Source organism: Mucilaginibacter sp. FW306-07-L (assembly GCF_058782065.1).
In genome coordinates this window covers 1382184-1497526 of sequence record NZ_JBYSXI010000001.1, presented here as the reverse complement: position 1 = coordinate 1497526, position 115343 = coordinate 1382184, and the positions used below count along the sequence as shown (strand labels likewise).

General features: G+C 44.0%; 92 protein-coding genes and 2 tRNA genes (2 of these 94 cut by a window edge). 43 read left to right on the top strand and 51 right to left on the bottom strand.

The window, feature by feature from the left end; genetic code table 11:
• From AC3WJC_RS06725 to AC3WJC_RS06695, 7 genes are all read right to left on the bottom strand, one after another.
• On the bottom strand, nucleotides 1-6 hold the 5' portion of the coding sequence (locus AC3WJC_RS06725) for a metallophosphoesterase family protein (RefSeq protein WP_492398305.1). 489 nt of this gene lie to the left of the window's left edge; the window shows 6 of its 495 coding nt (coding positions 1-6); its start codon is at nucleotides 4-6; its stop codon lies off the left edge, out of view.
• Nucleotides 7-24: 18 nt separating this feature from the next.
• Nucleotides 25-738 (bottom strand): tRNA1(Val) (adenine(37)-N6)-methyltransferase, encoded by a 714-nt coding sequence (locus AC3WJC_RS06720; protein ID WP_492398304.1) that lies wholly within the window; start codon nucleotides 736-738, stop codon nucleotides 25-27.
• Nucleotides 739-1128: an SMU1112c/YaeR family gloxylase I-like metalloprotein gene (gloA2, locus tag AC3WJC_RS06715; protein WP_492398303.1), complete on the bottom strand. Its 390-nt coding sequence runs from the start codon at nucleotides 1126-1128 to the stop codon at nucleotides 739-741. It lies immediately after the preceding gene.
• Nucleotides 1129-1229: 101 nt separating this feature from the next.
• Nucleotides 1230-3452 (bottom strand): phosphoribosylformylglycinamidine synthase subunit PurL, encoded by a 2223-nt coding sequence (gene purL, locus AC3WJC_RS06710; RefSeq protein WP_492398302.1) that lies wholly within the window; start codon nucleotides 3450-3452, stop codon nucleotides 1230-1232.
• A 156-nt stretch (nucleotides 3453-3608) separates the two neighbouring features.
• Nucleotides 3609-4472 (bottom strand): energy transducer TonB, encoded by an 864-nt coding sequence (locus AC3WJC_RS06705; protein WP_492398301.1) that lies wholly within the window; start codon nucleotides 4470-4472, stop codon nucleotides 3609-3611.
• Nucleotides 4473-4672: 200 nt separating this feature from the next.
• On the bottom strand, nucleotides 4673-5275 hold the full coding sequence (locus AC3WJC_RS06700; protein ID WP_492398300.1) for a DUF4468 domain-containing protein: 603 nt from the start codon (nucleotides 5273-5275) through the stop codon (nucleotides 4673-4675).
• 76 nt (nucleotides 5276-5351) lie between these two features.
• Nucleotides 5352-6386, bottom strand: coding sequence for a porin (locus AC3WJC_RS06695; protein ID WP_492398299.1), 1035 nt, complete (start codon nucleotides 6384-6386; stop codon nucleotides 5352-5354).
• Nucleotides 6387-6883: 497 nt separating this feature from the next.
• Between AC3WJC_RS06695 and AC3WJC_RS06690 the strand changes: the two genes are divergently transcribed.
• The gene (locus AC3WJC_RS06690) at nucleotides 6884-9061 is read left to right on the top strand and encodes a glutamine synthetase III family protein (RefSeq protein WP_492398298.1); all 2178 of its coding nucleotides are present in this window, start codon (nucleotides 6884-6886) and stop codon (nucleotides 9059-9061) included.
• A gap of 55 nt (nucleotides 9062-9116) precedes the next feature.
• Here the strand turns inward: AC3WJC_RS06690 and AC3WJC_RS06685 are convergent, their stop codons facing one another.
• Complete coding sequence (locus tag AC3WJC_RS06685) at nucleotides 9117-10901, bottom strand: chloride channel protein (protein WP_492398297.1); 1785 nt, start codon at nucleotides 10899-10901, stop codon at nucleotides 9117-9119.
• 64 nt (nucleotides 10902-10965) lie between these two features.
• Here AC3WJC_RS06685 and AC3WJC_RS06680 point away from each other — a divergent pair, with 64 nt between their 5' ends.
• Complete coding sequence (locus tag AC3WJC_RS06680; RefSeq protein WP_492398296.1) at nucleotides 10966-12147, top strand: AIR synthase related protein; 1182 nt, start codon at nucleotides 10966-10968, stop codon at nucleotides 12145-12147.
• Between the two features lie 112 nt (nucleotides 12148-12259).
• Here the strand turns inward: AC3WJC_RS06680 and AC3WJC_RS06675 are convergent, their stop codons facing one another.
• Entirely contained in the window at nucleotides 12260-15580 is a 3321-nt protein-coding gene (locus AC3WJC_RS06675) for a TonB-dependent receptor (protein WP_492398295.1), read from the bottom strand.
• A 288-nt stretch (nucleotides 15581-15868) separates the two neighbouring features.
• On the opposite strand from AC3WJC_RS06675, the gene lpdA reads away from it, so the two are divergent.
• From lpdA to AC3WJC_RS06660, 3 genes are all read left to right on the top strand, one after another.
• Nucleotides 15869-17260 (top strand): dihydrolipoyl dehydrogenase, encoded by a 1392-nt coding sequence (gene lpdA / locus AC3WJC_RS06670; RefSeq protein WP_492398294.1) that lies wholly within the window; start codon nucleotides 15869-15871, stop codon nucleotides 17258-17260.
• Between the two features lie 109 nt (nucleotides 17261-17369).
• The gene (locus AC3WJC_RS06665) at nucleotides 17370-18209 is read left to right on the top strand and encodes an MBL fold metallo-hydrolase (protein WP_492398293.1); all 840 of its coding nucleotides are present in this window, start codon (nucleotides 17370-17372) and stop codon (nucleotides 18207-18209) included.
• A 110-nt stretch (nucleotides 18210-18319) separates the two neighbouring features.
• Nucleotides 18320-19180, top strand: coding sequence for a sigma-70 family RNA polymerase sigma factor (locus AC3WJC_RS06660; RefSeq protein ID WP_492398292.1), 861 nt, complete (start codon nucleotides 18320-18322; stop codon nucleotides 19178-19180).
• 45 nt (nucleotides 19181-19225) lie between these two features.
• On the opposite strand, the gene AC3WJC_RS06655 is transcribed toward AC3WJC_RS06660, so the two are convergent.
• Entirely contained in the window at nucleotides 19226-19597 is a 372-nt protein-coding gene (locus tag AC3WJC_RS06655) for a hypothetical protein (RefSeq protein ID WP_492398291.1), read from the bottom strand.
• A gap of 85 nt (nucleotides 19598-19682) precedes the next feature.
• On the opposite strand from AC3WJC_RS06655, the gene nfi reads away from it, so the two are divergent.
• The 7 genes from nfi to smc all read left to right on the top strand — a co-directional run bounded on the left by nfi (nucleotide 19683) and on the right by smc (nucleotide 28315).
• Entirely contained in the window at nucleotides 19683-20387 is a 705-nt protein-coding gene (gene nfi, locus AC3WJC_RS06650) for a deoxyribonuclease V (protein ID WP_492398290.1), read from the top strand.
• 22 nt (nucleotides 20388-20409) lie between these two features.
• Nucleotides 20410-20736 carry a hypothetical protein gene (locus tag AC3WJC_RS06645; RefSeq protein WP_492398289.1) on the top strand — a complete coding sequence of 109 codons (327 nt, stop codon included), beginning with the start codon at nucleotides 20410-20412 and terminating at the stop codon, nucleotides 20734-20736.
• Nucleotides 20711-21373, top strand: coding sequence for an ATP-binding cassette domain-containing protein (locus AC3WJC_RS06640; RefSeq protein ID WP_492398288.1), 663 nt, complete (start codon nucleotides 20711-20713; stop codon nucleotides 21371-21373). The genes AC3WJC_RS06645 and AC3WJC_RS06640 overlap by 26 nt, the downstream gene beginning before the upstream one ends.
• A 66-nt stretch (nucleotides 21374-21439) precedes the next feature.
• Nucleotides 21440-22414, top strand: a complete 975-nt coding sequence (locus AC3WJC_RS06635; protein ID WP_492398287.1) for a pepsin/retropepsin-like aspartic protease family protein — start codon at nucleotides 21440-21442, stop codon at nucleotides 22412-22414.
• Complete coding sequence (locus AC3WJC_RS06630) at nucleotides 22411-23871, top strand: hypothetical protein (protein WP_492398286.1); 1461 nt, start codon at nucleotides 22411-22413, stop codon at nucleotides 23869-23871. Before AC3WJC_RS06635 ends, AC3WJC_RS06630 begins: the two co-directional genes overlap by 4 nt.
• A complete protein-coding gene (locus AC3WJC_RS06625) occupies nucleotides 23872-24660 on the top strand; it encodes a PhzF family phenazine biosynthesis protein (protein WP_492398285.1) in 789 nt (262 codons plus the stop codon). It begins immediately after the preceding gene.
• A 115-nt stretch (nucleotides 24661-24775) separates the two neighbouring features.
• Nucleotides 24776-28315, top strand: a complete 3540-nt coding sequence (gene smc / locus AC3WJC_RS06620; RefSeq protein WP_492398284.1) for a chromosome segregation protein SMC — start codon at nucleotides 24776-24778, stop codon at nucleotides 28313-28315.
• A 61-nt stretch (nucleotides 28316-28376) separates the two neighbouring features.
• Here smc and AC3WJC_RS06615 read toward each other — a convergent pair whose 3' ends face one another.
• The 4 genes from AC3WJC_RS06615 to AC3WJC_RS06600 are packed head-to-tail and all read right to left on the bottom strand — an operon-like array spanning nucleotide 28377 to nucleotide 31494.
• Entirely contained in the window at nucleotides 28377-29891 is a 1515-nt protein-coding gene (locus AC3WJC_RS06615; protein ID WP_492398283.1) for a S41 family peptidase, read from the bottom strand.
• A gap of 42 nt (nucleotides 29892-29933) precedes the next feature.
• On the bottom strand, nucleotides 29934-30542 hold the full coding sequence (locus AC3WJC_RS06610) for an HAD family hydrolase (RefSeq protein ID WP_492398282.1): 609 nt from the start codon (nucleotides 30540-30542) through the stop codon (nucleotides 29934-29936).
• Nucleotides 30532-30837, bottom strand: a complete 306-nt coding sequence (locus AC3WJC_RS06605) for a hypothetical protein (RefSeq protein WP_492398281.1) — start codon at nucleotides 30835-30837, stop codon at nucleotides 30532-30534. The genes AC3WJC_RS06610 and AC3WJC_RS06605 overlap by 11 nt, the downstream gene beginning before the upstream one ends.
• Nucleotides 30838-30843: 6 nt before the next feature.
• Nucleotides 30844-31494 (bottom strand): ABC transporter ATP-binding protein, encoded by a 651-nt coding sequence (locus tag AC3WJC_RS06600; protein ID WP_492398280.1) that lies wholly within the window; start codon nucleotides 31492-31494, stop codon nucleotides 30844-30846.
• 336 nt (nucleotides 31495-31830) lie between these two features.
• On the opposite strand from AC3WJC_RS06600, the gene AC3WJC_RS06595 reads away from it, so the two are divergent.
• The 4 genes from AC3WJC_RS06595 to AC3WJC_RS06580 all read left to right on the top strand — a co-directional run bounded on the left by AC3WJC_RS06595 (nucleotide 31831) and on the right by AC3WJC_RS06580 (nucleotide 35459).
• Nucleotides 31831-32352: a hypothetical protein gene (locus AC3WJC_RS06595; protein ID WP_492398279.1), complete on the top strand. Its 522-nt coding sequence runs from the start codon at nucleotides 31831-31833 to the stop codon at nucleotides 32350-32352.
• On the top strand, nucleotides 32324-33466 hold the full coding sequence (locus tag AC3WJC_RS06590) for an HTTM domain-containing protein (RefSeq protein WP_492398278.1): 1143 nt from the start codon (nucleotides 32324-32326) through the stop codon (nucleotides 33464-33466). The genes AC3WJC_RS06595 and AC3WJC_RS06590 overlap by 29 nt, the downstream gene beginning before the upstream one ends.
• A 62-nt stretch (nucleotides 33467-33528) precedes the next feature.
• The gene (sucC, locus tag AC3WJC_RS06585; RefSeq protein WP_492398277.1) at nucleotides 33529-34722 is read left to right on the top strand and encodes an ADP-forming succinate--CoA ligase subunit beta; all 1194 of its coding nucleotides are present in this window, start codon (nucleotides 33529-33531) and stop codon (nucleotides 34720-34722) included.
• 203 nt (nucleotides 34723-34925) lie between these two features.
• Complete coding sequence (locus tag AC3WJC_RS06580) at nucleotides 34926-35459, top strand: YceI family protein (RefSeq protein WP_492398276.1); 534 nt, start codon at nucleotides 34926-34928, stop codon at nucleotides 35457-35459.
• 164 nt (nucleotides 35460-35623) lie between these two features.
• On the opposite strand, the gene AC3WJC_RS06575 is transcribed toward AC3WJC_RS06580, so the two are convergent.
• Nucleotides 35624-36016 carry a winged helix-turn-helix transcriptional regulator gene (locus AC3WJC_RS06575; protein WP_492398275.1) on the bottom strand — a complete coding sequence of 131 codons (393 nt, stop codon included), beginning with the start codon at nucleotides 36014-36016 and terminating at the stop codon, nucleotides 35624-35626.
• Nucleotides 36017-36139: 123 nt separating this feature from the next.
• Between AC3WJC_RS06575 and AC3WJC_RS06570 the strand changes: the two genes are divergently transcribed.
• Entirely contained in the window at nucleotides 36140-36934 is a 795-nt protein-coding gene (locus AC3WJC_RS06570; protein ID WP_492398274.1) for an SDR family oxidoreductase, read from the top strand.
• Nucleotides 36935-36958: 24 nt separating this feature from the next.
• Entirely contained in the window at nucleotides 36959-37282 is a 324-nt protein-coding gene (locus AC3WJC_RS06565) for a nuclear transport factor 2 family protein (protein WP_492398273.1), read from the top strand.
• Nucleotides 37283-37410: 128 nt separating this feature from the next.
• On the opposite strand, the gene AC3WJC_RS06560 is transcribed toward AC3WJC_RS06565, so the two are convergent.
• The 4 genes from AC3WJC_RS06560 to AC3WJC_RS06545 form a co-directional block, all read right to left on the bottom strand.
• Entirely contained in the window at nucleotides 37411-38826 is a 1416-nt protein-coding gene (locus AC3WJC_RS06560; protein ID WP_492398272.1) for an efflux transporter outer membrane subunit, read from the bottom strand.
• Nucleotides 38827-38842: 16 nt separating this feature from the next.
• Nucleotides 38843-42058 carry an efflux RND transporter permease subunit gene (locus tag AC3WJC_RS06555; RefSeq protein WP_492398271.1) on the bottom strand — a complete coding sequence of 1072 codons (3216 nt, stop codon included), beginning with the start codon at nucleotides 42056-42058 and terminating at the stop codon, nucleotides 38843-38845.
• A gap of 40 nt (nucleotides 42059-42098) precedes the next feature.
• A complete protein-coding gene (locus AC3WJC_RS06550) occupies nucleotides 42099-43280 on the bottom strand; it encodes an efflux RND transporter periplasmic adaptor subunit (RefSeq protein WP_492398270.1) in 1182 nt (393 codons plus the stop codon).
• A 116-nt stretch (nucleotides 43281-43396) separates the two neighbouring features.
• Entirely contained in the window at nucleotides 43397-43996 is a 600-nt protein-coding gene (locus AC3WJC_RS06545; RefSeq protein ID WP_492398269.1) for a TetR/AcrR family transcriptional regulator, read from the bottom strand.
• Nucleotides 43997-44210: 214 nt separating this feature from the next.
• Between AC3WJC_RS06545 and AC3WJC_RS06540 the strand changes: the two genes are divergently transcribed.
• The 3 genes from AC3WJC_RS06540 to AC3WJC_RS06530 all read left to right on the top strand — a co-directional run bounded on the left by AC3WJC_RS06540 (nucleotide 44211) and on the right by AC3WJC_RS06530 (nucleotide 47060).
• Entirely contained in the window at nucleotides 44211-45521 is a 1311-nt protein-coding gene (locus tag AC3WJC_RS06540; protein ID WP_492398268.1) for a M16 family metallopeptidase, read from the top strand.
• Between the two features lie 4 nt (nucleotides 45522-45525).
• Complete coding sequence (locus AC3WJC_RS06535; protein WP_492398267.1) at nucleotides 45526-46917, top strand: M16 family metallopeptidase; 1392 nt, start codon at nucleotides 45526-45528, stop codon at nucleotides 46915-46917.
• 70 nt (nucleotides 46918-46987) lie between these two features.
• Nucleotides 46988-47060 (top strand) — tRNA-Lys (locus AC3WJC_RS06530).
• Nucleotides 47061-48009: 949 nt separating this feature from the next.
• Here the strand turns inward: AC3WJC_RS06530 and AC3WJC_RS06525 are convergent.
• From AC3WJC_RS06525 to AC3WJC_RS06485, 9 genes are all read right to left on the bottom strand, one after another.
• Nucleotides 48010-51171: a type I restriction endonuclease subunit R gene (locus AC3WJC_RS06525; protein WP_492398266.1), complete on the bottom strand. Its 3162-nt coding sequence runs from the start codon at nucleotides 51169-51171 to the stop codon at nucleotides 48010-48012.
• The gene (locus AC3WJC_RS06520) at nucleotides 51168-52139 is read right to left on the bottom strand and encodes a restriction endonuclease (RefSeq protein WP_492398265.1); all 972 of its coding nucleotides are present in this window, start codon (nucleotides 52137-52139) and stop codon (nucleotides 51168-51170) included. Before AC3WJC_RS06520 ends, AC3WJC_RS06525 begins: the two co-directional genes overlap by 4 nt.
• Entirely contained in the window at nucleotides 52120-53337 is a 1218-nt protein-coding gene (locus AC3WJC_RS06515; RefSeq protein WP_492398264.1) for a restriction endonuclease subunit S, read from the bottom strand. The genes AC3WJC_RS06520 and AC3WJC_RS06515 overlap by 20 nt, the downstream gene beginning before the upstream one ends.
• Entirely contained in the window at nucleotides 53330-54877 is a 1548-nt protein-coding gene (locus AC3WJC_RS06510; protein WP_492398263.1) for a type I restriction-modification system subunit M, read from the bottom strand. The genes AC3WJC_RS06515 and AC3WJC_RS06510 overlap by 8 nt, the downstream gene beginning before the upstream one ends.
• Before the next feature lie 63 nt (nucleotides 54878-54940).
• A complete protein-coding gene (locus AC3WJC_RS06505) occupies nucleotides 54941-55165 on the bottom strand; it encodes a hypothetical protein (RefSeq protein ID WP_492398262.1) in 225 nt (74 codons plus the stop codon).
• Between the two features lie 18 nt (nucleotides 55166-55183).
• The gene (locus AC3WJC_RS06500; protein WP_492398261.1) at nucleotides 55184-55672 is read right to left on the bottom strand and encodes an N-6 DNA methylase; all 489 of its coding nucleotides are present in this window, start codon (nucleotides 55670-55672) and stop codon (nucleotides 55184-55186) included.
• Between the two features lie 533 nt (nucleotides 55673-56205).
• Complete coding sequence (locus AC3WJC_RS06495) at nucleotides 56206-56709, bottom strand: hypothetical protein (protein WP_492398260.1); 504 nt, start codon at nucleotides 56707-56709, stop codon at nucleotides 56206-56208.
• A gap of 2 nt (nucleotides 56710-56711) precedes the next feature.
• Nucleotides 56712-58286 carry a ComEC/Rec2 family competence protein gene (locus AC3WJC_RS06490; RefSeq protein ID WP_492398259.1) on the bottom strand — a complete coding sequence of 525 codons (1575 nt, stop codon included), beginning with the start codon at nucleotides 58284-58286 and terminating at the stop codon, nucleotides 56712-56714.
• A gap of 396 nt (nucleotides 58287-58682) precedes the next feature.
• Nucleotides 58683-59315 carry an FISUMP domain-containing protein gene (locus AC3WJC_RS06485; RefSeq protein ID WP_492398258.1) on the bottom strand — a complete coding sequence of 211 codons (633 nt, stop codon included), beginning with the start codon at nucleotides 59313-59315 and terminating at the stop codon, nucleotides 58683-58685.
• A gap of 351 nt (nucleotides 59316-59666) precedes the next feature.
• Here AC3WJC_RS06485 and AC3WJC_RS06480 point away from each other — a divergent pair.
• Nucleotides 59667-59739: transfer RNA gene (locus tag AC3WJC_RS06480), tRNA-Gly, on the top strand.
• 172 nt (nucleotides 59740-59911) lie between these two features.
• A complete protein-coding gene (locus AC3WJC_RS06475; protein WP_492398257.1) occupies nucleotides 59912-60250 on the top strand; it encodes a hypothetical protein in 339 nt (112 codons plus the stop codon).
• 79 nt (nucleotides 60251-60329) lie between these two features.
• On the opposite strand, the gene AC3WJC_RS06470 is transcribed toward AC3WJC_RS06475, so the two are convergent.
• The 11 genes from AC3WJC_RS06470 to AC3WJC_RS06420 all read right to left on the bottom strand — a co-directional run bounded on the left by AC3WJC_RS06470 (nucleotide 60330) and on the right by AC3WJC_RS06420 (nucleotide 78202).
• A complete protein-coding gene (locus tag AC3WJC_RS06470) occupies nucleotides 60330-61556 on the bottom strand; it encodes a DUF4998 domain-containing protein (protein ID WP_492398256.1) in 1227 nt (408 codons plus the stop codon).
• 19 nt (nucleotides 61557-61575) lie between these two features.
• Entirely contained in the window at nucleotides 61576-62781 is a 1206-nt protein-coding gene (locus tag AC3WJC_RS06465) for a DUF4959 domain-containing protein (RefSeq protein ID WP_492398255.1), read from the bottom strand.
• A 25-nt stretch (nucleotides 62782-62806) separates the two neighbouring features.
• Nucleotides 62807-64810 carry a RagB/SusD family nutrient uptake outer membrane protein gene (locus AC3WJC_RS06460; protein ID WP_492398254.1) on the bottom strand — a complete coding sequence of 668 codons (2004 nt, stop codon included), beginning with the start codon at nucleotides 64808-64810 and terminating at the stop codon, nucleotides 62807-62809.
• 19 nt (nucleotides 64811-64829) lie between these two features.
• Entirely contained in the window at nucleotides 64830-68060 is a 3231-nt protein-coding gene (locus AC3WJC_RS06455; RefSeq protein ID WP_492398253.1) for a SusC/RagA family TonB-linked outer membrane protein, read from the bottom strand.
• 813 nt (nucleotides 68061-68873) lie between these two features.
• On the bottom strand, nucleotides 68874-69374 hold the full coding sequence (locus AC3WJC_RS06450; protein WP_492398252.1) for a DUF6265 family protein: 501 nt from the start codon (nucleotides 69372-69374) through the stop codon (nucleotides 68874-68876).
• A gap of 135 nt (nucleotides 69375-69509) precedes the next feature.
• Nucleotides 69510-72254 carry a DUF5695 domain-containing protein gene (locus tag AC3WJC_RS06445; protein ID WP_492398251.1) on the bottom strand — a complete coding sequence of 915 codons (2745 nt, stop codon included), beginning with the start codon at nucleotides 72252-72254 and terminating at the stop codon, nucleotides 69510-69512.
• Between the two features lie 107 nt (nucleotides 72255-72361).
• Nucleotides 72362-73261, bottom strand: coding sequence for an AraC family transcriptional regulator (locus tag AC3WJC_RS06440; RefSeq protein WP_492398250.1), 900 nt, complete (start codon nucleotides 73259-73261; stop codon nucleotides 72362-72364).
• A 117-nt stretch (nucleotides 73262-73378) separates the two neighbouring features.
• Entirely contained in the window at nucleotides 73379-74623 is a 1245-nt protein-coding gene (locus tag AC3WJC_RS06435) for an NAD(P)/FAD-dependent oxidoreductase (RefSeq protein WP_492398249.1), read from the bottom strand.
• A 44-nt stretch (nucleotides 74624-74667) separates the two neighbouring features.
• Complete coding sequence (locus tag AC3WJC_RS06430; protein ID WP_492398248.1) at nucleotides 74668-75669, bottom strand: 4-hydroxyproline epimerase; 1002 nt, start codon at nucleotides 75667-75669, stop codon at nucleotides 74668-74670.
• 1 nt (nucleotide 75670) lies between these two features.
• Nucleotides 75671-77254 carry an aldehyde dehydrogenase (NADP(+)) gene (locus AC3WJC_RS06425; RefSeq protein ID WP_492398247.1) on the bottom strand — a complete coding sequence of 528 codons (1584 nt, stop codon included), beginning with the start codon at nucleotides 77252-77254 and terminating at the stop codon, nucleotides 75671-75673.
• A gap of 9 nt (nucleotides 77255-77263) precedes the next feature.
• Nucleotides 77264-78202, bottom strand: a complete 939-nt coding sequence (locus AC3WJC_RS06420; protein ID WP_492398246.1) for a dihydrodipicolinate synthase family protein — start codon at nucleotides 78200-78202, stop codon at nucleotides 77264-77266.
• A 232-nt stretch (nucleotides 78203-78434) separates the two neighbouring features.
• Here AC3WJC_RS06420 and AC3WJC_RS06415 point away from each other — a divergent pair, with 232 nt between their 5' ends.
• Both AC3WJC_RS06415 and AC3WJC_RS06410 read left to right on the top strand, forming a co-directional pair.
• Nucleotides 78435-80804, top strand: coding sequence for a beta-L-arabinofuranosidase domain-containing protein (locus AC3WJC_RS06415; RefSeq protein ID WP_492398245.1), 2370 nt, complete (start codon nucleotides 78435-78437; stop codon nucleotides 80802-80804).
• A gap of 115 nt (nucleotides 80805-80919) precedes the next feature.
• Nucleotides 80920-81318 carry a VOC family protein gene (locus tag AC3WJC_RS06410; RefSeq protein ID WP_492398244.1) on the top strand — a complete coding sequence of 133 codons (399 nt, stop codon included), beginning with the start codon at nucleotides 80920-80922 and terminating at the stop codon, nucleotides 81316-81318.
• A gap of 70 nt (nucleotides 81319-81388) precedes the next feature.
• On the opposite strand, the gene AC3WJC_RS06405 is transcribed toward AC3WJC_RS06410, so the two are convergent.
• Nucleotides 81389-83050, bottom strand: a complete 1662-nt coding sequence (locus tag AC3WJC_RS06405; protein ID WP_492398243.1) for a M1 family metallopeptidase — start codon at nucleotides 83048-83050, stop codon at nucleotides 81389-81391.
• 127 nt (nucleotides 83051-83177) lie between these two features.
• Between AC3WJC_RS06405 and AC3WJC_RS06400 the strand changes: the two genes are divergently transcribed.
• The 9 genes from AC3WJC_RS06400 (at nucleotide 83178) to AC3WJC_RS06360 (ending at nucleotide 94788) form a co-directional block, all read left to right on the top strand.
• Nucleotides 83178-84398 carry a dicarboxylate/amino acid:cation symporter gene (locus AC3WJC_RS06400; protein WP_492398242.1) on the top strand — a complete coding sequence of 407 codons (1221 nt, stop codon included), beginning with the start codon at nucleotides 83178-83180 and terminating at the stop codon, nucleotides 84396-84398.
• Between the two features lie 113 nt (nucleotides 84399-84511).
• Nucleotides 84512-86965 carry a TonB-dependent receptor domain-containing protein gene (locus AC3WJC_RS06395; protein ID WP_492398241.1) on the top strand — a complete coding sequence of 818 codons (2454 nt, stop codon included), beginning with the start codon at nucleotides 84512-84514 and terminating at the stop codon, nucleotides 86963-86965.
• Nucleotides 86966-86971: 6 nt separating this feature from the next.
• Complete coding sequence (locus AC3WJC_RS06390) at nucleotides 86972-88210, top strand: PepSY-associated TM helix domain-containing protein (RefSeq protein WP_492398240.1); 1239 nt, start codon at nucleotides 86972-86974, stop codon at nucleotides 88208-88210.
• Nucleotides 88211-88433: 223 nt separating this feature from the next.
• Nucleotides 88434-89894: a PAS domain-containing sensor histidine kinase gene (locus AC3WJC_RS06385; RefSeq protein WP_492398239.1), complete on the top strand. Its 1461-nt coding sequence runs from the start codon at nucleotides 88434-88436 to the stop codon at nucleotides 89892-89894.
• Nucleotides 89895-90060: 166 nt separating this feature from the next.
• Nucleotides 90061-91458 (top strand): ATP-binding protein, encoded by a 1398-nt coding sequence (locus tag AC3WJC_RS06380; RefSeq protein ID WP_492398238.1) that lies wholly within the window; start codon nucleotides 90061-90063, stop codon nucleotides 91456-91458.
• A 44-nt stretch (nucleotides 91459-91502) separates the two neighbouring features.
• Nucleotides 91503-93161: an FAD-dependent oxidoreductase gene (locus AC3WJC_RS06375; protein ID WP_492398237.1), complete on the top strand. Its 1659-nt coding sequence runs from the start codon at nucleotides 91503-91505 to the stop codon at nucleotides 93159-93161.
• 20 nt (nucleotides 93162-93181) lie between these two features.
• Nucleotides 93182-93451, top strand: a complete 270-nt coding sequence (locus AC3WJC_RS06370; RefSeq protein WP_492398236.1) for a UBP-type zinc finger domain-containing protein — start codon at nucleotides 93182-93184, stop codon at nucleotides 93449-93451.
• 12 nt (nucleotides 93452-93463) lie between these two features.
• Nucleotides 93464-93913, top strand: a complete 450-nt coding sequence (locus AC3WJC_RS06365; RefSeq protein WP_492398235.1) for a DoxX family protein — start codon at nucleotides 93464-93466, stop codon at nucleotides 93911-93913.
• A gap of 65 nt (nucleotides 93914-93978) precedes the next feature.
• The gene (locus tag AC3WJC_RS06360) at nucleotides 93979-94788 is read left to right on the top strand and encodes a glycosyltransferase family 2 protein (RefSeq protein WP_492398234.1); all 810 of its coding nucleotides are present in this window, start codon (nucleotides 93979-93981) and stop codon (nucleotides 94786-94788) included.
• Nucleotides 94789-94799: 11 nt separating this feature from the next.
• Here AC3WJC_RS06360 and AC3WJC_RS06355 read toward each other — a convergent pair whose 3' ends face one another.
• Nucleotides 94800-97568, bottom strand: a complete 2769-nt coding sequence (locus AC3WJC_RS06355) for a PAS domain S-box protein (protein WP_492398233.1) — start codon at nucleotides 97566-97568, stop codon at nucleotides 94800-94802.
• A 196-nt stretch (nucleotides 97569-97764) separates the two neighbouring features.
• Between AC3WJC_RS06355 and AC3WJC_RS06350 the strand changes: the two genes are divergently transcribed.
• Nucleotides 97765-98166: a response regulator transcription factor gene (locus tag AC3WJC_RS06350; RefSeq protein ID WP_492398232.1), complete on the top strand. Its 402-nt coding sequence runs from the start codon at nucleotides 97765-97767 to the stop codon at nucleotides 98164-98166.
• A 29-nt stretch (nucleotides 98167-98195) separates the two neighbouring features.
• A complete protein-coding gene (locus AC3WJC_RS06345) occupies nucleotides 98196-99395 on the top strand; it encodes a sugar transferase (RefSeq protein ID WP_492398231.1) in 1200 nt (399 codons plus the stop codon).
• 626 nt (nucleotides 99396-100021) lie between these two features.
• Here AC3WJC_RS06345 and AC3WJC_RS06340 read toward each other — a convergent pair.
• The 3 genes from AC3WJC_RS06340 to AC3WJC_RS06330 all read right to left on the bottom strand — a co-directional run bounded on the left by AC3WJC_RS06340 (nucleotide 100022) and on the right by AC3WJC_RS06330 (nucleotide 102853).
• A complete protein-coding gene (locus tag AC3WJC_RS06340; protein WP_492398230.1) occupies nucleotides 100022-100636 on the bottom strand; it encodes an acyltransferase in 615 nt (204 codons plus the stop codon).
• A gap of 135 nt (nucleotides 100637-100771) precedes the next feature.
• Nucleotides 100772-101935: a glycosyltransferase family 2 protein gene (locus tag AC3WJC_RS06335; RefSeq protein ID WP_492398229.1), complete on the bottom strand. Its 1164-nt coding sequence runs from the start codon at nucleotides 101933-101935 to the stop codon at nucleotides 100772-100774.
• A gap of 3 nt (nucleotides 101936-101938) precedes the next feature.
• On the bottom strand, nucleotides 101939-102853 hold the full coding sequence (locus AC3WJC_RS06330) for a glycosyltransferase family 2 protein (protein ID WP_492398228.1): 915 nt from the start codon (nucleotides 102851-102853) through the stop codon (nucleotides 101939-101941).
• A gap of 60 nt (nucleotides 102854-102913) precedes the next feature.
• Here AC3WJC_RS06330 and AC3WJC_RS06325 point away from each other — a divergent pair, with 60 nt between their 5' ends.
• From AC3WJC_RS06325 to AC3WJC_RS06310, 4 genes are read left to right on the top strand one after another with little or no spacing between them, the layout of a single operon-like run.
• Nucleotides 102914-103453, top strand: a complete 540-nt coding sequence (locus tag AC3WJC_RS06325; RefSeq protein ID WP_492398227.1) for a hypothetical protein — start codon at nucleotides 102914-102916, stop codon at nucleotides 103451-103453.
• On the top strand, nucleotides 103450-104589 hold the full coding sequence (locus AC3WJC_RS06320) for a SpoIIE family protein phosphatase (protein ID WP_492398226.1): 1140 nt from the start codon (nucleotides 103450-103452) through the stop codon (nucleotides 104587-104589). Before AC3WJC_RS06325 ends, AC3WJC_RS06320 begins: the two co-directional genes overlap by 4 nt.
• Nucleotides 104586-104924, top strand: a complete 339-nt coding sequence (locus tag AC3WJC_RS06315) for an STAS domain-containing protein (RefSeq protein ID WP_492398225.1) — start codon at nucleotides 104586-104588, stop codon at nucleotides 104922-104924. The genes AC3WJC_RS06320 and AC3WJC_RS06315 overlap by 4 nt, the downstream gene beginning before the upstream one ends.
• Nucleotide 104925: 1 nt before the next feature.
• Entirely contained in the window at nucleotides 104926-105459 is a 534-nt protein-coding gene (locus AC3WJC_RS06310) for a hypothetical protein (protein ID WP_492398224.1), read from the top strand.
• 2 nt (nucleotides 105460-105461) lie between these two features.
• Here AC3WJC_RS06310 and AC3WJC_RS06305 read toward each other — a convergent pair whose 3' ends face one another.
• Nucleotides 105462-106316 carry a beta-1,6-N-acetylglucosaminyltransferase gene (locus tag AC3WJC_RS06305; RefSeq protein ID WP_492398223.1) on the bottom strand — a complete coding sequence of 285 codons (855 nt, stop codon included), beginning with the start codon at nucleotides 106314-106316 and terminating at the stop codon, nucleotides 105462-105464.
• Nucleotides 106317-106404: 88 nt separating this feature from the next.
• Between AC3WJC_RS06305 and AC3WJC_RS06300 the strand changes: the two genes are divergently transcribed.
• A complete protein-coding gene (locus AC3WJC_RS06300) occupies nucleotides 106405-107517 on the top strand; it encodes an acyltransferase family protein (RefSeq protein WP_492398222.1) in 1113 nt (370 codons plus the stop codon).
• Between the two features lies 1 nt (nucleotide 107518).
• Here the strand turns inward: AC3WJC_RS06300 and AC3WJC_RS06295 are convergent, their stop codons facing one another.
• Nucleotides 107519-108856, bottom strand: coding sequence for a lipopolysaccharide biosynthesis protein (locus AC3WJC_RS06295; protein ID WP_492398221.1), 1338 nt, complete (start codon nucleotides 108854-108856; stop codon nucleotides 107519-107521).
• 126 nt (nucleotides 108857-108982) lie between these two features.
• Here AC3WJC_RS06295 and AC3WJC_RS06290 point away from each other — a divergent pair, with 126 nt between their 5' ends.
• Both AC3WJC_RS06290 and AC3WJC_RS06285 read left to right on the top strand, forming a co-directional pair.
• Nucleotides 108983-109777: a glycosyltransferase gene (locus tag AC3WJC_RS06290; RefSeq protein WP_492398220.1), complete on the top strand. Its 795-nt coding sequence runs from the start codon at nucleotides 108983-108985 to the stop codon at nucleotides 109775-109777.
• A gap of 7 nt (nucleotides 109778-109784) precedes the next feature.
• Nucleotides 109785-110555 (top strand): glycosyltransferase family 2 protein, encoded by a 771-nt coding sequence (locus tag AC3WJC_RS06285; RefSeq protein WP_492398219.1) that lies wholly within the window; start codon nucleotides 109785-109787, stop codon nucleotides 110553-110555.
• Here AC3WJC_RS06285 and AC3WJC_RS06280 read toward each other — a convergent pair.
• The 5 genes in view from AC3WJC_RS06280 to AC3WJC_RS06260 are tightly spaced (at most 11 nt apart) and all read right to left on the bottom strand, a layout consistent with a single transcriptional unit that may run on beyond the window.
• The gene (locus tag AC3WJC_RS06280) at nucleotides 110552-111766 is read right to left on the bottom strand and encodes a glycosyltransferase (protein ID WP_492398218.1); all 1215 of its coding nucleotides are present in this window, start codon (nucleotides 111764-111766) and stop codon (nucleotides 110552-110554) included. The two genes, AC3WJC_RS06285 and AC3WJC_RS06280, sit on opposite strands and share 4 nt — an antisense overlap.
• Nucleotides 111766-113304, bottom strand: a complete 1539-nt coding sequence (locus tag AC3WJC_RS06275; RefSeq protein ID WP_492398217.1) for an O-antigen ligase family protein — start codon at nucleotides 113302-113304, stop codon at nucleotides 111766-111768. The genes AC3WJC_RS06280 and AC3WJC_RS06275 overlap by 1 nt, the downstream gene beginning before the upstream one ends.
• A 9-nt stretch (nucleotides 113305-113313) precedes the next feature.
• On the bottom strand, nucleotides 113314-113463 hold the full coding sequence (locus tag AC3WJC_RS06270; RefSeq protein WP_492398216.1) for a hypothetical protein: 150 nt from the start codon (nucleotides 113461-113463) through the stop codon (nucleotides 113314-113316).
• 2 nt (nucleotides 113464-113465) lie between these two features.
• The gene (locus tag AC3WJC_RS06265; protein ID WP_492398215.1) at nucleotides 113466-114644 is read right to left on the bottom strand and encodes a glycosyltransferase; all 1179 of its coding nucleotides are present in this window, start codon (nucleotides 114642-114644) and stop codon (nucleotides 113466-113468) included.
• 11 nt (nucleotides 114645-114655) lie between these two features.
• A protein-coding gene (locus AC3WJC_RS06260; protein WP_492398214.1) for an exopolysaccharide transport family protein crosses the window boundary here: on the bottom strand, nucleotides 114656-115343 show its 3' end. The gene runs 1469 nt beyond the window's last position; the window shows 688 of its 2157 coding nt (coding positions 1470-2157); its start codon lies beyond the right edge, outside the window — the gene reads right to left on this strand; the stop codon is at nucleotides 114656-114658.

Here is a 115343-nt window from a genome sequence, read left to right as displayed (position 1 = left end):
CGTCATGCCCCAAAACAAAGCAATTTAAAACACAATAAAAAACGCTTTTAATGTATCAGCATACTGCCTGCTGTAAACCTTTGGCGCATCGTAAATTATAAATTGTGCTGTTGATGGTTGCACTTCGCCCTTGCCTATAACCATTATGAGGCGGTGAGGCTCGCTATCGGCGTAAGACCGTATTTCTATTGTTTTGTGCAGATGCAGCTCATGCCCGGCAAGCAAGGCTTTAACGAACGCTGCCGTATTTACCGGTAGCACCAGCCAGCAAGTACCAGTTTCGGTGAGATGCACAGCTACACCTTTAATCAGGTCCGAGAAAAAATCGCGGTCGGCATGTTTGGCCTGGTTTATTTTTGCCGTGGGCGATGTTAAAGCATCAATATAAAATGGCGGATTAGATACAATGAGATCATAACGCTTTTCGGGGTGCAGGGTAAAAAATGTATTAAAATCCTGATGATAAGCTGTGAGCCTGTCCCTAAATGGCGACGCTTCAAAATTTAGTTGAGCGGTTTCAGCGGCGCTGCTATCTATTTCTATCGCGTCAACCTGCGCCGATGCAAAACGTTGCGCCAGCATCAGGGCAATTACACCGGTACCTGTGCCGATATCTAATATAGTTGATAGTTGCCCTTCACCTGCCAGCGCGCCTAACAGCACACCGTCGGTATTGATCTTCATGGCGCAGCCCGACTGATCGACACTGAACTGCTTAAAGCGAAATACGCCAGCCATTTACTTTTCGTAAAACTCGATGGGCAACCCGTCAGGGTCGGCAAGAAAGGTAAAGCGCTTGCCGGTAAATTCGTCTACACGGATGGGCTCCGCAGCTACTCCATGCGCGTTTACATGGTCGATTGCTACTTCAACATTATCTACCTCAAAAGCCAGGTGACGCAGGCCTGCCGCTTCCGGCCGGGATGGCCTCGCGGGCGGCTCAGGAAAAGAAAAAAGCTCGATCTGGTATAGTCCGGCGACTTCCAGATCAAGCTTGTATGACTGCCTTTCGGCACGATAAACCTCGCGCACTATGGTTAAACCCAGCACATCCGTATAAAACTGCTTCGACCGTTGATAGTCGGTACAGATTATGGCTATATGATGCACACGGTTAAGTTTTAGCATAGTTGGAAATTTTACGTCATTGCGAGGTACGAAGCAATCTCCAAATTGTAGTACTTAAAGAGATTGCTTCGTACCTCGCAATGACGATTTGTTGCTTTACGTTATTCGCCTAAAGCAACGTGAAGTACGTTATCAAACAACAGCTTCACATCCGTTACGTGGCCGAACAGTTGTTCGTCCACATTAAAGAAACCGTTGGTTACGGTACCCAGCAAGGTAAAATCAGTTTCGCTGGTGGCCAGCAGTTCAACAAACCTGTCCTGATCTGCCGGGGCAACGCTCACCACTATCCTGCCCTGCGCTTCTCCGAACAGGAAGGCATCCTTACGGATAGCGGCATCGGTGCTGATATCAAAACCTAAACCGTTTGGCATAGCCGCTTCGGCAAGGGTTACGTATAAACCGCCATCGGCAACATCGTGCGCCGATTGTATGAGCTTATGCTTGATCAGCTCTTTGATCACCTGGTGGGTAGCATACTCCTGTTCCAGATCAAAATGCGGAGCAGGAGAAGCCGATACCTTATGCCATGAGGCCAGGTATTGTGATGAAGCGATATCGTTAACCGATTCGCCTACCAGGTATATAAAGTCGCCCGGCTGTTTAAAGTCAAGCGTCATTATGTTATCAATATTATCCATTACGCCCAGCATACCGATGGTCGGTGTCGGAAATACCGGCCCTTCATCTGATGATTGATTGTAAAAGCTTACGTTACCGCCCGTTACCGGGGTTTCAAACTTGGTACAAGCCTCGCTCATGCCTTTGATGGCGCTAACAAACTGCCAGTAAACTTCAGGAATATAAGGGTTACCAAAGTTCAAACAATTGGTAATAGCCACCGGCTCACCACCGGCGCAGGTAATATTACGTGCGGCCTCGGCAACGGCAATAGCACAACCCTTTTGCGGGTCGGCATATACGTAGCGCGAGTTACAATCAACCGTTAAAACAATGGCTTTCTCGGTGTCGCGTACGGCAACTACGGCCGCATCGCTCGGGCGATTGGTGGTCATGGTTGATACACCTACCATTGAGTCGTACTGATCGGTTACCCAACGCTTGGAAGCGATATTCGGGTGGCCCAGCAAATGCTCGGCTACGGCTACCAGGTCTTCCGGCTCGGCAATATCTTCTATTTTGAATTTTTGATTTTCGGCATAGTAAGCAGGCTCACGGTACTCGCGCTGGTAAACCGGCGCGCCGCCACCTAATACCAGGTCATCCGCAGGTACATCGGCCACCAGTTCGCCGTTCATAAAATACTCCAGGCGTTTGGTATCGGTAACTTCACCAATAATGGCGCAGTTCAGATCCCACTTATCAAAAACAGCTTCTACTTCTTTTTCACGGCCTTTGTGTACCACGATCAGCATACGCTCCTGCGATTCTGAAAGCAATATCTCAAAAGGTTTCATGTTTTCCTGACGGGTTGGCACCGCGTCGAGGTTGATACGCATACCATGCTCGCCCTTGGCCGACATTTCGGAGTTTGAGCAGATGATGCCCGCGGCACCCATATCCTGCATACCAACTACGGCACCGGTTTTAATAACCTCAAGCGTAGCTTCAAGCAGCAGTTTTTCCTGGAACGGATCGCCTACCTGTACGGCAGGCAGATCGTTAACCGAATCTTCCGTAATATCTTTTGACGCGAAAGCCGCGCCGTGTATACCATCCTTGCCGGTAGCCGAGCCAACAATGTAAACCGGGTTACCAACACCATAAGATGTAGCCGAAACAGTTTCGCCGGCCTTAACAATACCCGCCGACATGGCGTTTACCAGCGGATTGATGTTATAGCATTCGTCAAAAAACAACTCGCCACCTACGGTTGGAATACCAAAGGCATTACCGTAGTGACTAATACCTTTAACCACACCTTTAATTAACCATTTGGTTTTATCCAGGTTGATGTCGCCAAAACGCAGGGAGTTAAGCTGTGCGATAGGCCTTGCACCCATGGTAAAAATATCTCGATTTATACCGCCCACACCGGTTGCCGCGCCCTGGTAAGGCTCAAGCGCTGACGGGTGGTTGTGTGATTCAATTTTGAAAGCACAGCCAATGCCATCGCCCAGATCAACCAAACCGGCATTTTCTTCACCGGCTTTGGCCAGCATACGTGGCCCGTCCTTAGGCAGGGTTTTTAACCATGTAATAGAGTTTTTGTACGAGCAGTGTTCGCTCCACATTACCGAGAAGATAGACAATTCGGTAAAGTTAGGCACTCGGCCCAGTATCTCTTTTATACGATCAAACTCTTCGGGTAACAGGCCAAGGTCTTTGGCGGTATCAACGGTAGTTAGCTCCTGATTCTCCAATGCTTTATATTTATTTTAAAGGATGCCGCAAAATTAGGAAAATCAGGCGAAAGCAGGTAATAAGTTTGCAGTTTAGTTAGATGTGGTCATACCCTAAAAAAAGCAGCCGGGCCACACATCAGTATGGCACCGGCATATTTATAGGTTTAGGTAATATTAGTTGTTGGTAATGGTAAAGCTGATGGGTATGGTATACCGCACCCTTACCGGCCTGCCGTTTTGTGTACCGGGTTTCCAGGCTTTGGCTTTTTTAAGTACGCGCAGGGCTTCCTCATCAAAACCATACCCTGCGCCGCGCTCTACCTTTATATCTGTTAGCTTGCCATCCTTTTCGATAATAAAGCTGATGAACACCCTGCCGCTTCTCCCTTCTTCAGATGCAATTACAGGGTAACGCAGGTTACGGCTTAAATATTTGTTCCAGCCATCCATGCCGTCGTAAGGCTCGGGTAAGGAGGTTAAGCCTGCTATACCTACAGGTTCATTACTGGTTCCTTCTCCGCTTCCATCACCTGTTCCGGTGCCACCAGCCTTGCCGTTTTCGGTACCTGCCGGTATGTTAAGCTCAGTTGCAGGACCCTCTTGATTAGTTGAGCCGATAGCACCTTGTAATTCATTAATTTTAGGAGGATCAATCGTCTTATCTTCTTCAGAGGTTACCCGTGTAGGTATAACTGTTGTTTTAACTTTCGCTGCTTTTGGTGCTTCCTTTGGCAATTTAGTCTCTGGGGTAGCCTCTATTACCTCTTCTTTTTTGGGTGGAATGATTATAGTTGTATTAGTAACTTCAATTACTCTATCATTCTTAGAGATAAGCGGCGGCTCAATAACCGGCACTTTATGCGTAAACGAATAAATAGTTATGCTTAACCCTACTGCCGAGAAGGTAATCAGCAAAGATTTTAGCATATTTGTACCATTGTGTTTGCGCAAATCATAAGCGCCATAGCTTTTGTTGCGATTTTTAAATACAACATCGAGCCACTCAGTGTTGTACAAATTTAATTTGGCGATAAGCATATAATTAAAATTTAGTTTATAATCATAACGCTATTTTACAAAATTAAATTTTGTTTTTCACAGTTAAACAGAATTTTTATGTTATTTACAATGATTACGCCAAATATTTGCAATGCCTGCAAAAAACCATGCGTTTATTGATTTTTTTGCATAAAAAAAGCCGGATCGCTCCGGCCTCTCACAATACATTATTTTGTTTTTTACCAATCTTTCTTAATAACCGGCGTAATTTTCTCCTTTTTTATCGCATTTTGCGATGACGACAGAATAAAATTCTTTAAACGCGCTCCAATCCCCCTGCTATTTATCAATACTTTTTCCAGGTAATCGTCCAGGTCTTTTTGCCCCAATAAACGCAGGCCATGTTCAAGCGGCGTCTTCTTTCCGTTAACCGGAACAAAATTGGCATAGCGGTCGCGCTCATACGGTATCACAACAAAATTTGTAAGCCAGTAACGGTATTTTCCCTCTTTTACCTCGATCGTTATATCATAGCTGATCTTCGCGTCCTCATGCTTTGATATCATAGCTTTTTTTGATACCATGAAACCACCCTCTCCTTTCAAGGTAGCTTTAGCATCATCCTGCTTTTTAAGTTTTAGCTTATCCTTAGTGTAAGCCGTTGTTAAAAAATGCAATGCTCTTTTATATATGCTATCGGCGCTTAAACCCGGTTGCGTAACAACCTGATAGTATATGTATTTGTTATTTTCATCAAACCCAAGCGAATCGGTTTGCTGTGCCTGGGCATGTACTGCACTCCCACCTGCCAACATTAACAATGCTATGATCAATTTCTTCATCCGGTAAATATAAAAAAAGCCGTTCCTTTTAACAGGTAACGGCCTTTACAAAAATTAACTTAAACTAAATTTGTTATTAAAATGCATATACTGCAGCCAGCACAAATTGCCCGGCGCTTTTTGACGGGTTGCCATTCTTTTTGGTAAATACGGCATCATTGCTCATATTATCTAAACGCACCTCAGGGATCAGGCTCAGCGGGCCGGCCTTGATGTTAGCTGTTGCTGTTACCGCTACAACTGATTCGCCCGGAGCAGGGCCAAAGGTTTCTAATACGCCTGATTTTGTTTTAAAATACTCACCACGCAAGCCAAAGGTCACTGATTTTGATACAGCGTATTGCGGATAAAGCGCAACACCGGTAAAACCACCCGCATCGTCGGCAGCCGAATAATCAGCCGCGTTAAGTCCTAACTTAAAAGCATCAGTGATCTGATAAGCTGTAGTAAGGTCAAATTCAGTGCCTGATGTTTTGCCGGTTAAAACGTTTAAATAAGCAGTCCAGCCCTCAACCGGTGTTAAAGCCAGTTGCGCGCCAAAGTTGTTTACCTTACTGATGGAGTTATACGAGTTCCAGGCATCGTTAAAAACACCGGCCATTAAAGTAGCTTTATCCGAAAAGGTGTAAGCAAATTTTAAGCCTGCGTTTTGGAACGGACCGTTGGTGAACATGTATGATGTTGAGTAGTTAAAGTTACCTACCGGGCTAATTACCTCATAACCTATAAAGGTTGACATAAAACCACCGGTAACCACAAACTTGTCGGTAATATCATACGATACATATAAGTTTTGTATGTGGTATGAATCGCCTGATGCGCCCGGCAATATGGATTGCTCCTGCCCGCGGGGGCCAAATGATATTTCACCAACAAAGGCTGCCTTGTTCACTTTCTTCTTCAATGCAATGTCAATCATACCGATAGAAATCGAATTATGATCAGATGCGAAGCTCGTCGGAATGTTGGCGTGATCCGCGAAATCATACTTATAATAAGTATCTACAGAACCTGTTATGGTTAAAGGCGGATCAGTTTGTGTAGAATCCTGAGCTTTTGCAGTAAAAACTCCGGCAGATAATAAGGATAAAAGTAAAAGTTTTCTTTTCATGATAATGATTTGGATTAATTAAGGGGTTAATTTGATTTAATTTTTATTTATTGACTAATTAAGTTGAATTATACATAATAAAATGCCTGTAATTTGAATTGATATAAGTTATATGCGATAATAACAGAAACTATTTGCTATAAATTGGTTGTAAAAATTATTAATTATGATTATTTGGTTAATATTTTTCTAAAATATAGATGGAATTTAACAAATCAAAATTTAAAATCATTTATTTTACATTTATATCAATACTTAGTATGTTTTTTTGATTAAAATTCAATGACAAGTATTAAAAAATAGCATCTTTTTAATAATTTTAATAAGTTTTCATTTAATTTTAGTACAAACAAGAATAATTCAGGATTATAAAGGCTATAGGTTAATAGCGTCTATATAACATGCGTGAATTCTGATGAATAACCACCTCGGGTTTTATATTATACTATATAAATTCTTTGTTCTATTTTTGGGCCGACCTAATATAACAACCCGATATGCCGAACACCCGTTTTCAAGCGCTGCAGTCGGTACTTAACCGTACCGTGCCGGAAGTAAAAGCACCATCTGTAAAAATTTCAGAATATTTTGGAGCCAACGTTTTCGATAAAAAGAAAATGAAGGAATATTTGTCTGACGATGCTTATGCGAGCATTATCAACTCAATAGAGCATGGCGAGCCTATAAACCGCGATATGGCCGAGCAGGTGGCATCCGCCATGCGCGCGTGGGCCATCACCAAGGGTGCTACCCATTATACCCACTGGTTTCAGCCCCTCACCGGCAGCACGGCCGAAAAGCATGATTCGTTTTTTGAGCCAACCGCGGATGGCGGCGCTATTGAACGTTTCTCAGGCGATGCCCTGGCACAACAGGAGCCTGATGCTTCGAGCTTTCCGAGCGGTGGCATACGCAATACCTTTGAGGCCCGTGGCTATACCGCCTGGGACCCATCCTCGCCCGCTTTTTTAATGGGCAGAACTTTATGCATCCCTACCGTATTTGTATCATACACCGGCGAAGCGCTGGATTACAAGGTACCTTTATTAAAAGCGTTGACCGCACTCGATAAGGCCGCCGTGGATGTTTGCCATTATTTTGATAAGAGCGTTGAAAAGGTAAATGCCTCATTAGGCATTGAGCAGGAATACTTTTTGGTTGATATAGCCTTGTTTAATGCACGGCCCGACCTTTATTTAACCGGCCGTACCTTGTTTGGTCATATATCCGCTAAAAACCAGCAGTTGGAAGACCATTACTTTGGCTCGATACCCGAGCGCGTGCTGGCCTTTATGCAGGATATGGAAACCGAGGCCCTGTTATTAGGTATACCCTTAAAAACACGCCATAACGAGGTAGCCCCTTCGCAATTTGAATGCGCACCTATATATGAGGAGATCAACCTTGCTATTGACCATAACCAGTTGCTGATGGACCTGATGGACCGCGTAGCCAAACGCCATAACTTTAAAGTATTGCTGCACGAAAAACCTTACGCGGGCATCAATGGCTCGGGCAAGCACAATAACTGGAGTATGATTACCAATGGCGGTAAAAACCTGCTTTCGCCCGGTAAAACGCCTAAAAACAACCTGATGTTCCTTACCTTTTTTGTGAACACCATTAAGGCTGTTTATGAGCATGCGGATCTGTTGAGGGCATCCATCGCATCTGTAAATAATGATCACCGCCTGGGTGCCAATGAAGCGCCGCCCGCAATTATATCTATATTTTTAGGCAGCCAACTCAGCGAGGTGCTTGATGAAATAGAAACTTCACGCCTAAGCAAAAGAATTAAAGAAGAAAATACCCTTTGGCAGGGCATTCCAAAAATACCGCAAATATTAGCCGACAATACCGACCGTAACCGCACCTCTCCTTTTGCCTTTACCGGCAATAAGTTTGAGTTACGTGCCGTGGGTTCATCAGCCAACTCGGCCAGCCCGATGACTATTTTGAACCTAATAGTTGCCGATCAGCTTAAAAAATTCAAGACTGACGTTGATAAGCTATTGAAAAAAGGCGAGAAAAAGGATGTGGCCCTGATGATGACCATTAAGCGTTATTTAAAAGAATCGCGCAGCATACGTTTTGAGGGCAATGGCTACAGCGAGGATTGGGAGAAAGAAGCCGAGGCACGCGGCCTGTCAAACATCAAAACCACGCCAAAAGCGCTTGATGTGATGATAACCGAAAAAACTGCCGAGCTTTTTGCAAGTACCGCCGTATTTACACCGCGCGAAGCACATGCCCGCCACGAGATACTATTGGAAAGCTATTACAAAAAAGTACAGATAGAAGCCCGCGTTATGGGCGAACTGGTGAACAACGTGATTATCCCGGCGGCTATTGCTTACCAAAGCAAACTGGTTGAAAACGTAAAGGGCTTGAAAGATATCGGCCTGGATAAAAGCACCTACCAGGCACAATTAGATATCATTACCAAACTATCCGAGCATATCAACTTTGTTAAAACCAATGTTGAGGAGATGGTACAGGCACGTAAAGACATCAATAACCATGTAGAAGATGTGCGCCAGAAAGCCATTGATTATGACGAGAAGGTACGCTCCTACTTTCAGCCGATACGCTACCATGTGGATAAGCTGGAACAACTGGTTGACGATTCGTTATGGCCGTTGCCTAAGTTTCGGGAGTTATTATTCTTTAAATAAGATGTATTATATATTATCAACACAAGAAAAGCGGCAATCAAGCCGCTTTTCTTGTTTAATGTGCAAACAGGTCGGCCTGCTTATGCTGCGCTATAAACGCTTCACGGTATTTGGCCAGCAATGATGATTTTGATACAAAACCAATAAAACGGCCATCCTGCTCAACCGGCAATTGCCAAACATCCAGTTTATCAAACCTATCCATCACCATGTTAATGGTATCATAATAACCTATAATCGCCGGAGGGGTTATCATAATGCCTGCTACCGTATCACCCGCGAATTCATCGGTAAATAATTGCCTGCGTATTTCATCAACCAGCACCACCCCTTCTATGCGGCCATCGGCATTAAGTACCGGAAAAATATTAGCCTGGCTTTGTGCTATCACCTTATAAAAATCAGGTATCGGCATATCCTTGCGTACCGCGGTAAATGCCCGGTTGATCACACTGTCAATGGATATGGACGACAGCATATCATAATCATGATCGGGGTGAATATTGCGCTCGTGCACCAGATCGTGCCAGTACATGTTGTGCGGATTAAAATGGCGTGATATAATATAGGATATCGCTGACACGATCATGAGCGGAATGAACAGCACATAACCACCCGTTATTTCGGCTATCAGGAATATAGCGGTTAATGGCGCATGCAACACACCGCTTAGCGCACCTGCCATACCTACGGCAATAAAGTTGCTGGTGTTTAAATGGATCAAGCCGGTAAGGTTACACCCGTAGGCAATAAATAACCCTAAAAAGGCACCGGTAAACATGGTTGGCGCAAAGGTACCACCGTTACCACCCGAACCGATGGTTATGCCGGCAGCGATGATCTTCATAAACACCAGCAAGGCGATAAAGCCCAGTAAAGCCAGTGGGTGATTAAGGTATTGGCTCAATAACGATTCATCCTTAATAGCCTCAATATTTCCGTTCAATGCCTGTTGCAGGTCGTGATAACCCTCACCAAACAAAGGCGGAAATACCAGGATAATCAAACCCAGTAATAATCCGCCTGCAATGGCGCGTACATACCTGTTTTGCTTGATGAAGATCCCTTTTTCGAGTTTACCGGCTACAGTTGATATATATACAGACACCAGGCCGCATAAAATGCCTAATAAAATATAAAATGGCAGCGCCTCCATTACCCAACCCTCGGTAACCAAATGGAACAACTGGCCTGAGTATAATACTTTTGAAACCACTACGCCAGTTGCTGAAGCGATAAGTAAGGGTATAAAGGTAGGTATGGTGATCTCACCTACCAATAACTCCAACGAAAACAGCACCCCTGCTATCGGACTGTTAAACACCGCCGCTATACCCGCCGATGTTCCGGCGGCAAGCAGTACTGTTTTTTCGTACGCGGACATTTTAAATAAACGACCGGTGTTTGAACCAATGGCAGCACCGGTACACACAATAGGTGCCTCCAAGCCCGATGAACCACCAAAGCCTACCGTTAACGAACTGCTTATAAGATGCGAATACACATTATTAAAATGCATGTTTGAGCGATTACGCTTTATGCTTACCAAAATGTTGCCTATCCCCTTTTGTATCTTATCCCGATTGACAAGATGCAGGTAGGCCACCGTTGCCAGTATACCCAGCGCGGGTAAAAACACATAAATAAAATGATAAGGTAGATGGGCTGAAATATTACGGCTCAAGTCCTCCATAAAATGCACCATAAACTTGAGTATTACGGCCGAAAGTCCACCAAGGAGGCCTACAAACACGCTGCAATAGATCAGGAAGTTGCGCTGGCTGTTAAGGGTTGATCGTAGACGGTTGAGCTTGCCGGTAAGCGTTTTTAGTAGGTACATAGCGAATTTCGATAATGTAGTATTTTTAGAAGTTAAAAAAGCGATTAAGCCGTATATTTGCCCAATGACTTCCTCGCAAAGATACGATCAACGCGGTGTATCGGCATCAAAAGACGATGTACACAACGCGATTAAAAACATCGACAAAGGTATATTTCCTAAAGCTTTTTGTAAGATAATTCCTGATATTTTAACAAACGACCCGAATTACTGCAATATTATGCATGCTGATGGGGCAGGTACCAAATCGTCATTAGCTTACACTTACTGGAAAGAAACCGGCGATATATCGGTATGGCGGGGTATAGCGCAGGATGCCATCATCATGAATATTGACGACCTGCTTTGCGTTGGGGCTATTGATAACATCCTGCTATCGTCAACTATCGGCCGTAACAAAAACCTGATACCGGGCGAAGTGATTGCCGCCATTATTAACGGCACCGAAGAAATTTTGGCTGAGCTGCGCGATGCCGGTATAGGTATTTACTCAACCGGCGGCGAAACCGCGGATGTTGGCGACCTGGTGCGTACCATCATCGTCGACTCTACCGTTACCTGCCGTATGCAGCGCGATGATGTAATTTCAAACCACCGTATACAACCCGGCAACGTAATTGTAGGCCTGGCCTCATATGGGCAAGCCTCCTACGAAACTGAATACAACGGCGGCATGGGCAGCAACGGCTTAACCTCGGCAAGGCACGATGTGTTTAACAAAACCATTGCCGATAAATACCCGGAGAGTTACGACGCCGGTATTCCTTATGAGCTGATCTTTTCAGGTTCAAAAAACCTTACTGATCAAATTGACATTGGCGACGGCCAAACTATAACCGCGGGTAAGCTGGTGCTATCGCCAACACGCACCTACGCCCCTATTATTAAAGTTATACTGGAAAAATACCGTTCGCAAATAAACGGCATGGTACATTGCAGCGGCGGCGCGCAAACCAAAGTGCTGCACTTTGTAGATGATGTACATATAATAAAAGATAACCTATTCCCGGTAACGCCATTGTTTAAATTGATCCACGAAGAATCAGGCACCTCATGGCAGGAAATGTACAAGGTTTTCAACATGGGGCACCGGATGGAACTTTACGTACCTGAAAGCATAGCTGCGGACATTATTGCTATATCACAAAGCTTTAACGTTGATGCCCAGATCATCGGCCGCGTTGAGGCTGCTGATAAAAAGCAGGTAACTATACAATCGGAGTTTGGGGAGTTTGTGTATAATTAAGCTATAGCTTATTAATAAAAAAAATGCCTGTTGAAAATTCAACAGGCATTTTTTATGCAAACAGAAACGCCTGCCGGAGATCCGGCAGGCGTTTCTGTTATTAAAGCAACTATTAGTTAAAGATAAATCTCAAACCAAACTGCATGTAGTAAGTTGAATTCAAACTCACATCATTTCTGAATGTGTCTTTTATCAATGCTCCTCTATCTGTAGCTAAACGGAAGGTTGGCGCAACAGTGTTGCTGATATTACTAACGTTTGTAGGGATTAGTATAGCACTATTATTAACCAACTTATAAGTACCCCATTTACTATTTAACAAGTTACCCACATTAAATACGTCAAATGAAAATTGTAAAGTATTACGTTTACCCCCAATATTGGTAAATATATCCTGCAAAAATTTAAGGTCAAATTGATGCCTCCATGGATATGTAGCACCATTACGTTCAGCATATTTACCCATGTTTTTGCTCAGGTATTTATCTTGCTTAACATAGGCGAAAAATGCGTCACTTTGCTCTTGTGCTGTAAAAGTAGTCGTGTTAGGAGCTGTACCAATAGTTTGATCAACAAATGTAATCTCTGATGGATCTTTAGGGATGTAGATCAAGTCATTGGTTTGACCATCACGATTGAAATCAGCCGAATAAGAGTACGAGAACCTGCCTGTTGTAGAACCCTCATAGAATAAGGAAATAGTTGAAGCAAGATGTTTTATATACTCTTTACGATACGAGATACTTGCAATTACACGATGAGGAACTACGTATGAAGCTGAACTTAGCGCAGGATTGTTAGGATCACCATTTGGTATTAAAGTACCTGACCAAGTATTGATCAATTGATCACCACTACCATCATACTGGTTTTTAGCGCCGCTTCTGCTATAAGCAACCATACCTGAGAAACCATGAGAGAATGGCTTTTCTAATTTAGCTGTTAAATTATAGTAATTACCTGATGTACCATTAGTAAGTACTATGGCATTAAGTGCCCCCGTTGCTGTTGGGGTTACTAAACCGTTAGCTAATGAGTTGATCTGCCTGCCCGCTGTTGAGTTTGGATAAAAGTATCTGTTATCCGGGTAGCCTGGAATATTTAATGTTTGAGGGTTTACAAGGTTTGAGTTAATACCTCTAACAGTATTAATGTCTTTTTTATAAATACCTTCTAAAGTACCGATTAAGCCCCAAGGCAACTGTACATCAACCGCTAAACTGCTACCCCATGTTTGAGGGAATTTCAGGTTGGGATCCATCGCACTTAAAGCATTTGGAATGATGGTACCTGCTGCCGGAACTGTTGCTGGTAAATAAGCTTTGGGATCTGGATTAAAACCACCCGGAGGCAGGTTATTAGTATCTGCACTGCTATAAGTACGTGTAATTTGAAGCAGTCCAGCATCGCCTGACTGTGAAACGATCCACACAAACGGAATCATACCTGTAAATATACCGGTACCACCACGAATTTGCAATGAACGGTCACCTAAAACATCATAGTTGAAACCAATACGCGGAGATACCATTAAGCGGGATTTAGGTAAAGTACCTGTATTTATGGTTGTACCGCCGGCAAATGTAAGATCAGCAACCAATGGATGTGTTCTAACTTCATCAACACCTGGGTATGTTGGCAAGTCAAACCTGATACCAGGAGTCACTTTTAACCTATCGCTAACATTAAACTCGTCTTGTAAGTAGGCAGAATATTGAGCGAATTTAAAACTTGGGTAAGCTTGGTTGTAACCTTCGTTAAGCGGATAGGTAATTGCATAATCACGAGGAAGGGCACCGCTTGTAAAATCAGCCCAGGAGTTGAAGGTATAATAACCTGTACCAAAACGTTGGAAACCATTTTTAGTAGTACTGAATTCGCCTTGTACACCTGCGGTAAAGTTATGCTTACCTACATTCCAAGTTACATAATCATAAACAGAAGTAGTTTTAACATCTCTTAGATTTCCATACGTAAATGGTTCATAACCAAATGAGGTAAGAGGAATACCATCCTGTAGAATATCAACAAAAGGGAATATCTGACTATCAGAACTACGTGGATCATTTTGATGATCATAAGTTATACGCAAGGTATTAGCTAACTTGGTATCAAATAATGACACGTTGGAGTTCAACTCTGCTGCCAATGAATACAAGTTTTGCTCCTGATAATAATTTGAGTTTTTGAAATGTAACGCATATTGACTGGTACGGCCCTGATCATTAGGGTAACTAGCAAGCGGGCTGCGTGATGTACTTACAAAGCTTGGCGCATTACTTTTAACCTGACTATAACGAATGTTAAATTTATTATCATCGTTAATGTTCCAATCTAAACGAGCAAGTATTTTGTTGTTTTTACTTTCAAAGTCATAACCCTGATAAGGACCGGTTTCATAACCATAATTTGTTGACAAATACTGGCGAATATCATTTAACTGTGTTTCTGTAGGCCGTTTAACATTTTGGCCGTTACCTACAGTAAAAGGATTACTATCGCTTGATGCAGTAAATTGTTGACCCGGTGAAGTAGTTTTGCTGAACTCACCGTTAACAAATAAAAATAATTTATTTTTAACGATAGGTCCCCCTATACGGAAACCGGTTTGATTTTGCTTATAGTTTTGTTTAGTAAATTCAACACCATCAACTTTATTACCCTGCTGGTTTTGGCTTCTCCAGTAGGTGTAAACTGAACCTGACACCTCATTAGTGCCGGAACGTGTAATAGCGTTTACCGCACTTCCAATAAAGCCCGATTGTTTAACATCATATGGTGTTACGTTAACTGAAATTTCCTGCAAAGCGTCTAATGAAATAGGAGCACCGTTTGCCGGTAAATTTGAACCGATACCAAACTGGTTATTAAAGTTTGAACCATCAACAGTAATAAAATTCTGACGATAGTTACCACCACCTATAGCACCTGCATTAGTTGAAGTTGCCTGTGGAGTTAACCTGGTCAAATCATTAATGTTACGTGTAACTGTAGGCAATGTATTGATTTCGCGTGTACTAATGTTTGTTGAAGCACCTGTTCTACCACCGTTTAATAAACGTGAATTAGTAGCATTGATAGTTACTTCACCTAATTGAGCTCCATTTTGTTGTACTGTTAAGTTTAAAACAAAAGGCTCACCTAATTTAAGCGATATGTTAGGTACTGTTAAATTTTCATAGCCAATGTATGAAACTACAATGGTGTAAGGACCACCTACGCGCATGTTTGAGATAGTGAAACGGCCGTCTGTGTTTGTTGCGGTAGAATAATTTGTTCCGCTTGGCTGGTGAGTAGCTTTAATTGTCGCGCCAATTAAAGTCTCTCCTTTCGCGTCTTTAATAACGCCGCTTAAACTACTTGTAGTCACCTGCGAAAAGGCAACTCCGAAAGATAGCATGGAGAAGAATAAAAAAAGTAAAAACTTTCTCATGTGGGGAAAATTTGTTAATAAATCAGTTAATTAAAATTTCAGCAAAAATATAGAAAAATTTAACGGTCAATGTTAAATTAACATTAACTATTTTAAAAAATTTATCAACATTAATATGATATTAATCAAAATATTGTAATGATGCGTGTATGATATGATCTACATTATATCATTTTACTGAAAATAACTTTCTATTCAATTAAGTTACATAAGCATGAAGCAGGGTATTTCGTCAATTCAGGCTATTTACTTAGCTTTGGCATCAATAAAAACATATAACAGGTAAATATGAGCTACGATCTAATTGTTATTGGTTCAGGTCCCGGAGGTTACGTTGCTGCAATACGCGCCTCTCAGTTAGGTTTAAAAACCGCAATTATTGAGAAAGAATCACTGGGTGGTATATGCCTTAACTGGGGTTGTATACCTACTAAGGCTTTACTTAAAAGTGCCCAGGTATTTGAATATATAAACCATGCTGCCGATTATGGTATTAAGATAAACGGCAATGGCGAGGTTGATTTTAAAGCTGTTGTTAAACGCAGCCGCGATGTGGCCGAAGGCATGAGCAAGGGCGTGCAGTTTTTAATGAAAAAGAACAAGATCGACGTGATCATGGGCTTTGGTAAATTAAAAGGCAAAGGCACTGTTGAAGTAAAAGACGCTAACGGCGCTACTAAAGATTATACGGCGAAACACATTATAGTTGCCACAGGCGGCCGCTCGCGCGAATTACCTAACCTTAAACAGGATGGTAAAAAAATTATCGGTTACCGCCAGGCCATGGTGTTGCCGCAGCAGCCAAAATCAATGGTGGTTGTAGGTTCAGGCGCTATAGGTATTGAGTTCGCTTATTTTTATAACTCCATCGGCACCAAAGTAACCGTTGTGGAATTTCTGCCGAACGTTGTGCCTTTGGAGGATGAAGAAGTTTCAAAACAACTGGAGCGTTCTTTGAAAAAACAAGGCATCAACATCATGACCAACTCTACTGTTGAGTCGGTTGATACCGCGGGCGACTTGTGCAAGATCAGCGTTAAAACTGCCAAAGGCACCGAGACACTTGAAGCCGAGATCGTACTTTCAGCCGTTGGTGTTACTACCAACCTTGAGGGCATTGGCCTGGAAGAAGCCGGTGTTAAAACCGACAAAGGCAAGGTACTGGTTGATGATTATTACAAAACCAATATTGAAGGCGTTTACGCCATTGGCGATATCGTTAAAGGCCAGGCCCTGGCTCACGTAGCATCAGCCGAAGGTATTACCTGTGTTGAGAAAATTGCCGGTTTAAACCCTGAGCCGATCAACTACAACAATATACCAGGCTGTACCTATTGTACGCCGGAAGTTGCCTCAGTAGGTTATACCGAAAAGGCCGCTAAAGAAGCCGGTTACGAAGTTAAGATCGGTAAATTCCCGTTCTCAGCTTCGGGTAAGGCAAGTGCCGCCGGTGCTAAAGATGGTTTTGTTAAAGTGATATTTGATGCTAAATACGGCGAGTTTTTAGGCGCGCACTTAATTGGCAATAACGTTACTGAATTAATTGCCGAAGTAGTTACCGCCCGCAAATTGGAAACTACCGGCCATGAGATCATTAAATCAGTACACCCTCACCCTACCATGAGCGAGGCGATTATGGAAGCAGCCGCTGCCGCGTATGGCGAGGTGATCCATATCTAAACATATTTAAAACTTAGTACTAAAAACATGGTTCAATTCCTGTAAAGGGATATTGAACCATGTTTTTGTTTTTAACAGGAACAGCAAAACCGTTAAACTACCATCGCCCATGAATCTGTATAGTATTGATACCGGCTTATTTAAATTAGATGGCGGCGCTATGTTTGGTGTGGTGCCTAAAGCTATCTGGAACAAAACTAATCCGGCGGATGCCAACAACATGTGCGACTTAGCCATGCGCTGCCTGCTGGTTGAAGAAGGCGACCAGTTAATACTTATTGATACCGGCATTGGCGACAAGCAAAGCGAAAAGTTTTTTAGTCATTATTACCTGCATGGCAATGCTACGTTGGATAGCTCACTTGCCGGGCATGGCTTTTACCGGGATGATATAACCGATGTATTTTTAACCCACCTGCATTTTGACCATGTAGGCGGTTCAGTAATCCGATATGGTGAAAAACTGTTGCCTGCCTTTAAAAATGCCACATACTGGAGTAATGCCCGCCATTGGGATTGGGCCATCAACCCAAACGAGCGTGAAAAGGCATCTTTTATAAGCGAAAATATCTTACCATTACAGCAAAGCGGACAATTAAAGTTTATTGAAGAAAAAGACGGCATAAGTTTTTTACCTGACTTTGACGTAAGATTTGTTTACGGGCATACTGACGCGCAAATGCTGCCGTTAATAAGCTATAAAGGTAAAAAGCTGTTATATATGGCTGACCTGTTGCCAACTGTAGGCCACCTGCCTATGCCCTATGTAATGGCTTATGATATGTTTCCGCTGACTACGCTGAACGAAAAGAAAACGTTTTTAACGGAAGCCGTGGAAAATAATTATATTTTGTTTTTAGAGCATGATGCTAAAAATGAATGCTGTACCCTGCAACAAACCGAAAAAGGTATACGTTTAAAAGAAACGTTTTATTTGCAGGATATATAAAGCACTATAATATTTGTGTAAACATGCTATATTACAGTGCAAAATAGCGAACAATTTTGTACCTTTGCACGTTCAATTCTCATAATAAAGAATCGAGGTTATATAAATAGATGAGACAACTCAAAATAACACAATCCATTACCAATCGTGAATCGCAATCACTTGATAAATACCTTCACGAGATTGGTAAAGTTGACCTGATAACTGCCGAAGAAGAAGTAATTTTAGCACAAAAGATACGCGAAGGTGACCAGGCTGCTCTTGAACGCCTTACCAAAACTAACCTTCGCTTTGTTGTTTCTGTTGCAAAACAATACCAAAACCAGGGTTTAACACTGGGCGACTTAATAAACGAGGGTAACCTTGGCCTGATTAAAGCAGCTAAGCGTTTTGATGAAACCAAGGGTTTCAAATTTATATCGTACGCGGTATGGTGGATTCGTCAGTCGATATTGCAGGCTATTGCCGAGCAATCACGTATTGTACGTTTACCATTGAACCAGGTAGGTTCATTAAGTAAAATAAGCAAGGCATTCTCAAAACTTGAGCAGGAATACGAGCGTGAGCCGTCGCCTGAAGAACTTGCCGATATATTAGAAACTACGGTTGATAAGATATCTGACACACTGAGTAATTCAGGCCGTCACGTATCAATGGATGCGCCGTTTGTTCAGGGTGAAGAAAATACATTGTTAGATGTACTGGAAAACCACGAACCCAATACTGACTCGATACTGATCAACGAATCATTATCAGAGGAGATCAAACGTTCATTATCAACTTTAACTGAGCGTGAGCGCGAGATCATCGTGTTGTTCTTTGGTTTAGGTAGTAATCACCCCCTATCACTTGAAGAGATAGGCGAAAAATTCAACCTGACACGTGAGCGTGTAAGGCAAATAAAAGACAAGGCACTGCAAAGACTGCGGCACACCTCCAGGAGTAAGATCCTGAAATCATATTTAGGTTAACACAAAAAAGCCTTCCGAAAAATTCGGAAGGCTTTTTTGTTGATATTAATTTCTATTGTTTAAATAATTACGTACCAAAGGAGTTATACTGAAATAATCATTTTTGTTTTCTAAGGCCCAGTACTGAAGGATCTCTTTGTACTTGTCAAAATCTTTATCTAATACCTCAGATATTCTATTCCATAACCTATTTTCGTTATCAATTTCTTTTTCGAGATAATCATCGTAAGATGATAATATAAGCATAACAAGTGCAAGCCGTTCGTCATCTGGCAATTCTTCAGCACATGCTATCTCAATAAATTCTAATAATCTATCCGGATCTGCAAGTTCGATATCCCAATCTTGCTGCTCAACGCTATATGGCAGATTTAATCGCTTACTTAAACTTAATACCACGGTTACTGGCACTATCATAACACCTTTATTTATTATTTAAAATCTAAATGTAAACAACACCTTGTGATATTGAACATCACATTGCACTTTTTGTTAATCAACCATGCTACCCACCGATTACGAACACCTCACCCCTGCCGAAGCTATCGCTTACCAACAGGAACTGCGTCAACAAATCCAGATAAAACCGCTCGATACGCCGATACATACCATTGCCGGGGCTGATATATCATTCAACAAGTATGAGGAAACGGTTTACGCGGGAATTGTGCTGTTCAGCTATCCGGAACTCAAGATCATTGGCACCGCTACCGCCATCAGCCGCACATCGTTTCCCTACATTTCAGGCCTGCTGGCATTTCGTGAAGTACCCGCTTTGCTGGAGGCTTGGAACAAACTGGAAAACAAACCGGATGTGCTGGTGCTCGACGGGCAGGGCATAGCGCATGAACGCCGTTTGGGTATCGCCACCCATTTTGGCCTGGTTACCGGCGCTACAACGCTCGGATGCGCCAAAAGCCGACTGGCAGGCACCTACCACGAGCCGGGTAACGAGCCAATGGCCCAAAGCCCCTTATACCACAGAGGGGAGCAGGTTGGCGTGGCCCTGCGCAGCAAACGCAACTGTAATCCCTTATTTATTTCGCCGGGTAATAATATTGATATCCCCCAAAGCGTTGAGGTGATAAAGCAATGCCTCCGCGGATACCGCATACCCGAACCTACACGCCAGGCGCACCTGCTGGTGAATAAGATCCGGATAGCTAACGGCAGCGCGCCCAACAATCAACATGACCTGTTCAGCTAACCTGTACCACAATTAATAAAAAATGAAAAGACTGGCAACGCTCATCTTTCATTTTTATCGCCCTGTATTTTTTATCAACCTCATATTTAGTTTTTGCGCCATTTTTAACCTCATCAAGCTGGGTTTAGCGGCCATGCCTGTGGTATTGATACTCAAACTATTCGGCTATCTGGTGTGTATCAGCTATCAGTACTTCTTCTCAGCAAAATCTTACTTTTACTATCGCAATGCCGGTTACAGCGCCAGGCAGATGTATACCTATATTTTTATTTTAGATACGCTGCTATTCATCCTTCTGTCAACCATCATTTTAATCCCTTTTTATGCCCTCGCACACATTAAAGGTTGATAGCGTTCAACTTGAGTTTGATGGCCGCAAAATATTGCAGGACATTTATCTGGACTGCACAACCGGTGAGGTTGTGGGCTTACTTGGCCGTAATGGTTGCGGCAAGTCGTCGTTGCTGCGCATTATATTCGGCAGCCTTAACTGCACTTATAAATATGTAAGCATTGATGGCCATTATATAAAAAAGGGGTATCTCAACAATCGTATTGCCTATTTGCCGCAGCATAATTATCTGCCAACAGGCATCAAAATACATCAACTGGCCAAACCGTTTGTCGATCCCTTACTGTGGGATGAGTTTAGCAGCAGGCCTGCCTTTCAGCAGCATCAGCATAAAACCGTTAACCAGCTATCGGGCGGCGAACTGCGGCAACTGGAAACACTGATGCTTATTTGCAGCAGCGCCGATTTTATTTTGCTTGATGAACCCTTCACACACATTTCGCCCGTACAGGCCGATGATCTGAAAGTACTGATCAAACAGTTCGCTAAAACAAAGGGCGTTATAGTTACCGACCATCAATACTACAATGTACTTGATGTGAGCAACCGTATAATTTTGCTCGACAATGGGTATACGCGCCCCGTAACCAGCCCTAATGACCTGGTTACTTACAATTATTTAAGCCATGTGTAAATTTTATACGTATAAGGTGTAACACAAGGGTATGTTACACCGTCATATACCTATACAACCTTACTGATGCGCAAGTTTTTAATACACCTTATTGTGATTTTGCTGGCAGTGGGCGTTCGGGCGAACGCCCATGCAGGCCATGTCAGCATAGGTGGTATTTCTTTCAGTACGATTGACGACCCCGCGCCCGATCCTTATGGTGATTTCAGTACACTGGTTGTACCTATCAAGCGGGCCGGAAACCTCATTATTGTTGAAGCCAAGGTTGATAGTATATTGGGTAATTTTGTACTGGATACCGGCGCCCCTCACCTGGTGCTTAACGGCACTTATTTCAGGGATATGCCCCGGATAGCCAACCAGGAATCAGGCGGGGTAAATGGCGAGGTTGCCAATTCCTTTATTACCGAGGTGCAAAATTTCTCTATACTTGATCTGTTCTACAAGCGCTTAAAGGCCGACGTTACCGATCTTTCGGCTATTGAGAACGGGCGAAACATCAAGATACTTGGCTTATTAGGCACTCGCCTGTTTGCCAAGCTGGCCATTACGGTTGATATTTTTAACAATGTACTTTATATACACAGGCTAAACAGCGAAGGTGAAATTAACCAGGCCGAACTTCCCTTCAGCAAACCATTCATGAAAACCGGTTTTAAGCTGATGAATGACGTTATATTTCTTAAAACCTCTATAAATAACAATATCCTTTGGATGGCCTTTGATACCGGGGCAGAAACCAATCTGCTTGATTACAGGCGTTCAAAAAAGATCATCCAAAACTTTGAAGTATTAAGCACCTCAAAATTAACCGGCGTGGGCGGCTCCAAGTTTGAAATAATTTATGCTAAATTAGATCAGCTTACTGTGGGCGAAAACTTGTTCACCAAAAACCAGGTGGTATTAACCAGCCTTGATAACATGGGCAAGGCCTACGGCCACTCGGTTGACGGAATTTTGGGTTACGACTTTTTTATGCGCGGAGTATTTACAATAAACTTTGTGAAAAAGGAGTTTGCGATGTATACTTATAAGGTATGAAGTTTTTGAGGTGTTTGGTTATTGTCATTCTGCTGCTTGCGGGCGGCTTACCTATGCTTGCCCAGCAACGTAACAGCCTTACCATGGGTAATGATAAGCTAATATTACTTATTGATAAACGCTCCGCTAAGAACTACCTCGATACCATACTTACCCGTGCAGGTGTTAACGGCAACGGCATCAGCGCCAAAATATTAAAAGGCGATTATAACACGCTTACCTCGCAGGGCTGGCAACTTACCCGTAACGATCGTTTTAAGGTGCAGTTTAACCGGCCCATCAATATAACTTTTAACGGCCCGGCACCGCAGCAACCCTTTATAATTACTACCAATTCTGTTAACGGTGAGGGCAGCCCCGGTTACCCGGCGGATGTGCTTTACGGGGTAAACAAATTTAGCCGCCAAACGGTACATGAACTACCCAACGGGATGACGCGTTTTTTTGTACCCGGAAACCTGAAAGCGAGGCGGGTATTTCTGTCGGGCAATTTTAACATGTGGAGCCTGTCAAAAGGCATCATGCTTAAAACGGACAGCGGCTGGATAACAGACGTTAAGCTCAAGCCCGGCATTTATGCCTATAAATTCATCATCAACGGTAACTGGACGCATGACGTTAATAATAAACTTACCCAGCCTGATGGGTTTGACCATGTAAACTCTATTTACTACCGGTACAATTATACGTTTACGCTTAAAGGCTTTCAAAAATCAAACAAAGTAATGGTAGCTGGCAGCTTTAACCGTTGGAATGTTAATGAGATTCCGCTTACGCGACGGGGCAATAACTGGCAGGCATCCGTTTACCTGCACGATGGTATGTTTCTGTACCGTTTTATGCTGGATGGTAAATGGATAACCGACCCGGCCAATAAGAGTAAAGGCAATGATGAAAGGGGCTTGATCGCCTCGGTGATCAACCTGGGCGAAACCGTAAATTTCAGGCTGAAAGGCTATGCCAATGCCAGTAAGGTTTGCCTTGCAGGCAGCTTTAACAACTGGCAGCCCGGGCGGATCTATCTTAAAAAAATTAATAATGTATGGCAATTGCCGGTTATCATCCCCGAGGGTAATTATGGCTACAAATATATTGTTGACGGTAACTGGATAACCGACCCGGCCAATACCTGCTATGTTAACGAAGGCGGCGAAACCAATTCATTTATAGCGGTTAAACCCAACCACACCTTTAAACTGCGCGGTTACCTTAACGCGCAAAGCGTACGGGTTGCAGGCAGCTTTAATAACTGGAACCCTGACCAGTATACCATGGGCCGCAAGGGCGATGAATGGGTGCTGAACATTAAGTTACCCATTGGCAAAACGCGCTATAAATTTATTGTAGATGGCAACTGGCTGCTTGACCCCGGCAACAAGCAATGGGAAAGCAATGAGTTTGACAGCGGCAACTCGGTGGTTTGGATAGATCCTGATACCTCAACCAAAACAATATAAATGATGAAATTACCAATTTACCAGGTTGATGCCTTTACCGGCCGGTTATTTGGCGGTAATCCCGCCGCTATTTGTCCGCTTGATGCGTGGTTGCCCGATGAACTGATGCAAAAGATAGCCGTGGAGAACAATCTTGCCGAAACAGCTTTTTTTGTAAAAACGGATGCGGGCTATAAACTGCGCTGGTTTACACCGGAGTATGAAATTGACCTTTGCGGCCATGCAACACTCGCCACAGCACACATATTGTTTACCGAACTTGGTTACACGGCCGATACCATACATTTTGAAACCGTTAAAGCCGGTACACTGGTAGTAAACAAAGATGGCGACAGGTATAGCATGGACTTCCCCTCCCGCCCTGCGGAACCCGCCGAATTACCGGATGGGTTAATAGAAGCCCTTGGCATGAAAATACCTGTTGAAGTACTCCGCTCGCGCGATTATATGTTGGTTTATGATGATGAGTATGACATACGCGCCGCCTCGCCGGATTTTGCGAAGCTGGCAAAAATACCAACCGTTGGCATAATTATTACCGCGCCGGGTGTAGAGACCGATTTTGTATCACGCTTCTTCGCGCCGGCCGCCAGTATAAATGAAGACCCGGTAACCGGCTCGGCGCATTGTAACCTGATACCCTACTGGGCCGAAAAACTGGGAAAGAATGAGCTGCACGCCTATCAACTATCCGCACGTAAAGGTGAACTTTGGTGTAAATTAAACGGAGACCGCGTTTTGATGGCGGGTAAAGCGGTAACGTTTTTAAAGGGCGAAATCTATTTGTAACTACAAGCGCGATATAAAAGTTTGATACTCGCTACTAAACATCTCTATTGCCACAAACGGGGATGTTTAGTATATTTCACTTTTATATCATCCCCGTAAGGGAGCTAAAGGGCGCATGCAGCTTACACGATTAGAAATTAAGGGCTTTAAAAGTTTCGGGGACAAGATCACCATCAATTTTAATGATGGCGTTACCGGGATTGTTGGCCCCAACGGCTGCGGGAAATCAAACGTGGTCGACTCGATACGCTGGGTGTTGGGCGAGCAAAGCACCCGTGCCCTACGGTCGGAAAAGATGGAGAACATCATCTTTAACGGCACCAAAAGCCGTAAGGCGGCTAACCTGGCAGAGGTATCACTCACGTTTGATAATACTAAGAATATACTCCCTACTGAATTTTCGCAGGTTACGCTTACCCGCAAATTGTACCGAACCGGCGATAGCGAATACCGCCTTAATGATGTGCAATGTCGACTAAAGGATATTACCGACCTTTTTCTGGATACCGGCATCGGTTCTGACTCCTACTCGATCATCGAACTCAAAATGATCGACGAGATCATCACCAATAAGGAAGGATCGCGCCGTAACCTTTTTGAGGAAGCATCGGGTATATCAAAATATAAGCTCCGCAAAAAGCAAACGTTTAATAAGCTTCGCGATACCGAAGCTGACCTGGCGCGTGTTGATGACCTGCTGTTCGAGATAGAAAAGAATTTAAAGACCCTCGAGAACCAGGCCAAGAAAACGGAGCGCTACTATCGCCTGCGCGACCAATATAAAGCGCTTAGTGTAACGCTGGCATCTTTCCGCATTGCTTCTTTCAGTGAATCGCTGGCACGTATTGAGGATGAGGAACAAAAGCACCGGGCGGATAAATCGGGCATTGTTACACAGATTGATAGTTTAGAGGCGATTGTTCAGCAACAAAAACTGGATAGCATCACCAAGGAAAAAAATCTGTCGCTACAGCAAAAAACCACTAACGAATTTGTAAGTAAGATCAGGGCTTACGAGAGTGAGAAAAAGATAAAGAACGAGCAGCTTAAATTTCAGCAGGATAAAGAGGCGCGCCTTAATGAGGAGTTGGAACGCGACCGCAACCAGCTTAACCATGTGCTATATAACCTGAAACGCCTGGCCGAAGAAAAAATGCAGGAAGATGAAAACCTGCAAACCATACAAAACCGTGTGGCCGAACTTAAAGAAGCTGTAGACGATTTGCGTGAACAACAAACCGAAGCACGTAATGAGTTGAACGAACTGACCAGCATCAATAACCGGCTGCAAAGCCAGGTTTATAAAGCTGAAAAGGATCTGGAGATATTCAGCATACAGCAGCAGGCCCTCGAACAGGAAAGCCAGCGCAATATTGAAGATACCAGCAATAAGGAGGCCGAGCTATCGCACTTTAACCAGGCCGTGGCTGAACTGCAAACACGGGTTGAAACATTGGAAAGCGAACACCAGGGCGCGCTTGATTTTGAGAATAAGTTGCAGGAGCAGATCGGCCAGACCGAAACCAATATATCTACCCTGAAAGATACTATTACCGCCGAAGGCCGCCGCCTGGATGCCAAACAGAATGAATATAACCTGACCAAAAGTTTGGTTGACAACCTCGAAGGCTTCCCGGAGTCTATCCGTTTCCTGAAAAAAAATACGGACTGGGCAAAAAACGCGCCTTTGTTTAGTGATGTATTGTTTTGCCGTGAAGAATACCGCGTAGCCATTGAAAATTACCTGGAGCCGCTGATGAACCACTACGTGGTTGAAACTTATGATGAAGCTATTAAGGCGATCAACCTTTTGAGTAATGCATCTCGTGGCCGGGCACAGTTTTTCATATTAAGCAATTATGATGGTGAAGTAATGGCAACTCCGGCTGTAATTGATAACCGGGTACAGGCCCTATCGGTTATTGAGGTGGATAAACGATACCAGCCACTGTGCAGCCACCTGCTTAAAAATGTGTATTTGATAAATGATGATGCCGAGCAGGATCTGAATAACATTGCTGTACCTGCGGATATGGTGCTATTGGGTAAGAGCGGTAAGTTCAATAAATCAAAACACACTATGGCCGGAGGTTCGGTAGGTTTGTTTGAAGGTAAGCGCATAGGCCGGGCCAAAAACCTGGAGAATTTACTTAAAGAGATCAGGAGCATTGACGCGCAGGTGAATACCGGGCGAACAGAACTGCAAAATCAGCAGGATAAACTAACGGCGTTAAAAGCGGCAGGTAAAGCGACCGAGATACGCCGACAGCAACAGGAACTCAGCAAACTGAATACAGAGTTGATCACCATAAAAACCCGGCAGGAACAATACCAGGCCTTTATTGAGAACAGCCTGAACCGCAAGCAGGATATCGCCAATAAAATAGCCAGCATTACGCAGGATGTACTAAAGCTGAAACCCGAACTGGAAGAACTTAAAACCCAAAAGCAGATACAGAACGAACAGATGCTTGAAAAACAAGCCGACTTTGCCGAACTGAACGAAATGTTTACCGTACGCTCAAACGCTTACAACCAGGAGAACATCCGTTTTCACCAGCAGCAAAACAAGGTTTCGGGCTTGTTTAAGGATATCGAGTACCGCGAATCGCAACAGGAAAACCTGGATAGCCGGATAAGGCAAAACAGTGCCGAGATGGAAAAGGTGAAGGCTGCTATCCATGAGAATTTGCAACAGGCAGACCACTCCGATGATGACCTGCTTGAGATGTACGAGCAGAAGGAACTGCTTGAAAAAGCCACCCAGCAAGCCGAGCAGGAACATTATGCCTGGCGCGGCAAAATAGCCGAAACTGAAAATGAGATAGCTGCCCTGCGCCGTAAAAAGGATAATGCCGAGCTGATAGAGAATGAGCTTCGCGATAAGCGCAACCAGCTTAAAATAGAACTGAACAGCCTGAAAGAGCGCCTCTCGGTAGAGTTTAATGTAGAAATAGAGGATTTACTGGACACTGCGATACCGGAAGGCGAGAACGAAGACGAGCTACGTGAGAAAACAGATAAGCTGAAAAAGCAACTGGATGAATTTGGGGCGATAAACCCTATGGCGGTTGAGGCTTATAATGAGATGAATGAACGTTATGAATTTATCCAGACCCAAAAGCGTGACCTGGCCGAAGCTAAAGCATCCTTATTAGCCACTATTCAGGAGATTGACGATACGGCAAAGGAAAAATTCATGTCGGCATTTATACAGGTGCGCGAAAGTTTTATTAAAGTATTCCGTTCCTTGTTTAACGAGCAGGACTCCTGCGACCTGATCCTGACCGATCCGGACAAACCCCTTGAGTCGGACATTGACATTATTGCCAGGCCAAAGGGTAAGCGACCACTGTCTATCAACCAGCTATCGGGCGGCGAAAAAACGCTGACGGCTACGGCTATCCTGTTTTCGCTTTACCTGTTAAAGCCTGCCCCCTTTTGTATTTTTGATGAGGTGGATGCCCCGCTTGATGATACCAATATTGATAAGTTCAACAACATTATCCGCACTTTCTCTAAAGATTCGCAGTTCATCATTGTATCACATAACAAACGCACCATAGCCAGTACCGATGTTATTTATGGCGTAACCATGGTTGAGCAAGGCATATCCCGCGTGGTACCGGTAGACCTGCGTGAACTGGCTGATTAAGCATAAAAAAGCGATGCTTTTCAGCACCGCTTGTGTAAATCATTATAAGTAGCTCTAATTACTATTTTAATTTATTAGCAACCATACCTTTAAAGTGCGGCCTTTCCAATTTCAAGCCTAAGTCTCGTGTTTGATCAACAGAAAGTACACGCACAGCGTTTACACGCTTGGTTTGTTGGTTAGCTAACGACAAGTAGTTTCCGGTGGTGATATAGCTGATTGCACGTTGTGTACACTCTTCATCCGCGTCGCCGAAATCATGAGCGACATCATCGGCAGCCTCAACACCCGGGAAATTAGTTGAGCCCGGTGCCATACCGGCGTAATAATCAGCCTTACCTGCTGAGTTTCGGGTTTCAAACTCCGGAATATATAACTCATACTTGGTTATAGGTATAGCGAAAAAGCCTACAGGTTTACCATAGCTTGTTTCACCTACAATTTTTACATCCATGTGCGGCAACAGGGTATTGATTGTTAACTCACTGGCTGATGCGGTTCCGCCGGATACAATAAATACAGCCTTGCTTAAATTTAACGACCCTTTTTTGCTGAATTTCACCTGATTATTTTCAGGTTTAAACGATCCGGCAGTTAATTTACTATCAAAAACGCTTTTGTTTATAAGTGTAAACTTATTGTCTTGCAAGCCTTGATTGAAGTAATAGGTATACATTAACTGGTTATTTTTCGACGACGGCACAATCAGGTTACATAAGTAATCGGCTGTAGCTACTGATCCCCCGCCGTTATAACGTAAATCCACAATTAGATCAGTGATAGCTTCACTATTAAAAAGAGTAAATGCCTGATCAATTTTTGGTTGTGCATTTTCAGGGAACGTAAACGCGTTAAAGACCATATAGCCGATCTTTTTATTTCCTACAGCAAATACCTTGTAAAAAACCACCGGGTTTATTGCATAACTCGCGGCGTTAATATCAATGTTAACCGTTGAGCCATCAGGTTTTTGTAAGCCTAATTTAATGTTGTTGCTGGCGTAAAACGAATTAACAATATAACGTATGTCTGTATTTGAATTCGGATTCCATGACGTACGATCGTTTATCCTCGTCACTTTATAACCACGCTTTATTCCGGCATTTCCGGCTGGCGAATTCGCATACACATACTTAATGTATAAATCACCATTGGCACCAAAACGTGGTTCAAAACCAAAATCGCCTTTGGCCTGGCCACCTAACTCGCCCGAGGTACTGCCATCATCAATAAATGAATATTTTGATGTGCCAGGGCTTGACCTGTTATATTCAAACACCTGCCCCGAAGAATTTTTTGCATACTGCGATAAGGCATCAACTTCGTTTTGCAACGCTTCTAACTCGGTAGATCCGGTAAAGGAACGTGGATTGAATTTACTATACCTTGGTACCTGATCATTCCATAAATAATCCTCCTGGGCATAAAGCAAAACCGAGTCCTTAACCTTCTCTGATGTAGAGCCTGTAGTCGGGAAAACATTGCTATCTTCCTCTCCGCTTGTGTTTTTTTCCTTTTTGCAAGCGGTAACCAGTACGGCCAAAGAAAAAGCGGCGGTGTAAAAATATTTTTTCATCTGTCTAAATATAAGCATATCAACTTTATATCAACAATTATGTTACAAAAAACTATTCGAATCAACAAAGTCAATACCCGCGGCTTCGGCGCATTGCTTGTCTGCTTCACTTATGCCTATCATAACCACATCCCTCCTGCTGATCTGATGATCGGCCAGTAACTGGTTTATCGCGTCGGGCTCAGGTTTAGCACTTATTTCGTCAGCAAAGTAACAGGTTAAATAAGGCTCAAGCCCGTTCCACTCTATTTGCTTTATTTTATTCAATTGCTGTTGCGGATTACCGTTGGTAACAATGAATATCTTTTTCCGGTCAACCACAATCTGCTGCAACAGTTCAAGCATTTTTTGAAACAGCAGCAGCTTTAAAGGTAGTTTTGAGGTGATGAGCATATCGCTAAAGTTGGCGCGGTACTTTTCATCAATATTGAATCTTTGTTTAAGCGCGTCAAATACGGCTTCGTGCCCATGCTGATTGTAAGTATCCGTCATCAGGCTTACCATCGCTTTAGCATCCCAAAGCTCAGTATACTCTATCATACTTCCGAAGAGGTAATACACCTGGAAGAGGTAATCCTTTTCCGGGTAAAGTACATTATCCAGCTCAAAAATATAAGCGCTCTTTTTCGGGTCGATATCGCTATACGTCATCAGGCAAATGCAGTATAATACTAAATTCGTTGAATAATTGGGCCGATTCAGCCAGCAGGGATGCCTCTTTATCTTCTAACGGAAACACAGCGGTAACGTTATTATCCAGGCAAAAGGTAAGCATTTGATGGGCATAACTTGCCGAGTCAGGGCCGGGCAGCTTTACCATTTTGCCCGTGCTTACCATAAAAGCGGGCAGTTCGCGGTAATCGCCCAGCAAGGCCTCACCACCAAGGGATTTCTTTAACTGATGCGCCCGGGCATCAGTAGCGCAGGTAATTAAAGTTAATGACATTTTATATTATTGTATCAGCCCGTCCTTCATAATTACCTTACGGTCTGAAAGGGCCGCCAGATCCTCATTATGCGTAACAATAACAAAGGTTTGGTTAAACTCGTTACGCAGCTTTACAAATAGCTCATGCAATTCGCGGGCGTTTGTTGAGTCGAGGTTACCGGATGGCTCATCAGCAAAAATAAGGGCCGGATTATTTACCAGCGCCCTGGCAACAGCCACACGCTGCTGCTCACCGCCCGATAGCTGGCTGGGTTTGTGCTGTAACCGGCCGGCAAGCCCAAGGCGTTCCAGTAATTCCGTAGCCCGTGCCTCAGCATCATGTTTTGATGTACCTGCAATAAATGCGGGGATACAAACATTCTCCAATGCCGAAAACTCAGCCAGCAAATGGTGAAACTGAAAAATGAAACCAATGTGCCTGTTACGGAAAGCACTTAAATGCTTATTGCTTAAACGGCTTATCTCAATATTATTGATTTGAATGGTACCTGAGTCGGGCCTGTCCAGCGTACCCAAAATATTAAGCAGGGTACTTTTACCCGCGCCGGAGGCACCTAAAATGGTTACGATCTCCCCTGTGTTAACCTCAATATCCACACCCTTTAAAATTTCGAGCGTGCCGTATTTTCTGTGTACTGATTGCGCTTTGAGCATAAGCCAAAGGTAATATAATTGCTTTTCAAACTTGAAACACATTTATTATAAATCAAAACTGATTTATACAGTGAGATAGTTGGTGATTAGTGAAAAGCGATCAGACTGCTAAAGCTTATTTTCATTTTCATGAATCAGTAAGAACCATTACAAAATTTTCTAAAATAGCAAACATCCATTATTAAGATTATAATTATTTGTATAACTTTGATGCAAATTTTAGCACAAAACAAATAATTCATCCTGTAAACGTGCAATTAATAAACAATTAGTGAAAACTGTACATGGCCTGTAATTTAAAGCCATATTTGCATGTTACCACCTAAACTTGATACTATGTACTCTTCAAAATTCACTGTATTACTGTTTATCTGCCTGATCGTTCCTTTTTTATTAAGGCTGAAGAATTATGAACCTTACCCGGCCATACTTTTCCCATCAGGATCTGAAACAGTTAAGGCAGTTAAAGGAAACGTTAAAACCGAGATCAAACAATTGTACGCCATGCATCCGGATGGAAAGTGGGTGCGTGTTGAACCCAAAACCTTTATGTATCCGGCCCCTGCCGCTTACTTAACTAACTTAATTGGCAGAGATATGGGTTTCAAAAAACTCAAGCCACAGTTATTTAAAGGCAAGTATGGCCTGGTAAACTATTTTTTACGCTATCAGCGAGGCAAGGTTAATGATGCCGACATGAATGAGTTGCGTTACTGGCTAAAAGAGCGCTTAACTAAAAATGGTTTTGAATCGTCGCAAATAAGGGTAGCAACTTATACGCATACCATATCAACAGCTAACGGTGAAATAGTAAAAAAGGAACTCAAAAATGAAAAGTATTACAACCTTGATCAATAAGTTTAATGAATGGTTTTGGGGAGCGATAGCTCATTCAACCGTTTCGAACGTTTATTCGTTAGCCGTTTTCAGGATCATGACCGGGGCGTTCCTGCTTTTTGTGCTTACTATCAATTATACTTGGATGGCCGGTTTGCCAAAAGCACTTTTTTCGCCGCCGTTGCTAAGCCCTATAACCCTTTTCGCCAACGGCTTTCCGAACAAGGCCTGGCTTTACCTGGCCGATTTTACATTACTGTTAACCCCGGTTGCCATTATATTAGGCATTAAACCACGTGTAGCGGCGTTGTTATTTGTTTTTACCCGCGTAATGGTACTCAACTACCAATATTCGTTCGGTAAAATAGATCATGAGATATCGCTGGTGGCTATGATAGCTTGTATGGCTTTCTCCGGCTGGGGGCAAAAACTGGCATTATGGCCTGATAAACCTTCACGCTTTGATTCGACTGTAAAAAGCATTTCGCTGCTTGCCGTAATAATTAGTTTCGGATACTTTAGTGCCGCTTTTGAAAAATCACTTTACTGGCTCAATTTTGATATGACTAAAACCGGGTCAGCCAGGTGGTTCTATAATTCGTTATACAACTTTCAGCGTGAACCCTTATTAGCGCCCTATCTTAAAACAGCCCCTTACTCGTTATTCAAGATGATGGATATTACGGGTGTAATTTTTGAGCTGTTGCCATTTGCCGCGTTGCTGTATTCGCGTAAAGCATGGCAGGCCTGGTTGCTTATGGCGGCTGGCTTTCACCTCATCAATTTACTGTTCTTTAACATAAACTTTATTGTAAATGGCATTGTATACCTGGCGTTTGTTGATTATAGCCTTATATACAATTATATTAAAAAGGCGGCATCAACCGGATGGTTTAAAATAGCGACTACGTGTTTAATACTATTTGCTATAGTTATTCGGGTGATAAGTATAGTAACCTTTGAAAAAATAGGCATTGTATTCCTTCCTTATGATGCTGATATCCAATTATATGGGATGATAAGTTTATGGTTAATTACTTGTATTATACTGATTACTGCAGTATTCAGGGCACATAAACACTTTACGCCCGATGATGAAACCGTTTTATCACCTCAATTACACAAAACAACTTAATAAACCTCCAAACTACCATTTAAGGCAAAAAAGTGTAGATTTACCGCAAATACGATTAGAACATGAACATTCACGAATATCAGGGTAAAGCCATCTTAAAAAGCTTTGGTGTAAGAGTTCAGGAAGGCATTGTTGCCGACACTGTTGATCAGGCTGTTGAGGCGGCACAAAAACTTAAAGAGGATTACAACTCAGACTGGGTTGTGGTAAAAGCACAAATTCATGCAGGCGGCCGCGGTAAAGGCGGTGGCGTTAAGCTGGCCAAAAACCTTGACGAGGTTAAGGAAAAAGCAGGCGCTATTATAGGCATGCAATTAGTTACCCCGCAAACCGGCCCCGAAGGTAAAAAGGTTAACAAAGTATTAGTAGCACAGGATGTATACTATCCGGGCGAAAGTGAAACTAAAGAGTTTTACGTAAGCGTATTGCTTGACCGTGCTAAAGGCCGTAACATCATCATGTACTCTACCGAAGGTGGTATGGATATTGAAGAAGTAGCTGAACATACACCTGAAAAAATATTTAAAGAAGAGATTGATCCTAAAGTTGGTTTACAAGGTTTTCAGGCTCGTAAAATTGCCTTTAACCTTGGCCTATCAGGCGATGCCTTTAAGGACATGACCAAGTTTATCACGGCATTGTACAAAGCTTATATAGCTACCGATTCGTCAATGTTTGAGATCAACCCGGTTTTGAAAACATCTGACAATAAAATATTAGCCGTTGACGCTAAGGTAAACCTTGATGACAATGCGTTATACCGTCACCCGGATTACGCTGCACTGCGCGATACATCAGAAGAAGATCCTACTGAGGTTGAAGCCAGTAAATCAAACCTTAACTATGTTAAGCTTGATGGTAACGTGGGTTGTATGGTTAATGGTGCCGGTTTAGCTATGGCAACCATGGATATTATTAAAATTGCCGGTGGCGAACCTGCCAACTTTTTGGACGTAGGCGGTACTGCCAACGCGCAAACTGTTAAGGCCGGATTTAACATTATATTACAGGACCCGAACGTTAGGGCCATCCTGATCAATATATTTGGTGGTATTGTACGTTGCGACCGTGTTGCACAAGGTGTAATTGATGCTTATCATGAAATTGGCAACATCCCGGTTCCTATCATCGTTCGTTTGCAAGGCACAAATGCCGCTGAAGCGAAAGAGCTGATCGATAACTCGGGTTTACAGGTATTCTCAGCTATTTTGCTTAAAGAAGCTGCGGAACGTGTTAAAGAAGTATTAGCGAATTAATAACCGCTGATTAACAATAATTTAAAGGGGACTATTGTCCCCTTTTTTTTGTTTGTAATCTTACAACAATTGGTCTTGTTGCACGTTTAAACATTCATTGTCGGACAAATGTCAGAAGGCAAATAATATTTACATGTTTAAACATCTATTTGTATATTTGTACTGTTAATCAATTAGTAAATAAAAATTAATCACATACAACCATGGCAACTACAAAATGGGTATTAGACCCAACCCACTCAGAAGTACAGTTTAAAGTTAAACACCTGGTAATTTCAACGGTAACCGGTTCATTCAAAAATTTTGAAGGCACTTTAGAAACCGAAGGCGATGATATTGCTAACGGCAAAGTAGAGTTTTCATTAGATGTAACCTCAATTGACACCAACCAAGAGCAACGCGATGGTCACTTGAAAGGCCCTGAGTTTTTTGATGCGGAACAATATCCGGCCATTACTTTTAAATCAACCAGCTTAACTCCAAAAAGCGACGACGAGTATGTTGCTGTAGGCGACCTGACCATTAAAGGCATTACTAAACCGGTAACTCTTAATGTTGAGTTCGGTGGTTCGGCTGATGACTTTTATGGCAATACCAAAGCAGGTTTTGAAGTAACCGGCAAAATTAACCGTAAAGAGTTTGGCCTTACCTGGGAAGGTGTTACCGAAGCAGGTTCAATTGTTGTTGGCGAAGACATTAAACTGATCGCTAACGTACAGTTTGCAAAACAAAAATAATTTTCAAAACTGAATAGTCATGAAACAGGTTGACTATTTTGGTTTCACAAATATTGATAAAGCTCAAACATCTACCAAAGATGTTTGAGCTTTTTTGTTCAGCTATTTAGCTTGATAAGAGTTTCAACGCCGGGCATTATTTTATTTACAATTCAGGATAGAAATTATATGGAATAAAGGCCTCCCGGCTCACTTGGTAATGCTGCGTTATGCTTTAAAATGACCTTGCGTAACCGATCCTGATGTTCATCCCCCCATAAGCCGATGGATTGTATAAGCGGGATAAGTGTTTTGCCAAATTCAGTCAATTCATACTCTACCTTAGGTGGCATTACCGGATAAATGGTTTTGGAAACCATCTCATGGTCTTCCAGTTCTTTCAACTGTACATTCAGTACCCGCCTGGTCACATCCGGGATCTTTCGTTGCAATTCACTTGGCCGCAGGTGGCCCTGGTGAATAAACCACAGGATACGGATCTTCCATTTGCCATACAGTACCTCACCTACCAGGTCAAGTCCGCAGTTTAACGAAGGGCTAATCTTTTTTACATACATCAATACAAATATACAGTGAACTAAATGAGTGAGCAATACGGAGAAATTTATCCCTATTTGATTCGTAAGCCCGTAATTGTATAGTATCAGAGTACTACGGAGATTTGCACAAAACAAATAGTCATGAAACAGCAGATCAATTACAGTAATGAATTGTCCGGTAAGATAGCCTTGGTAACAGGTGGTACCAAGGGAGCCGGAAAAGCGATCGCCGAGCGTTTAAAGGCGGCAGGCGCAACGGTGGTTATCACGGCGAGGAACAAACCCGGGCAAAATGATCCGAGCCTGGATTTTATTCCGGCTGACCTGAGCCAGCGCGGCGCGGCAGATCATGTCGCGAAGGAAATTTTTGAGCGCTATGGCAGGCTGGATATTTTGATCAATAACCTTGGCGTTTCAGAAACGCCGGGCGGCGGTTTTGCCGCATTAAGTGATGACCACTGGGAAAGCACCATCAGCACTAACTTATTTGCACCGGTACGGTTGGATAGGGCATTTTTGCCACAAATGCTTGATCGGGGTAACGGTGTGATCATCCACATCGCTTCTATACAGGGGCGGCTTCCTTTATATGATGCTACATTGCCATACGCGGCAGCAAAGGCGGGCCTCATCAATTACAGCAAAGGGCTATCAAAAGAGGTAACCCCTAAAGGCGTGCGTGTGCTGACAGTTTCGCCGGGATGGATAAAGACAGAAAATGTTAAATACTTTTTGGAAAGGATCGCCAAAAGCTCAAACAACACTATTGATGAGGCTGAACAAAGCGTAATGGCTGCATTGGGTGGAATACCATTTGGAAGGCCAGCGGAGCCGGAAGAGGTAGCCGAATTTGTGGGCTTCCTTGCCTCGCCTCGGGCCGGCTATCTCAGCGGTTCAGAATATGTTATTGACGGCGGAACCATACCAACCATCTAAAAATTAAACTAAATATAAACCATAATGGAATTACCTGAATTAATAGCCCGCTTTGTTGAATCACAAAACACCCTGGACAGCAATTCTTACGTAGCGTGTTTTACAGCATCCGCCATCGTTCATGACGAAGGCAAGACGTACACCGGCAAAGAAGAGATCCGCAACTGGATCGAACATGCGAATGAAGCATACCGATCATCTATGCAACCTCTTGACTATGCAGAATCAGATTCAACCGGAGTACTCACTGCTAAGGTATCCGGTACGTTTCCCGGAAGTCCTGTTATCCTGCAGTTTAATTTAGGCTTGAAGAACGGCCTCATTGATTCTTTAAAAGTAACCGGATAAATTATGCTATAACACATCAATGCTTATACCGATGAGCCGCCTGAAATTCAGGCGGCTTTTTTATTAAACAAAAAAACCGGCTTGTACAGTTAAGTACAAACCGGCTTTGCTAAGTATCAAGGTTTGGGTTATTGCCAGCCACCGCCCAATGAGCGGTAAAGTTCAACAACGGCACCTAATTGCTGGCGTTGTATGGATGCCAGGTTAAGCTGAGCCTGCAACGCGTTAGTTTGCGCCGTAATTACTTCAAGGTAATTAGCCATATCGCTCTTAAACAATAAACGTGCATTTTTTACTGCCTGGTTCAGGGTGTCAACCTGGCCGGTAGCTATTTGCCTTTGCTGCTGTAGTTTTTGGTTTTGCACCAGTGCGTTGCTTACCTCACCTACCGCATTCAATACCGATTGCCTGAACTGCAATACCGCTTGCTCTCGTTGAATTTTAGCGACCTCGTATTGTGTTTTCAAGGTACGGTTTCTGAAAATAGGCTGTAACACGGTACCTGTAGCCAAACCAAACAACGAACCTGGTATATTAAACCAGTTGCTTGATTTAAAAGATTGCAAGCCGCCCTGTGCGGTAATAGTTAATGACGGGTACATATTAGCCTGCGCCACCCCTACCTGCGCGTTTGATGCCACCAAAGCCATCTCGCTCGAGCGAACGTCGGGCCTGCGGCTAAGTAATGCGGCAGGTAAGCCTGTATTTAAAGTTGTTGGCAGTTCAGCAGCTTCAATACCCCTGTTGCGCGCTATGGTTCCGGGCAACTGGCCTGTCAGAATTTGCAGCGCGTTTTCCTGTATGGTAATGCTTTGTTCGAGCTGGGGGATGAGCAATGCCGTAGTTTGGCGCTGCGCATCAGCCTGCTGAACAGCCAGCAGGTTAACCTCGCCTGCATTTTTCAGCAGGCGGGTTAGGTTAACCGTACTGTCGCTAAGACTTAGGTTTTGTTTGGCGATTGTTAACTGCTTATCAAGCATCAGCAGGTTATAATACCCCTGTGCTATATCAGCAACCAATTGGGTTTGTACCGCCTTGGTAGCTTCATAAGTTTGCAGGTATTGCGCCACAATAGATTCATTTTGCCTGCGGATCTTGCCCCAGGTATCCAGTTCCCATGATAGTAACAGGCTGGCATTATAATCCTCAATATGCTTGCTGCCTAAAAAGCTGCTAGCGCTAAGGCCGTTCAAGCTATTGTCTGACGGGCGGTTGTATTGCCCGGTTACCTGCAGGTTAAGCTGTGGCAGTAAGGTTAATTTAGATTGTTTAACCTGTTGCTGCGCGATATCAATACGCTTAACCGCGATTTGCAGGTTGTAATTGTATTTAATGCCCCTGTCAATCAGCCCCTGTAAAGTGGTATCGGTAAAAAACTGTTTCCACTGAATGTTGGCCATGCTGCTGGTATCGGCATAGCTTACCCCGGCAAATTTTTCGGGTAGCTGCACCTGCGGCCGCTGGTAGTTTTTACCTGCTTTACAAGCGTTCAGCACTAACGCTATCAGCAAGGCGGCATATATTATTAAACTATTTTTTTTCATGATGATATATGATAGATCAGGCGTTTTCAAGTTGTACTTCTTCGTGCGTTTTAACTACGGTTTTATTTTTACCGCCAAGCTTTTCCTGCAAGGCCTGGAAGATGACGAACAGTACCGGGATTACAAATACACCCAGTATAACACCGGTAAGCATTCCTCCTACGGCACCCGCGCCGATACTATGGTTACCCAATGCAGATGCGCCTTTAGCCCTCATTAATGGAATAAGACCCACGATGAACGCGAATGAAGTCATTAATATCGGGCGTAGCCTTAATTGTGAAGCCTCTAAAGCGGCTTCAACCAGGCCCATGCCTGCCTTACGGCGTTGCACGGCGTACTCTACAATCAGGATGGCGTTTTTAGCTAACAAACCGATGAGCATGATCAAACACACCTGTACATAAATGTTATTATCGATACCTAACAGGTTAATGAACAGCATTACACCGAATATTCCCAGCGGAATGGTCAGGATAACCGCCAGTGGCAGTATATAACTTTCGTACTGGGCGGCCAGCAGGAAGTACACAAATATCATACTCATCACAAAGATGAGCAGTATTTGTGAGCCGGCGTTGATCTCCTCACGGGTCATACCTGTCCATTCGTAGCCAAAGCCACGCGGTAATGATTCCTTGGCGGTTTCTTCAACCGCTTTGATGGCGTCACCGGTACTGTAGCCGGGTTTAGGCACACCGTTAATGGTAACCGCGTTAAATAAGTTGTTACGGGTTACTGTTTCAGGCCCATAAACACGTTTTAACTTAACCAACGCGTTAACCGGCACCATTTCGCCCTGTGTATTTTTAACAAATATGTTGTTTAACGATTGCGGGTTGGTACGGTAAGTAGCATCAGCCTGTACCATAACACGGTAGTACTTACCAAAACGGTTAAAATCGCTCACAAAGCTACTGCCGTAATATACCTGCAAGGTTTGCAGCAGATCCTTAACCTGTACACCTAACTGGCGGGCCTTGGCATTATCAACATCTAACTGGTACTGTGGGTTACCGGCGGCAAAAGTGGTAAAGGCATAAGCAATCTCCTTACGCTGCATCAAGGCCCCTAAAAATGCTTTAGTGGTAGAGTCGAGTTTACCCATGGTACCGTTGCTCCTGTCCTGCAGCATCATCTCAAAACCGTTTACATTACCAAAACCCTGTACGGTTGGAAAGGTAAAGAAGAACGCGCTGGCACCTTTAACCTGGGCGGCAACCTTTTGGGTCATCAGGGCGGTTATCTGGTTCAGGTCTTTCACCTCACCACGGTCATCTTCCGCTTTCATGCGGATAAACCCGGCACCGTAAGACGATGCGTTTGCGTTGGTGATAAAGTTTAAACCTTCTACTTGGTAGTGGTTTTTGGTGATCGGGTCATTTTTTACAATGTTATCGATCTCCTTCATGGCCTTACGGGTTTGATCTAAGGAGTTACCCGGAGGGGTATTTACCGCGTAAAGCAAGAAGCCTTGATCCTCAGTAGGAATAAAACCGCTTGGCGTTCTTTGTATCATAACAAATGTAACCGCCGCTACCAAAGCCAAACCTGATACGGCCACCCATTTACGCTTAATTAAAAACTGTATGGATTTCATGTATTTGCCGGTCATGGCGTTAAAGCCGGTATTAAAGGCGGCAAAAAAACGGGCTCCAAAACCTTTTGGCGCGGTATGCCCGTCGCCTTCGGCATGCGTATTTTTAAGGAACAACGCGCACAATGCCGGACTAAGCGTTAAAGCGTTCAAAGCCGAGATCAGGATGGCGATAGCCAGCGTAAACGCGAACTGACGATAGAATACACCAGCCGGGCCCTGCATAAAACCAACCGGAACGAACACTGCCGCCATTACCAGGGTAATGGATATGATAGCGCCCGATATTTCGCTCATGGATTCAATGGTAGCGCTTTTGGCATCGAGCCCTGTGCGTTCCATTTTGGAGTGTACGGCCTCAACCACCACAATGGCATCATCCACCACAATACCAATAGCCAGCACCAATGCGAACAGTGTGAGCAGGTTGATACTGAAACCAAACAATCCCATAAAGAAGAAGGTACCGATAATAGCCACCGGAACAGCGATAGCCGGAATTAAGGTAGAGCGGAAATCCTGCAAGAAAATAAACACCACGATGAACACCAGCACGAAAGCTTCAATCAGTGTATGTTGTACCTGCTCGATCGAGGCATCCAAAAACTCCTTGGTGTTGTACATTACTACCGGCTCTACACCTTTTGGCAAGGTGGTTGAAAACTCATCCAACAAACGCTTAGCTTCAGTCAGAATGTCGTTAGCGTTTGATCCGGCTGTTTGAAATATAGCCACGCCTGAGGTTGGCATGCCGTTCAGTACGCTGTTTGATGAATAAGTATAAGAGCCGAACTCCACACGGGCGACATCCTGCAAACGGATGGTTGAACCGTCGGCATTGGCCTTGATCACAATGTTCTCGTAATCCTTTACTTTATTGAGCTTGCCTTTATATTTTAAAACGTACTCAAATACTTCCTTGCTGCTCTCGCCCATACGGCCCGGAGCGGCTTCCAAACTCTGATCCTGGATGGCGTTTGTTACATCAGCCGGTGACAGGTTATAGGATGTTAAACGATCTGGCTTTAACCATATACGCATTGAATAATCGTGCGTGCCAAATGGCTGCGCCTGGCCTACACCGGGGATACGTTGCAATTGCGGTATCAGGTTGATCTTGATGTAATTTTGTAAAAAGGTTTCGTTGTACGAGGTATCCTTACTGGCCAGGGCCACAAACATGATGATACTGTTTTGCACCTTTTGGGTTGATACACCGGTTTGTACAGCTTCCTGCGGTATCTGGCTCAAGGCCTTTGATACCCGGTTTTGTACGTTAACGGCGGCAATATCCGGATCGGTACCCTGTTTAAAGTAAACGTTCAGGGTCATGGAACCGTCGTTGCTGGAGTTTGAGGTCATGTAAGTCATGTTCTCCACACCGTTCACGGCTTCCTCGATCGGGGTAGCTACTGAACGGGCAACCACCTCGGCATTTGCACCCGGATAAGAAGCCGTAACCTGCACCGTTGGCGGCGCGATATCCGGAAACTGCGTGATAGGCAAACCTAACAGCGATATGATCCCCAACAGGAGTAATAATATGGAGATCACGGTTGAAAGGACAGGCCTTTCTATAAACTTTTTAAGCATGATAATGGTATTAAGCACCTCCAGGCCAATGCCGGAAGACACAGTTAATAAGGTATTATGTATTTATAATGAACTGTTTAGCTTATAACGACGCGGTTTTAAGTAAGCTATCAGCAGGCATAACCTGTGGTTTAATCACTACACCATCGCGCAGCCTGTCAATACCCTTGTAAACAATTTTGTCGCCCGCTTTAAGGCCTTTTGATACCAGGTAAAAATGGCTGGTAGTACCGGTAACCGTTAGCGGCGTGCCAACAACCTTATTACTATCGGTAAGGGCGTAAACAAACACTTTGTCCTGTAATTCAAAAGTAGCTTCCTGCGGTACCAGCAAGGCATTGCTGCTTACGCTTGGTATGCGTATTTTACCGGTATTGCCTGAACGCAGCAAACCATCGTTATTAGCGAATGTTGCCCTGAAGCTGATGGTTCCGTTTGTTTTATCAAACTGGCCTTTCGCTAATTCAACCTTGCCCTTTTGCGGATAGGTAGTGTTATCAGCCAAAAGCAATTCTACTTCAGGCAGGTGTTTAATTTTTTGTTCGATGGTATTACCGCTGTAGTGTTCTTTAAAGTTGATAAAGTCAACCTCACTCATGGTAAAGTAAGCGTGAACGGCTTTATTTTCTGACAGTACGGTAAGTGCTTCTACCTGAGCCTTACTCACTAAGCTTCCAGTTTTAAACGGAATGCTGCCTACATAACCATCGGCCGGGGCAGTAACATTAGTATAATTCAGATTGATCTTAGCTGACTCGGCTTGTGCCCTAGCTTGTGCCACATTGGCTTTGGCCGCGTTGTAAGCCGCTTTTGCCGAACGTAGCTGCACATCAGATACGACATTATTTTCAACCAGCGGGGTTAACTTTGATACATTGATAGATGCATTCTCTAAAGCCGCCTGTGCCGATAAAAGCATAGCATTTGCTGTATTAAGCTGCTCGCGGTAAGGGCGCGCATCTATTTTGAACAGAGGCTGGCCTTTACGTACAATGGCACCTTCATCAACATAGATGGCCTCAAGGTAACCATCCACCTGCGGACGAATCTCGATATCGCGGCTGCCTTCAAGCGACGCGGTGTACTCATTATAAGTAGTTACCGGCTTGCTTGATACCGCGTAAACCGGTAATTCCTGCGGTGGCGGCGCTCCTCCGCCCGGTGCTGATGAACTGCAACTGCTATATATTACCATGGCCGCGATAGATACGAACAGTGGCACATTTTGCCTTATTGAAAGGATAGATTTGCTTAGCGTTTTCATGTAATTTATATGTTTAGCGTGTATGATTACGTAGTTATAGTGTATTGTTAATTAAATGTTTAAACATTGTTATATTTCCTAACAGTGTTAGGTGTAGACTGAAAAAATTTTATATGCTATTGCATGCTTTTTGTGAAGCCTGCTATGGCATCATCTAAAACCATTTTATTAAGTTCATCGTCAATGGAGGAGTTGCCGGTGATCTTGATTGATATTAAGCCGTGCATTACTGACCAGAATGTGTGGTACTTCAAACAGGAGTTAATGTCAGTACGTTTGCTTTTTTTGATGAGTGCCTCTATCGGCTCCATTACTAAGGCCCTGAATTTTTCCTGCTCGGGCATTGCCTTGCTTATTTCGCAACATTGCATGCCTATGCCAAACATTAACTGGTAGAGTTGTACGTTATTGATGCCAAAGTCCCAGTAAGCATCGGCCATAGCCTTGATCTGTTCTGCCGGATCAACATACGCGTCTTTCGCATCGATGACCTTTTTAGTGAGTTTACGAAAACCCTTTTTTGCAAATTCAAGGTAAATGGCTTCCTTGTTTTCAAAATGGTCATAAATAACAGGCACGCTGTATTCAATGGCATCAGCTATTTTACGGATAGACAAAGCATTCCATCCGTCCTTTTCAACCATTTGCCATGCAGCACAAATTATATCATGCTTCACTTCTTCCTTCTGCCGCTGCCTGCGCTCTACTATTCCCATTGTTGTTATAATGTACAACCTAACACTGTTAGCAAATGTAACAACGTTTTACCTGATTATGCAAGTGTTTATATAAGCAGGATATAGTTATTATAATAGTGTGACAAATGAAGGGCGGAATTTGCATTGAAACGATAATTATAAAGCGTTTTTATTAACACATCTACAAAATTCAGTGGCAAACATTATATTGCATATCTATTTAACCGACTTCATGAAAAGATTTTTACCTGCTGTGCTGATGGCCATCAGTTCGTTTGCTTTTGCGCAAAGCAAACCGGCCGATGCGAACAGTTTTACCCTGGCTAACGGCATGAAATTTTTAGTGATGGAAGACAGCTCCATCCCTAACGCCAACATGTACCTGTTTTACCGTGTAGGCTCACGTAATGAGTACCCGGGTATTACCGGCCTCTCCCACTTTTTTGAGCACATGATGTTTAACGGCTCCAAAAAATTCGGCCCAAAACAGTTTGATAACACTATGGAGTTTAACGGTGGTGCCAACAACGCGTACACGACCCAAAACGTTACGGTATATACCGACTGGTTCCCGGCATCGGCCATGGAAACGATGTTCGACCTGGAAAGCGACCGCATTGCCAACCTCACCATCGACCCTAAAATGGTACAAAGCGAACGCGGTGTGGTATCGTCAGAAAAAAGTACGGGTTTGGAGAATAGTCCTTGGGAACAATTGAGCGAACTTATCTACTCAACCGCCTTTACCGAACACTCGTATCACTGGCCGGTTATCGGTTATCAAACCGATATTGATAACTGGACCAAGGAGGACCTGGAAAGATATTTTAAAACCTATTACGCCCCTAATAACTGCGTGGTGGTAATATGCGGCAATGTTAAAACCGCCGATGTAAAAAAACTGGCTGATAAATATATGACTCCTATCCCGGCACAACCTGCGCCGCCGGTGGTTCACCTGAAAGAGCCGGAGCAAATGGGCGAGCGCCGCGTGGAATTTAAAAAAGACCTGCCCGTACCTTACCTGCTGATGGGCTACCATACCCCTGCCGCGCGCGACAGCGATTACTATGCCCTGAGCATTTTGAGTGATATTTTATCAAGCGGTAATTCATCCAGATTATACTCGGCTGTGGTTGATAAAAAACAACTGGCCACCAGCATATCATCCAGCTTTGACGAGAGTTTTGATCCGGGCTTATTTATGGTATATGGCGTAGTTGCCAAAACATCTAACGAAACAGCGGTTGAAAAGGCTATTGATGAGGAGATAAACAAAATAATTACACAAGGTGTAACCGACCGCGAGCTGCAAAAGGTAAAAAATCAGAAACTGGTGCAGCTTTACAAGCAACTGGAAACCATTAACGGTAAAGCAAATTCGCTGGGTACTTATGAGTTATTTTTTGGCGATTATAAAAAGCTGTTTGATGCCCCTGCCGAGTTTAACAAGGTTACAGTCGCCGATATTAAACGGGTGGCAGCCAAGTATCTTAAACAAACCAACCGTACCATCGGCGTAGCCAAATCAACCGTAAAATAACCTCATGAGAACGATATTTAAACATACTATATGTGCGCTGGTGTTAATAGCAGCAACAATTACCGCCCAGGCGCAGTCGGCATTTAAAGTGCCGCCATATCAAAAATTTACGCTGCCTAACGGCCTCACCGTTTACCTGATGGAGCAGCATGAGATACCGTTGATCAGCGTATCGGCCGTGTTGCCCGCGGGTGCTATTTATGATGGTGATAAGCATGGCCTGGCATCACTTACCGCTGCCGGTTTACAATATGGTACTAAGAGCTTCACCAAAAACCAGATTGAAGAAGAACTTGATTTTGTAGGTGCCGACCTGAATAGTTATGCTACTAAAGAGTACGCTTCGCTGAGTGCCAAATTCGCTGCCAAAAATACTGATAAGGTTTTGGCCATTGTGAGCGAGGTATTAACTGCGCCAACCTTTCCTGCGGCTGAGTTTGATAAGGAGAAGGAGCGTGTACTGGCCCGTTTAGATCAGGCTAAGCAAAGTCCAAGGCAGGTGATAAACGCCTATTGGGATAACTTTATTTACGGCGCGCATGTGTATAGCAACAGCACAAGCGGCAGCCCGGCAACGGTAGGCAAACTTACCGCTGCTGACCTGAAGGCTTTCTATAATAATAATTATATCCCACAACGTTCGGCTATAGCGGTGGTGGGTGATTTTAAGGCTGCGGATATGAAGCAAAAGCTGACCAGGTACTTTGGCAAATGGAACAATAAAGGTGCTGCGCAAATCAGCGTACCGGCAACGGTTACCGCCCCTGCCGAAGCCCGTGTTTTACTGGTTAACAAGGAAGATGCCCGCGAAACCACCTTTTTAATTGGCGGCCTGGGCATTAAGCGCGACAACCCGGATTACGTGGCGATCGACGTGGTGAACACCCTGTTTGGCGCACGCTTTACCTCTATGCTGAATGACGAACTGCGGGTAAATTCCGGCTTGACCTATGGCGCACGCAGCAGCTTTAACCCGCTGAAAAACTCAGGTACCTTTTATATATCCACATTTACGGCTACCAAAACTACCGAAGCGGCCATTGATAAAGCCCTTGAAGTATTGAACCGCCTGCATGAAAAAGGGCTGGATGAAAAATCGCTTACTTCGGCAAAGAATTATGTAAAGGGCCTGTTCCCGCCGAAATATGAGACATCCGGACAATTGGCCGACCTGCTGACGCAGATGTTTTGGTATGGTTTCACCGAATCGTACATTAATGATTTTCAGGCCAATGTTGACAAGCTCGACCTGGCCCGCTCAAAGGAGATCATAGCGAAATACTTCCCGAAGGATAAGCTGCAATTTGTGCTGGTAGGTAAATCGGCCGACATAAAGAAGGTTGCGGAGAAATACGGCAAAGTCACCGAAAAGCAAATTAAGGCCGATGGATTTTAACATTGCCTTAAACTTTAAGAAATAAATCGTTTATTTGCGGTGCCGAAAAAAACGGCATCCTGATAAACCTGACTCCGTAGCTCAGTTGGTAGAGCAACAGACTCTTAATCTGTGGGTCCTGAGTTCGAGCCTCAGCGGGGTCACTGGAAAGCTCTCTGATTAATTTCAGGGAGCTTTTTTATTTAATTGACTATCAAAATGTTGTACAGGTTAATAGATTTTGTTTGTTAATTCGTTAAACTGTAACATTGGTCTGAATTAGCTTTGAATACCTCCTTTTTTAGCTGTTTTTGGCGCATACTTGGCGCATATAAAGGTAGTTAATTATTACGCTATTACTCAGGTTTGAGGCAATCAAGAAAGAAAGGAAACGGAATAAATGAAGGGCTGTGTGTAAGGTTGTGTTTATGCCGTAGTCTTTCGTTCGCTTCAGTAGCCGAAGCCCTAACTTTGCCTTAATGATTAATGCTTACCTCTATCTCCTCTCATAGCTTTTGTTAAATCTTTCTCTATAGCTGGCAGTTTCAAAATTTAAATTAACAAGGCTACTACAATAGTCAACTTTTAAGAAGCTAGTTAAAGTGCCCCATATCAAAACACCAAAGTTTAAAGATGTGGTAAGGATATTTAGCTTTACTTGCTATAAGTTAACTATGCCTACAAAGAAACCTACACCTTACTTTGGAATATTTGATAGCGTCGATCTTCTTAGGGTAGAGATATCAGGCTATAAAAGTTTCACCTAGATAGATCATAGGAATGAGTAAGGACTTGATAGTTTCATAACGGTAAAGGGATTTAGAAGTGAAAGTAGCTGCATGTGCTGTACCCGATATTGGCGGCATGTTAGCTTTTAAGATGGCAACGAACAAAACAGATGTTAAGCCATTGTATAACCAATAGGAAGTTAGTCTTTAACGCTATGCTAAATAAGGCAGAAACTAAGAAGTGCAACATTTGCTATTTATCCTAATAGACAAGTGATTTTATGAATGTTGCACTAAGGGTTATACTTCCTAACAACGTCTTTAGGGTTCAGGTTCGTCCCACGTTCTTAAAAGGCAATATATCTAATTAATAAGTTAGTAGGATTTAAGAAGCAATGGCAAGCTCCTTAGCAAACATTTCAGCTTGTTTAAGTACAGTATTAGTTGCCCGTATTTCATCATCTGGCGGATACCTATGTGATCTTAGTACACGTTTTACTTCCAACTTAACACGGTCTTTAACGGATTGGCGAACTGTCCAATCAGTAGTAGTGCTTTTTCTAACCCGTTGTACCAGCTCCTTGGCGATACCGAGCAGGGCAGCATCGCCTAACATATCCATAGCCGATTGGTTACATGCCAGGGCATCATAAAACGCTTTCTCTGCTTCACTCAAACCTAACGACTTGCCAAGTGCAGTTTCATGGTTTACATCCCGCGAAAGCTCAAGTAACAACTCCATCATTTCCAAAGCAGTTATGGATTTGTTGTTGTACTTGTTGATAGCGGCCATGAGCTTTTCTGTTAAGTTCTTGTTGATGACAACATTCTTCTTGAACCGTATCTTAATTTGATCCGATAATAGCTTCTTTAACAACTCAATGGCAACATTCTTCTGCTTCATGTTCCGTATCTCGTTCATGAAGTCCTCACTAAATATGGAGACCTCCGGTTTATCTAATCCCGCTTGATCTAAAAGATTAACGATTCCATCAGTCGCAATGGCGGTGTCAACCATCGACTTTATGGTGTTTTCAAACTCCTTGCGTCTTTGACCAGTTACGGTGATATCGAACTTCGATAATCTTGCTTTAACAGCTTGAAAGAACGCCACTGCCTCCGTAGCTACTTTTGCTTCGGGTTCAGACTTAGCAAGTGCATATGCTTGGGCTAAAGCTGTCACTTCTTTAATATACCGTTCCTTGCCGTTATCCAAGCTTAAAATATGATCCTCAGCTTCAAGGATGATATTCATTTTTACACCTGTACTGGCTGTAAAGTATGACTCGTAATCGAAGTTGTGAAACATCTGCTCTACAACCTCAAGTTTGGTAAGCATCAAGTTTACCGCTTCTGCAATGTCAAGGGTAATCGCTCCATTACCGTTATTCTCAGTATAGGTTTTTAACGCAGCTTTTAAGTTGCCTGTAACGGGTACGTAGTCAACTATTAAGCCGCCTGGCTTGTCGTTGAATACCCTGTTTACACGAGCGATAGCCTGCATCAGGTTGTGACCACTCATATCTTTATCCAGATATAGCGTATGCAATATTGGTGCATCAAAGCCGGTCAACCACATATCAACTACTATCACCATCTGTAGCGGATCTCGTTTTTCCTTCAACCTGGCTGCAATCAAACTTCTTTTAGCCTTAGTTCTGATATGGTCTTGTAAATGTGCCTCATCGGAAGAACTACCCGTCATAATCACCTTAATGCCGCCATACTCATCGCGGGTATCATGCCACTCGGGTTTAAGCGCGACAATATCATTGTACAACGATACCGCAATGTTCCGGTTCATGGCTACTATTAACGCCTTCCCGGTAAATATCTCATATCTGTTTTCAAAATGCGTTAAAATGTCTTTCGCAATTAGCTTTAAGCGCTCCGGGTGACCGATAATAGCTTCTTGACGAGTTGAACGTTCTATGGCCTTATTGATGGTATATTCAGAGAGGCCTTCCGCAACCATGCTCAGGTTATGCTCAAGGTCTTCAGTAAATACCTTGTCAAGTTTCAGTTTTGCAAACCTGTTTTCATAGTAAATAGGAACGGTTGCCCCATCTTTTACAGCACGCTCTATATCATATATATCCACGTACTCACCAAACACCGCCTGCGTATTCTTATCGTTGCTTTCGACTGGTGTACCTGTGAAACCTATAAAAGTTGCACCGGGTAAGGCATCGTGCATGTGCTTGGCAAATCCATAGGTTGTTTCGCTGCCTACTTCTTTACCTGTTTCATCTTTAATATACCTCACCTTTGCTTCAAAGCCGTATTGGGTGCGGTGGGCCTCGTCAGCAATAACAATGATATTTCGTCTTTCAGAGAGTTGCACAAATTGCGCAGAGGTATCTTCGGGCAGGAACTTTTGAATAGTGGTAAAGAACACACCACCGGATTGACGGTTCTTCAACTCTTTTATTAAGGACGATCTGCTATCAATCTGTACGGGCACCTGCCTTAAAAGCTGTGAGCAGTTAGCGAATGTGTCAAATAGCTGCTCGTCTAAATCGTTCCTGTCGGTAATGATAATTACCGTAGGGTTGTTTAAAGCTTTAACTAGTAATCCGGTAAAGAATACCATCGACAGGGATTTACCCGAACCTTGCGTATGCCATATTACCCCGCCTTTGCGATTACCCCCATCTGTGCTTGCTTCCTGCGCTGATACAATTGCTTTCTTAACTGCGTAATATTGATGATAGGCAGCTACCTTTTTAACTGTTTCTATACGTACGGTTTTAGTAGCCAAGTCTTCCACCTTAGTCTTCTCGAATACAATGAAGTTCAGTATAAGGTCAGTCAACACTTCGGTATTCAGCAACCCATCCATTAATACGGCCAGCTCACTCGTTTTGTTTGATGCTACCGTTTTGCCATCTGCTGTCTTCCACGACATAAAGCGCGATATATCACTCGTTATGGTTCCGAGTTTTGCTTCTAAGCCGTCAGATATTACCTCAAGGTAATTGTAGTTAAACAGGGTTGGAATACTACGGTGATAGGTTTGAAGCTGGTGGTAAGCTTTTTCAACCGTTGCATTGTGATCTGTAGCATTCTTTAGCTCCAGTACAACGATAGGCAAACCATTCAGGTATAGAATTACATCGGGCCGCTTGTGCTGTCCGTTCTCAATTATAGTTACCTGATGCGTAACGTGCCATAGGTTATTACCTGGGTTTACATCATCAACCAGCTTCGCTTTAATAGTTCTTTCCTCGCCCTTTTCGGTATAGGTTACATCTACTCCCTCAACAAGCAAAGTATGAAAGTATTGATTGCCCTCCATCAAATCGCCATGCCCGGGTGTTCGTAGCACCTCTTTAACGGCTTGTTGAAGCGTGCTGACAGGTATGGTTGGGTTTATCTGAGCTAACGCATGTTGCAAATAAGTCTCAATGACAACATCGGCAAAACCCGCACGGAGTGACGTGTCGACATCCGGGTCAAGCTGATGCGGGTGGATATAGGTAAAGCCTTTGGTTTGTAATACCCCAATTACCCATAGCTCTATGTCATTTTCATTTATTCGTGTCATGATACCACCAGCCCCAATTTAAGGTTAAGTTTTTCTTTAAATTCGACGGGTATATCTTCCCAACGCTCCACGAGGATATCGACTAATTGCTTGCCGTTTATCAATCCTATCCGTGGGAATCCGGGCTCAACAGCAATTTCCTCTGCTGCTTTTTGATAATCGCAAGTTGCAATGAATGCGCCTTGACCGTTATTAGGTATACTCATTCGCAGTGCTTTTACGGTATTGGCAGATATCTTAGTACCGAGCTTATAACGCTTAGCCTGAACAAACACTTTAACTTTTGCCAAGCCATAAACATTTAGTTCTCCGGTTGCATCTACACCTCCGTCGCCAACTTTGCCTTGATGCTCAGAACCTTCAAAGCCTAGGGCAGTGAGCAAGTGAGTTATCAAGATCTCGAATTCCTTGTCGTGCAATAGTAGTATCTTGTTGAGAACCGATGTGTAGTAATCATACTCACTATTTAACTCGGTTTTGGGTATGAGATCAACCTTACCTATACTTTCTAGGAAGTTATTCAGGTGAGAAACTTGGAAAACAGTCAATGTAGCCCGAATTAAGTTTTGGAACGGAACACTGAACAAGCTCCTTAGAACGGGTTTATTATTCCAAGTTACTCTTCTCCGATGCAGGTAAGGACACCCATCGTCACTCGTGGCATGAAAATAAGACGGCACCGCATCCATAGTGCCGTAGTAAACATAATCAGTATCCGCAGCTGGCGTAATAACGTAGTCGCCAGTTTGTATCTCCAATAGAAATCGTGCGATTTGCCCTACTTGCTGGCCAATTACAACATTACTTGTGTCATTGGGATATTCAGCCTTATATAATGGATATAGTTCATCCCTTGAAGAGATTCCGCTTAAATCGTTTTTAGGCAGCCATCCAATAGCTACATAGCCACCCTTTAGAAAATGCTGTGTGTAGGTACCAAAGTCTGCTCTAACTACATACAAGTTCATCTTCAAGGGCTTTAATTGTTAGTGCTCCACTCATTAACTTAGGTAATAGGCTATCGCGAAGTTGCTCGAGTTTGGCTATTTGAATTTGATTTTGAGTAAGCTTATCGAACATAGGCTCAACTGCATTTGTAAATTTCTTAACTAGGCTCTCTGGTGGCAGCTTAAATTCATAGTTAGGTAACGCTGCTTTGGACAAATGCAAGACCGTGGTTCCGTTCGATGCTCCAAGACAATAGTGCTTGAAGTCGTCACTCTTCATCATGAAATATAAATACGGCTTGCTCAAGTATGATATTGGTACTACTTTAACCAAGTCGGTGCTTATAATCAGCTTTTCATACTTATTTGTACTTATAACTATCGCCGGATTACCTAACACTTCAGCCTCTTGCGTTAAGTCAGTATGAGCCACTACTAGGTCGCCATTAACGACAACCTGATCATCTTTGTATTTACCTATATATTCTTTAAAGCCATCTTGCTTGAAACCACCATTTCTATCAAAGCTTTTTAAGGTAACCAATGCATTTCCCGATGGCTGCAAGTCAACACTTCTGTAAGAGTAGCCAGATACTGAATTGATATGCCGACCCAACTTTGTATCCTCCCAATTATTATCAGCTTCTTTCAAAAACCACTGTCTAAACAGAGTTTCTGCTAAAGCCTCCAACGTTCTATTGTTACGATTTAGTAGGTTTATTTTGTCATCTAAGCTACTAAGAACTTCTGCAATATCAAGTTGTTCGGGCCACAAGGGTATTCTAACGAAAATGTTTTCGAATGTTTGTTTGGTTATTGTGTCAAACACTGCACCGTAAGTATGGCTCTCAATTTGTGTGAGCGAGTGTTTTAATAGATAATATAGAAAATCGTTATACACTACGCCTACTTTACCTCTTAACCCATAACAGGACTGATTCAACGTCATAGGTCTATCAAGTACTGCTAGAGCACCAACAGTCCCTCTAGCAGATATAATTATATCGCCAGCATTTAAATACTTAGTACTACTGTTATCTAATCCTTGCTTCGATATCGTCTTCTCCGTTTTATAGACGTATTTACAAACATTATTGAAATCAACTACTGACAGCCATGGTATCCCTCCGTTCCAATATTCAGGATTAGTTGTTTTCGGCGTCCCACCACTTATAATATCCATTATATCAGCTAACCTAACTTCTTTCCAGTTATTCATTCATCACCTCCATAACCCGTGAAAGATTAGTTTTTATTCGTTCATTCAGTGTGATTTCTTCATCCATTTGCCGCTCTAGGTCATTTTGAAGACGGGACATGGTTTCGGTAAAGTTAAAATCGTCTTCTTCATCTGGAAGGCCTATATACCTGCCAGGAGTAAGCACATAATCCATTAACGCTATATTCGACACCGCTGACGATTTACAGAATCCAGGAATATCGTCATATTCCTCTCTGCTATTCAACCAATGGTGATAGGTATCAGCAATCGTGCTTAAGTCGGCATCACTGAATTCCCTTGTCCGCCTATTAACCAAATGCCCTAAATTACGTGCATCTATAAACAATACTTCTCCCTTTCGTAACCTGTTTTCGTCACGGTTTAGAAACCATAAGCAGGCGGGTATTTGCGTATTCAGAAACAACTTAGTTGGAAGATTGATTATACAGTCTATCACTCCGGCCTCAATCATACTTTTGCGTATCTCATACTCACCACTTTGCTTCGTGGTCAATGCACCTTTACTCAATACTATACCAGCCTTACCTTTGGGAGCAAGGTGATAAAGGAAATGTTGTAACCATGCATAGTTGGCGTTGCCCGCGGGTGGTATTCCGTATTTCCAGCGTCCATCATTTCTGAGCAGTTCACCACTCCAATCTGATACGTTAAACGGTGGATTGGCAATGATGTAGTCAGCCTTTAAATCAGGGTGTGCATCCTTTAGGAAGCTTCCCTCACTATTCCATTTTACTTGCTCCGGGTCAATACCACGAATAGCAAGGTTCATTACGCAAAGTTTCCAGGTGGTTTGATTGCTTTCTTGCCCATATATGGTGATATCATCTAAACGTCCTTGATGTTGTTCAACAAATTTTTCGGACATCACGAACATACCACCACTACCACAACAAGGGTCGTACACTTTGCCTTTCTTTGGTTCAAGCATCGAAATCAATAATGACACAACCGAGCGTGGCGTATAGAATTGCCCTCCCTTACGTCCTTCCGCTAAAGCGAACTGGCCGAGAAAGTATTCATAAACCACCCCAAACAGGTCTTTACGTTGAGCAGCTTCAGTACCCAAATCCATATTGTTAATCAGGTCAATAAGCTCGCCAAGTGTGACCTTATCCAGTTTAGATTGTGCAAACTGCTTGAACAGAACGCCCCTAATTTTGGGATTCTCCTTCTCAATGAGGTCCATAGCTGTATCAACTTCCTCACCAATGGTAGGCAGTTTAGCTCTGGTTACAATATAATTCCATCGGGCTTTCTCCGGCACGAAAAAAACATATTCGGCACTATATACAAGTTTATCTTCGGGATTATCATACGCGTAATCACCTTCCTTGTTAATAATTTTTTGATGAAGCACGTCAAATGCGTCCGAAACGTATTTAAGAAACAACAATCCTAAAACGTAACTCTTATATTCGGCTGCATCAATGTTCTTACGGAGTTTATCAGCCGTGAGGAACAGTATTTGCTCCATCGGCTTATTGTCTTGAGGTTTAGTTGTTTTAGCTTTTGCCATACTGTAGTATCTGTGACCTGCTAAGTTAACAGATTTAACAGTAAATATACCTGTTGGTCGCTACTAATCAAATAGCGAGCCCTGTTGTGCGGCAAACACAGCTACTGACTGTATTGGGTTGAATGGTTTATCAAACTTGGATTTAGGCTCTTCGGCTTTTAAAGGACTCAGCCAAATGAAACTTAATTCCGGCGCTGTAAACTCAATATAGAATGGCATGTGGTAGCCATCAATCATCGCTGTATCTACTTTGAAACCTCTGTAAAACTCATTGCTTAAAGTATTCATATGAGCGATTTCACCTTTTTAAGAGTTAAGTAACATGTTGAGTAACGCCATCTTACAGCAAGTTACATCAAGGTCTGCGCCGTACAACAAGCTACTGCGATTAAGTTTAGCGGCTGCAAGCAACATCCTACCACTACCACAAGCAGGGTCGTTAATCTTTCTACCGTCAGCAAGATCACCCATCTGCATCATGGCCATCATGTCTGCTATTGGAGTTGGAGTAAAGAACTGACCATTGTGACCATTGCTTATAGCTTGCATGTATAACTCGCCAAGTGGGTCTCGAAAGTTTTCTGACAGTTCACCTATCAGCGTTATAAGTTTAAACAGGTGTTCAACCTTTGGGTGGGATTGATAGCTTTCGAGTGCTTTGCGTTGCTCATCAGCAGCATCATACCTTTTAAAAGGTAACAGCGCCCAATCAAGCATATCAGTGAATGCGGTGTGTAAGGATTGTCCGTAAGCATAGCGTTCAAATACAGTAAGTAGTTCTTTGAAATCTGTCATAGCAGTAAGTTTTAGTTCGAGTGAATTCTCGAAGCAACGAACTGCTGAACAGCATCACTAAGGCAAGGTGGAGACAACAAAGCTGCGGAGGCTCCATTCATGGATACCCCGGTTTGTTGTGCTACCTTGAAGCAAAGCGGCTATGTGAGGGTGTGAAGCTAACTTTGGGGAGAGATTACGCTCATGTTCCTAAATTAACAAGGAACCTACATACAATAAAAAATCGCCGGTCAAACCTTCAAGCCCTTTCAATCTAGAGAGATTATTGTTCTCTTGATAATGCCAATAGTGAAGTTTGCTCCCTAGTTGGCTTTTTTGGAGTTCAGAGACAAATTTATCCATTATTGGTAGTGTTTTCGACCATTTTGCGCCGTCTACCGCATGCTTGTCGATGAATACAAAAGGGTTCGATGCATTTGACTAAATGCTTTAGCTTCGTGCAAAGAGGTTTGTATTCGTTTTCAGGGTTAAAGTGATTAGTGGCATATATAATCTTATCACAGATAACAGAAAGATGTATAGGAGTGTCTTCTTTATTCATTGTCAGTGTTTTTAATTAGTTGGTCATTATTGTTGGATGTGTTTGCCACTGAACTACTATTAGCTCTGGACTTATCAATACCCCAAGTTGTTTTAGCTATATCTTCGATTTTGGCAATAAACTTATCAACGTTTAGGCCTGCTATAAAAGCAATGGCGTAGAATGCAAGATGTGAAGCATCGGGCTTGCTTTCAGAATACAAAACTAAAAGCCCAGCTTGTAGAAATACATAGCTTACTCCACCAGTTAACAGGCTTACGATCGGTCTTATAAAGTACCAAGGATACCATGCAGCATCCCAATCTTTACGAACGCAAGCACTCAAATATATGCCACGTAAGCAGTATACTATCCCACCTAACCCGCCTGCAAGTATGCAGTAAAGCAACGTCTTGATGTGATTTAATGTATCTGGTTGGTTGGTTGTTACTAGTACTAAGTCGAAGTAAAGGTTAGCAGCCAACATTGCTATAAGATAAGTGATGATACGTTTCATGTTTAATCGGATAAATAGAAGTTATTGATAAAGCTTAACGGTTTCGCGGGTCCCCAACCTCTTCCTGGTGCGGCTCCAACATGATAGTTTATTGTTGAGCCTTGTGTAGATATAGGAAAAATATTTCTCCGCAATAAGGCGTTTACAATCACTGGAGATGGATGATGATCGCTCTGTCCAGACGTACATGAAATTAATCCCGTTTTAGCGGAGATGTATTTTAATACACCCTTAGAAAAGTTATGACGGCTTCCATGATGGGGGACTTGCATTAAATCGAGATTATTAAGATTGTGGCCTTTTGATATAGCGTAATTGATAGTCTTATACAACCCCATAGTTCCTGCGTCACCAGTCAAAAGTACACGGTGTCCTGCAACATGGATTAGCATCACCAAGCTCATGTCATTTTCAGGTGCAGTGTCACCATCTGCATCGTGTAAGTGCTCTGTATCAAATGACATTGTCTCATAAACTAAACTCTTCTCTCCGCCAAATTTTTTAGTTGCGGCCTTAAGAGATTCTCGCATGGCTGGTGTTTTATCGGACTGCTCAATAAGACTCATGTAAAGTTCCTTACTTGGACCCAAAAGTGTCATAACGTTCTCACCATGCCATTCAAAAACGTTGCCTTGATGAGGGTGGCGTAATTTAATTCCTTTTTCGATTGCCTTTTGCTCTACTTGGTACGCAAAACTATAAGCATCTTGTAGCCGTTGTTCAAAAGAGCTACGAGTTATGCGTCCGTCTTTGATATACTGTTGGCAATCTTTCCAATACTTCCACGGACGGTGCATTAATACCGACTTGACGTCTAAGTTGTCCATGACAGTTCTCATCCCCGAGGTAAAATCCGCTTTAGTTAGCAACCTAACTTCTTCATGAGGACGGAGCCAAGTCGCATAAGTCATCATGCAACATAGGTAAAGTTTATAATTATAACTTTTAAGGTAATTAAGTAACGGTTTGAGTTGATTGTTATCATACGCCACATGAAGGGCTGCCTTAGCTTTACGCCGCTCTGTTTTCCTAACAGCATTTACGGGTTTATCAGCTATCTTTCCGGCTAAGTTGAATAGTACGCCGAGATCACGGCGTTTGTTCATATAGTATGTACCCGATGAGTTATACCGACTAAGGAATATATCTAATCTAGCTGCTTTAATGGATGTTAATGGCGCTAATAATTCATCAGTTGTTAAAAAGTTTATGAGGTCTCTGTGAATGAACTCTAAGTTACTTTTGTACTTGCGACTTAGGCTAGAATGAAGTTTGATATCTAGGGCTTGCTTTAATGCATCTTGGGTACTACACTCATGTTCATGTATAGCCTTAAAAGGTTGAACTTTTTCACTATTGCTACCGTAAGTATTAGCTTCAAGTGCTTTATGAATCTCGAATTGCAACTTCCGTAATAGGGAGTTACGTTCTGAGATGCTGGTTGCTCTGTTGGGGTTTATTCGTTTTCCAATTGACTTTCCGTTGTACTCTCTGATACGTTGGTTGTCAAGGTAGAAGGTAATGTAAGAACGTTTAGTTAGATCGTCGGTCGTAACGATTTTAGGTTCAGTAAACATGTTGACGCATTATTTGGCGCACAACAGATAGTCAATAGATAATACACTGATTATGAGTAGCTCAGTTGGTAGAACGTAGTGCTCTTAATCTGTGGGTCCTGAGTTCGAGCCTCAGCGGGGTCACCAAACAAACAAAAATCTGCGTTCTTGCTATTAAAACGCAGATTTTGTGTTTCACAAACCGCTCGAACAATCCAATATTAAAGCTTTTTAAACCCTTTGTTTCACAGTGTTTCACACTAAAGCACCATGAGCGACATTTTTAATCAGTCGGTTATAAATGGTATGCAGACTTATTTTTCGTACCTAATCGGAATATAACTACAGCCCAGCAACGCGTTATACAATATTTACTATTTAGTAGATGCCCGGTACACTATTGCCAATAAAAGCTAATTAATTGGTATCTCTCACAAACCTCACGCTAAATCTGTAACTATCGCCGTCAAATACATAGACTATGCCCCCGGCTGTTGTACTTTCTGCCTGCATGTAAAATGTTGTTGTTTTTGACCGCTTTACTCCTTCATCGTTAACCATTTCGGTAGTAGATGATATAAACTGGGTTCCAACCCCACGAAACCTGAAATCATTATCACCACCCGCCTTAACTTCACAAATACCGGCCGGAAGCGCGTTAAAGCCGGATGAATTATCTCCGTTTACACCGCTCCAACCAGATGACGACATTAACTTTACCACACTTTCCAATTTAAGATCGACATAACCATCGGCCTCAATGTGCGGGTAATTTAAAATCAGTTTTGTAAAATCAGCCTTAGTGGGCAGCCGCCAGCCATCCTGTAGTTTTATAGCTTGCGCCTCTTTGCGTGTATAAAGTTTACCATATTTAGCATCATTATCACCCTTGTAATATATGCCGCCTGTGCCACTATAGTTTACACTAATCCATTGCTGTTTACCAATTTTAACGGTTGGATAGGTCGTGCCATTAATGGTTACCGTCTCCACAGTTGGCTCAGGGTTATTATTATTATCGTTCTTGCAAGCTGTGATTGTAGCTATCAAAGCCAAAAGGATCAAACACCTTTGGCTATTAAATTTGAGGTTAGTGATAATTGACATTTTGATGGTATTAAATATGGTTGGGGCTGACTTTGTGAGACTTGCCAATAGCTATTAACCCTTAATTAAAACCTTTGTTTTATTTGGATATAGCGGAGCGCGGAAAACTTTAAATACAAACTTTCTGAGCATTTGTATAGCATTTAATTCATAGATACTTTTTCTGGCTAAAAATCAACTTATTATAATATCATCAGCTATATATTAAAAAATTGATTTTTTAAATAGGCCGAATTTTATACCTTTGCAGGCATAAAGCCTTGATAAATGTCAGGGCTTTATTATTAAGCTAACGCGAAAGTAGCTCAGTTGGTAGAGCACGACCTTGCCAAGGTCGGGGTCGCGAGTTCGAATCTCGTCTTTCGCTCATCAAAAAAAATCCCTGCATTGATAAACAATATAGGGATTTTTTTTGACCTCATATTTTGTAAAGGAAATTTCATCTACCTACCCTGCTGTTAACGCAAAGCAACGTAAGCACGATAATTTTTTACAGCGAAAAAGCAAATAATCAAAACTTTCCGATTAACATTGTATAAATGCAGGAGTACTTTATTGATTTTAGCGAATGGCTTACTGGGTTGGGTGAAGAGTATGACGTTGACCCGTTAACGCTTGGTATATTATATTTAATCAGCAAGCCCTTTTTTGTAGGCTGCCTGATCTGGACGGCGGCGCGTGCCCGTTTAAAGGAGCCTGTAATTATGCCTATACTTTTTTCGGCTATCGCATTCAGCATTCCTTACATGTATATCATCATAGCCGGCCGAAACATCCCGGTATGGGTTTACTTTTTTATCGCGGCTATGTTTGTATACGGCGCTTATACTATCAGCAAAAAACTGAAAGAGAAAAAAGTGGCTTCGGGTCTGGATTAATTAAAAATTACAAAACACCAAAAAACAAAGAGCTGCCCGGTTAACCCGTGCAGCTCTTTTGTTATGATGAGGCTGGTTATCAATTATTTTCTAAAGGCGTTTGTTTTAGCCTTACCGCGCTTATGCGCCAGAAAGTTCCGTCGCAGCAGCCCTTATTTTGCAGCGTGCCTACAAAACCCATTGATACGGTTTTGGTTGATGTAAGCTTAAAGCTGATTTTATGGGTACCAGTAGTGCTTGTTTTAGCATAACTGATAGCTGACGATAAATTCTCGATATCCGGAATTATAGAGCCCTCGGCAGCAACCGTATAAAAGTTACCGTTTTGGGTACAATCAGGTATATCCATCTCAAGTGTGTAATTTCCGGCAGGTAATTCAGCCGTCTGGTAAATTTTTCCGTTGGTGATGGTTACCATATTATCTGTAGACCAACCGGCTTCCATTGCAATTTGAGGGCCACCAAACCAAAAATCGACACCACCGAATTTAGTACCGGCTCCGTTGGTGAAGTTAAGCACCGCCGAATTGGTTTTCCAGTATTTAGGTATGGCCCACCTATCGCTATTGGCTACAGTTTCAAACGGTATTTTTGTGTTACGCAGGTATTCCTTTGCAACGCGCACTTCTACTGGTTCGGTGTAAAACGTATCAATACTTGTAGTTTGAGGCTTAAACAGCGTACGGTAGGTAAACGTTGCCGCACTCGCATCAAGATCGCCTATTAAAGTTTGATCCTGCGTTATGGGCGCGTATATGGTTTTTGTACCGGTTTTTGAAAGATAGGTAATCTCGGTAGCTATAGGCCCGGCCGAAAGATCAATTGGTAACCAATCAATTTTAGTGGTATCAACCAACGATGATGCCGCGCTTACCAAGCGGTTATTCAAGCCATTTTGGTAGCGGGGGCCATAAACCTGCCCTACCGCGTTAACCGCTATTGATTGGTTTCCCTCGGCATCGTATGTGTAAATAACAAAGTTCTTGATCCCCTCTTCCATGGGGATGGTGCGGATAAATTCGCGTGGCTCGGTTTGCATATCCACATCGTACATGATTGAATCCTTACCGCTGTTCCACAAAATTTTCACTTTGGTTAGCTTTGGGTCAGCCTTAAACATCGCTTTTAACCTGATGCGCTGGTTACCTGAAAAGAATTTGACCGAATCAAGCTTACCGGTGTAGATTATCTCGCCCCCCTCTTTATATTTCTTAAAATCATCCCACTTTGAGCAGGAGTATGTAAGCGTACAAACCGCGGCAACCGCTAATAACGCTTTTATTTTATGTTGAAATTTATGTTTCATAACTGTTGATCATTAAAAGTTAAAGTGTTGAACCATAAACCTCCAACTCATTGATGCTTTGCGCAGTACCACCTGCCCAGTTTTCGAGGCAGCGTATGCGTATGTAGCGCACCTTTGGAGCGGCAAGGTCAACCTCCCAGCTAAAGCCCGCGGCCGCTGTTGCCTGATCTTCGGCATTATCATTACCATACGGCAGGCCTGATGGTTTTTTAACCTCGTAGCTGCCTAACAATGTCCAACTGGCATCGAGCGCGCCGCTGAGGGATGGGTTTGATGAACCATATATTTCAAACTTGCGTAAGCTTGTCAGGTAATAAAACCGGGTACCCTCCGGGAAAGGTCTTATCCAAACACGGCTAATCTTGGCCGATACCCCGGTATCAAAAGTAATAATGTGCGGGCCCGGGCCACCTGTTATCTGCTGGGTAAAGCTAACATACGGCCAGCCAAGCAAACCATCCCAGGCATATTCTAAACGGGCACCATTGGTTACCTGCGGCGCATCGCCGGGTAATACCAATGCCCTAAATTTTGAAGGATTAAGCTTAGCCTCATATATCGGTTTCACATTTTGAAAAAGTGTATCTGAGCTGTTGCCCCATTTATCCTTAACGTAAATGGCAAATTCCTGGTTGGCGGTATCAAGCCCACGTATTTTTGAGAGGATCTCATCCGTACGGGTGTAAACGCTTTTAAAATTATCAACCTCAAACTTGTTGAACTCATTACGTTTCATAACAATAATGGCCACATTATCCCGCGAAGGATTGGTAGCGGTGAGATTATATCCGCCAAATGCGTTAATAACCGACAGGGTTTTAAATACCTTTTTAAAAGGTGCTTCCAGCGGCTTGATCTTAACCACTACCGGCTGCGACAGCACTTCGCTGCGGCTTACTGAATACAGGCTCACCTCATGCTCTGAAGTATCGGCAAAACCCTCTACAACCACCGTATCTTTATAAAATGATGATTTAGCCTCGGCCATAGCCCCTGTTGACAGCTTATACACTGCCTTTACGTAAAGCAAATTCTTATCATTAGGTAATTTGTAGGTAATTCGCGCCTTACCGGCCAGGTTCTCTACATTTACGTTGCTTACCAACTGCGGTACCGAACCATCACCGCCCACAGGGGTTTTGTAATCCATATCCTCTTTACAGGATGCCAGCCATAAGGCTACGCCTGATAAGCATATATATTTGATCAATCTAATTAGTTTCATGTTATAACTGTTTTAAAGTTTATACTTACCATCCCGGATTTTCAACGAGTTTAGGGTTACGCCTGGTTTCATAATTACCTATCGGCCACAAATAATCGCGCGGGGCAATAAAGGTTTGGCTGAATATGGTACGCTCGATATTATAGCTCTCGGTGGTTTTACCCTGAATGCTGAAGCCGGTTATATCCTTATTCAACTCTTCGGCTGAAACCTTCCAGCGGCGCAGATCCCAAAAGCGCTGCCCTTCAAAGGCAAGCTCTATCATACGCTCCCTCCTGATAATTGAGCGAAGGCCATCCTGCGTGCCATACTTGCCCGGATTGCGGGAGAAATTACTCCATGATTCAACAACCCCTTTTAAACCGGCACGTAACCTAACCCTATCTACATAACTAATAGCCGTAGCCGATGCAGGCTCAACCTCATTCAGAGCTTCGGCATACATCAGATAAAGGTCGGCAAGCCGTACTTCAGGCCATGGGTAAGCCTTCCATGTTGGCGCGTTATTGCTGTTGGTGGTCGATTCCCAGTGTACCAGTTTTTTGATGAAGTAGCCCGTTTCATTCCAGTTGGTAAAGTGGCCAAAGCCGGAGATCTGCGCGTTTTTAAGCTGCACATACATACCATCAACATCACTACCCGTGGTCGTACCGTCCTTCATGTACCAGCGGCCGCCATCAAACCCTAAATCAGCGTAAAAGCGGGGTTCTCTATCGTAATTAAGCCGTGCGGTGGCAAAGCCGGGTTCAATATAAAACTGCTCGCCGGATACAGCCGTGCGCGGTTGGGTGTAGTTGGTATAATCAAGCGTTTTATCTTCCTCAATAGGCACACCGTTTTTGGTATAAAACATTTTGGCTACTTTAATAGGTGCAGCCCAAACGCCCTGCAACTGAAACCTGTCCACATTTTTACCTCTCGCCAGCGGCGGCATGCACAAGGCCTCGTTTACAAAGTAACTGTTTGAAAGGCCCCAAACGGTTTCGGTACCCCACCTGTCAGTTATCGCGTTACGTATACTAAGCTGGGTTTTTGTTTCCTCGCTTAAATTATATAAATCATTACGGTATACATACAGCGCGTTACCGGTAGCCTCGGCGGCATCAATAGCGGCCTTAGCGGCATCGCGGGCTTTTTCCCACTTGGTTGGGTCAACCGTCGGGTTAAACAGGGCAACACCATCCTTATCGGTAAAACCGGCATAATCACTGTTACCATTAAACAACGGGCTTGCCGCCATCAGCAATAGTTTTGCCTTTACGGCTAATGCTATAGGTTGTGTAATACGGCCAAGCTCTTTGTTTTCGTCTACTATGTTTGGCGGCAATTTAGCAGCGGCAGCATCAAGCAGGTTTGATATAAAGGTAACACATTCGTCAACCGGCATACGTTTGTAATACAGATCCTCAGGTGCAGATGACTCCGGCACGTTAACATCAATAATAGGTACCGGGCCATACATGCGCAATAAGTAATAATGGTAATAGGCTTTTAAAAATTCCACCTCGCCTATCCACCTTTCACGTTCTGACCGGCTCAGGTCAGGCACCTTGGTTTCGTCCTTTATATTTTCCAGAAAGATGTTGCAATGGCGTATACCCCTGAACATTACCAGGTAATTGAAACGGCCATCGCCTCCCTTTAGATCGCCGCCCCACTCGTTAAACAGTGGCCTGTCTTTATTTTGCTGACCCTGTGCTATGCGAAATGCCGGGTGCCAGTTGGCCTGATCGCTTTGCGGCAGCCAAATTTCGTCGCCACTCATCATACCGGCATTAAACCAGCCATCGCCGTTTTTAGGCAGATAGGAGTAGCAGGTAAATAAGTATTTTTCGGCCTCGTTACGCAACTTAAAGGCATTTTCGATCACGGCTACGTTATCTGGCACAATATCCAGGTATTTTTTACAGGCCGATATGCTGAACGCGAGGGCAAGTATACCCGCCAACGTAATAACCTTCATCCGGTTACCGGTATGAGCTTTGGTTAATGGCCTGCCAGCTTTATTTTTTTGTTTATGTGTATTCATGTTACTAATTGCTGATTGATTAAAAGTTAACCTGTACACCCATGTTGTAAAGAGATTGCAACGGATAGTTAAGCCCGTTACCACGCATTTCAGCATCCCACATTTTAAAGCCACTGATAATAAACAGGTTGGTAGCCGAAAAGTATAAACGGGCATGTTTTATCTTCGCCTTTTTCAGGTTATTGAAAGTGTATCCAAACTCAACATTTTTTAGGCGTAAAAAGCTGCCGTTACGCATCCACCAGGTTGATATTTCATTGTTATTGGCAATACGGTAAGTACTTAAACGAGGCCAGAACGCGTACAGATTGGGGTTAGCTTCTGACCAGTAATCATTAGCAACCGCTTTCAGCAAGCCTGTTTGGTAACCATTGTTTTGATAAAATGGCTGTATTTGCGCGGAATTGATAAAGAATGAAAAGCGTGATGCTCCCTGAAAGTAAAAGCTGAAATCGAGGTTTTTATACCCAAAGCTTGAACCGAAGCCATAGATCATTTCAGGTTGCGTTGGATAACCGATCGGCACACGGTCATCACTGCTTATTATACCATCCTTATTAATATCACGGTATTTGATATCTCCCGCCTTCAGGCTGGTATTACCAAATTGCACGGGTGAGTTGGCAACCTCCTCGTCATCAGCAAACAAACGCTCGGCAACATAACCCCAGGTTTGGTTAATGGAATAACCCTTGCGCGACAGGTAAGCCAGATCGCTTGAGTAAGGCAGCTCATCAATTCTTTCTATACGGGTTGTGGCATAGGTAAATGTACCACGGGCATTAATCCAGAAATCGTTAGATAGATTGATCTTGTAATTGGCAGACATATCAACACCCTTGGCTGTAACTTTACCAAAGTTTGTAAATGGTACAGCCATTAAACCGGCCGCGTTATCGATGTTTGAAATAGGTTGTAAAATATTGCTCCTATCCTGCTTGTAAGCATCAACTATGATATCGAGCGCGTTGGCTATAGATAGGTCCATACCCAAGTTGATCTGTTTTGATTTTTCCCAGGTGATATCGGTGTTGGCATAACGCGATATGGATATACCGTCACGATAGTAAACCGCGGTACCATCATTACGGCCAAATGTTGCACCAAAACCACCGTTGTTAAGGTTTACGTTAGACATGTAAAAAAACCGCTCGTTAGCACTACCAATAGCGTCATTACCAACAATACCATAGGTACCCCTGAATTTAAGGTTGGATATAACCTCACGTATCGGTTCAAAAAACTTCTCCTGGGATATACGGTACCCTAACCCTACAGACGGGAAGAAACCCCAGCGTTTGCTGGCACTAAAACGCTCTGAGCCATTGTAACCAAAGTTAAATTCTGCCAGGTAACGATCATCATAACCATAAGAAAAACGGCCCGACACGCCTGCGTTACGTGCTGGCAGTGATTGTATCACATCATTAGTATTGGCATTTTCATAGCTCGACATGTAGGAAACGAGCATACCGCCAAACGAATGCTTTTTATTAAATGTACGGTTATAGTTAACAGATCCTTCCAGCCAAAACCTCGAGTCGATCTCCTTGGCATCCTGATTATAATCCAGAAACTCGCGGCCAACGGGTTGCAATGAATTTGCTGAACCATCATTTAGTGCTTTCAGGCTGTATGATTGATCCTGAGGATTAACGATCGCTGAATAGTAAAAAGGTATATAACTGCGGTTAACACGGTAAAAAGATACCCTGCGCAGATAACCCATGGCCCGGGCGGTTAAACCCTGGGTAAGGCCACCCAGATCCTGCTTTAGTTCCAGTTGTGGCTGCAGGTTTGATGTTTTGTAAACCTGGTAACCTTTAACCATTTCGGCATAAGGGTTAACATACATGGTTGAGCTCAGGCTCAGGTCAGAATTACGGGTTTGCGCCGAACCGAACAGCGGGTGATCAATAAATGGTAATTTTGAAGCCGGGTACACCGCCGGAAACGCTACCGGATTGGCGTTTAACGCATTGCGGAATGTTTGCTCACCGCCCGAGATACGGGCTCCGTTTTCATTGAATCCACCAATGGGCCCCTGGTAATCATCAAACTGCCCATACATACGCACTATTAGTACGGTACTTTTGGTTACGTTAAAATCAACGTTGGAACGGATAGAGTAGTTTTTAAGATTAATGTTGGTATTAAAATCATTGATAGGTTCAATTTTTAATATACCATTATCCTTATTATAGGTACCGGCTATATAATACCGGGCCCTGTTTGTACCCCCGCTGATATTCAGGTTGTAACCCTGGTTAATGGTATGATCTTTAATCAGTTGTTTTAACCAGTTATTGTTAGGGAACAGGTAAGGATCTTCGCCTGCACGGGTACTGTTTATCTGATTTTGTGTATAAGGCTCCCTACCATTAATATCCCGGGTAAGCACGGCCTCATTACTCATATTCATATAGGTAATGTTGTCGGCAAACTCATAATCGCGCGTATTGCGCGACATGCGGTTCTCAACCCTGAAGTTAAATTGCGGCGCGGCATCCTTACCCATTTTAGTATTAATGAGCACGACACCGTTAGCACCGCGTGCACCATAAATAGAAGCGGCAGCGGCATCTTTCAGTACCGAAAAGTCGGCAATATCATCGGGCTGCAAACGAGCCATATCGGTAGAGGTCGACTCCACACCATCAACCAGGATCAATGGATCCTGCTTACCTGAGCCAAAGGTTGAAAGGCCGCGGATGTAAAAGGTAGAGTTATCAGTACCTAAACCCGGTTCGCCACTACCCTGAAAGGCGATGATACCGGCCACCCTGCCCGCTAAAGCGTTGGTTAAGTTTGATGACGGCGTTTTCAAATCCTTAACACTTACCGTGGTGATGGAACTTACCAGGCTGGCTTTACGCTGCGTGTTACCAAAACCGGTTACGGCAACTTCTTCGAGCGAGGTGGTATTAACCTCTAAAGTAACGTCAATATTTATAATACCGGAAGCATTAGCTTTATAACCCGATAACATAACTTGTTTAGGTTTTGAACCTATAGCGCTGTAAATCAGCGTTGCATCGGCCGTGGTTTTTAGTTTATAACGGCCCAGGTTATCAGTATTTGCACCCTGTCCGCTTACTCCTTTTACGGTTACGGTAGCACCGGGAATGCCGCCAACAGTATCCTGCACTACGCCCTGAACGGTTACCTGCTGCGCTTTCGCCAGCCCGGCCGTTAACAGAAACAGTAGGACAGCCAGCTTTCTGAAAATACGAAAGTAATTTTTCCTCATACGTTTACAGTTTAAATTTTAGTTTATAATTAAGGGGGTAATTGGATTATTATACGCAGCTATACTGCGTGTTTTGGGCTATGTTTTAAGGTGGTATCATCGCGTTTAAATAATCAGGGTTATAAAAAGCCGGGATATTTTTTGCCGATCGTGCTTAATTAATAGGCAATAGATATCCTATTCCGAATTATAATTGGTATAATCAGTTACATAAAAACCGGAAACACTTGCCGAAATTAACAGGCACCACCGGCTACATCTATCGTTTATCAAATACCGCTTAAAGTTTAGCAGATCAATAAACTGATAATGCAGATAGCACTTACGAAGAAGTACAGATCTTATCCATGAAATTTTGTTTTAAAGTTGGTTTTACAATTGATTGTGAGCCAAATATAAACGAATATTTTTAATTGTATAAAAAACAATAATAAATTTTTTTATTGAAAATATTTTTATGCAATCGATTATAATACAGTTTATTTGTTGCTAAAACGTGTAAAATGAATTGAAGAAAAATTTCAAATAATTTACGGACGCTTAATAATTGTAAATTAAACGATTAATAAAGCTTTATTCTTAGTCCTTATATGGTGTAAAAGCTTTTGAGTATTTCTCAGAAATAATGAGCGATGAAAAATAACGACGCGTTAAGCCCATTAGCATAGTACGATCTATGTAATTTTACAAGTAGCAATTAATTGTAAATAAACGCTCGACTTGTTTATGATAATCTGATTATTGGATAAAAGTTATGATCGCAACCTTGATTTTTGCGTTGTAACCGGCATGGTGTAAATCCATGCATTATACTTACTTCACCCTGTTAAACACAAATAAATCCTCAAAAACCCATTGGCCATCTTTCTGGCTGCCACGGGCAATTACAAATTGGTTGGTTGAGCGCTTTTCGTAAAGTATGCGCAGGGTTGCCTCTCCTTCTTTTTCAAATATAGCACGATTTTTTGATGCCTCTACGAAAATATACCTGTCCTGCTTATCCTTTTCTTCGTTGCCAATTAAGCCTGGCTGAAAGTGTTTTACCATAGAGGTTAGCCCTTTGTCGGTTTGCTCGTAGGCCAGTATCTCGTACAGGTCGGGCTTGTCGCCTTTCATCATCCGCATAAAGCCTAACATGTTTTCGCCCCGCGGCAGCAGCCATGAGCCTTCAATGGTACGCCCGTCTGCTGTGGTGGCTTTCCAGTTACCTTGTATAAAAGCAACATCAGCTACTGTACCCTTTGTGCCTTGTGCAAATGCGGCCGAGGTGCTAAAAAACAAAATTAAGGCAAGGTAAATGTGCAGGCGTTTCATAGTTTGATGTACTTGGTTTTGCCTGTAAATTAATAATTACCAGCATACACTCAAAATATTATTCACCACAGCCATCAACAAAAAATGCCGGACATAATGATATGCCCGGCATTGAATAATATGGTTTGATACTATTTATTTACTCAGGAGCATAAACTCAGTTGCAGATTTGCTGTTCAGTTTAAGTACATACGCACCGCGTGCTTTGGGTTGTGATAAATAAAATTTATTATTATCGCTTTCAATATGCAGGTAGGCGGCCGGGGTATAAGCATCCGCTTTATCAAGCGTAAAGCTAACCGCGCCGGTGGTTTTGTTGTATGCTATGGTTTTAAACTTACCGGCATCCAGCGTAAGCCAAAGCTTTAAAGGCGCTATAAATACCCTTGATTTTGCCGCCGTTGTAACAGCCACACTAACCACATCACCCTTGGCGGTAACATTGCCGCCAAAGGCCAGCCAGCCGAAAGTAGCATCATTAGCAATATAGGTAGCCGTGTTTACAGCATAACCAAAAAAGTTAGGGCCGTAATCGCCTGACAGATAATCTATCCTTAACGTTGATGGGAACGAGTGGAACGCTGCCGGGCCAAAACCATCCTCGGTAATGTTTGATATGGCACCCAAGGTACCGCCGTAACCAACCCTGAGCAGGTACAAGTCATCGGGCTGGCTACGGTAGCCTGCAAGCACCGGTATAGCATTCAAGCCCGATCCATAGTGGTGCAATTGGCGTTCCACACGTGATAACTTACCACCGTACAAAAAGTCCCAGTAACGGCGGGCAGAACCATTATAACCCCAGTGCGGAACGGTTGGCATGTAACCCAATATGGCATTCAGGGTTACCAGCGCCTTATCATCATACCCAAAGTATTTTGACCACACATAAACCTCCTCCTGCCCTGTTGAATCCCAGGGCATTTCGCTGCCAAAAGGGTATTGCAATGTACGCCAGTGATCGGCACGTTTACGCATAGCGGCTTCTAACTTGCCTGCCATCTCACCCCAGCCTTCGGCTTTTAAATCCTGCAAAATAAGGTAAAATATAGTACCTTCCATTTGCCCGAACTGCGCGTAGTATGGTGCTAAAGTTATCATGGCCATGCTGGTACCGTAAGCATTGGTTAAATACCATTGCCAGTTATATTCGCTCACCAACCCTTTATGGTTACGGGCCAAGCGATACAACGCCCAATGCGCCGCGGCAACATGCGGATAGTTGTATGAACGGCCTATATCATCCGCACCCTTTTTATCCCAGGCGGCCCAGGTTTTGTAGTTAATGCTGTCACTATAAGTACCGGCTGGTTTACCTTTCGGGTCGTAATAATAAAGGCTTTTTTTAACCCCGTATTTTTCTTTACCCTCGCTGTGCTGCAAGCCGCCCCAAATAGTATGGTTAACAAACAATTGCAGTTTTTGCACCTCCGCTTTGTCGGGCTGTATCACTTCCTTCATCATGGCACCCAGCCAGCTACCCGCGCCACCCTCATCGCTCAGGCCCACTATCCAGGCACGGCTATCCTGTAATACCTTGGCTTTTTTCTCGTAATCGTAGGTAATTACCGAGTTGCTGCGACCAAACAAGTCCTTATCATTATGATACCATTGTTTGGTGGTTAAAAAGTTGCCAAAGTCCTTTACTACCTGTTCTTCGGGTTTAATAACCTTGTAGCTGATGGTTTGCTTCAGGCCGTCGGCATAAGTTACCGTTAGTCTTGCCCTACCCCATGTGTTGCCTTTAACCTGGTAAACCGACCAGCCCGCGGGGGCACCATCAGCTTTGGTAAATGTAAGCGCGCCTTCAGGTTGTACCTTAATGTCTGTAACCTGCTTATTATAATTTAAAAACAATTTGCCATCAACATCCTGCGGGATGATGTAACCCGGTACGCCCATAGCCACCGGGCGATTATTGGCAATTAGGGTTTTCTCGATATTCCTGATCGCGTCAGCCAAAATAAATTTAACCGCGTAACGGCGTGTTTCGCCGGGTTTAAGGGTAAACGTGGTTGGCTCGTTCCAGGGCTGTGCTTTTTTCCATTCCTTATCGGCGTAGGCTTTGCTGTGCACCATCCACTCATAAAAGCCTTCAAAGTCGATGCCGCGCGGGGTTGGGTCATCCAGCAGTGGGTTGTACGCTTCAAAAGGCGTATTGCCATCAGGCACCACTAACAAAGCAGGCCCTTGCCCGCTCAGGCGGGTAACCTGTAAATAACCTGCACCATTACCTATGTACGGATCGTAGAAAACACATTCGGCATGGGCTTTTTCAAGAGATTTATCCTGCAAGATATTGTTGAAGATCATCGGCATACCCAGCGAGCCTATTTCTACCGCCTTGTTGCTGGTGTTGGTAATATCAAACTCCAATATCAGTTGCCCGTTCCGCTGTTTCCACAAACGCTCAACTTTTAGCGGGATATTGGCAGGCAAAGTAGCGGCCAGGTCGGCGGCAGCCAAAATGCTGTCATTTACAGCGAGCGGTTTAACAGCCGCGCGTTTAGTGGCGGTAGAAAAGCTGGTCCACGAGGTATCGCCTTCAGTTTTTAACCTGATGTTGATATCACCCAACTGATACAAACCATCGCCGCTGCGTTGTTTTAACCTGTCAGCAGGGATGTAATCAAAACCTGTGGCTGATTTGGGTTCAAGCCCGGTTATTGTTTGCGAAGCCCTTATCAATTTTAAATTAAACGCCGAAGTATTATAGTTATCAATCCCTGCTTCTATACCAAGCGTAGAAGGTCGCTTTGAAAGCGCTTCCCAAGGGTTTTGCGCGTTGGCCAGCAGGCTACCGAACATCAGCAAACCTGTAAATATAGCCGCGCGCCGGTTGTTAATATTATTTTTAGGGGAAAGGGAAATGTTTACCATACTTTAGTCAACCTGTTTTAATCAGGTTATAAAAATACAGTTATATGCAAAAGCTATTCGGCTATAATTTGCCAAATAGTAGTCTGTTTTTAACCTAAGCCTACGGTTTATGCGGTTTGAGACAGGTTATTAATATTACTTAAATAATTGTCGAGGTATTCGCGCGGAGAATTGCCTGTAACCGCTTTAAATACGCGGTTAAAATTGGTAATACTTTTAAAGCCGCACTTAAAGGCTATTCCAGATACATTCTCAAACTTATTTGATGTAAGCCGTTTACAAGCCTCATTTACGCGAACCTCGTTTAAAAAGGACACAAAGGTATGCCCGGTATGTTTTTTAAAGTAACGGCAAAAGGATTCGGAGGTCATGCAGGCGGCACGGGCAACATCATCCAGCGTGATGGCGCTGTTATAATTCTGCATGATATAATTGTAGATATTGCCAATGCGGATGCCTTCGCTCTCGGCCATTGATGGCAGGCTGCCGTGGGTTGACAATGCTTCGGGCTTGCCCTCAACAGCTATAAGGCCTTGCATTAATTCCAGAAAATTAACCAGTTTTTTACTGCCTGATGCATCCCGCACCTGCATCATCATGTTGGCAATGGGTTCGCTATTTATCGCCGGAACTTTAAAGCCCAGGCTATGCTGATTCAAGAACTGTTTGAACGGCCGCAATTCTGGCAAATCAAACATGGATGAAAGCATGCCATCCGGATTAAAAAAAATGGTAAGCGCCTTTACCGGGCGATGATGTTCAGATTTAAAATACTCAGGGTTACTTTTAAACAGATGCGGCAGATTAGGGCCGATGTAGTAGATCTCGCCGGCGGTATAAGCATGCATGTTATTTCCGGCTATAAGCGTACCCTCGCCCTTTTGTACCCAGGTAAGCTGTGCCTCGGTATGGCGGTGCAGGTGCGGGTAGTGGTAAGGCAACTCCACCTGATCGGTGATCACACTTTTATCGTGCGCTACGGGGATGGTAAATTGCAATACTTTCATCGTATTAAATCAGGGTTAAATCAAACCCCAATTTACGATATTATCCTCAAAAAACAAATAAAGCCCGTAATCGTGTTAAAATATGGCTAAAACGAATTACGGACTTTAGTGATGCCGCTAAAAGCGGTTAGGAGAAAAAGCGTTGACGTCTATTTCTGTCGGGCTGCCATCAACCACCTGCTTAACCAGCAAACCGGTTGCGGGGCCCAGGCTCAAACCCATCATACCATGGCCGGTGGCTACCACCAGGTTACTGTATTTTTTACTGCGGCCAATGTAAGGCAAACCATCCGGTGATGAGGGGCGGAAACCAAACCAGATATCCTTCTGCGCGGGTTCCTGCGGATGCAAGTCAGGTAAATATTTGGGTACCGATTCAACAATACCCTTCACCCTGTTCATATTGATCTTATCATTTAACTTACCCAACTCCATGGTACCGCCGTAGCGCAGGGCACCATTCATGGGGGTTATAGCTACCCGGGCCTCGCAAAGCAAAGCCGGTATCTGCATACGCTGTTCAGGCTCAGGCACCATAAAGGAGTAGCCCTTACCCGGCATCAACGGCACATTAATATCGATCATTTTAGCGATAGCCGGCGACCATGAGCCACCCGCTATAATGTACTGATCGGCATCCCAGGCCTTATTGCCGGTAAACACCTTTGCTATTTTGCCTGCCGAGGTTTCGATACGGGTAACTTCGGCATTGCGCTCTATTTTTACGCCGTTTGCCTGTAAGTGCTTTAATAATTTGGCTATTAACTGGTTAGGATACAGGTGCGCATCGCAACGATAGTGCACCGCGCCCAATACGTCAAGCGCCAGGTCTGGTTGTAAAGCCTTGCATTCATCTGCATTTAAAACCGCCATATCCAGGCCTAATTCACGGGCTTTTCCGGCTAAATGAGCTTCTTCCTCGCCCGCCTTTTCGGTTTTGTAAAACATCAGGATGCCTTTTTCAACCAGGCCAAAATCAAAATCGGGCTGACTGTTCAGCTCGCTGTAAAGCTTTTTGCTGAGCAACGATATCTCCAGCAATGGCTTTGCCGAACGCTCGACGTGTGCTGTATTGGCGTGTTTGAGAAACTTTACACCCCAGGAGATCAGGTCGCTGCTTAACGATGGCTTTACATAAAAAGGGCTCTTGCTGTTAAACATCCAGCGGATGCCTTGCTGCACCATGCCCGGCGCGGCGAGCGGTATAAAGTGGCTCGGCACGATCATCCCCGCGTTGCCGAATGAGCAGTTATCGCTCAGATCGCCTTTTTCAAGGATAGTAACGTCATGGCCTGCCTGCTGCAAATAATAGGCAGAGCACAAACCCATAATACCACCGCCGATAATAACTATTTTTGACATATTGATAAAAGGCCGCATTGCAGCGGCCTTATGTTATGTTGTAATTAAATAACCTGGAAACCGTGTGCGTATGGGTCTTCATCATCAATTTTGATGGTGTTGTAACCATACACCTTAGCCCAACCTTCTATACCGGGTACAATGGCATCAATATCACCTATCTTTACCTCATCCTCAACCGTACCGGTAAACTTGCTGCCGATGATACTCTCGTGGATAAACTGATCACCTTTTTTGAGTTTGCCTTTAGCGTGCCATTGTGCCATGCGTGCAGATGTACCGGTACCGCAAGGCGAACGGTCAATCGCTTTATCGCCATAAAAAACGGCGTTGCGGGCTGTAGCGTCATCAGACAAGGTAGCGCCAGCCCATAACACATGCGTACAGGTGTTTATAGTTGGGTTTTGCGGATGAACAAAGGTGTACTTTTCGTTAATACGCGTGCGAATAGTACGGCTCCAGCTAATTAGCTGCCCGGCGGTATAATTTTCCAAACCTGCAAAATTCTCCTGCGGATCGATAATAGCGTAATAATTACCGCCATAAGCCACATCAAAAGTTAGCTTACCCAGATCAGGGCATTCTACTTCCAGGTTTTCGGCTGCCAGGTACGATGGAACGTTGACCAGCTTTACCGAGGTAACTTTTTGACCGACTTGCTTGTAAGAAATAATCACTAAACCGGCAGGCGCTTCCATACGCACCACACCCGGCGTTTTAGGCTGGATCAATCCTTCCTCTATCGCGATAGTAATCGTACCGATGGTACCATGCCCGCACATGGGCAGGCAGCCACTTGTTTCAATAAACAACACGGCCACATCATTCTCCGGATCATGAGGTGGATATAGTATACTGCCCGACATCATATCGTGCCCGCGGGGCTCGAACATCAGGCCGGTACGGATCCAGTCAAATTCTTTTAAAAAGTGCTGGCGTTTTTCGCTCATATTATCGCCCTTGAGCTGGGGGCCGCCGCCTGCAACCAGCCTTACCGGGTTGCCGCAGGTATGCGCGTCAATACAAAAAAAGGTTTTGCTGCTCATGTTATGCTTTCGTCCATTCGTTATTCACCTGCCTCCAAATTCCAAGCGGATTGCTATCCTGCAATTCGGCCGGTAAAAGGCTGTCTTCCCAATCCTGCCATGCCACAGGGCGCACAAAACGATAGATAGCACCTGTACCGACAGAGGTAAACCTGCTGTCGCTTGCTGCCGGGAAAGGCCCGCCATGCTGCATAGCTGCGCAAACCTCAACACCTGTTGGTACTCCGTTTAAAATAACCCGGCCCGATATATCTGCCAGTTTATCCAGCAAACTACTATAAGCGGCAAGCTCCTCACGCTCCGCCATAACGGTTGTGGTAAGCTGGCCTTCAAGGGTATTTACTACGGCTTCAAGTTGCTGTACATCATCAGCTATTACGAGTAGCGACCAAGGGCCGAATATTTCCTCCTTCAGCTTATGATTTTCAATAAAATCGCTTGCCTTAACGGTGGCCACCGTGGCTACCGACTGGTTGCAAAGCTCCTGGTTAACGTTACCTGAACGGGCAATGATATCAAGACCAGCCTCACCTACCACACCTTGCGACAGGTTTTGATAGTTTTGCCAGATGCCCGGTGTAAGCATAGTTGCTGATGGCACCACTTCAATCGCTTTTTTCAGGCTGTCGATGAATACGTTTAAGGCATCAGACTTAACAGCCAGTATCAAACCCGGATTGGTACAAAATTGCCCGGCACCCATAGTAATAGATGCGGCATATTTAGCGGCCAGTGCTTCGGGTTGTTTCTTTAGGGTTTCCGGCAATAATATTACCGGGTTGATGCTGCCCATTTCGGCAAACACCGGGATAGGTTCCTTACGGTCGCGGGCCATATCAACCAGCGCCATACCACCTTTGTAGGATCCGGTAAACGCTACGGCCTTAGTAAGCGGGTGTTTTACCAGGGCGGTACCTACCGCATAACCTGAATCATGCAATAGCGAGAAAACGCCTTCGGGCATACCGGCATTTACAGCCGCTTTGCTGATGGCTTCGCCAACCAGCGCGCTGGTACCGGGATGCGCAGGATGTGCCTTTACAACAATTGGGCATCCTGAAGCTAAGGCCGAAGCCGTATCACCACCGGCAACAGAAAATGCCAGCGGGAAATTACTCGCGCCGAATACTACTACCGGGCCAATAGCCTTGTACATCCTGCGAATGTCGGGCTTGGGTAATGGCGTACGTTCAGGCATGGCGGTATCAATAACCGCCTCAACCCACGAGCCGTTCTCTACCAGATCAGCAAACATACGTAGCTGACCGGTTGTACGGCCCATTTCGCCCAATAGCCGGGCAGTTGGCAAACCGCTTTCGGCCGCAGCCCGGCTAACCAGGGTATCACCCAAAGCGGATATCTCCTCGGCTATGGTGCGTAAAAACGTGGCCTTTTTAGTATTCGATATATTTTTATAGCTACTGTAAGCCTGTTGCGCAGCCTGCATAGCCTGCTCAACCAATTGCTCATTGGCTACCTCGAAGTCGCCCTCGAGGTGTTTGCCCGTTGATGGATCGACAGCTTTAAAGCTATCGCCAGTTAATGATATGTGCTTACAGCCTACAATATTTTGTCCTTTGATCATTCGCCAAATTTATAAACTTACCTCGGCTAATTTACCCCAGCTTCCTTCAGGTAATTCAGGGCGGTTAGCCAAAGCCGCGTCAATCACTGCTAATACTCTTTCACGCTCGGCTCCTTTTAATGGTAAACGTGGCGCACGGGTTTGCTCGGTACCAATACCGGTAGCTACTTCGGCCAGTTTAATATACTGTACCAGTTTGGCATGGATATCCAGTTCCAGCACCGGCAAAAACCAGCGGTGTATAGCGATGGCCTCATCAATGCGGCCTGCTTTTATCAAACGGAAAATAGCAACAGTTTCTTTCGGGAAGGCATCAACCAAACCGGCAACCCAGCCATGCGCACCCATAATAATACTCTCGGTAGCGATCGGGTCAACACCGGTCATGATCTTAAAGCGGTCGCCAAAGCGATTGATCATGCGGGTAACGTTCATCACGTTACGGGTTGATTCTTTAACGGCCTGAATAGTCGGGTAAACCGACAGGCGCTCAAACATATCTAAAGTAACTTCAATTTTATAATCAACTGGGTTGTTATAGATCATGATCGGCAGCGGCGTACTCTCGGCAATAGCTGAAATGTAAGCGAAGGTTTCGTCCTCATCAGCGTTATAACGCATTGGCGGCAACACCATCAAACCATCGGCACCAAGTTCATAGGCCTTTTGCGCAAACTTAACCGCCGCGCGTGTTGATTGCTCGGCAATGTTAAGTATAACAGGCACCGAACCTTTAACATACGCTAAGGTATGGGTAAGCAAGCTGAATTTTTCGTCTTCCGTTAACACGCTTGCCTCGCCTAACGAGCCACCTAAAATTATACCCTCTGCACCGGCTTCAAGCTGAGCTTCTATGTTTACATCAAAAGCATCAAAATCCAGTTGATCATCTGCAGTAAATTTGGTTGTTACTGCCGGGAAAACACCTTTCCAGCTAAATTTTATCATTTCGTAATTAATATTTTTTACAAAACTATATTTAAATCCAATGTGGGCTTCATAACAAATTAGCCTATACTTACTACATTTTACCCAAAAACCTGGTGTGGATTATAATGATTTATAAACAGGTCAAAATACGCACAGTATATGCCAATAAACACATATAAAGTAATATGGCAGGCATTGTAACTTAGTGCCTTTCACTTAACGCACCGCGTTGTTAATTATACCTTTATATATGTATCTCAAAAAAAGGAGTAAATTATTTGCCGCCCTCGCCGCGGGCTTGTTAATAGGCCAGGCAGCCGTAGCGCAATCTTACCTGCCCGAGCTTAACGACAAGCAAATGGCTATTAAACCCAAAGCACCGCTTAAAGCTTATGCCTTTAACCTTACGCAGGTAAAGCTGCTGCAAAGCCCCTTTAAAACCGCTATGGACAAGGATGTGGCTTATCTGCTATCTGTTGAACCGGACAGGCTGCTGTCAGACTTTCGTGTACACTCGGGCTTAAAAGCCAAAGGTGCTAAGTATGAGGGTTGGGAATCATCAGGCCTGGCTGGGCATAGTTTGGGGCACTACCTGTCGGCCATTGCGCTGCACTATGCTTCAACCGGCGACCCAGAATTTTTAAAACGATCAAACTATATAGTTACCCAATTGGGCAAATGCCAGGTTGCCCGCAAAACAGGCTACATTGGCGCCATACCTAAAGAGGATACCATTTGGGCTGAGGTGGCTAAAGGAGATATACGTTCGCATGGGTTTGACCTGAACGGCGGCTGGTCGCCATGGTACACGGTGCACAAGGTATTTGCCGGCTTGCTTGACGCGTATTTATATACCAATAACAAACAGGCGCTTAAAATTGCCGAAGGCCTTGCCGACTGGACCGGTAATACCGTTAACGGCATGAACGACGAGCAACTGCAAAAAATGCTTTTTTGTGAATATGGCGGCATGGCCGAAACGCTGGTTAACCTGTATGCCATCACCGGGAAGAAAAAGTACCTCGACCTGTCGTACAAGTTTTATGATAAGGTGATACTTGACCCGTTGGCTGAGCAAAAGGATATTCTGCCGGGCAAGCACTCCAATACGCAGATCCCTAAAATAATTGCCAGTGCCCGCCGCTATCAGTTAAACCTGGATGAAAAGGACGACCGCATTGCCAAATTCTTTTGGAAAACGGTAGTTACCGACCACTCCTACGCTACCGGCGGCAATAGTAATTACGAATATTTAGGCCCTGCCCGTAAGCTGAACAATACCCTTACCGAAAGCACCACCGAAACCTGTAATACCTATAATATGCTGAAGCTAACGCGGCACCTGTTCGCTCAGGCACCATCGGCCTATTTGATGGATTACTACGAGAAAGCGCTGTACAACCACATCCTCGCCTCGCAAAACCATGATGACGGTATGATGTGTTACTTTGTGCCCCTGCGTATGGGTGGCCGCAAGGAGTTCAGTACGCCGTTTACCACGTTTACCTGCTGTGTGGGTTCGGGCATGGAGAACCATGTTAAGTATAACGAGAGTATTTATTTTCAGGGTGCTGATGGCAGCTTGTATGTAAACCTGTTCATTCCATCGGCATTAACCTGGAGGGAAAAAGGCGTTACCATTACACAGCAAAGCAACCTGCCTGCCGGTGATGAAACTACCCTAAGTATCGCAACAGCCAAAGCTGCTAAATTCGCGCTCCGCATACGTAAACCAAGCTGGACCACCGGCTACTCCCTAAAGGTTAACGGCAAACCGCAACAAGCTACCGCCGATGCTGACGGCTACCTGGTGATTAACCGTAGCTGGAAGAATAATGATAAGATAACCTTTACTATGCCCGAGCATATTTATACAGAGGCTATGCCTGATAATGATAAGCGCCAGGCGGTATTTTACGGCCCGGTATTATTAGCCGGCGTATTAGGTAATACCGAGCCCGACCCGATGAAGGGTACGCCTGTATTTGTTACCAGCGAAACTGACCCTAACAAGTGGCTGCAAATGGTTGACAAAGATCAACTGAGCTTCCGTACGGCAAGCATTGCCCAACCGGCAGATGTTACGCTGGTACCTTTTAACCAGGTAAATAATCAATATTATTCGGTTTACTGGGATGTTTTTACGCCTGAAACATGGGCTGTGCAGCAAAAGGCTTACGATGAGCTGCGTAAAAAACAACAGGAACTGGAAGCCCGCACCACCGACCTGATCCGCCTGGGTGAGATGCAGCCGGAACGCGATCATAACCTGACCGATGAGCATGGCGAAACCGGTGAGGATCATCAAAAGAAATTCCGCGTGGCGAATAATGGTGGCTTTTTACAGTATGCCATGAAAACTGATCCTAACAAGCAAAACACATTGATCAATATCTATTGGGGTATGGATAACCGTGGCCGTGTGTTTGATGTATTGGTTGATGGCATTAAGGTAACTACCGAAGATTTGAACAAATACAAGGAAAGCCGTTTTTATGAAATTGAATACAACATTCCTATTGAGCTGACCAAAGGCAAAAGCAAGATCACCGTTAAGCTACAAGCTAAACCGCAAAACAGCGCGGGTCCGGTTTATGGCAGCCGCATGGTACGCGAGTAACTCAACCTACTTTATTCAAACCCGAGCCCTGCCATTAGCAGGGCTTTTTTGTTGTAATGGGGTTTGATTATAACTATTTGTGCGTTAACTTTAATTATACCAAAAACACTACATTATGATCTTCAAAAACGCCATTAGCTGGTTTGAGATACCGGCCGCGGAGATTGACCGCGCGCAAACCTTTTACGAAAGAATATTTGATATTAAGATGGACAGGATTGAATTTGAGGGCACCACGATGTGCCTATTTCCGCTTGAGGACCCGATGAACGGCGTTGGCGGCGCGCTTTGCCAGGTGTCCGACTTTCATCAGCCATCGGCCAACAGCGGCACCATGATCTACCTCAATGCCAACCCCGATGTTCAAATTGTGGCCGACCGTATTGAGGCCGCCGGTGGCACCATCATCGTACCTAAAACAGAAATATCACCGGAATATGGCTATATGGCCGTGTTTTTAGATACCGAGGGCAACAGAGTGGCATTGCATTCAGTACCGGAGAAATATTTATAATATCTATAACTAAAAAAAATGGCGCCTTGAAATAACAAAGCGGCCATTTTTTTACAAGCTGAAATATATATTAAGATACCGTGATATAGTACATCTTGATTATAGCTTCCGGCTTAAATAGTTCTTTATTCGTCCCTACCGCGATGGTTTTCCATTCGGTTGTTGGGGTAAGCTTTACCTGTTTGGTTTTGTCTTTCAATACCAGTGGCAGGTTAAAGCCGGGGATGCAGTTGGTGTAACGGTATTTAAGCGTTTTACCATCAGCGCTGTACTGTAATTCCAGGTTGGGTATCTGCGTGGTAGTCAGGTATTGCTGAAACACATTTTTGTAATCAAACTTAGCCTGGGCCGATATGTAGTTCTGTATCTGCGCGGCGGTTACGGTTTGGTGGTAAAACTGTTTGTTTAACCCACGCATTATATTGCGGAACAGCACATCATCATTAATACTATGCCTGATGGTTTGCAGCATGTTACCACCTTTGGGGTACATATCGCCGCTGCCCTGCGCGTTTACGTTGTAAGGCGGAATAATAGGCTCCTTATTCTGGATGCCCTTGCGGATGCCGTAGTTATAATCGTTACCGGCATCAACACCAAAGCGGTAATCAACATACAGGGTTTCAGAGTAATTGGTGAAGCTCTCGTGTATCCACATATCAGCCAGGTCATTACTGGTAATATTGTTGCCGAACCACTCGTGCCCGCTCTCGTGCACAATGATGAAATCCCACTTCAGGCCCAACCCCGTACCCGAAGCATCGCGCAGGCGGTAGCCCGGTTTGTACCAGTTGCCGTAAGCTACGGCGCTCTGGTGCTCCATACCGGTATGCGGCGCGTCAATCAGCTTGTAACCATCCTCATAAAAAGGGTACGGACCAAACCAATGCTCAAACGCTTTAAGCATGTGCTTCACCTCAAACGGCATATAAGTTTTAGCCTTCGGCAGATTATAGTCAAGCACCCAGTAATTCAGGTCGAGCTTGCCCCTTTCGCCGTTGTACACCTCGCTAAAGTTTACATACTTGCCGATGTAAGGTATAATATCATAATTGTTGATGGGGTTATTTACCGCCCATTTGTAGGTGGCGGTACCATCATTATTTTTTTTGTGCGATTGCAGCCGGCCATTAGCCACAGCCACCAAGGTATCGGGCACGATCATGGTAAGCGAAGCCCCATTATCCGGTTCGTCCGACTGATGATCTTTACACGGGTACCACACCGAAGCGCCGAGGCCCTGGCAGGTAACGGTCATCCAGGGGCGGTTAAGTGAATCTTTGGCGAACGTCCACCCGCCTACCCAAGGCGGCCTCACGCCCTCTTTGGGCGTGCCTGAAAAGTAAACGGCCAGTTTATGCTCCGATTTTGAGGCTTGTTCACCAACAGTTACATGCCAGGCGTTGCCTTCACGGGTGTATTTTAGTTTTTGCTTGCCATCCAGCAGGATGCTGTCAATGTTTAATGGCTCCTGCAAATCAACCTGCATTATGGGCGAGTGCTTTGCAGTAAGCACTTTATAAGTAATCACGTTAGATCCGGCGGTGGTTTTGGTCTTATAATCAGGCTTTACGGTGATATCGTACTTCAATACATTCCACCAAACACGTTCGGGTGTTATGGTACCGCGCAGGGTATCGGCACGGGTATAAACTTTGGGGGCTGTTTGGGCAAAGCAACCGGCAGCGGCAAGCAGTGCTAAAGCAGTAAGGCGTAATCTGGTGTGTATCATAATCAAAATAAATATACGGGCATAAGCCCGGCAATCAGCAAAAATAGTTTACAAAGCCATGGCTTGCCAACCGGTTATTAGCCCCTTTTTTACATATCTTAGCTTTCAGCATCTTTTAAAACGGTAAATGAGTAACTGGCTAAAAAACTACAGCGGAATATTATGGCTTATCAGCGGCGTAACGGCCGGTGCCATTGCAGGTTTGGTGATGGGCAAACAGGTAGTTGTGCTGAAACCTATTGGTGACATTTTTTTGAACCTGTTGTTTATTGCCGTAGTACCGCTGGTGTTCTTCGCCATATCGTCGGCCATTGCTAACCTTAACGGCACAAACCGTATCGGTAAATTATTGAGTGTAACCTCGCTGGTATTTTTAGGGACGATACTGGTATCAGCAACCTTAACCATTATCGCGGTGCGCCTGTTCCCGGTGCATGAGCAGCTAACCGCGCCACCGCTTACCGAGCAGATCAGCAAAAAGCCTTTTGGCGAGCAAATGGTACAACTTTTTACCACCGCCGATTTTTACCAGCTATTCACCCGCTCCAGTATGCTGGCCATGATACTTTTTTCGGTGCTGATCGGTTTTGCCGTACTGCGCTCCGGCGAGGATGGTGTACGTTTCGCCCGGTTTTTAAACGCGGGCAACGAGGTATTCAAACAACTTTTCATCATCCTGATGAAGATGGCACCTGTTGGGCTTGGCGCTTACTTTGCCTACCAGGTAGGCTATTTCGGGCCGCAGCTTTTTGGGGCCTATGCTAAATCGCTCGGTTTGTATTACAGCGTGGGCGCATTTTACTTTGTGTTTGGTTTTAGCGCTTACGCGTTTATTGCAGGCGGCATCAAAGGTTTTAAACGCTACTGGAAAAACAATATCATACCCTCGGCAACAGCGGTAAGTACCTGTAGCAGCATTGCTACCATACCTGCTAACCTGGAAGCTGCCAAGAAAATCGGCGTTGCCGATTATATCGCTAACATTACCATACCGCTTGGCGCTACGCTTCATAAGGATGGCTCCAGCATATCATCCATTATTAAAATGGCGGTGGTATTTGCCCTGTTTGGTAAAGGGTTTGATAGTCCGGAAACCATTATCAGCGCATTGGCCATAACTGTTTTGGTAAGCATTGTTGAGGGCGGAATCCCCAATGGCGGTTATGTTGGCGAACTGTTATTTATATCTGCTTACGGCTTTCCGCCGGAAGCGCTCCCCCCTGCCATTATCATCGGTACTTTGGTTGACCCATTGGCTACCCTGCTTAATTCAACCGGCGATACGGTTGCCGCAATGCTGGTAGCCCGCTTTACTGACGGCAAAAACTGGATGGAAAAATCCGCATAATTCGCTTTGTTTTAAACGTTTCAACATCTTTTTGTACATTTATTTGGATTTAATCTAAATAAGAACATACATTTGTGACGATATTAATTACCATCACAATTCGCACCATAAACATGACGAAACGTTTATTATCCATTTTTTTGCTGATAAGCTTATCCTTTTGCACAATTATCACACAAGCGCAAACCCAACAAAGCGTAAGCGGTGTAGTTTTAGACGAAAAAGGCGATCCTCTGCCCGGCACTACCGTAGCCATTGAAGGTACATCGCTAAGTGCTGCTACAGACACTAAGGGCCGTTACACCATCAAACTCGAACCCGGAACGTATACCCTGCATGTCAGCTTTATCGGCTACACATCTTCCTCCCATAAAATCAATGTAACAGCGGGTAACGATGTTAAGCAAAACATCTCCTTATCCACCGATAACTCATCGTTACAACAAGTGGAGATTACCGGCCGTAAAGAGAAAACGTACAAAACCAAATCAACCTTTATTGGCAACAAAACCGAAACGGATATTAAGGATCTGCCGCAATCGGTATCCTACGCCAGTAAGGAGTTAATGGCCGATCAGGGTGTTGTTCGTACCGGCGATATCGTTAAAAACTTCAGCGGTGTAAACCAGTTCACTTTTTATGATGACCTGACCATCCGTGGTTTCCGTGTGAACGGCCAAAGCAATACCCAATTGGTAAACGGCCTGCGCACCAGCACCGGCTTTTGGAAACAACCGCTTACCAATTACCTGGAGCGTGTTGAGGTGCTGAAAGGCCCGTCATCAGCCCTTTACGGCAACGCCAGCCCGGGTGGTGTGGTTAACCGGGTAACCAAAAAACCGCTGAATGAAACCCGCCGCCAGTTAAGCATGTCATTAGGCAGCTTTAATACTTTGCGTGGTTTGGCTGATTTTACCGGCCCTGCCAATAAAGATAGCTCCCTGCTTTACCGCCTTAACCTGGGTTATGAAGATGCAGGCTCGTTCCGCGACCTGCAATTTGATAAAAACGTGGTAGTTGCGCCATCGCTTACCTTTATAGCGTCCGAAAAAACCAGCATCAACTTTGATATGGTGTACAACAGCTCACGCTCGAGGCTGGACAGGGGTCAATCCGTTATTGGTAATGACCTTTACTCTACTCCGCAATCATTAGCATTGAGTACCGCTAACGACTTTTTAAATGAGCAAACGTACATTGTAACCCTATCACTTAACCATAAATTTAATGATAAGCTGAGCTTTAACGCCGCCTACTCAAAAACCGGCTACCAGGAAGATTTGTATGAGCATAGAAGCGCCAATGCTTACGCAATGGACAGAAGTGGCAATGCCATCCCTAACTTAGTTGCTATGCAGGTTTTTCAGCGCAAGCGCAAACGCTATATTGATAACCTGAGTGGCTATTTTAACTACAATGTTAAAACCGGTCCTTTTGAACATAAAGTTGTTGCAGGTTACGATTATGGCAGTGAAAAAATGCCTGTCGGCGCATCGCAATTAACCGCATCCGGGTATCGTGATACAACAGCCGTTGGCTTTAGTAATTACAGAGCCGCCGATAGCTTGAGTAAAAAATTCATCCGTGATAAAAACGGTAATCCCATACCTAATATTCCTTCATTTGACCTAAGCAATCCAATCGCGTCACAACGTATGCAGGATGATAGCAAAGCTTTATTTTCTCAGAATGTATTAAATCCCACTTATTACTACCTGAATGCGGGTTATGTGCAGGATCAGATCAAGCTTGGCCGTTTGCAATTATTAGCCGGTATTCGTTATGAGTATTATACGGACTTCAATAATTATCTAACCAATACCGAAGTTAAAACACACTCAAGTGCCTGGTTGCCACGCTTTGGCCTGGTGTACACAGCTACCAAAAATATAAATGTGTACGGTACCTATGTAATGGGCTACAACCCGCAAACCGCGGCTAACCTGGCTAACCCTAACGCGGGCGGACCTTTTAAGCCTTTGACCAGTAACATGATCGAGTTTGGCGCCAAAAGCAGTTGGTTTGACGACCGTTTAAGCATTACAACAGCCGTTTACCAGATTGAACAAAATAACACACTATACCCTACAGGTAACGGCGATCAATTAAGGCAAGTAGGTAAAGAACGTGCACGCGGTGTGGAGTTTGACATCACCGGTCGCATCCTGCCTAACTGGAGCATTCTAGCATCTTATGCTTATAACGATGCCAAAATTGTGGAAAGCCTTGTGCCCGCAGAACTTGGCCTGCAAAAACCAAATGCCCCAAAAAATAGCGCGAACATCTGGACGAGATATAACTTTGTACGAGGCCCGCTAAGCGGCTTTGGTTTAGGCGTTGGGTCAAACTATGTGGGTGAGCGTAACCTATCCATAGATTTAACCAAAACCATCCCGGAATACCTGCTGGTAAACGCGGCGGCTTACTATCGTGTAAACAAAGTACAATTGCAGTTTAACGCCAACAACATTACCGGCAAAAAATACTGGGTAGGCGGTTATGATTATATCAGGCTGTTTCCGGGTGCACCTGCCAATTATCTGTTAACTTTAACCTACGATTTTTAATAGCTTATGATTTGGAAGCGAGTTAAAGCCGTAGCCGCATGGCTGCATTTATGGGTAGGCCTGGTTACCGGTATCATAGTAGTACTGGTATCAGTAACCGGGTGCATCCTGGTGTTTGAGGATGAGCTTTTTGATACTTTTCACCGCGATCTGGTTGAGGTGAAACAAACCGGCCCCGCAAGGCCGGTTTCTGAGTTATTGGTAATAGCGCAGAAAAAGCTTGGCAAAAAAAAGCCCGTCACGGATATCCGCATCAATGAGGCCGACCACAGCTATATTTTTTCGGCAACCAAGATTAACAAGAAAGATAAGATAAAGTGGTGGAGTTATTTCAGCCAGTTTAAGTATAAGGATGATGTTTACATTAACCCCTACACCGGCAAAGTACTTGGCGTTGTAGATGTTAGATATGAGTTTTTTAACGTTACCGAGCAGTTGCACCGACAGTTGCTGCTGGTAAAACCGGTAGGCAGTGTTATCATTGGCTCGTGCATTTTGTTGTTTTTGCTGATGATGATAACCGGGTTTATGCTTTGGCTGCCCAAAAACCTAAAACAGCTAAAAAAGCACCTGACTGTAAAATGGAACGCCAGGTGGAAGCGTGTTAATTATGATCTGCATAACAGCTTCGGCTTTTACGTACTGCCCATTGCCATGATCATTGCTATCACGGGCCTGGTATGGTCGTTCAAGTGGTGGGAAGATGGTATTTACCGCATTTTAGGCTCGCCGGGTAAAATTGAGCTGGTGCGCAAAGCGCCTGATGTTAAACCAAACATAACCCCTGCTGTTAAAGAAAGCCGCACGCTTGATAATATTTTGGCGCAAATACAACGTGAGCTCAATAACAACTACCTCACCATCGGCCTTAACCTGCCCGAGAAAGACGAGGCTACTCTGATGGCCTATGTTTATCATAAAAACCGGACTGATGGCTGGCGCAACATGAGCTATTTTTATTTTGATATGCGCAACGGTAAGCAGTTTGACCAATTGCTGCACAGCCAAAAGCCGTTGGGCTTAAAGTGGCGTAACTCCAACAAGGATATCCATACCGGGCGCATTTATGGGCTGGGTACGCAACTGCTGGCTTTTTTAGCCAGTTTTATATGTGCCTCATTACCCATAACAGGCTTTTTAATATGGTTGAATAAACGCCGTAAAAAAGGCAAAAAGCCGGGGATAAAAAGGCAGTTGCCTGCCCTTAGTGCGGTGGTTATACATCGCGCTGACCCAGTATCATAATGCAATCCTTCATTATTTTCAATCAGGCAGATTTTTCTTAAAATCTGCCTGATTTGTTTTTGAATATTATTTAGTAATTTTAAACTACCGTTATAATCATTTCAGATACCTGTGTTTTTCCTTTCGTGCCGTAAATAATTGGGTTGTTATTATTAAAAATCCGGTTAACTAAAAATGTACTTTATACGTAATAGTTAATTTTGCATGGTATATTAATCTGTTTATGAATACTTTGTCATATTCCATCGATTTTGAGATGCTGCGCGCGGTTGTTGACGAAACACCTACGCCAACCGCCTTGCATACCGGTGCCGATATGCAGATAACGCTGGCCAATAAAGCCATGCAGCAGGTATGGATGAAGGATGACGGCGTACTGGGCAGCCCCTTTTGCCTTGCAGTACCCGAGCTTGCCTGCCATAGCATGTGTACATCACTATTCAATGCTTACCAAAACAATCAACTTATAGAACTTAAAGAGGAAAGGGTTGACCGCGTAATTGGCGGTAAAACTTATACCTCTTATTACCACGTATGCTTTAAGCCGCTAACCGGTAAAGACGGTTTGGTTTGGGGCATATTGCATACCGCTTATGATATTACCGAGCAGGTTGAGGCCCGCTACCAGTTAGCCGATGCGCAGCAGCGGTTACAGTTAGCCATTGAGTCGGCAGGGTTGTGTACCTGGAGTATCAATGCTGCCGATATGCGGATCTACCCATCAGCACGCACCAAAGAATTTTTCGGACTGAAAGCTAATGAAGAACTGCACTTTGAAGAAGCCCTTACACGTATTGGCGAGCAGCAACGCCCCCAGGTGCTCGAAGCTATAACCAGGGCTTTTGAACAAGGCGGCGGCTGCGATATGGAATACCCCATTACCGACCCTAAAACAGGCAAACAGTTTTGGGTGCGCTCAACCGGCAGGTTGTACTATGATGCGCACGGCAAACCGGCAAACTACTCGGGCATCATGATTGATATTACGCAGCGCAAGCAGGAAGATCTGCGTAAAAATGATTTTATAGCGATGGTTAGCCATGAGCTTAAAACACCGCTAACCTCTATTAAATCATATATCCAGATATCAATGGGGAAAGCGCAAAAGCTTGGCGAACCGTTTATAGCGGGAGCCCTGGCCAAAGCCGACCTGCAGATTGTAAAGATGACCAAGATGATCCGTGGTTTTCTTGACCTCTCCAAGCTGGAATCGGGCAAGATCACCCTGTCTCCCGAAGTTTTTGACATGAGCGAACTGGTTACCGAGGCCGTAGCCGAGGCAAGGTTTATCAATACCAATCACTTTATTGAGTTAAACCATAACGATGCCTGCCGGGTAAATGCCGACCGTAACAAAATAGCGCAGGTGCTGGATAATTTTTTAAGCAACGCTACCAAATACTCCCCACGCGAAACACAGATCTACGTTGCCTGCACCTGTAACGAAACTGACGTAATCGTTTCCGTTACCGATAATGGTATCGGCATCAAGAAACAGGATCAGGCTAAACTGTTTGACCGCTTTTACCGCGCCGATAACGAGATCATGAAAACGGTTGCGGGGTTTGGCATTGGCCTGTACCTGGCAGGCGAGATCATCCATCTGCATAACGGCAAAATATGGGTGGATAGCGAGGAGTATGAAGGAGCAACCTTCTCTTTCAGCCTGCCCCGTATCGCATAGATTTAAATTGACGGCAGTCATCAGGTAAATTCTCGATATTCTATCTTAACTGAACGGTGCATAACCGCATTGTTGGCCTTTGGCAATAAGCAGGCATTTTTGGAGTGTATTGTATAGTGTGATTTACAAAAATCTGAACTATTTTTACTAACGTAAAACATCATCTATGCATACTGTAACTGTCGATCAGCTTAAACATAACGAAAACCTGCAAAACATTCCGGACGAGCAACTGCAATGGCTTATTGATCAGAGCCATGTTGAAGAGTTTGAACCTGGCCAGCGTTTATTTGAGGCCGGTTCGCCCTTAGATTTTACGATGATAATTTTAGAGGGCAGTTTTAGGATATGTATGGTACAAGGCAACAGCATACGCGAGGTTGCCCAGCTTGCCGAAGGCGCCATCACCGGCTACCTACCCTACTCCCGTGGCAAAAAAGTAATTGGTTACGGCGAATGCGTACGTAAAATGACGGCCCTTTTGTGCCCGGCTGAAAAAATGCAGGAAGCCATTAAGCTGCATTATGAACTTACCGAAGCGCTTGTACACATCATGACCAACCGCGTGCGTGATTTTACGGCCCTGCAACAGCAAAATGAAAAAATGATGGCGCTGGGTAAACTATCGGCAGGCCTGGCTCATGAGCTTAATAACCCCGCGGCGGCCATTGTACGCAATACATCGGCGTTAAAAGATCAGTTGAAACAACACCCGCATATATTTAAGCAGATAGCCGCTATAAACCTGAAAATGAGCGAGGTTGACCCCATCAATACTTTTATACAGGAGATCATCAACAGGCCGGATAAACCGGTACACAGCATGCTCGAAAAATCAGCCAAGGAAGATGAGATCATGGACTGGCTGGAAGATCACGAGATCAAAAGTTATGAAATGGCCGAAACACTTACTGATGTTGGCTTTGAGGTGAATGACCTGGACAGGTTAAGGGACAAGGTGGCGGTTGATTGCGTATCACCTGTGCTGGTATGGATCAACAATACCTTAATGACTGATAAGCTGGTGACCGATATTGAAGAGGCATCGCGCCGTATCAGCGAACTGGTAACCTCGGTTAAAAACTTTACCCACATGGATATGGATGCTGACAAGCAGCCGGTGGATATTAAGGAAGGCATTATCAGCACGTTAAAAATGATGATCTACAAGATCAAAAAAAATAACATACACCTGGAAAAGAGTTTTGCCGAAAACCTGCCTAAAGTAAACGCGCGCCCCGGCGACCTGAACCAGGTATGGACCAACCTGATCGATAATGCACTGGATGCCATGGAAGGCAACAACGGCGATACGCTGAAGATAAGCACCCGGCAGGACGGCAACTTTGTACAAATCAAGATTACGGATAACGGACTCGGTATACCAGAGGAAATACGCAGCCGCATTTTCGACCCATTTTTTACCACCAAGGCCATGGGCAAGGGTACTGGCATGGGGCTGGATGTGGTTAACCGTATTATCCAGCAGCATAACGGTACAGTTAAAGTAAAATCAAAACCCGGCGAAACGGAGTTTGAAGTTTGTCTGCCTTTAAATCAATAAAAAAACAACAATCACAATCACCAATCTACCACCACTTACAATAAATGAATCAGCCTATATTATTTTTAATTGACGACGACCCGCAGGTGCTGCGGGCCATTAACCGCGATCTGCGTGCTAAATACCGTCAGGACTACCGTATACTCAGCACCTCATCAGCCAATGAAGCATTAACCAGCCTGCTGGAGCTTAAAAACAAAGGCGAGGTTGTTGCCGCTTTTATATCAGACCAACGCATGCCCGAAATGCAGGGTGTTGAGTTTTTAACCAAGGCCATGGTTTTCTTTCCGGAGGCCAAGCGTGTGCTGCTTACCGCCTACTCAGATACCGACGCGGCCATAAAAGCGATCAATGATGTTAAACTGGACTATTACCTTACCAAACCCTGGGACCCGCCCGAAGAAAAGCTATACCCCATAATTGACGACCTTTTGGACGATTGGCAAGGCAACTACCGCCCCGACTTTAAAGGCATTAAGGTATTGGGGTACCAGTTCTCGCCCCAATCGCACGAGGTGAAGGAATTTTTGGCCGGCAACCTGGTACCTTACCAGTGGATCGATATGGCCGATGAGGAAGGTACCCGCCTGTGTAATGTAAATAACCTGCAACCCAAGGATTTCCCCGTACTGATATTTGAGGATGGCGAAGTAATTAAAAAGCCAAGCATTATCGATGTAGCCTCAAAAATTGGACTTAACCCAAGGGTTAGCAATAATGTATATGATGTAGCCATTGTTGGTGCCGGTCCGGCAGGGCTGGCGGCTTCGGTTTACGGCGCATCCGAGGGGCTGAAAACCTTGCTTATTGAACGTCACGCACCCGGCGGTCAGGCAGGTACCAGTTCACGTATCGAGAATTACCTGGGTTTCCCGAGTGGTTTAAGCGGCGCTGATCTAACCCGCCGTGCCGTTACGCAGGCTACCCGTTTTGGCACTGAATTCTTGTCCCCGCAAACCGTAAAGGAGATCCGCATAAAGGATGGTTATAAGGCCATTATATTAAATGATGAAACAGAGATCAACGCCAAGGCTATCATCATTACTACCGGCGTTGATTACCGCAAACTGGACACCAAAGGCATAAACAGCTTTACCGGCGCGGGCATATACTATGGCGCGGCCAATACCGAAGCCCTCTCCTGCCGCGATAAGCAGGTTTATATTGTAGGTGGCGGGAACTCTGCCGGGCAGGCGGCCATGTACCTGTCCAAATTCGCTAAACAGGTTTGTATCATTATCCGCAGGGAAGATCTGTCGTCTACCATGTCGGCCTATCTGATAGAGCAGATCAACGGGGTGCACAACATCTGCGTTAAGGCTTGCAGCGAAATAACCGAGGCTAAAGGCGATGATAAACTGCAACAGCTTACCATTACCCAACTGCAAACCGGCAAAAGCGAGGTTGTTGATGCCGATGCGCTGTACATATTTATAGGCGCTAAACCTTATACCGAATGGCTGGGCACCAATATTATAAAAGACAATAAAGGCTTTGTTGAAACCGGGCGCGAACTTAACCGTTACGATGGCTTTAACAAGATATGGAAGATGGAACGCGACCCCTACCTGCTTGAAACCAGCACTCCGGGTATTTTTGCCGCCGGCGATGTACGTGCCGGAGCCATGAACAGGGTAGCATCCGCCGTAGGCGAAGGATCAATGGCCATTAGTTTTGTACATAAGTACCTGGCCGAAGTTTAATATTAAACCACCTTTAAAACATGGAACAACCAACCTGCAACCATATAAGCGCTATTACTGAAATTACTATTGGCGATAATTACGTTTGCGAGGAATGCATAAAGAATGACGGTACGTGGGTTCACCTGCGTACCTGCCAAACCTGCGGCGTTACCTTATGCTGCGATGCATCGCCAAGCAAACACATGACCAAGCACTATCACCGCTCGCAGCACCCGGTTATCGCCTCGGCCGAGCCGGGCGAACGCTGGTTATGGTGCTACCCGGATGAAGTTTTTACAGAGTATTAATTTACTACGTGAATGAAACCCCTGATTGTTTTACTCATAAGCTTTGCCATTGCGGCCGGTTTACTGGTTTTTACCGATTACCCTGAAGCGCTTGCACTTGCCGGGCGAATTGCCATGGCCATAATGCTTTTGTTTACCGCTTTGGGCCATTTTATATACACCAAAGGCATGGCCATGATGGTACCCGGCTTTATACCATACAAAAAACCGTTGGTATACATTACCGGCATTATGGAAATTGCAGGTGCCGCGGGCTTGCTGTTGCCAACACTTGCAAGAGGTACCGGCATCGCGCTAATTGTATTTTTTGTGCTGATGCTGCCCGCCAACATTTATGCTGCCGTTAATAATGTCGATTATCAAAAGGGCACTAATGATGGCAGCGGAACAAGTTACCTTTGGTTCAGGGTGCCGTTGCAGGTGCTGTTTATTGTATGGGTTTACTACAGCGCGGTAGCCTGATGTATCTATTTCAAAAAATCAACGTATAAGCGGTATATATCATTAATCAGCTTTATTACCGGCCAATGAGACCCATTTATATACCTGCATACATCAAACAATACCTGATAAAAGATCATTCGGCCGAGAATTTTGAACGCATACGTACTGCTTACCGGCAGCTTTCAAAAAATACAGAACCGCTGATCTCGGTAGTTATGCCCGCCTACAACGAGGAGGAGAACATTGTACAAACCCTTGCATCATTATGCAACAACGCAACGCAATGGCCTGTTGAAATTGTGGTGGTGAACAATAACTCCAGGGATGCCACCGAACAACTGATTAAAAACTGCGGCGTAAACTATATACTCGAAACCACCCAGGGCATTACTCCTGCCCGTAACTGCGGTCTGGCGCAAGCCCGCGGCAAGTATATATTAAATGCTGATGCCGATACCATTTACCCCAAGGACTGGATCGAGGAGATGATTAAACCATTAGTAAACAGCAATAATATAGCTATTACTTACGGAATATTTTCGTTTATCCCCATTGGCAGCACGGGGCGCTTTACCTATTATTTTTACGAGGGATTTGCCGAACTTACCCGTTTTTATAACAGCAAATTTAAAAGCGAAGCGGTAAACGTTTACGGTTTTAACTCCGGTTTTCGTAAAGAGCAGGGCTTGCAGGTTGATGGGTTTAACCACCCGCCGGGCACCAATGAGGATGGTTACCTGGCCTTAAAGCTAACCGGTAAGGGCTTTGGCAAAATGCACCGCGTATCAAACTCCAAAGCCATTGTTTGGACAACCGACCGCCGTATACAAATTGACGGTGGGCTGTGGAAAGGCACCTGGAAACGCCTTAAACGGTTATTAAATTTAAAATAGCCTGCCTTTAATTAAAAAGCTTCCGGGTAATCGGCTTTTAGTTGCGCGCTTACCTGGGCAAGCTTGTCTTCCAGTTCGGCGATGGTTGCATTGGGGTTGGCTGCTGAATTTTTTTCAAGCTCACGCACCGGTTCTTTCAGTATCTCTACCCCCATGTTCCCCACGGTTGATTTCATTTTATGGGCAAGTGCCGATACGGATTGCCAATCGGCACCGGCGGCGGCTTCCTTCATCTTGTTCATGTCCTGTAAAGTAATATCACAAAACATCTTGATCATTTTATTATTAAAGGCCTGGTTGCCTTTGCTTATACTGTCGATGATTGACAGATCGTATAACTTAACGCCGGTATTCATAGGTTGCGGGGTATTTTCTACAGGGGTATTACTTTCAGGAATTACAGATTCCTCCGGGCTAACCGGCTGTTCCATATTTTCGGTTGATGTATGATCAGCATTATGCTCAGCCAGCTTTACGCGATCTTTATCCTTACCTATTGCTTCAACTATTTTTTCGTACAAATGTTCTTCCGAATATGGTTTTGTAACACAATCATCCATACCCGCATCCATGTAATATTTACCATCGCCTTTTAAAGCATTGGCCGTTAGTGCAATAACGGGCACATCACGATATAGCGGATTATTTAACTGCCTGATGTGGCGTGTAGCCGTTAAGCCATCCATCTCCGGCATTTGTATATCCATCAAAATCAGGTTATAAAAATTAGCTGAGGCTTTTTCAAGCGCTACCACACCATCTTCGGCCACGTCAACCACGCATCCCCATGATTCCAGGAGTGTTTTTACCAGGAATAAATTCAGTTCCACATCCTCGGCAACCAATATGCGCCTGCCTTTTAACTTATCTGGATCATACTGATTTTCATTCCCGGTATAACGCTGTGCATAGGCCATGCCCTTTTTAAGGGTAACGCTGAATATAAAATCGGTACCTGAATTGGAGTTGGTATTCACCTTAATATGGCCGCCCTGCAATTCAACCAGGCTTTTTACAATGGCCAGCCCCATGCCTGTACTGCCCTGCTGCCTGGTAAGGTTTGATGCAGGCCACATAAAAGGGTCAAATATAAAGGGCAGCCTGTCCTCACTAATGCCTATGCCCGTATCAGATACGGTAAATTCAAGCAGCACCTTATCATTGGCATTATAAAGCAGCGCGGTTGATACCGTTACGCTGCCTACCTTGGTATACTTAATGGCATTACTAAGCAGGTTAGACAGTATCTGCGCGAAGCGGGACTCATCACCAATAACAATAAACTCCTCGGGTAAACGATTTTTTAGTACCAGGTCGATATTCTTCTGCCTGGCTTTAAGCTGAAATAACTGCAAAGTACGCACCAATTTATTGCTGATGTTAAACGGACGGCTCTCCAGCTCAAGGTTGTTCGAGGTGATCTTTTCAAGATCGAGCAGGTCGTTCACAATAGTCAGCAAACTATCTGCCGATTCGGCAATAAGTTTGGTATAACCCTGTTGCTGCTCAGTGAGCGGTGTTTTGGCCAAAAGTTTATTTAAGCCCATTACCCCGTTCATCGGTGTGCGGATCTCGTGGCTCAGGTTAGCTAAAAAAACCTCTTTGGCACGGGCGGCATTATCAGTAGCCATTTTGGCTTCGCGCAGTTCCTTCTCAATTTTTACACGGTCGGTTATATCATGCGAAAAGCCGATGATATACGGATCGTTGCTATCAGCACCTGCCACATAACTCTGGTAAAATAAGTAAACAATATCCTTACCGTTACGATGTAATGCCCTGAATATACCCCTGGCGTTACCGCCTGCTTTTAGCTTATCCAGGTAAAAGCGAGATAACTTACCCTGGTCAAAATCAGGCAAAAGCGAAGCGATGTTTTTGCCTGTTACTTCATGCTGTGTATAACCTAAAGTAGCGGTTATAGCCGGGTTAACACTTAAAATATCTCCGTTAATTTGATGTGTGTAAATAAGCGCCGGGCTCAGATCATACTGCTCACGGTACTTTTTCTCGCTCACCTGCAATTTATCTTCTGCAAGCTTACGGTCGGTAATATCAATACTGTAACCTACCACAAATTTCACCTGGCCGGTATGGTCAAGCACTGGGTACATGTGCCGCAGTTTGTACAATTGCTCGCCCTGGCGGTTAATGATACTTTCTTCCCAGGTTTTTAAGCGGCGGGTTTGCATCACCTCGTTAAAATGCGCGCGCCTTTCGGTGGCAAGGCTTTCGGGCCGGTTGGTGAGCCAGCAAAAATCCTCGTCCTTTAAACCGATCATCCTTTCGCGCAGGGCGGTGTCTCGTATGGCGGCCTGGTTTATAAATATGTAACGGTGCCCGGTATCAAAAACCACCACCTCGGCAGGCACCTCATTAAGTATATCGAAATAAAAGTCGAGCTTATTTTTAAGCGCCGTATCGACAATGTTATTCGCCGCATCATTGCCTGTACCTATTATGGTAGTACCTGCAAACAGATACTGATCGGTTGATTTTAAATACTCAAGCTGCCCCTGTATATGGATGCCGGTGGTATTAAGCGGCGTTAAGGTTACGCTACGGCCAATCAATACAGACAGGTAGTTACCGTTCGGGCTTTCCTCTTTGTCGGCTATTTTAAAAGTATCGGCAAAACTATCACCGGCATGCAGGGTTATAATATTGCTAAGCGCGGTGCCATACGCGTCCACTTTCAGGTCGTGATTACTTAATAACAGGTAATAAGGAAACAATCGGCCTAATTGCTCCGCGTTAAAAAAAAAATGCGATACGTTCATTAACCAACAAAAAGTGTTTACCGAAATTTAATTTAACTTGTTACAGCCAAATCTGAGGTTTTAATTTCCACACAAAATAGTAAATAATTTTATTACTAAGTAACTAACCTATATACTGAATTTTGCGTAATAGGGTTACCTGTTAAGTTAAATTTTAATCGGAATATTTTATAAAATAAACAATTACTATCAGCCTATGGCAATCACTGATACTCATAAAATCAAAATACTTGTTGTTGAGGACGATCCGTATATGCAGATCATCCTGAATGAGTTTTTAAGCGCCACCTACGAGGTAGAAATGACCGACAACGGGATGGCCGCCCTTGCTTATTTGCAAAATGGCAACATACCTGACCTCATACTATCAGATTATAATACACCCGAAATAACCGGCCTGCAACTGATTGAGCAGGTAAAAGCGAGTGATTTTTTCAAATCCATCCCCATCATCATTCTTTCGGGCGAGGAAAGTTCAGAAAAGCGGATTAAGTGCCTTGATAGCGGCGCTGATGATTTTGTTGTAAAACCCTTTAACCCCGCAGAGCTTGCCGCACGTATAAGGGTAGTATTAAGACGTGTTGAAAGGCCATTATAAGTTAGTTTAGTACAACAAGGTATTTATTTATGTCAGAAATTAATACACCGGGTAACGCGAGCATTATAGCGCTTGTTAATTGCCATAATGATGTTGCTGATTTTTTTAATGGCCTGAAGCTGCCTGTAAATGATGTAGTATGTTATAATGACAACGATGCCCTTATTGATGCGCTTGAAAAAGGTGTAAACATTGCCGCCATCGTTTCGCAAAGTGAAATACTGGCACCGGGCGGCGTACAGCTTATTGAAACCATTAAAAAGACAAGGAATGATGCGCCGCCATTTTTTATGGTGGTGAATCACCTGAGTGCCAACCTGCGTAAACTGGCCCTGGAATCGGGCGTGGTTGACGTTTTTTGGCAGCCCCTGGTTGCCGAAAATATTGAATCGCGCATTAATTTCACCCTATCGCAATGGAGCAAGCTTAAAACCAACCTGGTTAAAAAAGCCCCTGCCCCTAAAAAAACACCTATTGGCAAACGCATATTTGACATTGTTTTTGCAGGCGGTGTATTGCTCGTGCTTTCGCCCCTGTTCCTAATTATTTACCTGGCTATAAAGCTGGAATCGCGCGGGCCTGCTTTTTATTATTCGCTGCGTGTTGGTACCGGTTATAATGTGTTTAAGTTTTACAAGTTCCGGTCCATGTATGTTAATGCAGACCAACGTATTAAAGACCTGAAGCACCTGAACCAGTATACCATTGATGCCCAGAACAAGCAGGAAAAATCAGCACAGGATAATACAACTTATTTATGTGCCGAGTGTACCAGTTATGGTAAATGCCAGTTTCCGCTACATGCCGATAAGGTTACCTGGTGCGAAAAGCAATACATCAGCTCAAAACGCGAGGGTGGCGATTCGGCATTTTTCAAGATCAAGAACGACCCGCGTATCACCAAAATAGGCAACTTTATACGTAATACCAGTATTGATGAATTGCCGCAGTTATGGAACGTGATAAGGGGTGATATGAGCATTGTGGGCAACCGCCCGCTGCCGTTGTACGAAGCAGAGAAACTTACTACTGATAAATATGCGTTGCGCTTTGCCGCCCCGGCAGGCATAACCGGCCTGTGGCAGGTTGAAAAGCGCGGCAAAGGCGAAATGAGCGAAGAAGAACGCCTGATGCTTGACAATTACTACGCCGAGCATCACAGCCTTTGGAATGATGCCCGTGTGATTTTAAAAACTATACCGGCGTTATTGCAAAAGGAACAGGTGTGACCTTATTCAAATTCTTTTGATCACTTAAAAGATATGGGGCGGGTAATGAACTGTTCTTTAAAAATTACTTTGAAAGGTTTTGCTCATATTAACTTTAGTCTGCTCTTGGCCGCAGAGGCCAGTTACTTTGTCTTAGACACAAAGTAACCAAAAGTCAAGCCGGAAAAAACCTTCAGCCGCACAGGCCATACTCCCGACCCGGTTTTCCGGCAGGCCACCGCTTCTATTTATTTGGAAAGAAGTATAAACCTTTCATAACCTATAATTCCGGCCTTTTAATTTTCGTGTAGCAAGTGTATGCACTACCTTTCAAAGAAAATCAAACAGCCGGCGATTTATTCGTAGTTGCTTGTTTTTTATTTGTACTCACGAGATCGCTAACGCTAAGTCTTGTTTCTTTTGATCGCTCAAAAGAAATTTAGGACAGGTAGTAAACTTTGTATGTGTACATAATTAAGTCGGATATCCGAAAGAGGTTGCTTCGTACCGCGCAATTACATATTGTTTTTAGAAAAATTTAGTCCTTTTAAATGAGGTACGCGGAGAAATCTGGCGCTCTATTATTATCGCAGGCAGATATCTCGCTATCGCTCGATATGACAAATGGAAATACAGACAGGCAATACTTATACCCTTACCCAATCCTTTAATTCAAAATCGTAACGTTTAATTACGCGGGCGGGGTTGCCTACGGCTACTGAATATGGTGGTATATCTTTGGTAACCACGGCACCTGCCGCTACCACGCTATGTTTGCCGATGGTAATGCCTGAGGTGATTACAGCGTTGGCTGCTATCCAGCAATCATCCTCAACAACAATAGGGGCTACCAGTATTTTCTGAGCCTGTATGGATTGGTTTACATCACGATACTCATGGTTAAGGCCGCTGGCTACAATGTTTTGCGCGAAAATAACATTATTGCCTATGGTAACCGGGCCAATAATTACGTTGCCCATGCCGATTAATGCGTTTTCGCCTATCAACACATCGCCAACGCCGTTGTTCACCGTACAAAAATCTTCAATGGTTGAGTTGGCACCAAGCTGAAACCGGTTGAACGGCAACACATCCATACGGGTACGGCTACGCACTTTGGAGCCTTTACCGCGACTATGGATAAACGGATTTACAAACCACTTTACCCAAAGCCGTGGCCGCGCCTCACCGGTAGGTATCAGCATCCAGTGTACCAGTTTTTTAAGTTTGGGATTGTTCTTTATTTTATCTTTTAAGGACATGTGTTTTTAGTGATTGGTGGTTAGTAGTTAGAGATTGGTTGTTGCGACGTTAGTTGTGAGTATATATGGTTAGTATTTTCTCTATTGATCTTTGTTCTATATACCGATCACCAACCACAAATCACTAATCTCAAACTATTGCCTCTTCGCTTTTTCCCAAATGGCACTTTGTTTACCTGCCGAGTACCTGAAGATGCCTCTTATAACCGCATAGTTCATCATGCAAAAATAGTAGGGAATAAAAAATATCTTCACCTTGATCTCCCGCGCTTCCAGTATCCAGCCAAATAAGGACATGCCATAAAAACCTGTCTGCGCTATAAGTAGCAGCAGGTAAATACCGTAAACTCCGTTAGCCACTATCATGATATTCAGCAACAGGGCCAGTATCATCAAAAACGGCACTACCGTCCACCTTAGCACGCGGTGGCTAATATATTGAAAGCTCAACACAAAATTGCGGAAAGGGTTTAACAATGGCTTTAAGCGTAGTATGGATTGTATCCCCCCCGCCGCTATCCTGATCTTGCGTTTTAACTCCTCACCCACATTTTGCGACGCGGTTTCGGTAGCGTAAGCATCCGGCTCATATAAAACACGGTAGCCATCAATGGTAACCAATAGCGATATCATAAAATCATCCAATATGGTATCAGGCTGTACCGGTACGTACAACTCCCGGCGTATGCTGAACAACTCACCTGCCGCGCCTACTACTGAATACAATTCTGAATCCCAGGTTTTGAGTTTTGATTCGTACTTCCAGTAAAAGCCCTCGCCTGCGGTGGCATCAGCCGTTTCATCAATATGTACACGCTTTTCGCCGGCTACCGCGCCTACTTTTTTATCCGCATAATGGCGGCATATATTTACAATGGCATCATTATTTAAAAAGGTATTGGCATCGGTAAACACCACTACATCGGTAGTTACCTCCGTCATGGCCCGGTGTACGGCGGCTATTTTACCGCTGCGGCCATCCTTATGCATCAGTTTTACCTGCGGAAAGGTGGAAACAATGGCCGCCGTATTATCTGTTGAGCCATCGGTTATAAAAATAAATTCCAGCTTACCTTCAGGGTAGTTCAGTGCCAGGCTGTTTTGTATCTTTTCGGCAATAAAACGCTCCTCGTTGTAGGCGGCTACCACCAGCGTACAGCTTGGCAGGTTAACTGCAAGGGGCAATACCGGCTTGCCTTTTAACGCACGCTTTATTTTAATCAGGCCGAACAATACTATTCCGTATCCGGCAAAGGCATAAAAAACTATAAAAAGGCTCAGCCAAAAAGTAATGATCATATATTATTTTAAAGGATAACCTAAATAGATACTGTTTTTACTTTGCGTAATGTTCCACCAAATGGCTTTCAACAGCCATTTTATAAAATCGACATGGCCGGTTTTAATATACCTGATGATGTTTCGGGGCGTTACCACCAACATAAAAAAAACATAAAACACCAGCTTTGCTGTAAACGGCGCGTTGCGGCGGATAAACAAGATGCGGTTACGGTTCATAAAGTACTCTTTAAGCGCGCTTACCCGCCCTACCGATACCGACTCCTTATGATAAATAAGGGCGGCCGTGTTCAGCCATATTTCATACCCAGCACGCCTGATCCGGTCGCACCAGTCCAGTTCCTCGTAGTACAAAAAAAAGTGATCGGCCATTAATCCGGCCATATCTATACATTCCCGGCGCAGCATCATGGCAGCGCCATGCGCGTAACCTGTAGGGCCGGTTAAATTGTCATACTGCCCTTTGTCAACCTCAAACTGCCCGATGGCATTGTTGCGCGCGGTATAGTAGTTCATAGGCGTAAAACCCATGTATTGCAGCTTATCAGGCTCATCAAAATAGCGTATTTTGGGCGATACCATACCTACCTTGTCATTACCATCCAGCGTATTTACCAAAGTTTGAACCAGGCCCGGCGTAAACTCCGTATCGTTATTTACCAAAAACAAATAATGGCCTGTGGCGGCTGCAATGCCAATATTATTACCTCCGGCAAAACCTAAATTTTTATTGGAACGTATAAACTGAACATCGGGATATTTTATGATCCAGTCGGGCACATTGTTTACCGTGCTGCCGTTATCCACAACAATTACCTCGATATTGGTGTAGTTGTTTGTTGAAATGATGGAGGCAAGCAGGGCTTCAGTAACCGAACTTTGATTATAATTAACCGTTATGATAGATACGCGTTTCATTTAAATTATATCCTTTGTACGGTTTTATAACTAATGTGTTGTTGAAATTATCAATTTAAATTGAGCGACCAAACTAATAATACCCATGCAGGCCACGGCAATACGGGCGACGAACAGGCCATCAACCAAAAACTGGATGAGCTGATAGCGTTGCTTGCCGAAAGCAATATGGATAGTGATAAGGCCCGCAACATACAACAGCGGCTTAACAAGGCTATCGAAGATTCGGCACAGGGTAACGAGGGTATTGAGGCGTTCAGGCAAGTTGATACTGACAATGCATCGCGCGATGATCTGCTGGATGAGTTCAGCATTCTGCTGTCAACCCACCAGTTTGATAGCGAAGCATCGAAGCAATACATACGGGCCGAAAAGGGTGCGAATGTGGTTTTAATGATCATCAGCCTGGTAATGATAACCCTTGGGCTGGCCATGATAGTGATGCCCGCACCGCCGGATTTTGAGATCTATACCGTATTTTACTTTACCCCTAATGACGGTATAACCATTATGGACCTGATCTCATCGTTAATTGTGCTTTCAGGTATATATTTGTTCATTAAATCATTGTTTAAATCTCCCGTCAACCCCAAACCATGATACAGGCTAAAGAAAATAAGATCCTCCTGGTTGACGATAACCTGCTTTTTTTGAACATTATGGTACAGGCGTTCAAAAAAACAGGCTGGGAATGTTATACCGCGCACTCTGCCGCATTGGCACTTGAAAAGTTGCAGTTAAATGTGCCCGACATTATCCTGTCTGACTATGAGATGCCCGGCATGAATGGCATTGAATTTAGGCAGCGGCTTATGGAGCAGGATGTGTTTAAGGATATTCCTTTTGTTTTTTTGACCTCGCTCAGCGATAAAGAAACCCTTGAGCAGGGACTTGGCCTGCAAGCCATTGACTTTATTATTAAGGATACGCCTGTAAACGTAATCATCTCCAAGCTCAATAATATACTGCATACTGTAAATAAGCAGCGTGAACTATCAACCCTTGAAGTACAAAACGCGGCCAAGGCGCTTAATATAAAATCTATCCCGCAAAAAATACCAGCAATAAGCGGCTTCCGGGTTGATTTTTGGCACCATGCCTATCATGATATCCCGGGAGGGGATTTTATAGATTTTATAACGGTGAATGAGCGGTTTACCTACATTGTACTGGGCGATATTATGGGTAAAAAGTGGATGGCCTGGTATTTTACGTTCGGATACCTGAGTTATGTGCGGTCGGCAGTTCGGTTTGCGGCGTTAAGCAATGAGTTTTCGCCAGCTACCATATTGCAAAAGGTTAACAGTATTATTTGCCTTGATGATGTATTGCAGGATATTTTATCCAGCCTGTCGTTATTGTTAATTGATAATCAGGATGGTATAATAACCTACGCAGGTGCCGGCGATTTACCGCTACTGCATTATCAGGCTACCGAAAGGCAATTAGCGCAGGTTAATACCGATGGCCTGCTGCTGGGTATGTTTGCCGATGTGGCTTACACCGAAAAACAAATAACTTTAAACAAAAACGATCAGCTTTTTATATTTACTGATGGCATGATTGACATGGCGGACGAGGGTGGCGTTAAAACCGATTACGAAGGTTTTAAACAAAAACTTGCCGTTAAGCTTACACAGGCCATTAGTTTTGATGACATGAAAGAAGGATTGTTCAACCAAAACCCTGACATTGTAGTGGATGATCAGAGTATTATAAATATTTGTAAATTATGAACATGATCAGCATTGATACTGACACCGCAGGATATATATCCTTAAAAACAACCATAAACGAAGCGAACCTGAACAATTCGGAGAAATTTAAGGCTGAGCTTGTTGGCCTGTTGGATGAACACCGCAAACGCGTAATACTTGATATGAACAGCATTGGTTATATGGATAGCTCTTTTTTAGGCGCGCTGGTATCGGCACTTAAACATGCCATAGCCATGAAAACCGATATACTGCTGGTTGGTTTACGGCCTGATATTCATAACCTTTTTACCCTCATCAGGCTTGATAAAGTGTTTAAGATATATAAAACCCTTAACGAGGCAACCGCTGTATAATATGCGTACACGAACCACACACCAGGAATTTGTTTTTTTAAACAACCAAGCGGCGTTAGTACCATCGTTAAACCAGGTGCTGGCTTATATTGAAGAAAGCACCGGCATATCCGCTGTTGAAAATTACGCGTTGTTTTTTAAGGTTAAATCCATAACTACAGAGTTGCTTACCAATGGCTTTAAGCACTCGCACGCGCATACGGTAAACCTGGTAATTGATGTTGATAGCAATAGCTTAACGATACAAAAATATGATAACGGCCAGCCAGTAACATTTGGCCCTGCCGGTCCGGCTATATGCTGCGGCAAAAAACAGTTGAGTTATGATATTATGTGTCGTTTGTATGCTAATTATCACGATACGCATAACATTACCTTTACGGTTGAAGAATGCCCAACTGATGAGCTGCCCGATATTGAAAACATTACCGAACATTTTGGCCTGCTTATCATCACTAAATGTGCTGATGAATTCAGTTACAATTACGATGCAGAGAATAAGCTGAACCTGTTTACCGCTAAAATAAACCTTTAATTTTAAAATCTTACATTAAGCAAATGCTCGTCAATATACCTTAGTATAGCGGCATCTTTATCCATATCAAACTTACGGGCGAAATACGTGCCCGATGTTTTAATGGTGTCAGCATCGTGCATGGTAAGTATCTTAGGGCTTGCCCCTCCTGCCGACCAATCAATATACCTCAGATCATTATTTACCATACTATCCCGCAAGGGAGAATTGTATAATATGGTTTGAAAAATAAATTCATCAGGAGCCCAGGTGAGCTTCATAAATCTGCGGAACGCGGGATGGCCGTCCCAATAATCAAGTATATACTCCACGCAATCAGCCGCTATAGTAAACCATTGCGACCGGCCTACCAACACCATACTATCTGGCAATTCACGTTGCGGCAGCACCCTGTTTATTAAACGCTGGGTAGAGGTTTTTAACGGGAAGTGGTAATTGTTTAAGTGATATTTTTGCACCCTGGGCAGTGCTTCCAGCCAATGTGTTTCGGCAACAAGCGCGTTCATAAATGCCTTACCGGGGTTGGCGCTTAAATAGTTTTGAAACACATCTGCAGGCTGTAAAGGATAATCAGCCCCGCTTAACAAATTAACGTAACCATATACTTTACCGCAGCCTGTTATTTGCTTAAAACCGTTTATGGTAGCCTGTACAACATTAAAAGTACCCCAGTAAACCTTTACCCTATCCGTCACAAAAAACACATTGGGTAGTTTTATCGCCCTTTTAAATGGCTGTATATCTGTTTTGGCATCTACATGTATATAAATGTCAGCATCCGGGTGGGCGAGCCTGTCCACAAGGCGCGCCAGTTGCTCAGGCTTGTTATGGGCAAGTATTAAATGGGCCAGCTTCATTTATAGTTTTACGTAACATAACTATTTTATGATGCGTTTCGTACTACACTAAAATTTAACATATTTACAGAGTACCAATTGCACATTTATGAAAGAAAGGTTTGAGGTTTTAGACATTTTTAGAGGATTATTCTCAAGCCTTGTTGTTTTATTTCACATGAGCGCCTTTTCGGCCACACCGGTGATCAACAACAACTTTGTATACAATGCCGATCTGTTTGTTGATTTCTTTTTTGTACTGAGCGGCTTTGTGATCAGCTACAGTTACCAGTTTATTGAGAGCGGCGAGCAGCTTGGCCGTTTTTTTAAAAAGCGCTTTTTCAGGCTCTACCCCTTACATTTTATAGTGCTGCTGCTTTTTGTAGGGATCGAACTATCAAAACACTTCGCGGCACAATATGTACAGGTAAATAAAATTGATAACGCCGCTAATAATACCACAACATTTTTCACCAACCTGTTTTTACTCAACTCGGTAAAAATGCCCGGCGTTAATGATGTAAGCTGGAACATTGCAAGCTGGTCTATCAGTGCCGAAATGATCGCATACCTGGTATTCGGGTTAACCATGTTGTTCATCAATAAAAGTAAGCTGTTCGCGGCACGTAACCTGGTTTACACGCTGATTGTGGTCGCCGCCTTTGGCCTGCTGTTCTATCTTACTAAAAGCACCGAACTTACCTATACTTTTAACTACGGCTTTTTGCGCGGCATCGCGGGCTTTTTTACCGGGGTGCTTTGCTTTAATGCCTACAATTATTTAAAAGCCTGGCTGCGCCCGTTGCCCAATGTTTTTTTTAGCTTTTTAGAGATCGCCGCGCTCGGCCTAACCTTCGCCTTTGTTTGGTACGGCGATATTTTTAAACAATACGGTTATGTATACGAGCTGTTGTTCTTTATTACGATATTGATCTTCGCATTTGAAAAGGGATGGCTATCGGGCATGTTAAAAAAGCCGCGTATACTGCATGAAACCGGCAAACTCTCTTACTCTATTTACATGATCCATACGCTGATATTGAGCTTGTTCAACATCGCTTTTATCAGGGTACTAAAACTTCCGCCTTCGGCGTATGCCTACCTTTTTGTACTCAATTACTTAATCATCTTCTGGCTGTCGCGATGGACTTTTAAGCATATTGAAATGCGCTTTAACCTGAGCACCCGCCGCGAGGGCAAAAGAAACTGGTGGCTTTGGTAATTTAGAATTTCATTTTCTGTCGCATTTGCCCCCAGTACATTTTAGTCTCGCTTAAACCCAAAGCGTATACACTCATAAACGGAAATTTGTGGTAGCGGTTAAGCGCCACGTAACCTACTATTACCGCTATCAGCGTTGGTACAACGGTGGCAATGGCTATACCATAAATGCTCTTTAACAGCACTACACCCAGCACATCGAATATAATGTTGGCGGCAAGCATGATCAGCACCTTATAAAAGTTGACCTTTGGCTTATGGATCACATCCAGCGTAAGAGCAAAGAAACGGTCGGCAGGGTAAAGCAACGCGAACGTCATGAACAGGCGGAACACATTGGCCGCCTCGGTACCAACATATTTACCGCCGCCTATCAGGTAAATAGGCACATCGGCAAGCAGCACAGCAACAATTGCCGCGGGTATCAGCACTACGGTGATAAGGCCGATATACTTTTTCATGATATAGATCACCTCACTGCGGCTGTTTTGATTGTAAGCGGCGGCTAACGATGGCATGCCTGTAGCGGCAAAACTGCGCAAGGGTATTTCAACCAACTGCATTAACGTTTGCCCAAGATTATAAATAGCTACCGGCGCGGTACCTAAAAAGTAATTGATAATAGCCACGTCAGACAGGCGGAACATGTTTGAGCTAAGCGTAGTACCTACGCTGAATTTGCCGAAATTAAAAATGGTTAGCGTGGTTTCCTTAGTACGTTTACCCAGGGTGTTGAGCCTTGTCCACCGCATAAGCAACGTGTACAGGCTTGTTAGCGCGTGTGATGCCAGGTAGGCATACAGCACATTAAGCAAACTGCCTTTATTGAGTATAAGCAGCGTAACCACAATCAGTATAAAACTACCCTGGTTAACAAAACGCACGTACAAAAGCCTGTCAAACCGTTGCTCGCCCTGCAGTACACAACTAGCTATAAACCAGGGTAAGGACAGGATGTAAGTGAGCCCGAAATATTTAAAAAATAATATATACCCGCCATCCTGAATGTATTGCATAAAAAACAACACCGGCAGGTTTAGCAATATAAGCGTTCCGGTTATGCCCAGGGCTATGTACCAGGTTGAGCCAACCACCTCGGCAGCACGCTCGGGTGTTGCACCCGCGTAAAACTTGATGAACGCTGTAGTAAGAAACCCGGACCGGAAGGTATCAACAAATAAAATGGTAGTTTGAAAAATAACCCATACACCTACTTCGGCAAGCGTAAGCGACCGGTAAATGATGGCGGTAGTAACCATGCCCAGGCCAGACATGATGATGTTACCTGCCAACGATAGGAAATGCTTGTTTTTAATTAAGGCCAGTAGTTTTGATAGCATGAACGGTTGTTATACAGCGTTTATAAAACACCTGTTGATAAAACATGTTATTATTGCATATTAGCTTAAAAAAATAAACAAAGCAATATTTAAACCTTATACGGTGTAAATTGCGTAAAAGATTGTATGACTGATCCTGATTTATATTTTAAGGATGTTACCCTGCTGGTTACGCATTACAACCGCAGCCGCTCGCTCGAACGCCTGCTGGATACTTTCAGGGAACAGGGAATAATATTTGGCGACATCGTGGTATCTGACGATGGGAGCCGCCCCGAACACCTTGAAAAGCTGACAGCCATGCAGTCCGCCTATAATTATCGGCTGGTAACCACGCCAAAAAATCGCGGGCTTGGCAATAATATTAATAAAGGGCAGGATGCCGTGCAAACCCCTTACACGCTGTACGTTCAGGAAGATTTTGAACCGAAGGAAATATTCGCCACGCACTTTAAGGATGCCCTGCAATTTTTTGAAACGGACCCTGAGCTGGATATCGCCCGCTTTTACGCGTACTTTAAGTATCCGTATACCAAACCTTACAACAAGGGCTTTTCAGAAATGAGGTTTTCGGCATCACCATTGAAGAACAACCACCTCAAATTTTATGTATATAGTGATCACCCGCATTTACGCCGCAGCAATTTTTTGCAGAAATTCGGCCGTTATCCTGAAGGGATAAAAGGTGATCTGACGGAATACCGAATGGCATTATCCTTCATTCAGCATAAAGGCAAAGGCATATTTTTTGACCGGTTTACTGATCTGTTCTATCAAAAAAACTCGTCGGACGAGCCAAGCACCATGGGCCGTGCCTCATGGCGCGAAAGCAAAAACCCGCTTGCACTGGCAGCAAGGGCCGTATACCTGCAATTTAAACTACTAAAATGGACTTACGACGCGCTGTTTAAGAAAGTATAACCACACTATGTTTAATACCATAACCCTGCTTGTAACCCATTATAACCGCAGCCAGTCGTTACAGCGCCTGTTGCAGGCTTTTGCAAACCAGAACATCAACTTTGCCGATATTGTGGTATCTGACGATGGCAGCCGCCCCGAGCACCAGGACAAATTGCGGGAGCTGGCCGTAACGTACAATTTCAGGCTGATCACCACCCCGAAAAATCGGGGGTTGGGTAACAATATCAACAAGGGTCAGGATGCGGTACAAACGCCATATACACTTTACGTTCAGGAAGATTTTGACCCGTTTCCGGGATATGCCGGGCATTTACAGGACGCGCTGGATCTGTTAAACGAACGCCCGGAGCTGGATATGGCGCGCTTTTACGCTTATTTTAAATATCCTTATTTAAAACCACTGCGTAAGGGTTTCTCGCAAATGATGTTCAGTGTGTGGAAGCCGGGCTACCGTAAGTTTCATGTATACAGTGATCATCCACATTTGAGGCGTACTTCATTTTTCAGCAAATTCGGGCGTTATGCCGAGGGTTTGAAAGGAGACCGCACCGAATTTTTAATGGCGATATCATTCCTGAAAAATAAAGGTAAAGCCATATTTTACGAGGATTTTAAGGGTTTGTTTGACCAGGTAAACCCGGATGATGAACCCTCAACCATGACCCGAAGCGATTTCAGGCAGAGCAATAATCCTTTGATAATTTTCGCGCGGATGATCTATCGCAACATTAAACACAATTATGATCTGGCAACTTTTAAAACCAGGCGCGATTAACGGCTTGGCTTAACGGTATTGATGGCCTTATAAATTTCCTTTACGTTATTTTCCCAGGTATGGGTTGAGGCAAAGGCTACACGCTCCTGCTGTTTTTCGGCTGAATCTTCGCTTAACGCTTTTTTAATGGCGATAACATAATCCTCCTTAGTATCGCACAGGTAAGTATGCTCCTCAAAAACGCTCATGGCCTCGGTGCGGGTGGCAACGGTTGGTTTACCCATAGCAAGATATTCATCTATCTTACGCGGATAATTACCAATGGTTACCTGGTTTACCTTTTGCGGATTAAGGCATACATCAAAAGCGTTAATATACGCCGGTAGCATATTGCCAGGCTTGCCGCCTAAAAAATGTATGTTAGGGATGCTGTGTAGTTTACTTGCCTGAAACTCGTTATCCTCCGGCCCTACCAATACAATACTCCATTCGGGTTTAGTAATGGCTATATTTTCCAGCAGGTCAATATCAAGCCTGATGCTTTGCAGGGCACCAACATAACCGATGATGGGTTTAACGGTATTTTGCAGATCATCCGGAACAGGCAACCCGGTTTGATTGGTAAACATTTCCAGATCACAACCCTGCCCTACATAGAAAGAATTTTTATTGTATTTACCGCAATAGCCGGCCAAATAAGTAGAGTTGGCTACACACAAATCGCTTTTACTAATAATTAAGGGCTCAATACGTTCGCCATGGCGTTTCCAGTAGTCCACGTAAAGCATATAGTCGCGCGAGTAATAGATGCTTACATCGGGCTGCAAAAGCTCTTTAAGGTAAAAGCTTCTGAACATGTCATTATCATTAAACAGGATCACATCCTTAAAACCCAACTGTTTTATAGCCGCGCTGATGGATGCCGCGAAACGTTTATTGTTGATCTTATTTAATATATCATAAATAAAGTTTCCGCGTACCCAGTTGATGGATTCGATCATCTTATCAGGGTACAGGTTCCACAAGTTGTCCTGCAAGGCAATTAGTCCGTTGGCTTCACCCTTAATTACATCTATACGCTTTTGCACTTTAGGATCGTGCTTTTGTTTATAGAGGGTAATACGGTCAAGCGGCGAGTTAATGTACAGCACCCGGTTATGCTTACTGAATTCGAGGGCCAGGTTTTTACAGTTGCTGCCAATCTCAACATCCCAGGGTTGCTGGCCTACAATTACAATATCACGGTTTTGTATGCTATCGTTAACACTCATCAGTACTCATATTTAACAGGTTCCGGTTCAGTAAATTCGTGCGGGCGATGTTTCTCGCGGTCAAGCCGGTAAGTAACGGTTATCAGTGCCGCCGCTATTGAAAACAATATGTTCGACGGATATTGCACCAGCGCTTCCTGCGGGAAGTTGGCTATGTTATAGGCGAAGATCACCAGCGTCATGGCCAGGCAATAGGTTCGCAGTTCGGGGTCTTTAATGCGGTAAAAGTAATTGATCCCTTTTCTGAGGGTGGTAAAAACCATGGTGCAGAAAATAAGCAAACCGATTGGCCCCAATTCAACCGCTACGCGGATGTACCCGCTATCCGGCGGGAAATTAGCAAGGTACGAGCCGGGAGCAAAACGCTTGCCCCAGGTACCGGTTGCCCCTAACCCACCACCAAAGGGATGCGTTTGTATGTAAGGCTGTATTCGTTTCTGGTTGTATTTCCGCAGGTTGTATGAATCATCATTATTGGGCCTGAATGCGGTTTGAAAGCGTACAATATTGGGGTTACTGGTAGGCATATTAATAAGTACCACCAAAAACACCGCGCCCATAATGGCGAATAATAACACCCGCTTATTATAATTCATGATGGCGAACAGCACCATAGCCGCCGGCAGCAATACGTTGGCACCACGTGTACCCGAAAATAGCATGGATTGCAAATAGAGGCACGTAAAAAATATAGCCACTATTTTTTGCCATAACTTGAACTTACCCGCCGCAATGCAAATGCAGATGATCGATACCATAACCATGTTGTAGGCAAACACCACCGGGTCAGAAAATATGGAAAATTTACGCCAGTGGCCGCCTATAAAAAGCAAACTCGCGATCTCCGGGTCAGAATGCAGGTAAGCATCCTCTACAGCCGAAAAGCCAATGTATTCCTGCTTGTACGCGTATAAGGCGGCAACCAGGCCAAGTACCAGCCATAGCTTGACGATAATGCGCACCATACGCAGCGTACGGATGTTATACACAAACACAAAATAACTCAACATTACTATAGCTACCGAACGTATGGTATACACCCAGGCCAACCTTGATTCGGCAGCGGGGTTAACAAATTGCAACACGTTGTAGCCTATCCAAACCAGTATGGCTATGGTTACCGGCCCGCGTAGCATTTCCCAGTTTCGCTCGCGTTTTAGGCGAATCAGCGAGCTGATCATGAGCATAACCTGTAAAGCATCCATCAAAATACCTATAGGGCCTGACACGCCGATACGCATCAGCATAAATAACATAAATGCCATTACCAGTAGCACCAGTATGCCAAACTCAATTGAAACTATGATACCTGCCAAAACCCAGACACCTATAATAGCGGCGAATATTAAGATGCCGAAAACCAAGCCGAACTTGGCAATGCCCGCACTAAAAGCAAGCCCTAAAACAAGGAGTAGTGCAATGCCTACCCAATTATTAAGTTTATCAATAAATAACAGTTTCTTTAGCTTATCAAACAGCCCGTTACCGGTGCTTGCGGCACTTAACGAGTTATCTATTTTAAGCTGAATATTATCCACCGGTATTGATTATAAAAATACGATCTTGATGATTAGCGCGTAGGTACTTAGCGCCGCCAAAACAATGGCCAGCAGGCGTGTTACGCGGTTAACCCTGCGCTGATAGCGGCGTTTGTAACGGTCGCTGTATATTACTTCATCTGCCGGGTCAATACGCATAATTACTTCTCTCCTATTTCGCTGTCGCCCGTGTGGTAATGCTGCGTAGCTACCGAATGCTGGTTAGCCTTGCGTGCCTTAGTTAATGATAATACCTGGTAAAATATAAATTTAGGTATGTTGATCAATGACTGGTAGATACGCTTATCCGTTGGTGATTTGGCCAGTGCTATATAAAAGCCCAGCACAAACAATACAAAAGCTACCAGCCAGGTAAATGCCACCGTTATGCTCAAAAACAAGTTAATAAACATAAACAAGCCCGACAGCAGCAGAAAAATAAACAGCGGCGGCCGCAGTAATATCAAACCGAATAAGAACTGGTTGCGGCTGAGGTTGCTGATGCCCTTACCGATCATGGTAAAGCCAAAGCCAAAATACTTGAACCAGGTATTTATCCAGCGGGAACGCTGTTTAACCAATTGGTCTGACCGGGTAGTTTTTTCATCATACACAATGGCACTTTCGGTAAAGGCGATGCGCAGGTTACGGCCTACTATTTCAGCTTGTAAAACCTTATCAAACCCTGCACCTGATATCACTTTATGTTCAAGGCAATCGCGGTATAACTGCGTGGTAAACGCCATGCCCGATCCTGCCAGTGTAGCTGACGAACCCAAGTTGAATAGCAGCTTACCATCATAAAAATGATAATAAATATCGCGCGCGGCATCTAAACGGGCGTAGGTGGTATCCAGGTTTTTTGCTTCGCGAACGCCCTGCACGGCTAAAAAGCCGGCATCAAACATTTTATTCAGCTCATTAAGATACGATGGATGCACCAGGTTATCACTATCAATAATGGTAACCCGGCTATGCGGGCGGCGAAAGTTGTTAATGGCGTAAAAGTGCGATTTGATATTGTTAGCCAGGGTTTCGGGCGGGCGCAGCACAATAACCCGCTCATCATCAAAATGCAGGTTACTGATGTCGCACTTGTCGGCAACAACATAAACCAGGTAATTTTTATAGTTTACCCTTAGTATAGAGTTAACCACCGCGGGCAATGATGAAGTTTGTTCATAAGCGGTAACAATTATGGCGTAATCAGCCTCGGTAATTGATGATGGATAAAGCTTTTTACGAACAGTGGATGAGAGCAGGTAAAGTATAAAAGGCAACACCAAGTTGTACCCTATTAGTACCTGAATAATTATCCATAAAATTTCAATAACCGCCATATAATGCCTTATTAAGCTTTTTTGTCCGCAGGGTCAGCATCAACCACTTTATTGAGCACCCAACCCCTGAATTTATTTTTTACGGATTTGAGGTACTGAATGTTTGGCTTTTGAGCCTCGGTAAGGTTTTGGCCTGATTCAAACACGGCTATCATCCTATCGGCAATGCCAACCCACTCTTTGGACCGGTTAAGCGTATTAAGGGCTGATGCCTCAATTATAATTAGATCATACACCTGTTTCAGTGCTTCCATTTTTTCCTTTACCTCATGCTCGGGACGTATCTCAAATAAAGAGACATCTCCGCCGCGGTTGCCCCATACGGTAAGCATTCCGGCGGTGGCTTCGGTACCTGTTACTTTACCTGTCAGATAATCTTCAAGGTAAGCAGCAGGTTTGGTCATGCTGGTAATACCGGAATCCTCAAAATTACCGTCAATCAACAATACACGTTTATTAATAACAGCCTGTGAGTAAGCCAAACTCACCGCGATAACTGTTTTACCTTCGTTGGCTTTAAGGCTGTTTACCAGCAGTATCTTTTCGCCCTGCATTTCATTATCAATCTCGTATCGTAACGAGCGAAGAAGGTTTTTAAAGGTGCGTGTATTGCTGTCGCCATCATTACTATCCCAAAGCTTTTTAAAGTCGATCACTTTGTTATCCAGCAAATTAAGATAACCCAGCACCGGTATTTTG

Bases quoted from the DNA above. Each gene is read 5' to 3' on its own strand.
- AC3WJC_RS06610 (WP_492398282.1), bottom strand. From the start codon at position 30,542: ATGACGTATAGCGATATCGACCCGAAAAAGAGCGCTTATATTTTTGAG.
- AC3WJC_RS06435 (WP_492398249.1), bottom strand. From the start codon at position 74,623: ATGTCAAAAATAGTTATTATCGGCGGTGGTATTATGGGTTTGTGCTCT.
- AC3WJC_RS06665 (WP_492398293.1), top strand. From the start codon at position 17,370: ATGAATCTGTATAGTATTGATACCGGCTTATTTAAATTAGATGGCGGC.
- AC3WJC_RS06625 (WP_492398285.1), top strand. From the start codon at position 23,872: ATGATGAAATTACCAATTTACCAGGTTGATGCCTTTACCGGCCGGTTA.
- AC3WJC_RS06535 (WP_492398267.1), top strand. From the start codon at position 45,526: ATGAGAACGATATTTAAACATACTATATGTGCGCTGGTGTTAATAGCA.
- AC3WJC_RS06560 (WP_492398272.1), bottom strand. From the start codon at position 38,826: ATGAAAAAAAATAGTTTAATAATATATGCCGCCTTGCTGATAGCGTTA.
- AC3WJC_RS06575 (WP_492398275.1), bottom strand. From the start codon at position 36,016: ATGTATGTAAAAAAGATTAGCCCTTCGTTAAACTGCGGACTTGACCTG.
- AC3WJC_RS06380 (WP_492398238.1), top strand. From the start codon at position 90,061: ATGCATACTGTAACTGTCGATCAGCTTAAACATAACGAAAACCTGCAA.
- AC3WJC_RS06425 (WP_492398247.1), bottom strand. From the start codon at position 77,254: ATGATCAAAGGACAAAATATTGTAGGCTGTAAGCACATATCATTAACT.
- AC3WJC_RS06395 (WP_492398241.1), top strand. From the start codon at position 84,512: ATGACGAAACGTTTATTATCCATTTTTTTGCTGATAAGCTTATCCTTT.
- AC3WJC_RS06475 (WP_492398257.1), top strand. From the start codon at position 59,912: ATGCAGGAGTACTTTATTGATTTTAGCGAATGGCTTACTGGGTTGGGT.
- gloA2 (WP_492398303.1), bottom strand. From the start codon at position 1,128: ATGCTAAAACTTAACCGTGTGCATCATATAGCCATAATCTGTACCGAC.
- AC3WJC_RS06695 (WP_492398299.1), bottom strand. From the start codon at position 6,386: ATGAAAAGAAAACTTTTACTTTTATCCTTATTATCTGCCGGAGTTTTT.
- AC3WJC_RS06545 (WP_492398269.1), bottom strand. From the start codon at position 43,996: ATGGGAATAGTAGAGCGCAGGCAGCGGCAGAAGGAAGAAGTGAAGCAT.
- AC3WJC_RS06515 (WP_492398264.1), bottom strand. From the start codon at position 53,337: ATGAATAACTGGAAAGAAGTTAGGTTAGCTGATATAATGGATATTATA.
- nfi (WP_492398290.1), top strand. From the start codon at position 19,683: ATGCTACCCACCGATTACGAACACCTCACCCCTGCCGAAGCTATCGCT.
- AC3WJC_RS06590 (WP_492398278.1), top strand. From the start codon at position 32,324: ATGAAAAGTATTACAACCTTGATCAATAAGTTTAATGAATGGTTTTGG.
- AC3WJC_RS06295 (WP_492398221.1), bottom strand. From the start codon at position 108,856: ATGCTATCAAAACTACTGGCCTTAATTAAAAACAAGCATTTCCTATCG.
- AC3WJC_RS06690 (WP_492398298.1), top strand. From the start codon at position 6,884: ATGCCGAACACCCGTTTTCAAGCGCTGCAGTCGGTACTTAACCGTACC.
- AC3WJC_RS06265 (WP_492398215.1), bottom strand. From the start codon at position 114,644: ATGGCGGTTATTGAAATTTTATGGATAATTATTCAGGTACTAATAGGG.
- AC3WJC_RS06375 (WP_492398237.1), top strand. From the start codon at position 91,503: ATGAATCAGCCTATATTATTTTTAATTGACGACGACCCGCAGGTGCTG.
- AC3WJC_RS06355 (WP_492398233.1), bottom strand. From the start codon at position 97,568: ATGAACGTATCGCATTTTTTTTTTAACGCGGAGCAATTAGGCCGATTG.
- smc (WP_492398284.1), top strand. From the start codon at position 24,776: ATGCAGCTTACACGATTAGAAATTAAGGGCTTTAAAAGTTTCGGGGAC.
- AC3WJC_RS06645 (WP_492398289.1), top strand. From the start codon at position 20,410: ATGAAAAGACTGGCAACGCTCATCTTTCATTTTTATCGCCCTGTATTT.
- AC3WJC_RS06570 (WP_492398274.1), top strand. From the start codon at position 36,140: ATGAAACAGCAGATCAATTACAGTAATGAATTGTCCGGTAAGATAGCC.
- AC3WJC_RS06510 (WP_492398263.1), bottom strand. From the start codon at position 54,877: ATGGCAAAAGCTAAAACAACTAAACCTCAAGACAATAAGCCGATGGAG.
- AC3WJC_RS06525 (WP_492398266.1), bottom strand. From the start codon at position 51,171: ATGACACGAATAAATGAAAATGACATAGAGCTATGGGTAATTGGGGTA.
- AC3WJC_RS06595 (WP_492398279.1), top strand. From the start codon at position 31,831: ATGTACTCTTCAAAATTCACTGTATTACTGTTTATCTGCCTGATCGTT.
- AC3WJC_RS06490 (WP_492398259.1), bottom strand. From the start codon at position 58,286: ATGTTTACTGAACCTAAAATCGTTACGACCGACGATCTAACTAAACGT.
- AC3WJC_RS06400 (WP_492398242.1), top strand. From the start codon at position 83,178: ATGAGTAACTGGCTAAAAAACTACAGCGGAATATTATGGCTTATCAGC.
- AC3WJC_RS06675 (WP_492398295.1), bottom strand. From the start codon at position 15,580: ATGAGAAAGTTTTTACTTTTTTTATTCTTCTCCATGCTATCTTTCGGA.
- AC3WJC_RS06350 (WP_492398232.1), top strand. From the start codon at position 97,765: ATGGCAATCACTGATACTCATAAAATCAAAATACTTGTTGTTGAGGAC.
- AC3WJC_RS06720 (WP_492398304.1), bottom strand. From the start codon at position 738: ATGGCTGGCGTATTTCGCTTTAAGCAGTTCAGTGTCGATCAGTCGGGC.
- AC3WJC_RS06305 (WP_492398223.1), bottom strand. From the start codon at position 106,316: ATGAAGCTGGCCCATTTAATACTTGCCCATAACAAGCCTGAGCAACTG.
- AC3WJC_RS06640 (WP_492398288.1), top strand. From the start codon at position 20,711: ATGCCCTCGCACACATTAAAGGTTGATAGCGTTCAACTTGAGTTTGAT.
- AC3WJC_RS06455 (WP_492398253.1), bottom strand. From the start codon at position 68,060: ATGAGGAAAAATTACTTTCGTATTTTCAGAAAGCTGGCTGTCCTACTG.
- AC3WJC_RS06660 (WP_492398292.1), top strand. From the start codon at position 18,320: ATGAGACAACTCAAAATAACACAATCCATTACCAATCGTGAATCGCAA.
- AC3WJC_RS06465 (WP_492398255.1), bottom strand. From the start codon at position 62,781: ATGAAACTAATTAGATTGATCAAATATATATGCTTATCAGGCGTAGCC.
- AC3WJC_RS06605 (WP_492398281.1), bottom strand. From the start codon at position 30,837: ATGTCATTAACTTTAATTACCTGCGCTACTGATGCCCGGGCGCATCAG.
- AC3WJC_RS06365 (WP_492398235.1), top strand. From the start codon at position 93,464: ATGAAACCCCTGATTGTTTTACTCATAAGCTTTGCCATTGCGGCCGGT.
- AC3WJC_RS06300 (WP_492398222.1), top strand. From the start codon at position 106,405: ATGAAAGAAAGGTTTGAGGTTTTAGACATTTTTAGAGGATTATTCTCA.
- AC3WJC_RS06360 (WP_492398234.1), top strand. From the start codon at position 93,979: ATGAGACCCATTTATATACCTGCATACATCAAACAATACCTGATAAAA.
- AC3WJC_RS06615 (WP_492398283.1), bottom strand. From the start codon at position 29,891: ATGAAAAAATATTTTTACACCGCCGCTTTTTCTTTGGCCGTACTGGTT.
- lpdA (WP_492398294.1), top strand. From the start codon at position 15,869: ATGAGCTACGATCTAATTGTTATTGGTTCAGGTCCCGGAGGTTACGTT.
- AC3WJC_RS06340 (WP_492398230.1), bottom strand. From the start codon at position 100,636: ATGTCCTTAAAAGATAAAATAAAGAACAATCCCAAACTTAAAAAACTG.
- AC3WJC_RS06495 (WP_492398260.1), bottom strand. From the start codon at position 56,709: ATGAAACGTATCATCACTTATCTTATAGCAATGTTGGCTGCTAACCTT.
- AC3WJC_RS06420 (WP_492398246.1), bottom strand. From the start codon at position 78,202: ATGATAAAATTTAGCTGGAAAGGTGTTTTCCCGGCAGTAACAACCAAA.
- AC3WJC_RS06540 (WP_492398268.1), top strand. From the start codon at position 44,211: ATGAAAAGATTTTTACCTGCTGTGCTGATGGCCATCAGTTCGTTTGCT.
- AC3WJC_RS06580 (WP_492398276.1), top strand. From the start codon at position 34,926: ATGGCAACTACAAAATGGGTATTAGACCCAACCCACTCAGAAGTACAG.
- AC3WJC_RS06565 (WP_492398273.1), top strand. From the start codon at position 36,959: ATGGAATTACCTGAATTAATAGCCCGCTTTGTTGAATCACAAAACACC.
- AC3WJC_RS06470 (WP_492398256.1), bottom strand. From the start codon at position 61,556: ATGAAACATAAATTTCAACATAAAATAAAAGCGTTATTAGCGGTTGCC.
- AC3WJC_RS06520 (WP_492398265.1), bottom strand. From the start codon at position 52,139: ATGAACTTGTATGTAGTTAGAGCAGACTTTGGTACCTACACACAGCAT.
- AC3WJC_RS06345 (WP_492398231.1), top strand. From the start codon at position 98,196: ATGTCAGAAATTAATACACCGGGTAACGCGAGCATTATAGCGCTTGTT.
- AC3WJC_RS06450 (WP_492398252.1), bottom strand. From the start codon at position 69,374: ATGAAACGCCTGCACATTTACCTTGCCTTAATTTTGTTTTTTAGCACC.
- AC3WJC_RS06290 (WP_492398220.1), top strand. From the start codon at position 108,983: ATGACTGATCCTGATTTATATTTTAAGGATGTTACCCTGCTGGTTACG.
- AC3WJC_RS06630 (WP_492398286.1), top strand. From the start codon at position 22,411: ATGAAGTTTTTGAGGTGTTTGGTTATTGTCATTCTGCTGCTTGCGGGC.
- AC3WJC_RS06370 (WP_492398236.1), top strand. From the start codon at position 93,182: ATGGAACAACCAACCTGCAACCATATAAGCGCTATTACTGAAATTACT.
- AC3WJC_RS06335 (WP_492398229.1), bottom strand. From the start codon at position 101,935: ATGATCATTACTTTTTGGCTGAGCCTTTTTATAGTTTTTTATGCCTTT.
- AC3WJC_RS06700 (WP_492398300.1), bottom strand. From the start codon at position 5,275: ATGAAGAAATTGATCATAGCATTGTTAATGTTGGCAGGTGGGAGTGCA.
- AC3WJC_RS06705 (WP_492398301.1), bottom strand. From the start codon at position 4,472: ATGCTTATCGCCAAATTAAATTTGTACAACACTGAGTGGCTCGATGTT.
- AC3WJC_RS06270 (WP_492398216.1), bottom strand. From the start codon at position 113,463: ATGCGTATTGACCCGGCAGATGAAGTAATATACAGCGACCGTTACAAA.
- AC3WJC_RS06385 (WP_492398239.1), top strand. From the start codon at position 88,434: ATGAATACTTTGTCATATTCCATCGATTTTGAGATGCTGCGCGCGGTT.
- AC3WJC_RS06330 (WP_492398228.1), bottom strand. From the start codon at position 102,853: ATGAAACGCGTATCTATCATAACGGTTAATTATAATCAAAGTTCGGTT.
- AC3WJC_RS06320 (WP_492398226.1), top strand. From the start codon at position 103,450: ATGATACAGGCTAAAGAAAATAAGATCCTCCTGGTTGACGATAACCTG.
- AC3WJC_RS06685 (WP_492398297.1), bottom strand. From the start codon at position 10,901: ATGTACCTACTAAAAACGCTTACCGGCAAGCTCAACCGTCTACGATCA.
- AC3WJC_RS06440 (WP_492398250.1), bottom strand. From the start codon at position 73,261: ATGAAAGTATTGCAATTTACCATCCCCGTAGCGCACGATAAAAGTGTG.
- AC3WJC_RS06315 (WP_492398225.1), top strand. From the start codon at position 104,586: ATGAACATGATCAGCATTGATACTGACACCGCAGGATATATATCCTTA.
- AC3WJC_RS06430 (WP_492398248.1), bottom strand. From the start codon at position 75,669: ATGAGCAGCAAAACCTTTTTTTGTATTGACGCGCATACCTGCGGCAAC.
- AC3WJC_RS06635 (WP_492398287.1), top strand. From the start codon at position 21,440: ATGCGCAAGTTTTTAATACACCTTATTGTGATTTTGCTGGCAGTGGGC.
- sucC (WP_492398277.1), top strand. From the start codon at position 33,529: ATGAACATTCACGAATATCAGGGTAAAGCCATCTTAAAAAGCTTTGGT.
- AC3WJC_RS06285 (WP_492398219.1), top strand. From the start codon at position 109,785: ATGTTTAATACCATAACCCTGCTTGTAACCCATTATAACCGCAGCCAG.
- AC3WJC_RS06445 (WP_492398251.1), bottom strand. From the start codon at position 72,254: ATGGTAAACATTTCCCTTTCCCCTAAAAATAATATTAACAACCGGCGC.
- AC3WJC_RS06600 (WP_492398280.1), bottom strand. From the start codon at position 31,494: ATGCTCAAAGCGCAATCAGTACACAGAAAATACGGCACGCTCGAAATT.
- AC3WJC_RS06390 (WP_492398240.1), top strand. From the start codon at position 86,972: ATGATTTGGAAGCGAGTTAAAGCCGTAGCCGCATGGCTGCATTTATGG.
- AC3WJC_RS06550 (WP_492398270.1), bottom strand. From the start codon at position 43,280: ATGAAAACGCTAAGCAAATCTATCCTTTCAATAAGGCAAAATGTGCCA.
- AC3WJC_RS06310 (WP_492398224.1), top strand. From the start codon at position 104,926: ATGCGTACACGAACCACACACCAGGAATTTGTTTTTTTAAACAACCAA.
- AC3WJC_RS06405 (WP_492398243.1), bottom strand. From the start codon at position 83,050: ATGATACACACCAGATTACGCCTTACTGCTTTAGCACTGCTTGCCGCT.
- AC3WJC_RS06680 (WP_492398296.1), top strand. From the start codon at position 10,966: ATGACTTCCTCGCAAAGATACGATCAACGCGGTGTATCGGCATCAAAA.
- AC3WJC_RS06500 (WP_492398261.1), bottom strand. From the start codon at position 55,672: ATGACAGATTTCAAAGAACTACTTACTGTATTTGAACGCTATGCTTAC.
- AC3WJC_RS06460 (WP_492398254.1), bottom strand. From the start codon at position 64,810: ATGAATACACATAAACAAAAAAATAAAGCTGGCAGGCCATTAACCAAA.
- AC3WJC_RS06415 (WP_492398245.1), top strand. From the start codon at position 78,435: ATGTATCTCAAAAAAAGGAGTAAATTATTTGCCGCCCTCGCCGCGGGC.
- AC3WJC_RS06280 (WP_492398218.1), bottom strand. From the start codon at position 111,766: ATGAGTGTTAACGATAGCATACAAAACCGTGATATTGTAATTGTAGGC.
- AC3WJC_RS06505 (WP_492398262.1), bottom strand. From the start codon at position 55,165: ATGAATACTTTAAGCAATGAGTTTTACAGAGGTTTCAAAGTAGATACA.
- AC3WJC_RS06410 (WP_492398244.1), top strand. From the start codon at position 80,920: ATGATCTTCAAAAACGCCATTAGCTGGTTTGAGATACCGGCCGCGGAG.
- AC3WJC_RS06655 (WP_492398291.1), bottom strand. From the start codon at position 19,597: ATGATAGTGCCAGTAACCGTGGTATTAAGTTTAAGTAAGCGATTAAAT.